At 38.6% G+C, this 115,343-nt stretch carries 104 protein-coding genes and 3 rRNA genes (1 of these 107 running past the window's edge); 30 read left to right on the forward strand and 77 right to left on the reverse strand.

Features of this window, described 5'->3' with window-relative positions; translation table 11 throughout:
- Positions 1-749 precede the first annotated feature (749 nt).
- The 3 genes from rrf to RI845_RS13955 form a co-directional block, all read right to left on the reverse strand.
- Positions 750-864, reverse strand: a 5S ribosomal RNA gene (gene rrf, locus RI845_RS13945).
- A gap of 145 nt (positions 865-1,009) precedes the next feature.
- Positions 1,010-3,899, reverse strand: a 23S ribosomal RNA gene (locus RI845_RS13950).
- Positions 3,900-4,377: 478 nt separating this feature from the next.
- A 16S ribosomal RNA gene (locus RI845_RS13955) occupies positions 4,378-5,920 on the reverse strand.
- Together the 16S, 23S and 5S rRNA genes form the textbook arrangement of a ribosomal RNA operon.
- An 800-nt stretch (positions 5,921-6,720) precedes the next feature.
- Here RI845_RS13955 and RI845_RS13960 point away from each other — a divergent pair.
- Complete coding sequence (locus tag RI845_RS13960) at positions 6,721-7,143, forward strand: DUF4124 domain-containing protein (protein ID WP_348386775.1); 423 nt, start codon at positions 6,721-6,723, stop codon at positions 7,141-7,143.
- A gap of 81 nt (positions 7,144-7,224) precedes the next feature.
- On the opposite strand, the gene clpB is transcribed toward RI845_RS13960, so the two are convergent.
- The 3 genes from clpB to rluD all read right to left on the reverse strand — a co-directional run bounded on the left by clpB (position 7,225) and on the right by rluD (position 11,681).
- Complete coding sequence (clpB, locus tag RI845_RS13965; protein ID WP_348386776.1) at positions 7,225-9,798, reverse strand: ATP-dependent chaperone ClpB; 2,574 nt, start codon at positions 9,796-9,798, stop codon at positions 7,225-7,227.
- 140 nt (positions 9,799-9,938) lie between these two features.
- Positions 9,939-10,703: a peptidoglycan editing factor PgeF gene (pgeF, locus tag RI845_RS13970; RefSeq protein ID WP_348386777.1), complete on the reverse strand. Its 765-nt coding sequence runs from the start codon at positions 10,701-10,703 to the stop codon at positions 9,939-9,941.
- A gap of 3 nt (positions 10,704-10,706) precedes the next feature.
- Positions 10,707-11,681 (reverse strand): 23S rRNA pseudouridine(1911/1915/1917) synthase RluD, encoded by a 975-nt coding sequence (gene rluD / locus RI845_RS13975; RefSeq protein WP_348386778.1) that lies wholly within the window; start codon positions 11,679-11,681, stop codon positions 10,707-10,709.
- A gap of 166 nt (positions 11,682-11,847) precedes the next feature.
- Between rluD and RI845_RS13980 the strand changes: the two genes are divergently transcribed.
- Positions 11,848-12,612, forward strand: coding sequence for an outer membrane protein assembly factor BamD (locus tag RI845_RS13980; protein ID WP_348386779.1), 765 nt, complete (start codon positions 11,848-11,850; stop codon positions 12,610-12,612).
- Between the two features lie 162 nt (positions 12,613-12,774).
- On the opposite strand, the gene glnB is transcribed toward RI845_RS13980, so the two are convergent.
- Positions 12,775-13,113: a nitrogen regulatory protein P-II gene (gene glnB, locus RI845_RS13985; protein ID WP_348386780.1), complete on the reverse strand. Its 339-nt coding sequence runs from the start codon at positions 13,111-13,113 to the stop codon at positions 12,775-12,777.
- A 193-nt stretch (positions 13,114-13,306) separates the two neighbouring features.
- Between glnB and nadE the strand changes: the two genes are divergently transcribed.
- The gene (gene nadE, locus RI845_RS13990) at positions 13,307-14,137 is read left to right on the forward strand and encodes an ammonia-dependent NAD(+) synthetase (protein ID WP_348386781.1); all 831 of its coding nucleotides are present in this window, start codon (positions 13,307-13,309) and stop codon (positions 14,135-14,137) included.
- Between the two features lie 71 nt (positions 14,138-14,208).
- Here the strand turns inward: nadE and RI845_RS13995 are convergent, their stop codons facing one another.
- Genes RI845_RS13995 through RI845_RS14015 form a run of 5 tightly spaced genes read right to left on the reverse strand, consistent with a single transcriptional unit; the run spans position 14,209 to position 19,332 of the window.
- The gene (locus RI845_RS13995) at positions 14,209-14,628 is read right to left on the reverse strand and encodes a type IV pilin protein (RefSeq protein ID WP_348386782.1); all 420 of its coding nucleotides are present in this window, start codon (positions 14,626-14,628) and stop codon (positions 14,209-14,211) included.
- Between the two features lie 13 nt (positions 14,629-14,641).
- Positions 14,642-16,729, reverse strand: coding sequence for a type IV pilus modification PilV family protein (locus RI845_RS14000; protein ID WP_348386783.1), 2,088 nt, complete (start codon positions 16,727-16,729; stop codon positions 14,642-14,644).
- Positions 16,730-16,743: 14 nt separating this feature from the next.
- Positions 16,744-17,985 (reverse strand): PilX N-terminal domain-containing pilus assembly protein, encoded by a 1,242-nt coding sequence (locus RI845_RS14005; RefSeq protein ID WP_348386784.1) that lies wholly within the window; start codon positions 17,983-17,985, stop codon positions 16,744-16,746.
- Position 17,986: 1 nt separating this feature from the next.
- Entirely contained in the window at positions 17,987-18,745 is a 759-nt protein-coding gene (locus RI845_RS14010) for a PilW family protein (RefSeq protein WP_348386785.1), read from the reverse strand.
- On the reverse strand, positions 18,742-19,332 hold the full coding sequence (locus RI845_RS14015; RefSeq protein ID WP_348386786.1) for a GspH/FimT family pseudopilin: 591 nt from the start codon (positions 19,330-19,332) through the stop codon (positions 18,742-18,744). Before RI845_RS14015 ends, RI845_RS14010 begins: the two co-directional genes overlap by 4 nt.
- 355 nt (positions 19,333-19,687) lie before the next feature.
- On the opposite strand from RI845_RS14015, the gene pilV reads away from it, so the two are divergent.
- The 4 genes from pilV to RI845_RS14035 are packed head-to-tail and all read left to right on the forward strand — an operon-like array spanning position 19,688 to position 22,142.
- Complete coding sequence (pilV, locus tag RI845_RS14020; protein ID WP_348386787.1) at positions 19,688-20,230, forward strand: type IV pilus modification protein PilV; 543 nt, start codon at positions 19,688-19,690, stop codon at positions 20,228-20,230.
- A gap of 3 nt (positions 20,231-20,233) precedes the next feature.
- Positions 20,234-21,157 carry a PilW family protein gene (locus RI845_RS14025; RefSeq protein ID WP_348386788.1) on the forward strand — a complete coding sequence of 308 codons (924 nt, stop codon included), beginning with the start codon at positions 20,234-20,236 and terminating at the stop codon, positions 21,155-21,157.
- Positions 21,158-21,188: 31 nt separating this feature from the next.
- On the forward strand, positions 21,189-21,689 hold the full coding sequence (locus tag RI845_RS14030; RefSeq protein ID WP_348386789.1) for a hypothetical protein: 501 nt from the start codon (positions 21,189-21,191) through the stop codon (positions 21,687-21,689).
- Between the two features lie 9 nt (positions 21,690-21,698).
- Positions 21,699-22,142, forward strand: coding sequence for a type IV pilin protein (locus tag RI845_RS14035; protein WP_348386790.1), 444 nt, complete (start codon positions 21,699-21,701; stop codon positions 22,140-22,142).
- Positions 22,143-22,158: 16 nt separating this feature from the next.
- Here the strand turns inward: RI845_RS14035 and RI845_RS14040 are convergent, their stop codons facing one another.
- The 7 genes from RI845_RS14040 to murJ all read right to left on the reverse strand — a co-directional run bounded on the left by RI845_RS14040 (position 22,159) and on the right by murJ (position 30,440).
- On the reverse strand, positions 22,159-22,728 hold the full coding sequence (locus RI845_RS14040; RefSeq protein WP_348386791.1) for a GspH/FimT family pseudopilin: 570 nt from the start codon (positions 22,726-22,728) through the stop codon (positions 22,159-22,161).
- A gap of 124 nt (positions 22,729-22,852) precedes the next feature.
- Positions 22,853-23,782 (reverse strand): 4-hydroxy-3-methylbut-2-enyl diphosphate reductase, encoded by a 930-nt coding sequence (ispH, locus tag RI845_RS14045; RefSeq protein ID WP_348386792.1) that lies wholly within the window; start codon positions 23,780-23,782, stop codon positions 22,853-22,855.
- 18 nt (positions 23,783-23,800) lie between these two features.
- Entirely contained in the window at positions 23,801-24,229 is a 429-nt protein-coding gene (gene fkpB, locus RI845_RS14050) for an FKBP-type peptidyl-prolyl cis-trans isomerase (RefSeq protein ID WP_405054130.1), read from the reverse strand.
- Positions 24,230-24,251: 22 nt separating this feature from the next.
- Positions 24,252-24,800 carry a signal peptidase II gene (gene lspA, locus RI845_RS14055; protein ID WP_348386794.1) on the reverse strand — a complete coding sequence of 183 codons (549 nt, stop codon included), beginning with the start codon at positions 24,798-24,800 and terminating at the stop codon, positions 24,252-24,254.
- Between the two features lie 83 nt (positions 24,801-24,883).
- On the reverse strand, positions 24,884-27,706 hold the full coding sequence (ileS, locus tag RI845_RS14060) for an isoleucine--tRNA ligase (RefSeq protein ID WP_348386795.1): 2,823 nt from the start codon (positions 27,704-27,706) through the stop codon (positions 24,884-24,886).
- A 25-nt stretch (positions 27,707-27,731) separates the two neighbouring features.
- Positions 27,732-28,661, reverse strand: coding sequence for a bifunctional riboflavin kinase/FAD synthetase (gene ribF, locus RI845_RS14065; RefSeq protein WP_348386796.1), 930 nt, complete (start codon positions 28,659-28,661; stop codon positions 27,732-27,734).
- Between the two features lie 207 nt (positions 28,662-28,868).
- Positions 28,869-30,440, reverse strand: coding sequence for a murein biosynthesis integral membrane protein MurJ (gene murJ, locus RI845_RS14070; RefSeq protein WP_348386797.1), 1,572 nt, complete (start codon positions 30,438-30,440; stop codon positions 28,869-28,871).
- Positions 30,441-30,679: 239 nt separating this feature from the next.
- Between murJ and rpsT the strand changes: the two genes are divergently transcribed.
- Entirely contained in the window at positions 30,680-30,940 is a 261-nt protein-coding gene (gene rpsT / locus RI845_RS14075) for a 30S ribosomal protein S20 (RefSeq protein ID WP_348386798.1), read from the forward strand.
- Positions 30,941-31,097: 157 nt separating this feature from the next.
- Here the strand turns inward: rpsT and RI845_RS14080 are convergent, their stop codons facing one another.
- The 5 genes from RI845_RS14080 to rppH form a co-directional block, all read right to left on the reverse strand.
- Positions 31,098-31,949, reverse strand: coding sequence for a thymidylate synthase (locus RI845_RS14080; protein ID WP_348386799.1), 852 nt, complete (start codon positions 31,947-31,949; stop codon positions 31,098-31,100).
- Entirely contained in the window at positions 31,946-32,782 is an 837-nt protein-coding gene (gene lgt, locus RI845_RS14085) for a prolipoprotein diacylglyceryl transferase (RefSeq protein WP_348386800.1), read from the reverse strand. Before lgt ends, RI845_RS14080 begins: the two co-directional genes overlap by 4 nt.
- A gap of 13 nt (positions 32,783-32,795) precedes the next feature.
- Entirely contained in the window at positions 32,796-33,587 is a 792-nt protein-coding gene (locus tag RI845_RS14090; protein ID WP_348386801.1) for a sulfite exporter TauE/SafE family protein, read from the reverse strand.
- Positions 33,588-33,671: 84 nt separating this feature from the next.
- A complete protein-coding gene (gene ptsP / locus RI845_RS14095; protein WP_348386802.1) occupies positions 33,672-35,933 on the reverse strand; it encodes a phosphoenolpyruvate--protein phosphotransferase in 2,262 nt (753 codons plus the stop codon).
- 369 nt (positions 35,934-36,302) lie between these two features.
- On the reverse strand, positions 36,303-36,863 hold the full coding sequence (gene rppH, locus RI845_RS14100) for an RNA pyrophosphohydrolase (protein WP_348386803.1): 561 nt from the start codon (positions 36,861-36,863) through the stop codon (positions 36,303-36,305).
- 140 nt (positions 36,864-37,003) lie between these two features.
- Between rppH and mutH the strand changes: the two genes are divergently transcribed.
- Positions 37,004-37,678, forward strand: coding sequence for a DNA mismatch repair endonuclease MutH (gene mutH / locus RI845_RS14105; protein ID WP_348386804.1), 675 nt, complete (start codon positions 37,004-37,006; stop codon positions 37,676-37,678).
- Positions 37,679-37,710: 32 nt separating this feature from the next.
- Here the strand turns inward: mutH and RI845_RS14110 are convergent, their stop codons facing one another.
- The 18 genes from RI845_RS14110 to RI845_RS14195 all read right to left on the reverse strand — a co-directional run bounded on the left by RI845_RS14110 (position 37,711) and on the right by RI845_RS14195 (position 55,990).
- Complete coding sequence (locus RI845_RS14110) at positions 37,711-38,607, reverse strand: D-hexose-6-phosphate mutarotase (protein WP_348386805.1); 897 nt, start codon at positions 38,605-38,607, stop codon at positions 37,711-37,713.
- Positions 38,608-38,643: 36 nt separating this feature from the next.
- Complete coding sequence (locus tag RI845_RS18850) at positions 38,644-41,241, reverse strand: tetratricopeptide repeat protein (RefSeq protein WP_348386806.1); 2,598 nt, start codon at positions 41,239-41,241, stop codon at positions 38,644-38,646.
- Positions 41,242-41,249: 8 nt separating this feature from the next.
- Positions 41,250-42,218 (reverse strand): type II secretion system F family protein, encoded by a 969-nt coding sequence (locus RI845_RS14120; RefSeq protein WP_348386807.1) that lies wholly within the window; start codon positions 42,216-42,218, stop codon positions 41,250-41,252.
- Between the two features lie 2 nt (positions 42,219-42,220).
- Positions 42,221-43,186 carry a type II secretion system F family protein gene (locus RI845_RS14125; protein WP_348386808.1) on the reverse strand — a complete coding sequence of 322 codons (966 nt, stop codon included), beginning with the start codon at positions 43,184-43,186 and terminating at the stop codon, positions 42,221-42,223.
- Positions 43,187-43,214: 28 nt separating this feature from the next.
- Positions 43,215-44,540, reverse strand: coding sequence for a CpaF family protein (locus RI845_RS14130; RefSeq protein ID WP_348386809.1), 1,326 nt, complete (start codon positions 44,538-44,540; stop codon positions 43,215-43,217).
- Positions 44,540-45,781, reverse strand: a complete 1,242-nt coding sequence (locus RI845_RS14135) for an AAA family ATPase (protein WP_348386810.1) — start codon at positions 45,779-45,781, stop codon at positions 44,540-44,542. The genes RI845_RS14130 and RI845_RS14135 overlap by 1 nt, the downstream gene beginning before the upstream one ends.
- A gap of 34 nt (positions 45,782-45,815) precedes the next feature.
- Positions 45,816-46,340 (reverse strand): TadE/TadG family type IV pilus assembly protein, encoded by a 525-nt coding sequence (locus RI845_RS14140; protein ID WP_348386811.1) that lies wholly within the window; start codon positions 46,338-46,340, stop codon positions 45,816-45,818.
- Complete coding sequence (locus RI845_RS14145; protein WP_348386812.1) at positions 46,337-46,861, reverse strand: TadE/TadG family type IV pilus assembly protein; 525 nt, start codon at positions 46,859-46,861, stop codon at positions 46,337-46,339. The genes RI845_RS14140 and RI845_RS14145 overlap by 4 nt, the downstream gene beginning before the upstream one ends.
- A complete protein-coding gene (locus tag RI845_RS14150; RefSeq protein ID WP_348386813.1) occupies positions 46,861-48,213 on the reverse strand; it encodes a pilus assembly protein TadG-related protein in 1,353 nt (450 codons plus the stop codon). The genes RI845_RS14145 and RI845_RS14150 overlap by 1 nt, the downstream gene beginning before the upstream one ends.
- Positions 48,214-48,232: 19 nt before the next feature.
- On the reverse strand, positions 48,233-48,514 hold the full coding sequence (locus tag RI845_RS14155) for a hypothetical protein (RefSeq protein WP_348386814.1): 282 nt from the start codon (positions 48,512-48,514) through the stop codon (positions 48,233-48,235).
- Between the two features lie 3 nt (positions 48,515-48,517).
- A complete protein-coding gene (locus RI845_RS14160; protein WP_348386815.1) occupies positions 48,518-49,996 on the reverse strand; it encodes a type II and III secretion system protein family protein in 1,479 nt (492 codons plus the stop codon).
- Between the two features lie 15 nt (positions 49,997-50,011).
- Positions 50,012-50,827: a Flp pilus assembly protein CpaB gene (gene cpaB, locus RI845_RS14165; protein ID WP_348386816.1), complete on the reverse strand. Its 816-nt coding sequence runs from the start codon at positions 50,825-50,827 to the stop codon at positions 50,012-50,014.
- 40 nt (positions 50,828-50,867) lie between these two features.
- Entirely contained in the window at positions 50,868-52,364 is a 1,497-nt protein-coding gene (locus RI845_RS14170) for an AAA family ATPase (protein WP_348386817.1), read from the reverse strand.
- 18 nt (positions 52,365-52,382) lie between these two features.
- Positions 52,383-52,958 carry an A24 family peptidase gene (locus tag RI845_RS14175; RefSeq protein WP_348386818.1) on the reverse strand — a complete coding sequence of 192 codons (576 nt, stop codon included), beginning with the start codon at positions 52,956-52,958 and terminating at the stop codon, positions 52,383-52,385.
- A gap of 31 nt (positions 52,959-52,989) precedes the next feature.
- On the reverse strand, positions 52,990-53,190 hold the full coding sequence (locus RI845_RS14180; protein ID WP_348386819.1) for a Flp family type IVb pilin: 201 nt from the start codon (positions 53,188-53,190) through the stop codon (positions 52,990-52,992).
- An 11-nt stretch (positions 53,191-53,201) separates the two neighbouring features.
- Complete coding sequence (locus RI845_RS14185) at positions 53,202-53,399, reverse strand: Flp family type IVb pilin (RefSeq protein ID WP_348386820.1); 198 nt, start codon at positions 53,397-53,399, stop codon at positions 53,202-53,204.
- A 121-nt stretch (positions 53,400-53,520) separates the two neighbouring features.
- Complete coding sequence (locus RI845_RS14190; protein WP_348386821.1) at positions 53,521-55,122, reverse strand: L,D-transpeptidase family protein; 1,602 nt, start codon at positions 55,120-55,122, stop codon at positions 53,521-53,523.
- Positions 55,112-55,990, reverse strand: a complete 879-nt coding sequence (locus tag RI845_RS14195; RefSeq protein WP_348386822.1) for a helix-turn-helix domain-containing protein — start codon at positions 55,988-55,990, stop codon at positions 55,112-55,114. The genes RI845_RS14190 and RI845_RS14195 overlap by 11 nt, the downstream gene beginning before the upstream one ends.
- A 219-nt stretch (positions 55,991-56,209) precedes the next feature.
- On the opposite strand from RI845_RS14195, the gene RI845_RS14200 reads away from it, so the two are divergent.
- Positions 56,210-56,941: a lipoprotein intramolecular transacylase Lit gene (locus RI845_RS14200; RefSeq protein ID WP_348386823.1), complete on the forward strand. Its 732-nt coding sequence runs from the start codon at positions 56,210-56,212 to the stop codon at positions 56,939-56,941.
- On the opposite strand, the gene RI845_RS14205 is transcribed toward RI845_RS14200, so the two are convergent.
- From RI845_RS14205 to zapE, 6 genes are all read right to left on the reverse strand, one after another.
- Positions 56,925-57,317 (reverse strand): hypothetical protein, encoded by a 393-nt coding sequence (locus tag RI845_RS14205; RefSeq protein ID WP_348386824.1) that lies wholly within the window; start codon positions 57,315-57,317, stop codon positions 56,925-56,927. The genes RI845_RS14200 and RI845_RS14205 overlap by 17 nt on opposite strands.
- A gap of 24 nt (positions 57,318-57,341) precedes the next feature.
- Entirely contained in the window at positions 57,342-57,851 is a 510-nt protein-coding gene (locus tag RI845_RS14210; RefSeq protein ID WP_348386825.1) for a GNAT family N-acetyltransferase, read from the reverse strand.
- Positions 57,852-57,941: 90 nt separating this feature from the next.
- Positions 57,942-58,634, reverse strand: coding sequence for a DUF3299 domain-containing protein (locus RI845_RS14215; protein ID WP_348386826.1), 693 nt, complete (start codon positions 58,632-58,634; stop codon positions 57,942-57,944).
- Between the two features lie 28 nt (positions 58,635-58,662).
- Positions 58,663-60,132, reverse strand: coding sequence for an FtsX-like permease family protein (locus tag RI845_RS14220; RefSeq protein ID WP_348386827.1), 1,470 nt, complete (start codon positions 60,130-60,132; stop codon positions 58,663-58,665).
- Positions 60,132-60,866, reverse strand: coding sequence for an ABC transporter ATP-binding protein (locus RI845_RS14225; RefSeq protein WP_348386828.1), 735 nt, complete (start codon positions 60,864-60,866; stop codon positions 60,132-60,134). Before RI845_RS14225 ends, RI845_RS14220 begins: the two co-directional genes overlap by 1 nt.
- Positions 60,867-61,011: 145 nt before the next feature.
- Positions 61,012-62,169: a cell division protein ZapE gene (gene zapE / locus RI845_RS14230; protein ID WP_348386829.1), complete on the reverse strand. Its 1,158-nt coding sequence runs from the start codon at positions 62,167-62,169 to the stop codon at positions 61,012-61,014.
- 277 nt (positions 62,170-62,446) lie between these two features.
- Between zapE and RI845_RS14235 the strand changes: the two genes are divergently transcribed.
- The 3 genes from RI845_RS14235 (at position 62,447) to RI845_RS14245 (ending at position 66,881) form a co-directional block, all read left to right on the forward strand.
- Positions 62,447-64,903, forward strand: a complete 2,457-nt coding sequence (locus tag RI845_RS14235) for a M1 family metallopeptidase (protein ID WP_348386830.1) — start codon at positions 62,447-62,449, stop codon at positions 64,901-64,903.
- Positions 64,904-64,943: 40 nt separating this feature from the next.
- Positions 64,944-65,480 (forward strand): DUF6702 family protein, encoded by a 537-nt coding sequence (locus tag RI845_RS14240; protein ID WP_348386831.1) that lies wholly within the window; start codon positions 64,944-64,946, stop codon positions 65,478-65,480.
- 231 nt (positions 65,481-65,711) lie between these two features.
- Positions 65,712-66,881 (forward strand): hypothetical protein, encoded by a 1,170-nt coding sequence (locus tag RI845_RS14245; protein WP_348386832.1) that lies wholly within the window; start codon positions 65,712-65,714, stop codon positions 66,879-66,881.
- 17 nt (positions 66,882-66,898) lie between these two features.
- Here RI845_RS14245 and RI845_RS14250 read toward each other — a convergent pair whose 3' ends face one another.
- A complete protein-coding gene (locus RI845_RS14250; RefSeq protein WP_348386833.1) occupies positions 66,899-67,603 on the reverse strand; it encodes a pseudouridine synthase in 705 nt (234 codons plus the stop codon).
- Between the two features lie 79 nt (positions 67,604-67,682).
- On the opposite strand from RI845_RS14250, the gene RI845_RS14255 reads away from it, so the two are divergent.
- Positions 67,683-68,189, forward strand: coding sequence for a M48 metallopeptidase family protein (locus RI845_RS14255; protein WP_348386834.1), 507 nt, complete (start codon positions 67,683-67,685; stop codon positions 68,187-68,189).
- A 14-nt stretch (positions 68,190-68,203) separates the two neighbouring features.
- Here the strand turns inward: RI845_RS14255 and fdxA are convergent, their stop codons facing one another.
- Positions 68,204-68,533: a ferredoxin FdxA gene (gene fdxA / locus RI845_RS14260; RefSeq protein WP_348386835.1), complete on the reverse strand. Its 330-nt coding sequence runs from the start codon at positions 68,531-68,533 to the stop codon at positions 68,204-68,206.
- Positions 68,534-68,730: 197 nt separating this feature from the next.
- Between fdxA and RI845_RS14265 the strand changes: the two genes are divergently transcribed.
- Positions 68,731-70,350 (forward strand): NAD(P)/FAD-dependent oxidoreductase, encoded by a 1,620-nt coding sequence (locus RI845_RS14265; RefSeq protein ID WP_348386836.1) that lies wholly within the window; start codon positions 68,731-68,733, stop codon positions 70,348-70,350.
- A 48-nt stretch (positions 70,351-70,398) separates the two neighbouring features.
- Here RI845_RS14265 and RI845_RS14270 read toward each other — a convergent pair whose 3' ends face one another.
- On the reverse strand, positions 70,399-72,369 hold the full coding sequence (locus tag RI845_RS14270) for an alpha/beta hydrolase family protein (RefSeq protein WP_348386837.1): 1,971 nt from the start codon (positions 72,367-72,369) through the stop codon (positions 70,399-70,401).
- The gene (locus RI845_RS14275; RefSeq protein WP_348386838.1) at positions 72,359-72,988 is read right to left on the reverse strand and encodes a hypothetical protein; all 630 of its coding nucleotides are present in this window, start codon (positions 72,986-72,988) and stop codon (positions 72,359-72,361) included. Before RI845_RS14275 ends, RI845_RS14270 begins: the two co-directional genes overlap by 11 nt.
- Before the next feature lie 122 nt (positions 72,989-73,110).
- Between RI845_RS14275 and RI845_RS14280 the strand changes: the two genes are divergently transcribed.
- Positions 73,111-74,895 (forward strand): beta propeller repeat protein, encoded by a 1,785-nt coding sequence (locus RI845_RS14280; RefSeq protein WP_348386839.1) that lies wholly within the window; start codon positions 73,111-73,113, stop codon positions 74,893-74,895.
- A gap of 125 nt (positions 74,896-75,020) precedes the next feature.
- On the opposite strand, the gene RI845_RS14285 is transcribed toward RI845_RS14280, so the two are convergent.
- Positions 75,021-75,632: a DUF3622 domain-containing protein gene (locus RI845_RS14285; RefSeq protein ID WP_348386840.1), complete on the reverse strand. Its 612-nt coding sequence runs from the start codon at positions 75,630-75,632 to the stop codon at positions 75,021-75,023.
- A gap of 21 nt (positions 75,633-75,653) precedes the next feature.
- Entirely contained in the window at positions 75,654-76,013 is a 360-nt protein-coding gene (locus tag RI845_RS14290; protein ID WP_348386841.1) for a DUF3622 domain-containing protein, read from the reverse strand.
- Positions 76,014-76,227: 214 nt separating this feature from the next.
- Here RI845_RS14290 and RI845_RS14295 point away from each other — a divergent pair, with 214 nt between their 5' ends.
- A complete protein-coding gene (locus tag RI845_RS14295) occupies positions 76,228-76,746 on the forward strand; it encodes an NUDIX hydrolase (protein WP_348386842.1) in 519 nt (172 codons plus the stop codon).
- 4 nt (positions 76,747-76,750) lie between these two features.
- Here the strand turns inward: RI845_RS14295 and RI845_RS14300 are convergent, their stop codons facing one another.
- Together RI845_RS14300 and RI845_RS14305 are read right to left on the reverse strand one after the other, a co-directional pair.
- A complete protein-coding gene (locus RI845_RS14300) occupies positions 76,751-77,083 on the reverse strand; it encodes a PBPRA1643 family SWIM/SEC-C metal-binding motif protein (protein ID WP_348386843.1) in 333 nt (110 codons plus the stop codon).
- A gap of 114 nt (positions 77,084-77,197) precedes the next feature.
- The gene (locus RI845_RS14305; protein ID WP_348386844.1) at positions 77,198-77,542 is read right to left on the reverse strand and encodes a YajD family HNH nuclease; all 345 of its coding nucleotides are present in this window, start codon (positions 77,540-77,542) and stop codon (positions 77,198-77,200) included.
- Between the two features lie 87 nt (positions 77,543-77,629).
- Here RI845_RS14305 and RI845_RS14310 point away from each other — a divergent pair, with 87 nt between their 5' ends.
- Both RI845_RS14310 and rlmF read left to right on the forward strand, forming a co-directional pair.
- Entirely contained in the window at positions 77,630-78,100 is a 471-nt protein-coding gene (locus tag RI845_RS14310) for a DUF2947 domain-containing protein (protein ID WP_348386845.1), read from the forward strand.
- Between the two features lie 10 nt (positions 78,101-78,110).
- Positions 78,111-79,046: a 23S rRNA (adenine(1618)-N(6))-methyltransferase RlmF gene (gene rlmF / locus RI845_RS14315; protein WP_348386846.1), complete on the forward strand. Its 936-nt coding sequence runs from the start codon at positions 78,111-78,113 to the stop codon at positions 79,044-79,046.
- Positions 79,047-79,067: 21 nt separating this feature from the next.
- Here the strand turns inward: rlmF and RI845_RS14320 are convergent, their stop codons facing one another.
- The 3 genes from RI845_RS14320 to RI845_RS14330 form a co-directional block, all read right to left on the reverse strand.
- Positions 79,068-79,952 (reverse strand): alpha/beta fold hydrolase, encoded by an 885-nt coding sequence (locus RI845_RS14320; protein ID WP_348386847.1) that lies wholly within the window; start codon positions 79,950-79,952, stop codon positions 79,068-79,070.
- 71 nt (positions 79,953-80,023) lie between these two features.
- Positions 80,024-80,884, reverse strand: coding sequence for a MipA/OmpV family protein (locus RI845_RS14325; RefSeq protein ID WP_348386848.1), 861 nt, complete (start codon positions 80,882-80,884; stop codon positions 80,024-80,026).
- Between the two features lie 43 nt (positions 80,885-80,927).
- Entirely contained in the window at positions 80,928-81,272 is a 345-nt protein-coding gene (locus tag RI845_RS14330; protein ID WP_348386849.1) for a HopJ type III effector protein, read from the reverse strand.
- A 178-nt stretch (positions 81,273-81,450) separates the two neighbouring features.
- Here RI845_RS14330 and RI845_RS14335 point away from each other — a divergent pair, with 178 nt between their 5' ends.
- Complete coding sequence (locus RI845_RS14335; protein WP_348386850.1) at positions 81,451-81,972, forward strand: NADPH-dependent FMN reductase; 522 nt, start codon at positions 81,451-81,453, stop codon at positions 81,970-81,972.
- 46 nt (positions 81,973-82,018) lie between these two features.
- Here the strand turns inward: RI845_RS14335 and RI845_RS14340 are convergent, their stop codons facing one another.
- The 3 genes from RI845_RS14340 to RI845_RS14350 all read right to left on the reverse strand — a co-directional run bounded on the left by RI845_RS14340 (position 82,019) and on the right by RI845_RS14350 (position 84,129).
- Positions 82,019-82,909, reverse strand: a complete 891-nt coding sequence (locus RI845_RS14340) for a mechanosensitive ion channel family protein (protein ID WP_348386851.1) — start codon at positions 82,907-82,909, stop codon at positions 82,019-82,021.
- 64 nt (positions 82,910-82,973) lie between these two features.
- Positions 82,974-83,396 (reverse strand): acyl-CoA thioesterase, encoded by a 423-nt coding sequence (locus RI845_RS14345; protein WP_348386852.1) that lies wholly within the window; start codon positions 83,394-83,396, stop codon positions 82,974-82,976.
- 112 nt (positions 83,397-83,508) lie between these two features.
- Positions 83,509-84,129, reverse strand: coding sequence for a LysE/ArgO family amino acid transporter (locus RI845_RS14350; RefSeq protein ID WP_348386853.1), 621 nt, complete (start codon positions 84,127-84,129; stop codon positions 83,509-83,511).
- A 155-nt stretch (positions 84,130-84,284) separates the two neighbouring features.
- On the opposite strand from RI845_RS14350, the gene RI845_RS14355 reads away from it, so the two are divergent.
- Genes RI845_RS14355 through RI845_RS14365 form a run of 3 tightly spaced genes read left to right on the forward strand, consistent with a single transcriptional unit; the run spans position 84,285 to position 86,207 of the window.
- The gene (locus tag RI845_RS14355; protein ID WP_348386854.1) at positions 84,285-85,229 is read left to right on the forward strand and encodes a LysR family transcriptional regulator ArgP; all 945 of its coding nucleotides are present in this window, start codon (positions 84,285-84,287) and stop codon (positions 85,227-85,229) included.
- On the forward strand, positions 85,195-85,884 hold the full coding sequence (locus tag RI845_RS14360) for a tRNA (adenine(22)-N(1))-methyltransferase (RefSeq protein WP_348386855.1): 690 nt from the start codon (positions 85,195-85,197) through the stop codon (positions 85,882-85,884). The genes RI845_RS14355 and RI845_RS14360 overlap by 35 nt, the downstream gene beginning before the upstream one ends.
- Complete coding sequence (locus tag RI845_RS14365) at positions 85,881-86,207, forward strand: hypothetical protein (protein ID WP_348386856.1); 327 nt, start codon at positions 85,881-85,883, stop codon at positions 86,205-86,207. Before RI845_RS14360 ends, RI845_RS14365 begins: the two co-directional genes overlap by 4 nt.
- Positions 86,208-86,227: 20 nt before the next feature.
- On the opposite strand, the gene RI845_RS14370 is transcribed toward RI845_RS14365, so the two are convergent.
- The 3 genes from RI845_RS14370 to RI845_RS14380 form a co-directional block, all read right to left on the reverse strand.
- Positions 86,228-87,151, reverse strand: a complete 924-nt coding sequence (locus RI845_RS14370; RefSeq protein WP_348386857.1) for a M14 family metallopeptidase — start codon at positions 87,149-87,151, stop codon at positions 86,228-86,230.
- Between the two features lie 25 nt (positions 87,152-87,176).
- Positions 87,177-88,568 (reverse strand): hypothetical protein, encoded by a 1,392-nt coding sequence (locus RI845_RS14375; RefSeq protein WP_348386858.1) that lies wholly within the window; start codon positions 88,566-88,568, stop codon positions 87,177-87,179.
- A 276-nt stretch (positions 88,569-88,844) separates the two neighbouring features.
- Positions 88,845-90,029 (reverse strand): DEAD/DEAH box helicase, encoded by a 1,185-nt coding sequence (locus tag RI845_RS14380; RefSeq protein WP_348386859.1) that lies wholly within the window; start codon positions 90,027-90,029, stop codon positions 88,845-88,847.
- Between the two features lie 370 nt (positions 90,030-90,399).
- Between RI845_RS14380 and RI845_RS14385 the strand changes: the two genes are divergently transcribed.
- On the forward strand, positions 90,400-90,852 hold the full coding sequence (locus RI845_RS14385; protein WP_348386860.1) for a hypothetical protein: 453 nt from the start codon (positions 90,400-90,402) through the stop codon (positions 90,850-90,852).
- On the opposite strand, the gene RI845_RS14390 is transcribed toward RI845_RS14385, so the two are convergent.
- The 6 genes from RI845_RS14390 to RI845_RS14415 all read right to left on the reverse strand — a co-directional run bounded on the left by RI845_RS14390 (position 90,849) and on the right by RI845_RS14415 (position 99,606).
- On the reverse strand, positions 90,849-94,004 hold the full coding sequence (locus RI845_RS14390) for an efflux RND transporter permease subunit (RefSeq protein WP_348386861.1): 3,156 nt from the start codon (positions 94,002-94,004) through the stop codon (positions 90,849-90,851). The two genes, RI845_RS14385 and RI845_RS14390, sit on opposite strands and share 4 nt — an antisense overlap.
- 67 nt (positions 94,005-94,071) lie before the next feature.
- Complete coding sequence (locus RI845_RS14395; protein WP_348386862.1) at positions 94,072-95,322, reverse strand: efflux RND transporter periplasmic adaptor subunit; 1,251 nt, start codon at positions 95,320-95,322, stop codon at positions 94,072-94,074.
- A gap of 7 nt (positions 95,323-95,329) precedes the next feature.
- A complete protein-coding gene (locus tag RI845_RS14400) occupies positions 95,330-96,652 on the reverse strand; it encodes a TolC family protein (protein ID WP_348386863.1) in 1,323 nt (440 codons plus the stop codon).
- A gap of 215 nt (positions 96,653-96,867) precedes the next feature.
- Positions 96,868-97,275 (reverse strand): hypothetical protein, encoded by a 408-nt coding sequence (locus RI845_RS14405; RefSeq protein ID WP_348386864.1) that lies wholly within the window; start codon positions 97,273-97,275, stop codon positions 96,868-96,870.
- Positions 97,276-97,405: 130 nt separating this feature from the next.
- On the reverse strand, positions 97,406-97,864 hold the full coding sequence (locus tag RI845_RS14410; RefSeq protein ID WP_348386865.1) for a YehS family protein: 459 nt from the start codon (positions 97,862-97,864) through the stop codon (positions 97,406-97,408).
- Positions 97,865-98,001: 137 nt separating this feature from the next.
- Positions 98,002-99,606, reverse strand: coding sequence for an ABC-F family ATPase (locus tag RI845_RS14415; RefSeq protein WP_348386866.1), 1,605 nt, complete (start codon positions 99,604-99,606; stop codon positions 98,002-98,004).
- Positions 99,607-99,928: 322 nt separating this feature from the next.
- On the opposite strand from RI845_RS14415, the gene mmuM reads away from it, so the two are divergent.
- Positions 99,929-100,855, forward strand: coding sequence for a homocysteine S-methyltransferase (gene mmuM, locus RI845_RS14420; protein ID WP_348386867.1), 927 nt, complete (start codon positions 99,929-99,931; stop codon positions 100,853-100,855).
- Positions 100,856-100,911: 56 nt separating this feature from the next.
- On the opposite strand, the gene RI845_RS14425 is transcribed toward mmuM, so the two are convergent.
- Positions 100,912-101,709 (reverse strand): phytanoyl-CoA dioxygenase family protein, encoded by a 798-nt coding sequence (locus RI845_RS14425; protein ID WP_348386868.1) that lies wholly within the window; start codon positions 101,707-101,709, stop codon positions 100,912-100,914.
- A 215-nt stretch (positions 101,710-101,924) separates the two neighbouring features.
- Between RI845_RS14425 and RI845_RS14430 the strand changes: the two genes are divergently transcribed.
- The 5 genes from RI845_RS14430 to RI845_RS14450 all read left to right on the forward strand — a co-directional run bounded on the left by RI845_RS14430 (position 101,925) and on the right by RI845_RS14450 (position 108,438).
- Positions 101,925-102,677, forward strand: a complete 753-nt coding sequence (locus tag RI845_RS14430; protein WP_348386869.1) for an ABC transporter ATP-binding protein — start codon at positions 101,925-101,927, stop codon at positions 102,675-102,677.
- Entirely contained in the window at positions 102,671-105,154 is a 2,484-nt protein-coding gene (locus RI845_RS14435) for an ABC transporter permease (RefSeq protein ID WP_348386870.1), read from the forward strand. The genes RI845_RS14430 and RI845_RS14435 overlap by 7 nt, the downstream gene beginning before the upstream one ends.
- 87 nt (positions 105,155-105,241) lie before the next feature.
- The gene (locus RI845_RS14440; protein WP_348386871.1) at positions 105,242-106,360 is read left to right on the forward strand and encodes a type 1 glutamine amidotransferase domain-containing protein; all 1,119 of its coding nucleotides are present in this window, start codon (positions 105,242-105,244) and stop codon (positions 106,358-106,360) included.
- A 76-nt stretch (positions 106,361-106,436) separates the two neighbouring features.
- On the forward strand, positions 106,437-107,159 hold the full coding sequence (locus RI845_RS14445) for a response regulator transcription factor (RefSeq protein WP_348386872.1): 723 nt from the start codon (positions 106,437-106,439) through the stop codon (positions 107,157-107,159).
- Positions 107,149-108,438, forward strand: coding sequence for a HAMP domain-containing sensor histidine kinase (locus tag RI845_RS14450; protein WP_348386873.1), 1,290 nt, complete (start codon positions 107,149-107,151; stop codon positions 108,436-108,438). The genes RI845_RS14445 and RI845_RS14450 overlap by 11 nt, the downstream gene beginning before the upstream one ends.
- Before the next feature lie 79 nt (positions 108,439-108,517).
- Here RI845_RS14450 and RI845_RS14455 read toward each other — a convergent pair whose 3' ends face one another.
- The 5 genes from RI845_RS14455 to RI845_RS14475 form a co-directional block, all read right to left on the reverse strand.
- Positions 108,518-109,240, reverse strand: coding sequence for a hypothetical protein (locus tag RI845_RS14455; protein ID WP_348386874.1), 723 nt, complete (start codon positions 109,238-109,240; stop codon positions 108,518-108,520).
- Between the two features lie 231 nt (positions 109,241-109,471).
- Positions 109,472-110,491 (reverse strand): helix-turn-helix transcriptional regulator, encoded by a 1,020-nt coding sequence (locus RI845_RS14460; protein ID WP_348386875.1) that lies wholly within the window; start codon positions 110,489-110,491, stop codon positions 109,472-109,474.
- A gap of 233 nt (positions 110,492-110,724) precedes the next feature.
- Entirely contained in the window at positions 110,725-111,165 is a 441-nt protein-coding gene (locus RI845_RS14465) for a DUF6326 family protein (RefSeq protein ID WP_348386876.1), read from the reverse strand.
- A 320-nt stretch (positions 111,166-111,485) separates the two neighbouring features.
- A complete protein-coding gene (locus RI845_RS14470; protein WP_348386877.1) occupies positions 111,486-114,671 on the reverse strand; it encodes a glycoside hydrolase family 2 TIM barrel-domain containing protein in 3,186 nt (1,061 codons plus the stop codon).
- Positions 114,672-115,343: the final stretch of a glycoside hydrolase gene (locus RI845_RS14475; RefSeq protein ID WP_348386878.1), read on the reverse strand. 1,887 nt of this gene lie beyond the right edge of the window; only the last 672 of its 2,559 coding nucleotides appear in the window; its start codon lies beyond the right edge, outside the window; its stop codon occupies positions 114,672-114,674.

The following is a 115,343-nucleotide window of genomic DNA, read 5'->3' on the forward strand; positions in this document are numbered from 1 at the left end:
TTTAGCAATGATCAAATGTCAATTGCTTGTAAATAAATTTTGTCAATAGTCAAAAAAAGCAAAAAATTGGTATTATTTAGATTTTTTCGAGTAAATATTCTATTTTGGTTATAAGAAGTAAATTTTTATGCAAAATTGAACTTACGCATGAATGATAAATTTCCATATTTAGTGGAAACAAAACTAATAAGCTCGGTTATCGAGTGCTGCGTCTTTTAAAACATCAATACACGAAAAGTGTATTTGCGGAAATATTCAAGAAGAAAACGTGGCAGGAGGTCGCAAATCTCGTTCAGTTCTTGGGGAATGACGTACAGGAAGCACGAATGCCGACAGGCTCAGGGATGAACGCATTATGTCGGTGACGGTGTACTTTTACTTGAAACAATATAACGTCATCCTTTTTCAATGGATATTTGAGCAAATGCGGTGTTAATTAACTTACACCACGTCATCCCGGAAGAGCTTAAGCGATGTCCGGGACCTCCTTCAGAGCGTAGTGGCTATAAAAGCATAAACATTCAAGATACGATACTCGGAAGGAGGTTCCATCCAAAAGCACGATGGAATGACGGAGTACTTTTTCTTATTATGATTGCGTAACCGCGACGCTAATTAACTTACACCACGTCATCCCGGAATCGCGCAGCGATTTCCGGAACCTCCATCAGAGCGTTGTGGCTTTATGAATTCAGGATCTAAAACGAAAAAAGCCCCTAGCGTTAGCTAGGGGCTTTTCGGAATTAGGAGCCTGGCGATGACCTACTCTCACATGGGAACTCCCACACTACCATCGGCGCAACTGCGTTTCACTTCTGAGTTCGGCATGGGATCAGGTGGTTCCACAGTGCTATTGTCGCCAGACAAAAACATTGTACAATTTTGAAAGCTGTATAGATCCTGAAACAAGTTCAGGACGCGTATTAAACCGTGACTTACTCAAGTCGTATTCTTTAATGCGTGATTTTCATCAGACCATACAACTCAAGCAAAACTGCTTGGGTGTTGTATGGTTAAGCCTCACGGGCAATTAGTATCAGTTAGCTCAATGCCTCACAGCACTTACACACCTGACCTATCAACGTTGTAGTCTCCAACGACCCTTTAGGGGACTTAAAGTCCCAGTGAGAACTCATCTCAAAGCCTGCTTCCCGCTTAGATGCTTTCAGCGGTTATCAGTTCCGAACGTAGCTACCGGGCAATGCCACTGGCGTGACAACCCGAACACCAGAGGTTCGTCCACTCCGGTCCTCTCGTACTAGGAGCAGCCCTCTTCAATTCTCAAACGCCCACGGCAGATAGGGACCGAACTGTCTCACGACGTTCTAAACCCAGCTCGCGTACCACTTTAAATGGCGAACAGCCATACCCTTGGGACCGACTTCAGCCCCAGGATGTGATGAGCCGACATCGAGGTGCCAAACACCGCCGTCGATATGAACTCTTGGGCGGTATCAGCCTGTTATCCCCGGAGTACCTTTTATCCGTTGAGCGATGGCCCTTCCATACAGAACCACCGGATCACTATGACCTACTTTCGTACCTGCTCGACGTGTCTGTCTCGCAGTTAAGCTGGCTTATGCCATTGCACTAACCGTATGATGTCCGACCATACTTAGCCAACCTTCGTGCTCCTCCGTTACTCTTTGGGAGGAGACCGCCCCAGTCAAACTACCCACCAGACAGTGTCCCCAAGCCCGATAAGGGCCCTAGGTTAGAACATCACGCATACAAGGGTGGTATTTCAAGATTGGCTCCACCACATCTAGCGACGCGGTTTCAAAGCCTCCCACCTATCCTACACATGTAGGAGCAATGTTCACTGTCAAGCTATAGTAAAGGTTCACGGGGTCTTTCCGTCTAGCCGCGGGTATACGGCATCTTAACCGCAAATTCAATTTCACTGAGTCTCGGGTGGAGACAGTGTGGCCATGATTACGCCATTCGTGCAGGTCGGAACTTACCCGACAAGGAATTTCGCTACCTTAGGACCGTTATAGTTACGGCCGCCGTTTACCGGGGCTTCGATCATGAGCTTCGCAGAGCTAACCCAATCAATTAACCTTCCGGCACCGGGCAGGCGTCACACCGTATACGTCATCTTTCGATTTTGCACAGTGCTGTGTTTTTAATAAACAGTTCCAGCCACCTGGTTACTTCGACTCTCCTGTGCTTACTCCGCAAGGGATTCACACTAGAGAGCGTACCTTCTCCCGAAGTTACGGTACTATTTTGCCTAGTTCCTTCACCCGAGTTCTCTCAAGCGCCTTAGTATTCTCTACCTAACCACCTGTGTCGGTTTGGGGTACGGTTCCTATATATCTGAAGCTTAGAAGCTTTTCCTGGAAGTATGGCATCAACAACTTCAACTCCGTAGAGTCTCGTCTCGTATCTCAGCCTTAAGAAGAACCGGATTTACCTAATTCTTCAGCCTACATACTTTCACATGGACAACCAGCGCCATGCTTGCTTAGCCTTCTCCGTCCCTCCTTCGCAATATATAGAAGTACAGAAATATTAATCTGTTTCCCATCGACTACGCGTTTCCGCCTCGCCTTAGGGGCCGACTTACCCTGCCCTGATTAACATGGGACAGGAAACCTTGGTCTTTCGGCGGGGGAGTTTTTCACTCCCCTTATCGTTACTCATGTCAGCATTCGCACTTCTGATACCTCCAGCAAACCTTACGATTCACCTTCAACGGCTTACAGAACGCTCCCCTACCACTTGAACCTAAGTTCAAATCCGCAGCTTCGGTGCATAGTTTAGCCCCGTTACATCTTCCGCGCAGACCGACTCGACTAGTGAGCTATTACGCTTTCTTTAAAGGATGGCTGCTTCTAAGCCAACCTCCTAGCTGTCTATGCCTTTCCACATCGTTTCCCACTTAACTATGACTTTGGGACCTTAGCTGGCGGTCTGGGTTGTTTCCCTTTCCACAACGGACGTTAGCACCCGTAGTGTGTCTCCCGCATATCACTCATTGGTATTCGGAGTTTGCAAAGGGTTGGTAAGTCGGGATGACCCCCTAGCCTTAACAGTGCTCTACCCCCAATGGTGTTCGTGCGAGGCTCTACCTAAATAGATTTCGGGGAGAACCAGCTATCTCCCGGCTTGATTAGCCTTTCACTCCGACCCACAAGTCATCACCGCATTTTTCAACATACGTGTGTTCGGTCCTCCAGTTGATGTTACTCAACCTTCAACCTGCCCATGGGTAGATCGCCGGGTTTCGGGTCTATGCCCTGCAACTAAACGCGCAGTTAACACTCGCTTTCGCTACGGCTCCCCTAATCGGTTAACCTTGCTACAGAACATAAGTCGCTGACCCATTATACAAAAGGTACGCAGGCACCGGACTAAATCCGGCTTCCACTGCTTGTACGTATGCGGTTTCAGGTTCTATTTCACTCCCCTCACAGGGGTTCTTTTCGCCTTTCCCTCACGGTACTGGTTCACTATCGGTCAGTTAGGAGTATTTAGCCTTGGAGGATGGTCCCCCCATATTCAGTCAAGATTTCTCGTGTCCCGACCTACTCGATTTCACTATTAGGTTGTTTTTGTGTACGGGGCTATCACCCTGTATCGCTGTCCTTTCCAGAACATTCCACTAACGCCCAAATAGCTTAAGGGCTGATTCGCGTTCGCTCGCCGCTACTAACGAAATCTCGGTTGATTTCTTTTCCTCGGGGTACTTAGATGTTTCAGTTCTCCCGGTTCGCCTCAATTAGCTATGTATTCACTAAAAGATACCCAACTTACGTTGGGTGGGTTCCCCCATTCGGACATCTGTGCCTATAACGCCTTTTATCGGCTTAACACAGCTTTTCGCAGATTAACACGTCCTTCATCGCCTCTAACTGCCAAGGCATCCACCACATACGCTTAGTCACTTAACCATACAACCCCAAAAAGTCTTGCAACTTCAAGAATGTCCGGAGACTAATCCGAACTAAGTTATAGGTCTGACATTTTCACGCATTCATAAGAATGTTGACATCTTCATGTCAAACCCACAGTAAACTGTGAGCCTTGAGTAAGAACTAATGACAACACGATAAGAGTTGCCATTAATAATGTTGAGCTGTTGTATAAAACAGCTCGGTGATAGCTAACAAGTTAGCTATCGTGGTAATTCGTACTCTCTATTTCAAGAGCGGGTTTATGATTGGAGGTCATAAACACGAATTACCGGGTTTAATATCAGCTTTCCAAATTGTTAAAGAGTTAATCAACACACGCATTCGGTGCAGATTTTGGTAAAAAACCAAAGGTAAGCTGTGCTTACCTTTGATTTCTTATTCTTTACTTTCGTTATCATGTAATTTGTGTGAACACTCGCAGAGCCTAAGCTCTCATTAAGTTGTCTACTTAAGGTAAGGAGGTGATCCAACCCCAGGTTCCCCTAGGGTTACCTTGTTACGACTTCACCCCAGTCATAAATCACAAAGTGGTAACCGTCCCCCCGAAGGTTAAACTAGCTACTTCTTTTGCAACCTACTCCCATGGTGTGACGGGCGGTGTGTACAAGGCCCGGGAACGTATTCACCGTGGCATTCTGATCCACGATTACTAGCGATTCCGACTTCACGGAGTCGAGTTGCAGACTCCGATCCGGACTACGACAGACTTTCTGGGATTCGCTCCACCTCGCGGTCTTGCTGCCCTCTGTATCTGCCATTGTAGCACGTGTGTAGCCCATCCCGTAAGGGCCATGATGACTTGACGTCGTCCCCACCTTCCTCCGGTTTATCACCGGCAGTCTCCTTAGAGTTCCCGACACTACTCGCTGGCAAATAAGGATAGGGGTTGCGCTCGTTGCGGGACTTAACCCAACATTTCACAACACGAGCTGACGACAGCCATGCAGCACCTGTCTCAGAGTTCCCGAAGGCACTAATCTATCTCTAGAAAATTCTCTGGATGTCAAGGGATGGTAAGGTTCTTCGCGTTGCATCGAATTAAACCACATGCTCCACCGCTTGTGCGGGCCCCCGTCAATTCATTTGAGTTTTAACCTTGCGGCCGTACTCCCCAGGCGGTCAACTTATCGCGTTAGCTGCGCTACCCACAGATCAAGTCTACAGACAGCTAGTTGACATCGTTTACGGCGTGGACTACCAGGGTATCTAATCCTGTTTGCTCCCCACGCTTTCGTGCCTCAGCGTCAGTATTTGTCCAGGTGGCCGCCTTCGCCACTGATGTTCCTTCCAATCTCTACGCATTTCACCGCTACACTGGAAATTCCACCACCCTCTACAATACTCTAGCTTGCCAGTTCAAAATGCAGTTCCAAGGTTGAGCCCTGGGCTTTCACATCTTGCTTAACAAACCGCCTACGCACGCTTTACGCCCAGTAATTCCGATTAACGCTCGCACCCTCCGTATTACCGCGGCTGCTGGCACGGAGTTAGCCGGTGCTTCTTCTGTTGCTAACGTCACAGCTAGCAGTTATTAACTACTAACCTTTCCTCACAACTGAAAGTGCTTTACAACCCGAAGGCCTTCTTCACACACGCGGCATGGCTGCATCAGGGTTTCCCCCATTGTGCAATATTCCCCACTGCTGCCTCCCGTAGGAGTCTGGGCCGTGTCTCAGTCCCAGTGTGGCTGATCATCCTCTCAAACCAGCTAGAGATCGTCGCCTTGGTAAGCCTTTACCTTACCAACTAGCTAATCTCACTTGGGCTAATCTATAGGCGAGAGGTCCGAAGATCCCCCCCTTTGGTCCGTAGACATTATGCGGTATTAGCAGTCGTTTCCAACTGTTGTCCCCCACCTAAAGGCATATTCCCAAGCATTACTCACCCGTCCGCCGCTCGACGCCAGAGTAGCAAGCTACCCTTCGTTTCCGCTCGACTTGCATGTGTTAAGCCTGCCGCCAGCGTTCAATCTGAGCCATGATCAAACTCTTCAATTAAAAAGTTGTTACATATGCATCGACAAGCGATGCTACTCAATGAATTCTGAATGTTTCGTCTAACCAGAAGCTGGTTAAACTAAAACGTACTAATTAACTTCATCGCTAAATAAAGATAATTAATTTGTTTGTGTGTTCATCATCATTAAGTGATTTTTGATACCGAAGTATCTATGTTGTAAATCAATCTTAATGTGAGTGCCCACACAAATTGCATGATAACTAATTGTTAAAGAACCGTTCTATTCGAACGAAGAGCTAATCGCATTCGTTAGTCTCTTTTGCTTCAAACCGGCTAGTAGCCTTGCCTGAAGTGGATGCGCATTGTACGTCATCCAGTGTTGATGTCAACAGTTAATTTCAATATTTTCGAATTTAATTGTTGTTGTATGTAACTCGGTAAAACTTACCTTAATGAGCACAAACCATCTACACCACTTTCCGCTGGTTGCTCTGCAGTAACGTTGCCGTAACTTGCCGCGATTCCCTGTGGAAGTGGATGCGCATTTTAGGGATTTTTGCGCCGCCGTCAACACCTTTTTGCAATTAAATTGAAATAACTGTTTGTTCGCTCGTTTTCTGAACAAATACATCCTATTTCGAAATATTCTGCTTACTTAGCCAATATTTTTTCACATTGCGAAGCATTTTTTTAAATCTATGCTACATATTAGACCAGTTTTTGCATTATACTTTGTTTAAGTTTGAATTAGTTTATTGTTGTTTAATTATTGAGCAGCTGTTATAAATTAATTTCATCTTTATATAATGCAAATAGATGGTTTACTCAAAGGAAGGGTATGAATAGGAAATTCTTGTTATTAGTATTAAGTGCAACTTGCGCTTGTACGAGTATTCTGGCACAAGCAAAAGACGTTACCGTCTATCGTTGGGTAGACGAAAACAATGTTGTGCATTATGGACAGCATGAACCGCTCGAAGATGACTTTACTGAAATTACTGTTGAAACTACCTACTCACCAGTACAAGCTCCACTTAAAGAGTCTATTTCTGATGAAGCCAGAGATAAGCAATTAAATAACCAACTTGCACAGGCATCAAGCATCAAATGCAAAAATGCCGAAGCTAACCTTAGAACATTAAATGACTTTGCAACAATTGAAGTTACTGAAGCTAACGGAAAATCTCGCTTGCTCTCAGATGCTGAACGAATTCAACGAATTCAACAGAGTGAAAAAGAAGTAGCAGCCTACTGCAAGTAATACCAATCCGTATAATGTTCTACTCATTGAGTAAGTCATTATGCGAACTGGTATAGCAAGCATCCTCTAATATCATTGCATTTAATTAATAACGAGCTGTCCAGAAGAGCCTAGCTCTATTGTTATTGTAGTTTCAGGTAAATATTTTCCTGATAGCAGCTCTTGTGCCAACGGGTTTTCAATATATTGTTGTATTGCCCGCTTCAGTGGTCTTGCACCATATACGGGATCAAAACCAACTTCAGCCACTTTCGTTAAGGCATCATCACTGATCTCTAATGATAATTGCTTTTCAGCCAGACGGCCTGCTAACTGTTTAATTTGAATATTAGCGATTTTCTTTATTTGCTGTGCATTTAATGGATGGAATACAACTGATTCATCAATTCGGTTTATAAATTCAGGTTTGAAATGCTGGCCAACAACGCCCATTACGGTATTTCGTAAATCATCATAAGAGCTTTCAGTCGCTAACTCCTGGATCAGATCTGAGCCCATATTTGACGTCATAATAATAACGGTATTACGAAAATCAACAGTTCGCCCCTGGCCATCCGTTAAACGGCCATCATCTAATACTTGTAATAAAATATTAAACACATCTGGGTGAGCCTTTTCAATTTCATCGAGCAAGATCACTGAATATGGTTTTCGACGAACAGCCTCTGTTATATATCCACCTTCTTCGTAACCAACATAACCAGGCGGTGCCCCGATTAATCGAGCCACAGAATGTTTTTCCATAAACTCAGACATGTCGACCCTGATCAACGCATCCTCACTATCGAAGAGAAAATTGGCTAACGCTTTAGTGAGTTCTGTTTTGCCAACGCCTGTTGGCCCTAAAAACATAAATGAACCAATCGGCTGATTAGGATCTGACAGTCCTGCTCGAGATCGACGAATTGCATTAGAAACGGCAGTTAATGCTTCGCTTTGTCCTATCACTTTTTTCTGCAGCTGTTGCTCCATCTGCAATAGTTTATCTCGCTCACCTTCGAGCATTTTTGCTACAGGTATACCAGTAGCTTTAGACAATACTTCTGCTATTTCTACATCTGTAACCCTATTCTTTAACAGGGTTAGTTCGATTTCATCGGCATTTACTGAACTTTCCAATTGCTTTTCCAACTCAGGAATACGGCCATATTGCAATTCAGACATGCGATTTAAGTCGCCACCTCGATGCGCAACTTCCAAATCCAGCCGTGCTTGTTCTAAGTCAGCTTTAATGGCTTGAGTGCCATAAACAGAAGCTTTTTCATTTTTCCAAACTTGTTCTAACTGATCAAACCGCTGTTGGTTATCACTAATTTCTTCTTCCATTAGCTGTAAGCGTTTAATTGATGCAGCATCGCTTTCTTTCTCAATCGCTTTTTGTTCAAGTTTAAGCTGGATAAGTCGGCGCTCAATACGATCTAAATCTTCTGGTTTAGAATCCATTTGCATTCTTATACTGGAAGCCGCTTCATCAATAAGGTCGATCGCTTTGTCTGGTAGTTGACGATCACTTATATAGCGGTGCGATAAACTTGCCGCAGAAACTATGGCTGGATCAGTTATGTCTACGCTGTGGTGTAATTCATAACGCTCTTTCAAACCACGTAATATAGCAATGGTGTCTTCAACACTAGGCTCTTCTACTAATACTTTTTGAAAACGACGCTCTAGGGCAGCATCTTTTTCAATATATTGTCGATATTCATCTAAGGTAGTTGCACCTACGCAATGTAAGTCGCCACGAGCCAGCGCAGGCTTTAGCATGTTACTTGCATCCATTGCACCATCGCTTTTACCTGCGCCAACCATAGTATGAAGTTCATCGATGAATAAAATAACCTGACCTTCCTCTTTGGCAAGTTCACTTAATACCGCTTTTAATCGTTCCTCAAATTCACCTCGGTACTTAGCGCCTGCGATAAGGGCGCCCATATCTAGTGAAAGTACTTGCTTGTTTTTAAGCCCTTCTGATACTTCGCCATTAACAATACGCTGGGCTAACCCTTCTACAATGGCGGTTTTGCCAACACCAGGTTGGCCAATTAATACTGGATTGTTTTTCGTTCGGCGCTGCAATACCTGCACGGTTCGTCGGATCTCTTCATCGCGACCAATCACCGGGTCTAATTTACCTTGCTCTGCTCGTTCAGTTAAGTTTATGGTGTACTTATCAAGAGCTTGGCGAGTATCTTCTGCGTTAGGGTCATCAACAGTTTGACCACCACGTGCCTTTTCAATAGCAGCAAGTATTTGCTTTTCTTTTAAAGAGAGTTGCTTTAATAACCCCCCCAACCTGCCTTTATCTTGCAGAGCTGCTAGTAGGAATATTTCTGAAGAGATAAACTTATCATTTTGTTTTTGCGACAGCTTATCGCAAAGGTTTAATAAGGAAGCAAGTTGATTGGAAACCTGTATTTCCCCGCCAACGCCCTCAACCTGTGGTATTTGCTCTAACAGTTGAGTGAGTTTATTGCGAAAATTACTTACATCAACACCACAGTTTTTTAAAATAGGTAACACTGAACCGCCCGACTGATTTAGCAACGCTAACATTAAGTGGGCAGGTTCGATGAACTGATGATCTTTACCCAACGCTAACGATTGAGCATCGGCTAAGGCTTGTTGAAATTTTTGAGTGAGTTTATCTAATCGCATGAAAATACTCCGTTTTATTTAATCGTAAATTAAATAAGTTTTTTAACTGCTTCTATTAGTTAAATATGCACAGAGCGGATGAATTTCAATGGCGCTGAATAATTTATTGTTTATAAAAGATTACAATTTTAGTTTTGAAGTTATGTGTTAATACATATAACAGACGCCATACGGCCAGTTTTTCCATCTCTTCGGTAAGAAAAATATTTGTCCTGATTTGTATAGGTACACTCGGCTAAGCCAATGATCTTATTGATACCGAGTTGCTGTAATTGTAATGTTGCAATCAGATGCAGGTCAGCAAGAAACTTTCCATCTGGCTGTTGTACAAAGGCTTTAGAAAAGTCAGGTGATAGTTTTTCGAATTGTTGCTTTACTTCCAAGCCCACTTCAAAGGCTTTTGGACCAATACAGGGGCCTAACCATGCTGTTATGTTGTCTGGTGTATCTTTAAATAATTTAACGGTATTGGCGATAATATTATCAGCCAATGGCCGCCAACCACCATGAATTGCCGCAATTTCAGCGCCTGTATTATTTACTAATAAAATTGGCAAACAGTCAGCGGTGAGTATTCCCAATGCAAGGTTGCTATTATTGGTGTAGGAAGCATCTGCCGTTAAAGGCGTAGATGAATAACATTTAACATCAATAACATCACTGCCATGAATTTGATTTAGCCATTGAATATTACATTCTTGTGGAAAATACTGAGCGAGTTTTTGTCGATTTAAGGTTACGCAGTGTTCGCTATCACTAACATGAAAGCCAAGGTTAAAGCTGTCATAGGGAGTGTTGCTGTGGCCATTTTGTCGTGAAGTTGTAACTGCCAACACATTGTCATCTGTTGGCAGTTTTATGTTTATAATCGCATTTTTATCAGCGGTATTGGGAGAGTCAGACAATCGTTAAAATTCTTCAATAGGATTTAGTTTCAGATCTTCTTTTAACGCTGCATTCATTTTAACCATATCCTCTGGAATTTCTGCATGCCATGTCATCAATTCACCGTTAATTGGATGGTATAAAGACAGCATGGTTGCGTGCAGAGCTTGGCGCTTGAAGCCACGTAGCTCATCTAAAAACTCACTGCTAGCAGCCTTAGGCGGTCTTGGGCGACCACCATAAACAGGATCGCCAACTAAAGGGTGGCCTATAAATGACATATGCACGCGGATCTGATGAGTACGACCAGTCTCTAAACGTAGACGCAAACGAGTGTGTAAACGATATTTTTCCATTACTCGATAATGAGTAACCGACGGGCGACCTGAGATAGTAACCGCCATATGAGTTCGTTTGGTAGAATGACGACCAATAGGTTCATCAACAATTCCGCCTGCAGTCATAATGCCATTAGCAATAGCTTCATATTCACGAGTAATTTCGCGAGCTTGCAATGCTTCAACCAAGTTGGTTTGCGCAGCAATTGTTTTAGCAACAACCATCAACCCCGTAGTATCTTTATCTAAACGATGAACAATACCAGCACGAGGTAACAGCTCTTGTCCCGGGCAATGATGCAATAAGGCATTTAAAACCGTGCCATCAGGATTACCTGCACCTGGGTGTACCACTAACCCAGCAGGTTTGTTTATGACGATAATATCATCATCTTCATAAACAATATCTAGCTTAATAGCTTGGGCTTCATGATGTACTTCAGTTTCAAGCTCGGCGTTTAACGTAATGGTTTCACCACCCGCCATTTTAACGCGAGCTTTTGTGATTACTTCACCATTTACTTGAACACTACCATCTAAAATCCAGTCTTTTAAACGAGATCTTGAATAATCGGGGAACATTTGGGCAATTGTTTGGTCTAGACGTTTACCTAAACATGAATCAGGCACTACGTCTTGGTGTTGAATATTTTCAGCCATTAAAGTCTCTATAAATTAGCACAGTGTTAATTAGCACTGTGCAATGCTCGAAAGCTAGGTTAGAATGTTTACACATTATATTTAATACTTAGTTTAAGTATTTTACCTGCTTTAGGCAGGGCTTTCATAATTATTTTTAAAGGGTCGCAACAGACATCCTACTTATATGAACAAGTTTACATTAAAAATCGCTACATTATCTTTATTTTTAAGTTTAGCCGGGTGTTCATCATCGCCTGAAGACATTGAAAAAGTGCCAGATAAATCTGCCCAAGCTTTATACCTCGATGCAAAAGATGCGCTTGATAACGGTTTATACCAAAAAGCTATTCCTATTTTATCTGCAATAGACTCACGATACCCGTTTGGTGCGATTTCACACCAAGTACAGCTTGACTTGATTTATGCATATTATAAAGCAGGAAACATTGCCCAAGGTACAGCGTTAGTAGAGCGTTTTTTACGCTTAAACCCTGGCCATAAAAATGTTGATTACGTTTATTACATGCGCGCCTTGATGAATCTTTCATTAGAAGAAAATTTATTCCAGGAAATGGCCGGCATTGACAGAAGTGACCGCGATCCTAAACACGCACGCTCAGCCTTTGATGACTTTAGAACGATACTAACAGTTTACCCTGACAGTAAATATGCTTCAGATTCACGTAAACGCATGATCGCAATTAAGAGTCGACTAGCTGATTATGAATTAGCAGCAGCACGTTTCTTCATGGAGCGTAAAGCTTATGCAGCAGCCGCTAATCGCGGCCGTTATATCGTTGAATTTTTTGGCCCAAGTGATCAAGTTGAAGATGCGTTAGTGATCATGATTGAATGTTATGAAATTTTAGGCTTGGATGACTTACAAAAAAATGCGCGCCAGGTATTAGCATTAAACTACCCTAATAACCCGACGCTACATGGCAACTAGGCAAACTATCTTCTGAGATAAGGTTCTAATAAATTAGGACAAAAAATGGCGTTCAATTGAACGCCATTTTTACTTCAGGGAAGAAGGAATGCAAACTGCCATGGATAGCTATAAGTTTGTAATTTGCTTACATCAGTACGTTTATATAAACACTACGATTGATTAAATAGCTTGCTGGTCTTCTTCGCCGGTACGTATACGAATAACTCGTTCTACATTAGTCACAAAAATTTTACCGTCACCAATTTTTCCTGTTTGCGCCGTTTCAATAATTGTATTTACACAACGCTCAACATCTTCATCGCTCACAACAATTTCAAGTTTTACTTTTGGTAAAAAATCTACCATGTACTCTGCACCACGATAAAGTTCAGTATGTCCTTTTTGTCGACCAAAACCTTTTACTTCAGATACGGTCATACCGGTAATGTTTTCTTCCGCTAAAGCTTCTCGCACATCATCCATTTTGAATGGTTTAATAATGGCTTCTATTTTTTTCATTATTTTACAGATCCTGTTCAAACGATTTTTTATATAAGCCCATTCTAACGAATATTACTACAATATAAATAGCGAAAAAGACAAATAAAGCTATAAAATTGAAATAAGTCTACTTATTTCAATTTACAACATAGCAAGCCCATAATAACATTGATAAAATGATTTTTTTTGAATTGTGCTTTAAGGGCCATCTATGAACCGCCAAGCTATCATTAGCGAAATGAAAGTATTAGCAGAAATTGACGCTAAATTTGAAATTACTCGCCGAGTAAACTTTATTAAAGAGCAGTTGGTTAACTCTGGCTTAAAACATTTAATTTTAGGTATAAGTGGTGGTGTTGATTCATCGACATGTGGCCGATTAGCACAACTTGCGGTTAATGAATTAAACGAAGGACAAGATGGCGGCTATAAGTTTATCGCCATGCGCTTGCCGTATAACGTACAGGCTGATGAAGACGATGCACAATTAGCATTACAGTTTATTCAACCAAGTCAGTGTATCTCTACCAATGTTATGGCTGGTGTAGATGGCGTCCATCAAGAAGCGGTGGCAATTTTAGGCGAAAGTGGTTTATTAGAAGCTAATGCAAACCGCTTAGATTTTTCTAAAGGAAACGTAAAAGCTCGTACTCGTATGGTGATGCAATATCATATCGCCGGCATATTGGGTGGTTTAGTTATTGGTACAGACCATAGTGCTGAAAACATTACCGGTTTTTATACAAAATGGGGTGATGGCGCTTGTGATATGGCACCTTTATTTGGTTTAAGTAAACGCCAAGTGCGCTTACTTGCAAGAACAATGGGCGCACCTGAAAAACTAATCACTAAAGCGCCTACCGCCGACCTGGAAGAGCTTGCTCCAGGTAAAGAAGATGAAGCGGCACTGGGGGTAAGTTATGATGATATTGATAATTTCCTAGAAGGCAAAGAAGTTAAAGCTGAGGTTGCAAATAAACTAGTAAGTATTTTCAACAATACCCAACATAAACGTAAACCTATTCCGACTATTTACGATTAAACCTTGGTTTAAATCAGATATGAAAAGACCTGCTGTTGCAGGTCTTTTACGTTTTAGAGATTAAATTGCTACTACCAACATGACGCAGGCGTTTTATTTCCTTTTGGATATGTTGGACTCACTTCAATTTTAAGCGGTGTACAGTCTGTGTCAGAGGTTTGTGTGCCTTGAGCTGTAGCAGTAATGGTAAACGAATTGGCATTAGCACCACTTACAGACAGTTTATAATAGCCATTTTCAGTATCAGCACTTACCGGAATTGCTGCACCACACTTATATCCTGAACCACCAATAGCCGTTGCATAACTAGGACAATTACCACGATATTTCTTTTGCGCTAACAGTACTGACAACATGGCGGTTTTACCATCACTTCTGCGCGCCTTTTTCGCTGAATCGGAAAAAGATGGATAAGCAATACCAGCAATAATACCGATTATGGCTACTACAACCATTAACTCTATTAAGCTAAAGCCTCTATTTATTTTCATTGTTATTTTCCTACTAAGGGCAGCTGCCATTTGTCAAAACAGTAATATCAACTTGAACACTATTTGGTTCAACATCTGTAAATTTGATAATGCTGGTTTTAAGGTTGTCAATAATTTCTACACCACCTACCGGCGTTGGGTTAGGGGCAGATATACAAATATCCTTGGAGCTGGTAAAACTCAAGAAACCAGTCCACTTAGCAGGGTCAGTTAATAGGTTACTACTGGTACAGCTGTAGCTTAAACCATCGTCTGCAGGCAAACAATTACCATCGGAAGATTCAATTTGGGTTATGCCCTTACCACCGTTCGCTTCTGTGATCCTGCCGTAAACATTAAATACTTCACCCAATTGACAAGAAAAATTTTGATTGTCCATATTGGATTTAACGGTTGTGTGATACTGTCTTAAATTATCACAAGCCATTTCAGTGATGTCTGGGTTAATTTGAACATAACCATTCCAACCTAATGTACTGTCTTCGGTATCTGGCCAATCATAAACGGTACAAGCATAGGTTATTTCAAAACTGTCATCGGCATAAATAGGATCAGTAATTTCACAGTTACCTACACCATCAGACGTATTCATCCAGGTAGTTTTTATAATGTCATAATTTGACCACAACATGTCGGCTTTAAAATAAATCGCGCCACTTACCGTATATTTTGTCGATGGTGGATCACTTGGATCAAATGGACAAGTGTCATCTATTTCGAAACCGAAGGCGTCTAATTTAATATCATCATAATACGTTAACATATTACCATCTGCGTCAACTGCAGGGGTATTTAAACAGTAAAAATCTGTTGGATTACCTGAAAACAACTCGCCAGAGTTAGAATCGGTTCGCATCATCGGGCCATTATTACTTACCCCAATACATGATGCACCATCGTTATCGCTAAGCTGAGTTACAACAAAATCATGAGATGCTTGCACGGGTACTGCTTTTGGATCTGGCAATTTCATTGCATCTTTCACACCAATTGAATAATATATGTTCAAGCCAGTGTCAGGGTCGACCTCTTGTACACCAGTACCTGCATCAATTAAGTAGGTCATACCGCGATAAACACGACGTGAGGCAACACGAGGATCCGCAAAGGCATCGATTGATGTTGGGTCACCTTGACAAACTTTATCCTTTACACCTACCCCAACATTTGAACCAGTACCGTCAGAAAAGACAATACCAACATTACCATGCCAGCCACCACCTAAATAACAGGTGTAGTCAAAATATTTATAGCTATTATTATCTGTTTCGTATGCGTCAGTGGTAGAAGAAGTAATAGCTTGAGGCTTAATTTCACCATCAATTTCTTTTAAATAATACCGCTGACAAAATGCAGCATCAGATGCTTTTACGTATATTTCACCCAACTCCCAAGACTTTTGCGCTGCTGTGTCGATATACACACGGCCGGAGATTTCCACAAACCCTGTACAACCGTCAGGGTTACCACCATCACCAATTTCACAAGCATCTTTTAGGGTTAATACAACATCATCGTCAGAAGTAAGCCTTAAATCACCATCACCTCGGTCTAATAAGCCGGTTAAATCGCCATTAGTATCGGTATCTGGTGATTCACCGTCACCAACTTGCCCTTCACCTAATTTTGCTCGTCCAGTTGCCGAGCGAACTAAGGTATCAGCATCGTCAAGGTCCTCAATTTCACCAGCTAAACTTGGTGATTCCCAAGCAAGTTCGGTTTTTAATGAAATTTCATATGTTTCATTAGCTGTATCTACCCAGGTAACACTTACGGTAAGCTCTTTTGTATCACCTGGTGAGGCTACAGTATCTGTTCTGGTAAATGTGGTATTAGTTCCGGTGTGCGTAGTTTGGTTGCCATCTGTTATTGTTGCAAACAAAGTGTCAAATTCTGTCGCATTTATAGCATCTAAGGTATAGTTTCTTAACTCTTCAATACGAGATTGGGCTAAGGCTATAGCTTCTGCCCGCGTCTTAGAGTCCGCGCTTTCAGTAACTAAGCCACTTTGGAATGCTCCTACAGCAAGTAAACCGACCGCCATTATGGCCAGCGCAACTAGAACCTCTATTAAGCCAAAGCCTTTTGTTGATATTTTCATTTAAAACATCTCCACTAAAAATCTTTCCAACTGCCTGCGGCTACCGCCTGTTGATTATTATACTGCCTACTTTCCAATAACCTAGAGTTGTAATGTATATCTAAACTACCGCTGGTACTGTTTAAATCACCGCCAGATATTACCGCGCCATGAAAGGTAACATTACCACTTGCCGTTGCGGTCCCCATAATAAACACAACACCGTAAAAATGAGGACCACCTTTAAATTCAACATCACCATCAATAATTAAAATTGTTGGCGCTTCATCCGCTTCAGCGCACACATTGCCACCTGTTACACTTGCTTCGCAACCGACTGTGCCACCATTTACCTGTAACGTTGTACCCGCAGGAACGTCGTACCAAACAACTTGTTCTGTTGCACCTTCTACACAGCTTACATAGGTATTTGCGCCACACTCTTTAGCTTCTGCAGGTGCATCGGGACTAACGATGACATTGGTTCGAGTTTCACGATAATGCTCAGGGGAAGTACCAAAAAAATTCTCAAACATCTCTGCCGGGGATAACCGCATAAGATCAGAGTCATGCTCGAGAATATCTAAGCCAACTGTCTCTTTATTTGACGTTTGTACTGTTGCGCATAAACCAGGAGTATCCATACAACTTGGGTAACCTGCATCTGCGGGGTTGGCTATATAGGTAGCAGTAGAGTTATTGGAGCCAATATCAATATCGCCACCACTCCAGATAGTACTATGCCCCTCAGTGTTATGAACGGTTGCCGAGCCATTAATGTCTAAATTACCACGTGTGCTTAATGGGTTATCAGGAGCGAAAGGCAAAGGATCTAATGCTTGCATGTTAGCAGTAATACTTCGAGTTGCCGTGCCATCATCACTTACGCCAACAGCATTGAATATATACGCATCTAAATCGTTAATGACAATTGGGGTAATGTTTACAGTAACGCTGCCTTTATCCAAGGTAGTACTCATTGAATCATTAGAGCCATCAGAATTTGTATCAAAGACCCCGATTATGTTGTCTTCATCGTCCCAGTAGGTTTTCTTTGCAACCGACTGCATTGCTGTTGCCAAACCCGCTTCTGCATTTTCAAACGCTTGTCTTGCTCTAAAGTCATTACTCACTAATTTCTGCTCAACAAGAACTGAACGAGCCAAATATAAAGAAATTAAGGTAATAAGTATCAACAAGATAATTGATACAACTAATACCGCCATGCCCTGCTGTTTTTTGCGTAAATTAGAGTAATTATTATTTATATTTTTCATATTACCTTGCTCGCACCAAGTCATTACGCACGCGCACATTTTGCGTTAAGCTGTGGGTAATAAATGAATCATCGGTTAACTCACCCGTAATGGAAATAATAAACTCTCTTGTTTCTACAGTTATATCGCCGGTATTTGGCGTAATAGAGTAACAATCTCGCTCGTCATCATCATCGACTCCATTAGCACCATCATCATCGAGGCCATCCGGTTCGTTAGAGTTAACACACGCAGAATTTTGAGGGTTAACAGTAAAAGATTTAATTTTATAAATTCTGGGTTCACTAAGGGTTTCCCATCCGCCGGTGTTACAATTATCGCCTTTAGTTACAGATGGTGTGGTCAGCATTTCGAGTATTTGCCCATTTAACCTAAATCCAGAGTATTCATCATCATCCAGTTCTCCATCTTCGTCTTTATCGTAGGCATATACAATACACGAGCCATCAACGTTAGTATTTTCACTCACTACAGTATTATCTGACTTAAATGCTTCTATCGCGGTATCACCTTGCTGGTTAAATACGTTTTCAGATGCCAGTGAACCTGTTTCAGCCCAAAAACCTGCCCGGCGAATATCACCTGTAACTACTGACATAATTGTCATCAACTGGGTGTTTAGTTTACTAGTTTTTAGTGTCGTAGCAGTACTGCCGATAACAGCAACATAAACATAAATAACACCCGCTAGCACAATAAGGCCAAAAACCATACTTAATAGTAATTCGATTAAGGTAAAACCCTTATTGTTTTTTATCATGATGATGGACACTCTGAATATTCACTAAAATCTGATGAACACATGGTAACATTACCAAGCCGTCCCAAACGGACCCAAATGCTTTCCCCTGATGATGAAGTAAATTTAAAAAATCGTCGTGAATCCGCTGTTCCCCTCACAGGATTAAACTCAACTGAGCCGGAACCATATACTACTAAACTTACATCTTCGTATTCACTTCCGTCGACACGCATTAATACATTGTCTTCTGCAGATACATCATTACCAACTTCTACTACTAACACACAAGCATTAGCATCAGTGTTTACAGTTATTGTAGGATTGCAGGTTGTACCTTGGCTTAGTCCATATGACCATGATGTACCGGAGCCGGAAAAAGATACAAAAATTGGATCATATTTAGGATTTTTTGGATCTAGAATTTTGCCTGACAGTGCTTCTGAACGAGCAAGTTGCAAGTGGGAATACAGTTCTTCAACGGCGCTTACTAAACGGCGTTTTTTAAATGAATCAATAAAACTAGGCCCAGCAACGCTCGCCAAAATACTCATGATAAGTATTGTGATTAGAATTTCAATAAGCGTGATGCCTTGTGTTTTTTTCATAGTTTCAATACCCCTGCCAAAGCATTTAGCCTTGATAGCGCTTCCTTTGTATCGCAACGTAATATCCTATAATGTGCTTTGTTACTTTATTAGTGTTGTTGTGTATTATAAAAAGATCATCATCCGTTTTAGTTAGTCTAAATTTGAAAACCTTTTCGCACTTACATCTAAATTTAGCACTAAATGCAACGAACTACTATTTTTTCACTATAAATTCTTAATTTTTTTAGCTTTTAAACCTTAAAAATAGACCTAAAACTGACATAAACACTGATAAATATTAAATATAAATTAGATAAAACCCAGAGTATGAACTATTAATTATTAGTGAATTTAAAAACAAGGATGTGATTAAATGACTAATTCAACAAACTCAGTGTTACTACCTACTTCATTTTCAAAACCTCCCATGTCACTGTCGGCTATGCCCAATATCAATGGTTTTTCATTGATGGAAGTACTGATCACTATGATTATTATTTCATTTGGCATGTTAGGTTTGGCAAAATTGCAACTCAATGCCATGGTAGAAGTACAAAGCGCTAGCTATTCAAATAAAGCGGCAAGCTTTGCCCTGCAAATGACTGAAGCTATTGCGGCAAACCCGACAGCTTTGACTAGTTATCAACTTTCTTCAACTCAACAAGTCACTTCTCAAATCAGTTGCCTTGCAAATAACTGCACAAGTCCGGAGTTAGCCAAGCACGATGTTAAGTTATGGCAAAGTAACGTTTCAAAGTCATTGCCCTCAGGCCAAGCTGAAATTGAAGTTACTTCTACTCAGGCAAAAGTAACGGTGCGCTGGGATCAAAACCGTAATGGCTCGACCGGTTTAAATTGTCCGCCGTTAAGTAGTAGCGATTTAGAATGTACAACATTCACTCGTACTTTTAGATAAATAATGAAAACTTTTCGCGGTGACAAGCACTATGGTTTTACTTTAGTAGAAGTAATGATCTCTTTAACGTTAGGTTTATTCTTGCTAACGATGAGTATGCAAAGTTTACTCACAATGAACAAAAGCTTTGTAACAATTAAAAGCAGTTCACGGATGCAAGAAACAGCACGATTTACCTTCGCATTACTTGAAAATGATCTTAAACAAAGTCGCTACTGGGCACGTAGTTTGGGGTTTGCTAGTTTTTCCGGCAGTGCTGCGCTGACCAATATTAACAGCACTAACTGTTTAGAAGATGGAACCACTTGGGGACGCCAACTACAACAACCTATTTTTGCATTAAATAACTCTGCCGTTACGTACGCATGTGTTAATAATGACAACTATCTGCATGGAGATATATTAACGATTAGATATGCTGATAACCAGTTATTGACCAACTACGATGATGAGCAAATTTACCTACGAAGCTTGGGCAGTAAACATCGATTATTCGTTGGTAAAGATAGAAACCTGGCAATCAATAATGATTTATCATCACCATTAAGCCAGTTAATTATTGCACATAGTTTTTTTGTCGCGGATAGCGGCCGTACTTGCAAGGGTGAACTGATCCCAGCGCTGTTTTGGCAAACATTGGTAAATGGCCGACCACAAAAAGAAGAGTTGCTAGCGGGTGTTGAACAATTTCAACTTCAATTTGCAGTTGATATCGATGTTGATGGCCAACCTGACACCTACCTAAACCCAGATCAGATAACAGGCTGGCAAAATGTACATAGCGTAAAAGTTGATTTATTGGTGAGAAGCGACTGTCCTGATACTGCTCATTTAGATAATAAAAGCTATCAACTTGCTGATGTTAGCTACCAAGTTAATGATCATTTTTACCGGCAACAATACCAATATACATTTAATTATCACTAGATAGATTCAACATTAATAAAAGGAGTTATTAATGAAAGTACCTATTGCTTTATCACATAAATACCAAGGTTTAGTGTTAGCAACAAACTTACTTATGCTGTTACTCATAACCTTAATAGCGACAACATTATTTAAAAACGCGTTAAATCAACGCAAAATGGCCAACCATTACCAACGCCAGTTACTGGTTAAAAATAATGCAGAACAAGTAATTGTTGACGCAAAACTGTATGTCAAAAATTTACTCGCCTTAAACACAGATTTAACGGTAAATAATACAGGGTATTATGGCAGCGGTGCAGGCTTACTCAATGGTGACATCAATTGGCAAGATAGCAATGATGTACTGACCAGCGCGAATAATAGTAAATTTGTTCTGACTTACATGGGCGTGCAAGCGAAATTAACTCCGCCAGGTTTAGGTGTTGACCATCACTTGTTCAAAGTTTTTATCTATAGCCAATTAAATAATGGCGCTGAATATCAGCAGCAACAGTTTTTTGCCATTCCGGTTTTACCTCCATCAGAATAAAGGTAACAAATGAATATTAACCATAAACTGCTGCTTGGATTTACTTTACTCGAACTTATGATCACGTTAACCATTATTGGCATTATTACAAGCATTGCTTACACAAGCTTTCAAAGTTATGTACTTAAAGCAAGGCGAATTGATGCTACCGAAACATTAATGAAGTTGGCTGTTGCACAAGAAAGGTTTTATAACCAACACATGTATTACTCTAACGATATAAGCTCAGCAGCAGGGTTAAATCATCAATCTTTATTAACCAGTGAAGGCTTTTATCAATTGAGCGTTGTTATAAAAACGTATAGCAAGGATGGTAAGGACAGTTTTGTTTTAACCGCAAAGGCAATTAATAATCAGGCAAATGATAAAGACTGCATAAGCTTCAGCTTCAATAATTTAACTGTACGTAAAGCAACGAATAATCAAGGCGTTGAAAATAATGGTTGTTGGTAATTCACCCTTTCACTTTTTAACAACTTACATTATCACCCGCGGCATCTTCATGTATGCCATTGCCATCACTGTCAGTAGAAAGTCGAATACGGCCAGAGCGAGTAATGATTAATGCTCGATTATATTTTAACGATGGTTCATCTGCGCAAATTCTGAGCGTACCATTTTGATCCCAGGTAAATCCATTTTGCTGAAATTGGATATAATTTCTATTTTGAAAAGCACGCCAGGTAAGCACTTGACCATTATTAGATTGTTCGACAACTTCTAATATCACCTCATTATTATTTTTGACATGGTCACGGTTATTGTCGATGAAAAGTAACGCACCTTCTTGCCAACTTTTACCACAACTAAAACCATTGCTACTCGGACAAAGCGTTATTATATTGCCACTGGTTATTGCTGCTTGCCGTGCATGATTTAATACTAACAACCATTTATCCACTTCTGATTTTATATGATAACGCTGTATCAATTCATGATAGCTCGGCATACCTATGGTGAGTAATGATGAGATGATCGCAATAGTGACCATAAGTTCTATAAGAGAAAAAGCAGATACATCCTTGTTTAAAACTTTCATTGTGGCCTCCTGCCAAAAAGTAATATTAACAAGTAAAGTATAGGCAATAATTACAATTGTAGAGCCCTAAAAACAAATATACCCGCTAGTGCGGGTATGTTTAAAAATGATATCAAAAATATTGTTATCTAAGTTCGGCTGGTACCGCAAATACCGTTGTTTCTTCACGACCGGGGTTTTCAATAACCACTTTGCCACCAAGTGTTTTTAACTTTTCGACAACTTGAGCAACAAGGACCTCTGGCGCGGAAGCTCCAGCTGTTACTCCTATTTTTTCAATGCCATCTAGCCAGGTTGATTCAATATCATCTGCACCATCGATTAGGTACGAGGTTGTGCCTAACTTTTCGGATAATTCACGTAAACGATTCGAATTTGAACTATTTTTTGCACCAACAACTAACAGCAAATCAGCTTTACTTGCCATAGAGCGTACCGCATCTTGACGGTTTTGTGTTGCATAACAAATATCGTCTTTACGCGGCCCGGCAATATTAGGGAATTTTGCACGAAGAGCGTCTACAACTTCAGATGTATCGTCGACTGATAATGTTGTTTGTGAGCAATGAAATAACACATCTGAGTTTTTAACCTCTAAATGTGCCACATCTTCTACAGACTCGACTAAATAAATGCCACCAGTCTCAGATTCGTATTGGCCCATAGTGCCTTCGACTTCAGGGTGTCCGGCATGACCTATCAAAATACATTCATGATTTTTGCGAGAAGCACGAGTAACTTCCATATGCACTTTCGTTACTAATGGGCATGTAGCATCAAAAACTTTCAAACCTCTATCTTTAGCATTTTGACGAACAGCTTTAGATACGCCATGAGCAGAAAATATAACCGTCATATCGTCCGGCACTTCGTTAAGAGATTCAACAAAAACAGCGCCACGCTTTTTTAAGCCATCGACCACAAATTTGTTATGCACAACTTCATGACGAACATAAATAGGTGCGTCAAATAAATCAAGCGCTCTATCAACAATACTAATTGCTCTATCAACGCCGGCACAAAAACCGCGAGGGTTTGCTAATATAATTTCCATCAGTTCTTTCTTAAAAGTTTATAAAATGTCGACAACGTCAACTGCAAAAGTAATATCTTGACCAGCCAATGGATGGTTAAAATCTACTGTAACAGATAAATCGTTTACTTCACGAATGATACCCGGTATTTCACCGCCAGGTTGAGTAAAGGTTACGATACTTCCAACTTCAGCGGGAGTCTCACTATTAAACTTTTGACGGTCTAAATAATGAATATTTTCAGGGTTAACATCACCAAACGCATCTTTTGCTGCTAACGTAAACTCTTTAGAGTCACCTTGACTCAAGCCAAGTAATTGTTGTTCAAAAGCAGGGGATAAACTTTGATCGCCCATATTAACTTTAGCAGGTTTGTTGTTAACTTTCGTGCTATCTGCTGCTGAACCATCAGAAAGTTTCATGGTGATATGCATTAAAATGCTAGAATCCGCAACAATTGTTTTCATGCTTTTTGTCTCATCAGACATACTACTTTACTCCAGAATCTTTAGTTTCAGATTCGATATTTTTTTCACTTGGCTCTACACCATTTTTACTATCGCGAAAAGCATCTAAAATCATTAAGCCTGCACCGACAAATATGGCAGAGTCTGCAACATTAAACGCTGGCCAATGTTTATTACCTACATAAAAATCTAAGAAGTCGATAACATAACCAAACATCATACGATCAATTAAATTGCCTACCGCACCACTTAATATTAACGCGAAAGATATAGCAATAAGTTTGTCTTGTTTAGGCGTTTTCGCCATCCATACAACAAGTAATATACTTACCACACCTGCGATAGCTGTGAAGAACCAACGTTGCCAGCCACCTTGATCAGCTAAAAAGCTAAAGGCGGCACCGGGATTATGTACGTATGTTAAATTAAAAAACGGCAAGACGTTAATTGATTCGCGGTAATCCATTAATGCGACAACAGACTGTTTAGTTAGCTGATCTAAAATTAGCATTACGATTGCTAACCACAGCCAGCGCAAGCCGGTATTAGAGAATAAATTTTTTGCAGACATACAACTATAAAACCTTAGATAGCTGCGCTCTATTTACCCATCACAAGTGACGAATAAAAAGTGACGCAGCAGAATTATTCACATTAAGCAAACTGACGAGCTTCGCCTTCACCATCGATATTAGTAATACAACGACCACACAAATCGCTGTGCGCTTCGCTTTGACCAACATCAAGAGTGTAGTGCCAACAACGTTCACATTTAGTACCAGTAGAAGCTGCAATGGCTAACCATAAACCATTTACTTCGGTCGCTACGCTACCTTCAGGCTGCTCGTCAACAACGATAACTGTCGCAGCAGATGTGATCAGAGCAAAGCGTAATTCATCGCCTACTGTAAGTAACTTATCGGCCAACTCTTGAGTTGCAAATAAGGTTACGTCAGCTTGTAATGTTGCACCAACAATTTCATCGCGGCGGGCTTGCTCTAACGCTTTGTTAACTTCAGTACGAACATCTAATAAGCTAGACCAGAAGTCATTATTTAACGGCGCATCTTGGGCAAGTTTAGTTAAGCCATCAAACCATACACCGGTAAACACGAATTCATCACGTTCGCCAGGTAAGGCTGACCAAATTTCTTGTGCGGTAAATGACAAAATTGGTGCCATCCAACGAACCATCGCCTCAGCAATAAGGAATAACGCCGTTTGACATGAACGACGAGCTAAACCATCAGTTTTAGCCGTATATTGTCTGTCTTTAATGATGTCTAAGTAGAAACCACCAAGCTCATTAGTACAGAAGTTCATGATTTTGCTTACCACAACACTAAATTCGTAGTTGTCATAAGCTGTAATAATTTCTTCTTGTAAATCGGCAGCTTTACCAACCACCCAGCGATCTAAAGCCACCATATCTTCTAAAGCAACAGAATGTTTAGTTGGTTCAAAACCGTTGATATTGGCTAATAAGAATCGTGAAGTATTACGAATACGACGATAAGCGTCTGCTTGACGCTTAAAGATTTCATCAGAAACAGTAATTTCTTGCGTGTAGTTAACCGATGCTACCCATAAACGTAAGATGTCAGCACCAAGTTTACCGGTGATTTCTTTTGGCATTACCACGTTGCCTAAAGACTTAGACATTTTATGGCCATTAACATCAACAGTAAAACCGTGCGTTAATACTTCTTTGTACGGCGCTTTACCATTCATGGCAACCGACGATATCATTGATGACATAAACCAACCACGATGTTGATCGCTACCTTCTAGATATAAGTCCGCAGTAGAATCAAACTCTTCACGGGCATCAACTACAGAGTAATGTGACACACCTGAGTCAAACCATACGTCGAGGGTATCAGGAACTTTTACATATTCTTTTGCATCGTCGCCAATTAATTCTTGGGCGTCTAAATCAAACCAGGCTTGAATACCTTGTTCTTCAACTTTTAAAGCAACTTGCTCAAGCAATTCAATCGCTTTTGGATGTAAAGCACCAGTATCTTTATGCACAAATAAAGCAATTGGTACACCCCAAGTACGTTGACGTGAAATACACCAATCAGGACGACCTTCTACCATTTTTTCAATACGGCTTTGACCCCAATCAGGGATCCATTTTGTTTGTTCAATTTCTTTTAACGACTCTTCACGCAAACCTTTTTGATCCATGCTGATAAACCACTGCGGCGTAGCACGGAAAATAATTGGCGTTTTGTGTCTCCAACAATGTGGGTAAGAGTGCTCGTATGCATGGTGATGCATTAAAGAGCCGTGCTCTTTTAAGATTTCAACAACACTGTCGTTAGCTTTGAATACATGCTGACCAGCAAGTAATGGTGTATCTGGTAAGTAAACACCATTAGCGCCAACAGGGTTGGCAACTTCTAGATTATAGGTACGACCAACATTGAAATCGTCAACACCATGACCAGGAGCTGTATGTACACAACCAGTACCTGAATCGGTGGTAACATGATCACCTAAGATAACCGGTACGGTAAAGTCATAGAACGGGTGATTTACTTGAATATTTTCTAGAGCACTACCGTCACAAAAACCTAGTGCGTGGTATTTATCAATACCAAATCTGTCCATACAGTCAGCAACTAAGTCTGATCCTAAAATCAAACGTTGCGGGCCTTGCTCACTTTCAACTTGCACAAGCGTGTATTGTAACTCAGGGTGAACAGATACTGCGCGGTTAGCCGGTAATGTCCAAGGCGTGGTAGTCCAAATAACAATTGCAATTTGTCCTTCACCTTCGTGCCCTTCTGGGTGTGAGAATAAGTCAGCAACCGAGTCTTCTGCTGTAAATTTAACATCGATAGCCGGAGAGAATTTATCCTGATATTCAACTTCTGCTTCTGCAAGTGCAGATCCACAATCTGTACACCAATGCACAGGTTTAAAACCTTGGTGCAAATGGCCGTTTTCAGTGATTTTACCTAATGCTCGAATAATATTAGCTTCAGTTTTAAAATCCATGGTTAAATAAGGATTATCCCAATCACCAAACACACCTAAACGTTTAAAGTCTTCGCGTTGACCGTCAACTTGCTTTAATGCATATTCACGACACTTTTGACGAAACTCTGCTGAGTTAAGTTTTTTACCTGGCTTACCCCATTTTTTTTCTACCACTAATTCAATTGGTAAACCGTGACAATCCCAACCTGGGATGTATGGAGAGTTAAAGTCAGATAACGTTTTTGCTTTAACAATAACGTCTTTTAAAATTTTATTTACCGCGTGGCCTAAATGAATATTGCCGTTTGCATACGGAGGTCCGTCATGCAGAATAAATGATTTTTTGCCTTTTTTTGCCGCGCGAATTTGACCGTATAAATCTTTATCGGCCCATTCTTTTAGCATTTTTGGTTCACGTTGAGGTAAACCGCCACGCATTGGAAACGCGGTATCTGGTAAATTTAAAGTATGTTTATAATCACTCATTGAATCATTTATCCGTTAATATTACTTACTTCAAGCTAGCAATATAGTTGCGAGCTTGTTCACTGTCTTTGGCAATTTGTGTAGTTAATTCATCTAAAGAGGCAAAGCGCTGTTCGGCGCGTAATTTTTTTAATAGTGCCACTTCAATTTGTTGACCATACAAATCGTTGTTAAAATCGAAAATATGTACTTCAAGTTGTTGTCTTATGCCATTTACCGTTGGTCTTGAACCAATATTGGCAACACCATAAAAACTTTTACCTAAAGCATTCACTTTTACTACATATACACCAGCAACTGGAGATACGCAGCGTTTTAATAATACGTTTGCGGTAGGAAACCCTAAGTTTCTACCTTGTTTATCGCCGTGTACTACACGACCGATAATACTGTACTTTCTGCCAAGCATTAGCTCGGCATCAGTTAATTCATCTTGTTGAAGTGCGCTGCGAATTTCAGTACTTGAGATTCGACACTCCAACATCTTATAACTCGCGGTGTCAGTTACTTCAAAGCCAAACTTTACACCGGCGGTTTTTAGCATGGCAAAATTGCCTAAGCGATTTTTACCAAAGCGAAAATCATCGCCAATAATCAAGTGTTTTACGCCAAGCTTATTTACTAATAAATCTTCAACAAATTGCTCAGCGCTTTGACTGGCAAATTCATGGTTAAAGTTGACACAAATTAACCGCTGTACACCTAACTTTTTAAGCAAAGTATATTTATCACGTAATCGGCTTAGTCTTGCTGGCGCCATTTGCGGATTAAACAACTCTTGCGGTTGCGGTTCAAACACTAGTACCGCGGGGATCAAATTAAGCTGCTCTGCTTTTTCAACAAGTGCTTTAACGACTCTTTGGTGCCCTAAATGCACACCATCAAAATTACCAATTGTTAATACACAACCATTATGCGCATCGCGAATATTGTGTATACCTCTAACTAGTTGCATTTATCGTATTAGTCCATCGCTCAAAAAAGGAGATTATTTTGCTTATTGAAAAACTGACGAATTATATACCCGTGGGTATTCAAAGTGAATTAATAATCAGCACTTTAGCCAAAGATTGTGCAGATTTCATGAAAATATTACGATTATTTAAGACAAGAAAGTAGGATTTGTTAAAAATTGGGTAAGTTTCCCTACCCAATCTACCATTTATGCCGTTTTACTGACAAAGTGTTTCAAGCGAATTCCAAGTGTTACACCACAAATAAAATACGTTATCGCCCCTAGTGTAATTAAATATACTAATTTAACTACTTGTGCACTGAACGACAAAGCAAGCCATGCCTCAAAACTAGGCGAAAAATAATAAATAGTACCAGCCATAACTAGCGCAGATAAAATTAAGCGCAGAATCACGAACATAGTGTTTTTATCGATGTGATAAATCCCGTTACGACTCAATCCACGATAAAGTAAGAAACCATTCAAAGTTGCTGATAATGCGGTGGCAATAGCTAAACCAACATAGCCAAAAATAGGAGCCAAAGCTATGTTGAATACCATATTTGCCGCCATCGCTTTTATACCAATGATTACCGGTGTTTTAGTATCTTGGCGGGCGTAGTAACCCGGTGCTAACACCTTAATAAACATAAAGCTTAATAGACCACTTAGATACGCATAAAGAGCAAATGATACTTGCATAACATCATGTTCAGTGAATTCACCGCGCATAAATAGCACCATGATGATTGGCTGTGCCAACACCATTAAGCCTGCCATTGCTGGCCATCCCAATAAACTCACCACTTTAAGAGCCCAGTCGATGGTTGATGAAAATTCTTGCGGATTTTGTTTTGCATGAAGCCTGGCCAGGCTTGGTAAAATTACCGTGGCAATGCCAATACCAAACAACCCTAACGGAAATTCTAATAATCGATCAGCGTAATATAGCCAACTTATTGAACCGGTGATTAAAAAGCTGGCAATTAAGGTGTCGAGTAATAAATTGATTTGTGTAACGGATACACCAAATAATGCAGGTACGATCAATTTGCGAATTTTTTTCACGCCGCCATGGTTCCAGCCCCATGTTGGTTTAACCAACACGCCGGCTTTAATTAAGAACGGTATTTGGAATAAAAACTGAGTTAAACCACCTAAAAATACCCCCCATGCAAGTGCAAAGGCAGGTTGTTCAAACGTTGGTGATAAATATATTGCTGCGCCAATAATGCAGACGTTAAGTAACACTGGCGTAAACGCCGCTGCGGCAAACTTTCCTAGCGTATTTAATATTGCGCCCGCAAGTGCAGTAAAACTAATGAACCATAAATAAGGGAAAGTAATAGTAAGTAGTGAGGAGGCTAAATCAAACTTTTCAGCATTTGGGCCATCATTTACCCAGTCTAGAAACCAACCAAAACCAAACAGAGCAACAAAAACTGGCGTGGCAACCATACCGATAAGGGTAACAATAGAAACCAAAACACCTAGGGTGCCACTTACTTTAGAGATCAACTCGCGGGTTTCATTGGTACCATTTTTTTCATCAAGCTCTTGGTATTCACTAAGCACAGGTACAAATGCTTGTGCAAATGCGCCTTCGGCAAACAGGCGACGGAGAAAGTTGGGAATTTTATTGGCAAAGAAAAAAACATCAGCACCGACTCCGGTTCCAATTTTGTCAGCAATCACGACATCGCGAACAAGACCTAAAACTCTTGAGATAAGCGTCATAAAACTGACGATAAGCCCTGATTTAAGCAGTTTCTTACTCAAAAATGATACTCCATTGTTATTTTTCTTTGTTTTTAGTAAATAATTACTGAGAACCTTAGCTCTCAGTCGTTAATAATGTTATCATCTTCTTCTTTGAATGCCCTCGAAAAACCGCATTTTTTGTTAAATAATTAGTTATTGAGTAATAATTCGATAAATAGTTTGACATCAACCGGAAAAAAAGGCATATTTCGTCGCCTTAAATTATGGCTATATTATTTTATTTTTAGGAGTCCACCTTGGCTAACTCAAAGTCTGCTAAGAAGCGCGCTGTCCAATCAGAGAAGCGTCGCCAACACAACGCAAGTCGTCGCTCAATGATGCGCACTTACTTGAAAAAAGTTATCGCTGCTATTGAAGCTGGTAACAAAGAAGCTGCAACTACAGAGTTTGCTATTGCTTCTCCAATTTTAGATCGTTACGCAAGTAAAGGTTTAATACACGCAAACAAAGCTGCTCGTGTTAAGAGTCGCTTAAATGCTAAAATTAAAGCTCTTTAATTAGAACTTAAATTTTACGTTTTAAAAACCGGCTTCTGCCGGTTTTTTTGTATATAGACATACAGTATTTAGCGGATGCAGTATGCATGGAGCTTTTGTATCTGACAAAAAATGGCGCTTAATAGCGCCATTTTGATATTACCAGTTTACTAAAACATTACACTGAGAATGGATATTGGATTGGATCGTGATGCTGGTAACCTATTACCTCGAAATCATCCATTGTTACCCAAGTTTCTAAATCTTTTAATGACTTAATTTTAGGGTTAATGCGCAACTCTGGTGATGGGAATGGCTCACGCTTTAATTGTACGTTTTCCATTAGCTCTAACTGATCTTCATAAATATGAGCATTTACTATTTTATGATAAGCAACACCAGCCTTATTACCAGTAATTTGCGCCATAATAGCCAAGAATGCAAACACTTGAATTTGATTAAAATTAAGACCTAATGGTACATCACAACTGCGTTGGTAGCTGTTTAAGTACAGCGTGCCGTCAAGCAGCGAGAATTGATGTTGAAACATACATGGGCGTAAACACCCCATATGAAACTCACCTGGATTGTAGAAACTGATGATCTCACCTCTATCATCAATGCCTTTACTTAAATTATCGACAACCTTTTTAAGTTGATCCACAGAGCCACCGTCTGGTTTAGCCCATGCTCTACCTTGTACACCATAAACTCGCCCCATATCATCCTCACCTTTACGGTGTGGATTATTTAACCAAGCTTCGTTTTCATTGGCATTGGCATTCCAGGTTGGTGTTCCTAACGCACGAAAGTCCGCGGCATTATCATAACCTTTTATATAACCAAGTAACTCAGCAATAGCCGCTTTATAGAAGCTTTTACGGGTAGTAATGATAGGAAGTTCATTCTTACCGACTTGATACTCTAAATCGGCATTGATAAGGGTTAAACAACGCTTACCAGTGCGTTCGTTACTTACCCATGAACCTTCATCAATAATACGCTGACATAAATCTAAATATTGTTTCATTTTGCACTGCTCTTGTTCTTTTTACTGTTACTAACAATAGGTTGACTATTGTTTAATCCCCAAATAATCAATCCTACACCAATTATCACCATTGGTAATGAAAGCATTTGTCCCATTGAGATGAAACTGAAGTAAAACCCTAAATGGGCATCAGGCTCACGGAAAAATTCAATTGTCAGTCTAAACAAACCATATCCGGCTAAAAACAGACCGCTGGCAACACCGATTGCTTTGGTCTTTTTACCAACAAAATAAATAATAAGAAACAGCACTAAGCCTTCTAAAAAGAATTCATACAACTGTGACGGGTGACGTGGAAGACCTAATGGATCGGTTGGGAATATCATCGCCCAAGATACATCCGTTTGACGCCCCCAAAGCTCGGCGTTAATAAAGTTACCGATACGACCAGCACCTAGGCCAAGTGGCACTAGTGGTGCGACAAAATCACCGACTTGTAAGAACGACTTTTTCTCTTTGCGTGCAAAAAGTGCGATTGCAGTAATAACCCCAAGTAAGCCACCATGAAATGACATACCGCCAGTCCATATTTTAAATAGATAAATCGGGTCGCTGAGGAAGTAATCAAAGTTATAGAATAATACATAGCCAATTCGGCCACCAAGTATCACCCCTAAAAATCCATAAAATAAAAGGTCACTTACTTGGTCTCGGCTCCATAAGCCGTTGCTTTTATCTGCAGCTTTATTAGCAATAACCATCGCTAAAATAAAACCGATTAAATACATGAAGCCATACCAGCGAAGGGCGATAGGTCCGATTGAAAAAATAATAGGGTCAATAATCGGAAATTGAATTGCAGCAAGGGTCATAAACGATCCAATGTTAAATCATCATATTAAATGCTACTAAAATTAAGAAAGCAGCAAAAACTTTTTTTATTGTTTTAACCGGTAGTTTGTTGGCAAGTTTCACCCCGTAGCGTGCCAAAATAGTTGACGTTGAGGCGATACCTAATACTGCCGGCCAGTAAATGTAACCTAAACTCCACTCGGGAAGATTAGGATTATCAAGACCAGCAATCATAAACGCCATTGTGCCAAAAAGCGAGACAATCATGCCACATGCAGTAGAAACCCCAATGGCATGTAATAAATTTACGCCGCAATAGGTTAAAAATGGGATGAGAACCGCCCCACCACTAATGCCCATTAAACTTGCAATAATACCGGTTCCTCCCGCAACACCTTTTAAAACATTATCTGAAGGTAGGTCTCGTTGTACAGTTTGGCGTATAGAAAACAACATGTATGTTGCTAAAGAAATAACAAACGTAGAAAAAATAGCCGTAAGGGTACTTGTCGGCAATAAATCGGCAAGGTTAGCACCTATAACTGCGCCCAATGCAACAAACACCAATAATTTTTTAGTCATCTTCCAAGGAATATTACCAGATTTATGGTGATTAAATGCAGCGCTAGTTGACGTTACTAAAATAGACGCCAATGATGACGCTAAGGCAATAGGCATCACTATATCAGCATGTATGCCCAACATTGGTAGAAGGATAATCAGTACAGGTACAATCACCAAGCCGCCACCAATCCCCAACAAGCCAGCTAAAAAGCCAACTAAGGTACCGAGTAACATACATAAAAGAAATACTGATAAAAACATTAGACACTCTATTTCGTTAGAGTATTAATTTTAACCCTAAATAGATGAAAATACTTATTAAATAATTACAAAGATGAGTTTTAGTTACTTACCGGCTCTTACAAAGCCACCTAACCCAAGTAACTCTAGTTGCTCATTAAGGTAGTTATGCACCTGTTTAGCCGTACTTAACATTAAGCAATGGGATAATATTAACTGCGCTTGTTTGTAATCTAAATGGCGTAATACCCATTTTATGCGAGGAATATTATGTGCATTCATACTTAATTTATCATACCCCATAGCCAGCAATAAAAGCGCCCCGCCTGGTTCACTGGCGAGTTCACCACATAAACTTAACTCTATTAATTCTATTTGCGCTTGTTCGGCGATCTGATTTAACGCTCGAAGTACTGCCGGATGATATGAATCGAATAATGGCGCCACTCTAGAGTTGTTTCTATCTACGGCCAACAAATATTGGGTTAAATCATTACTACCTACAGAAAAGAAATCTACTTTTTTAGCAAGCTCTGACAATTGGAAAATAACAGAAGGCACTTCAAGCATAATACCAACTTTAGGTTTAGCAACCGGTACATCACTTTCATTACTCACTTCAAAATAGGCTTGATTAATCAATCTGATTGCATCATCGACTTCTGTAGTGCCAGATACCATAGGTAACATTATTTCTAAATTGCCTAAACCGATATTGGCCTTGAGCATGGCTCGCACTTGTACAAGGAATATTTCGGGATGGTCGAGGGTAATACGAATGCCTCGCCAACCTAGAAAGGGGTTGTCTTCACTTATAGGAAAGTACGGCAAAGCTTTGTCACCACCGACATCGAGCGTTCGCATAACCACAGGTTGACGAGGAAATGAGTTCAATACTGTTTTGTACAGAGTGACTTGCTCTAACTCCGATGGAAAACAACTACGCTCCATAAATGGAATTTCAGTGCGATATAAACCAATACCTATAGCGCCATTTTTCATCGAGTCATCAAACTCGGCTCCTAAGCCTGCATTTAACAGCAACTCTATAGATTTTCCATCTTTTGTTATCGCTGGAAGATCGATGACTTGCTTTACAATTTCTTGTAGTTCATCTTCTTCTCGTACTAAATGCTGATACTCGGTTAAGGTAGCGGTATCTGGCGATAAAAATATTTCACCTGAATAACCGTCAACAACAGCCTGTTTATGCCAAAAACTAGCCAGAGGGATATTACCTACGCCCATAATAGCCGGGATACCTAAAGCTCTAGCCAAAATGACTGCATGAGAGTTAGTCGAGCCAGACAATGAAACAATCGCTTTTAAGCCTTTATGCTGATATTCCGCCAATAATGATGCCGTGACGTCTTGCGCCACTAAAATCATGTTGTCAGGAATTACTGCTTTATTGCTATCTTCTTGTTGTAAATGAAATAAAACCCGATTACCGAGATCTTTTATGTCAGTAGCTCTCTCACGAATGTAGAGATCTTCAACTGACTCAAATTGTATTACGTATTGATCAATCACCAGTTTTAAAGCGCTTTGAGCATCCCAACCAGCATTTATTTTTTCCTGTATTTCATCACCTAAACTGGCGCTTTCCAGCATATGCTCATACATTTCAAAAATATCAAGCGTATCCTCAGGTATCGCACCTTGCATACGGCTGCTCATTTGTCTGAGGTCGCGCTTTGTTTTAATTACTGCGTGTTGAAAGAATTTTGTTTGAACGCTTGATTGATATACTTTAGTTAAACTAACGCTGCTTAATTGTGCTTTAGGGTAACTGACGTAAAAATTTCCAATTGCTAAACCGGGAGAGGCAGGAATACCTTGCACATACTGACGGTTTTGCTGTTTAGTTCCCCTAGACAAAATGCCTGTCGTTTCAGCATTAGCGATTGCAATTGCTAATTGGGCAGCAATAGTGACAAGAAACGCTTCTTCATTTTCAGTAAATTCTCGTGCTTGCTTTTGTTGCACAGATAATATGCCCAATACCCGGCGTTGATGGATAATTGGCGTACCTAAAAAGGCATTAAAGTCCTCTTCTTGTACTTCTGGGGATTCTTTAAAACGAGGATGTTGTTGTGCATTTGCAATGTTAATGGGCTCTTCACGTTGGCCAACCAAGCCAACCAAACCTTCAGAAAAACCAATTGAAACACGACCTAGTGACGCTTTAGCTAAACCATCTGAAGCCATGAGTAGAAAATGTTCTTGCTCGTAATCAGCTAAATAAACAGAGCAACACTCAGTAGTCATTGCAGCTTTAACCTGACCCACCATGTTTTGTAAGGCAGTATCAAGCTCAGGCTCTTGCCCAAATGCTAAAACAATTCTACGTAACGTGGTTAACATAAGCTCCTTTGCTCGCTGAATACTATTAAATGTTTATTTTAGTTGAAGTTTTTACTAAAGATTGGTCAGTATACCCTACTTTTTGAGGATGTTAAAATGGCGAAATGAGAAGATGAGTTTGAGCTGGGAACAGCTATCACAGAAAGCTTTACCGCCTATGGGTATAGTGATTTACATTACTTCGTTCCTGAAGTTAAAAATCTAGAACCATCCATGGTGATTTGCATTACTTCGTCCCTGAAGCTACAAATCTAGTACCATCCATGGTGATTTGCATTACTTCGTCCCTGAAGTAAAAAAACTGCATAACTTTCGTTATACAGTTTTATTAAATAAGTTCCTTTACTAACTTAATGTACATAATGATCACTAACCAGTACGTCTTCTATTATCCCGACGGTGATGAGATCCGCGGCGGTGTTTATTCGGTCTACGCTCATTACTTTCCGCTTTAAATGGTGCTAAAGCAATAGGAGCAAACTCTTTCATTACTCTGCGATATACATCGCGTTTAAATGAAACCACCTGACGTACAGGGTACCAGTAACTTACCCAACGCCAATCATCAAACTCAGGATGACCTGAATGTAATAGATCTACTTCATCATCTGCACAAGTGAGCTTTAATAAAAACCACTTCTGCTTTTGGCCAATACACATGGGTTTACTTTCATGCCTAATTAACCGCTTTGGTAGACGATACCTTAGCCAATGTTTTGTACTTGCGATAATTTCCACTTGATGTGGTTTTAAACCGACTTCTTCATGCAGTTCACGAAACATGGTTTGCTCGGTTGTTTCACCTTCGTCAACACCACCTTGTGGATACTGCCAAGAATGCTGGCCATATCGTCGAGCCCAAAAAACCTGACCTTTACCGTTTGTAATCACTATGCCGACATTGGCTCTATAGCCTTCGGCATCAATCACATGAACTCCCGTTCAATTTTTTTACTATAAAATGATTGTTCCACAAACTAGCGCTACGAGCAAATAAACACTGAAATTAATTTTAATCTATGTTTTTTTTGCGCATAATATTGATAAACCTTGATAACAAGCTCAAGCCTTTGACTGATTACCGCCCTGAAACAGAACAACAACTTATTCGACATGCACAAAGTATTGCAGGTTTAACCTTAGGTGAACTTGCTGCTCAAACCGGTGTTGTTGTGCCCGAAAATTTGAATAGAGAAAAAGGCTGGATCGGTTTATTACTAGAAAAAGTTTTAGGTGCAAGTGCAGGCTCTCTGCCTATGCCTGACTTTCCAGATTTAGGTATTGAACTTAAAACCTTGCCTATTAATCGTGAAGGTAAACCGTTAGAAACGACATTTGTTTGTGTTGCGCCATTAAAAGGCATTACCGGTATGACCTGGGAAAAATGTCACCTTAAAAACAAACTCGCCAAAGTGTTATGGGTGCCAGTTATTTCAGAACGGGATATCCCAATCCATCAACGCATAGTTTGTACGCCATTTCTGTGGCAACCAAATCAACAAGAAGAGCAATTATTAGCACAAGACTGGCAAGAGCTAACTGACATGATAGCTCTTGGGAGAGTTGAAGAAATTAATGCTAAATACGGGCAAGTACTTCAGCTTAGACCTAAAGCCGCTAATTCAAGTGCAAAGACACAGGCGTTTGATGCTCAAGGGAGGCCTTTTCAAACCCTCCCCAGGGGTTTCTATTTAAAAATACCATTCACGCAAATGTTGCTAAACAATCATTTGCGAGTAAACTGACAAAAACATAGCTCGAGTTCAGCTAATTAAAGTTATAGCTTATACACTTGAATCTCTTGACTTAAAGATACTTTTTCACCTTTGGGAACGATAACCCAATTTGTATTTGCCGCTTCTAAACATACAAATTCATCTTCACCTTGTTGATGGATATCACTCATGCCCGCCGCAATATCTTTGCCAGGGTTCCACAGCACCCACTGAGTAGAATTTGATTTTTTGATCTCGATCGCACGTTTCCAGCCTTTATCAAACATCGTCATTGACGAATTGTGATGATAAATTTTATCGATAGGACCAACACAATTAAATACATCAGACGGAGTGCAACCTTGAATTGATTTTATTTTGTCATCAAAATATGCTGAATTTAAATCTGGGATAGCAATATTTTCAGGGCTGCTAACACTGAAATAACTATGTAAAGCATTAGAAAATTGAAAGTCTTGGTTACTTAAATTTTCAATCTCCAATTGTTGGCTGAACGAATTAGAAAACATTAATATTTGCGTTACTTTAAATTTATGTGTCCAAGATTCAGAGCGTTTCTCTCCTTCTAATACTAGTTCTACTTTAATTCCAGCAGAGTTAATATCAATAGAGCCTAATTGCCATAAACTTGTTCTAGCAAAACCATGATTACCAGCATCATTATATGGACCAAACCAAGGCCAACAAATAGGAATGCCACCACGTATTGCCTTACCATTTTCTAATTGAGCCTTTTTACTCATCCAAAAGACTTCATCATGACCTTTCGGTTGCCAGTTTAATACATGACCACCATGCAAAGTTAATTTAGCTGAAAACAATTCATGGCTTAAAATTAGCTCAGAAAAGGTATCGCTTATTTTTGATTCAACTACTTCACCATATTCATTTTTGGCAATACTGGTAAATTCTGCACTATTTACTTCAATCGGTAACAAGTTCTATCCTATAAAATCCATTGTGGATATGTTTAATTATTTATTGTTAGGGTCTAATTGAGGGTTCGATTCAGCGGCTATCGTTGGCGTCGAAGATACCTGTAATTGTACCATTTGTATATCATCAGAAGCTGTTACTTCTAATTCCGCAAGTTTAACCGTAGGCTCAGCTTTAAACAATTCAAATTGATGCTTTGCTTTTTCTTGAGCAATTTTTTCTTGAGCAGCTTTTTGTTGTGCTATTTTCTTTTGCGCCAACTTTTCCTCAACAAGTTTCTGATGAATTGTTTTTTCTTGTGCTAACTTCTCTTGTGCTAATTTTTCATGGGCTAACTTTTCTTGTAATACCCTTTCATGTGCTAGTTTTTCTTCAGCTGCTTTTAATTGAGCGAGCTGTTCTTTAACAAGCTTTTCTTGTTGCAGTTTTTCTTGCGATAACTTTTCTTCTGCTGCTTTTACTTTCGCCAGTTTTTCTTGAGCTAATTTATCTTGGGCAATTTTGTCCTGCAACAGCTGTTCTTGTAACAATTTCTTTTGAGCCAACTTATCTTCGAGTAATTTTACTTGAGCTGCTTTCACTTGAGCAAGCTTTTCTTCAGCTGCCTTTTCTTGGGCTAACTTATCTTGAATGAGCTTTTCTTCCTCAGCTTTAACTTGAGCAATTTTCTCTTGAACGGCTTTTTCTTGCATTAGCTTTTCTTGAGCCAATTTATCTTCAGCGGCTTTAACCTGTGCAAGTTTTTCTTGTGCTGCTTTTTCTTGAGCAAGTTTTTCTTGAGCAAGTTTCTTTTGAGCTATCTTATTTTCTAACAATTTTACTTTAGCGATTTTTTCTTGTGCTAGCTTATCTTGAATGAGCTTTTCTTCAGCAGCTTTAACTTGCGCAAGTTTAACTTGAACTGCTTGCTCTTGCGCGAGCTTTTCTTGAGCAAGTTTTTCTTCTGCAGCCTTAACTTCGGCAAGTTTTATTTGAGCGGCCTGCTCTTGTGCTAATTTCTCTTCAGCCAGTTTTTCTTCGGCTGCTTTTACTAGGGCAAGTTTAGCTTGTGCGGCTTGTTCTTGCGCAAGCTTTTCTTCAGTCAGCTTTTCTTCTGCTGCTTTTACTAAGGCAAGTTTAGCTTGTGCGGCTTGTTCTTGTGCAAGCTTTTCTTCTGCCAGCTTTTCTTCTGCTGCTTTTACTAAGGCAAGTTTAGCTTGTGCGGCTTGTTCTTGTGCAAGCTTTTCTTCTGCCAGCTTTTCTTCTGCTGCTTTTACTAGGGCAAGTTTAGCTTGTGCTGCTTTCTCTTGTGCTAATTTCTCTTGAGCCAATTTGTCTTCAGCAGCCTTAACTTCGGCAAGTTTGATTTGTGCGGCTTGCTCTTGTGCGAGCTTCTCTTGAGCCAGTTTTTCTTCAGCGGCCTTAACTTCAGCAAGTTTAATTTGAGCAGCTTGCTCTTGTGCTAGTTTCTCTTGAGCCAATTTTTCTTCTGCAGCTTTTATTTCGGCAAGTTTGATTTGTGCGGCTTGCTCTTGTGCTAGTTTCTCTTCTGCCAGTTTCTCTTCTGCAAGATTAGATGATGCCGAGCTAAGCTCTGGTACAGGTTTGTTATTTTCCACTTTAGTTTCAGAAAGCACGCCTTGCTCATCTCCTCCCTGAGCCTCTTGTTTTTGCAACCAAAGCTCTCGCTTTTTCATCTCTACTTGTTCTAAGTTTGCATAAGCTTTTTTGAAGTAGCTAGGCGACATATCTATTGCTTTTTTGAAAAAATATTCAGCCTCGTCTAAGCGCCCTTCAAGCATAACAAAATACCCTAAATCATTATAAGCATCATACTCACTCATCACTTGTTTAAAGGTTTTAATAGCGCGGTTATATTGGCCTTTACGGGCATAAACCAAACCTAGATTACTCCATGCTCGTTTAAAGCCTGGCTCAAGGTTGATCGCACGGCGATAATTACGTTCGGCAACAGTTAGATCACCTGTGAGGTAATATGAGTAGCCTAAATTAGATAAAATATTTGCAGAATTTTCATCGTATGTTAGCGCCAACTTATAATAAACTCGTGCTAAATCAAAGTTTTGATGCATATCCTCAATTATGCCGGAAACATTGTATGAATTAATTGGAGATTCTTTATCTAAGGTATGGTACCCATGCTCTTTTTTCGTACCTAATTCAGTTAAGCGCTTTTGGTCTAATAAAATAGCTTTTTGTAAATGACCTTGGGCTTTTTGGTATTGACGATTCTCCATTTCTATAACACCGAGAGCTTGGTGAGCGAGAATTAATGAATTATCGTTTTGCAAAGCTTCGGTATAAGCTCGAGTTGCAATGGTATTATTGCCTTGTTTGTCATGAATTCGAGCAATTCTAAATAATACTTTGGCATTGTTTGGTTCAAATTCTAAACATTGAATGTAGTAATACAATGCTTTATCATAATCACCTCGTTGCTCAGACTCAATAGCTTTTTGAAAGGCATCTTCCATTGTTTCATTAGTAATTCCTGTAGTCTGCCCTTTTTCACCAAATAGGTCATTACGAGCGTAGTTATCAAGGCTTTCTTCACTTTTAGGTGTAGTTTCACATCCAAACAAAAACAAAATAGTGAATAAGCTAGAAATTATTGTTATTTTTTTATTTGATTTCATAATGTTTCCTAAAAAGCTTGATCCCATACCGCCATAACTTTAAGTACAGCAGGCCCTATTGCTACAATAAAAAATGAAGGCCAAATACACGCCATCATCGGAAAAACCATTTTCACGCCAACTTTTGCCGCTTTCTCCTCGGCTTCTTGTAAACGTTTATCTCGATACTCTTCTGAGTAAATCCTTAAAGTATCAGCTATGCCAGTACCAAGTCTTAAACTTTGCACTATCACTGAATTTAATCCCCGAATATCTTCCAAACCAGTACGTTCTGAAAATTCATGCAAAGCTTCTTGCATTGAAAAGCCAACCCTAACTTTTGAGCAAACAAGAGCTAATTCGTGCGATAAAGCAGGATGAGCATACTCCAACTCACGACTAACTCTTTGAATAGCCTCTAATAAGCCTAGCCCTGACTCTGAACACACCACCAATAAATCAAGTGCATCTGGAAAAAACTTTCTTAGACTTTTCATTCTCCGTTTAGCTAAATAGGTCAAAACAAACCCAGGAAGCAAATAAAAGCCACCTAAGATAAATGCTACTAAATATATAGTAAAAAAGGGGGTTAATTCAGAAAAAGTGCGCATAGCAAAAATTGCAGTAATTCCACCTAATAATAGTAAAAATAATTTTAACGCGTTATATACTTTTAAAGCATGATCAGAGTGAAAACCAGAATGAATCAATAAACGCTTAGTTTTATCATCGCCAGCAAATGTTTGCTGTAAAAATGGCATTTTGTCTAAAGAATGTTCAAGCGAATGGGAAAAGTCCTCTGTAATGCTAGATGTTTCTTTATTACCATGTTTTAGCTTTTGTAATTGCAGTCGTATAGGGGAATAAGCGCCAGAAAACATCAAACTTAAAGCCAATGAAAGTGTTAATCCGGCAATTCCAGCAATTACATATATTGCCCACTTTGCTTGTTCAGGGTTTTCAACAATGCTATTAACCAATCCTAATAAATAATCCATAATTAATACTCTATGTTAATGAGTTTACTGATCCATAAAGTACCAAGAACCATACCTACACCGCCCCACTTTAATAATGAAACGCCTTCAGGACTTGTAAAAAGTGTGGAAACATAATCAGGTGAACTCATATATAAAAAGGCAAATAAAGCGAATGGCGTTAATACTAATACCCAAGCAGACAATCGGCCTTCAGCTGAAAGTGTTTTCACTCGACGCTGAAATTTAAACCGTTGGCGTATAACTCTGGAAAGGGTTTCTATTTTTTCAGCTAAATTACCACCGGTCTCCTTTTGTATGCTGACAGCACTAGCAAAAGCCATGGCAGAGGTAGTAGGAACTCTATGTACAAAAGTTAATAGCGCAGTTTTTATGTCGTTACCAAAATTAATTTGTTTAAACATTAAGTCAAACTCTACGGCAAGTTCCCCTTCAGTTTCTTCGCACACTAGCTTTAATGCTTCTGAAAATGCATAGCCTGCTTGTAATCCTCGTTTTAATACATCTAAAGATTCTGGAAATTGAGTTTCGATTTTTTCTAATCGGTTTGCGATATCTTTTTTTAATTTAAATTGAAATGCACCAATCACTATTAACACAGAAACAAGAATAAAAAACGGATCTAAAGTTAAGTTCCAAACTAAAGGAGCTACTATGATAGATGCTAGAATCATTAATAAAATATACTGATGTCCAAATAGCTTAGAGCCTGACATCTCTAACTTATATGTTAACCCCTCTACAAAGCCAATTTTCTCTATTTCAACAAATATCGGGTTTAGCTTAGATAGTCGTTGATTTAACACTAAATCTACTTGATGCGGATCTTTTATTGCTAGCTCTTCAAGGTGCTTTTTTAATTGTTTCGTTTTTGAGCGCTGCGGATTGTAGACTGACACAAATAACGTTTGTGACATAAACAATACAGCCCCAAAAACTAAAAGTAGAAATGTTAGTTCATTACTCATGCTTATCTCCTAAAATCATAATGTACTCCTAAAAGTTCATCATATTTTTATCAAGGCCATAAATAGAATTAGGTAAAACAATACCTTTAGCTTTAAGAGAAGTATTAAAGTTAGGAACTACACCTGTTGGTTTAAATTCTCCTAAAATATTGCCTTCTTCATCCTTACCTTGCCTTTCAAAAGTAAAAATTTCAGACATGGTTATTACTTCACCTTCCATGCCATTTATCTCTTGCACACTGGTAATACGCCTGTGACCATCTTCATGACGTTGTAATTGCACCACCAAATCTATAGCGGAAGCAATTTGAGAGCGTATATTCTTAACTGGCATATCAAACCCAGCCATACATACCATATTTTCTAAGCGCCCTAGAGCATCTCTTGGATTATTTGCATGCAGTGTTGTTAAAGACCCCTCATGACCAGTATTCATCGCTGTAAGCATATCTACAGCCTCTGCCCCCCTAACCTCACCAATTACAATTCTATCGGGTCTCATACGCAAAGTATTACGAACCAAATCACGTTGCGTAACTTCGCCAGCACCTTCTATATTTGCTATACGTGTTTCTAAACGCACGGTATGAGGCTGTTGAAGTTGTAATTCTGCAGAATCCTCAATGGTAATAATCCGCTCTTTTTCGGGTATATAACCAGAAAGTATGTTCAGTAATGTTGTTTTACCACTACCAGTACCGCCAGAGATAAGTACGTTCAGCTTACCAAGTACTACAGCTTCAATTAACTTGCCAATTTCTGCACTCATTGAGCCTAGTTCAATTAACTGTTCCGCTTTTAGTTTTTCAACGGTAAACCTACGAATAGATAATGTGGGACCATCAAGAGCTAATGGCGGAATAATGGCATTTACCCTTGAGCCATCTTTAAGTCTGGCATCAACCATTGGAGAGGATTCATCAATTCGGCGTCCTACGCCTGACACAATTCTATCTATAATATTAAGCAAATGGCTATTATCATAAAATTGAACTGGCACTTTTTCTAATTTACCGAAACGCTCGACAAAAATACTGTCAAATCTATTTACCAAAATATCAGAAATAGTACTATCACAAAATAGAGTTTCTAATGGCCCTAAACCTAAGATTTCATCAATAACAAGTTTAATTATTTTTTGTCTGACGGATAAATTTAAAGGCTTTGAAACTTCATTTAATAACTGGTTTGTGATTTCACTTATCTGTTCTTTAGCTTGATTCTCATCCATAGTTTCAAGCACAGCAAGGTCAAGCATTTTCAATAGTTTGCCAAATATTTGTTGCTTTATTTCTAAATCCTGTGGATTTAAAAAGTCATATTGAGATTCATCTTGTTTTTTTAATAATTCCATTATGATTTGCCCATTAATCTAGACCATAAACTTTTGGAGTTAGGTGATATTTCAAGATTATTACCATTTATTTGCTGAGCAATAACTAAGAATTCTTTCTCTAATTGTTTGAATTCTGATAACTCCGCAATACTTTTACCTAAGTCAGTACAAGCACTCGCCAACTGGTAATCGTTCGAAATGGTAAACACTGTATCTACACCAACGGTATTTTTTATATCTTCAGGAGTAATAGTGCTGAACTTGGTAGAGAATCGATTAACAATAATACTAATTTTTTCAGGTGCTATACCCATAGTATTATGAAGTTGTTCAACTAGCGCTTTCGCCTCTCTAATGCTAGAAATATTTTGTTGCACTACCACCATAATATGCTCTGACGACTCTAAGATAGGTATTGACAGTGAATCTATTCCTCTGGATAAATCAGCGATAAACAACTTAAAATTAGCTCTAACCTTAGAGAACAATTGACTTATTTTATTTTGATCAATATGAGCTAATCGATTTATTTGTGAATAAGCTTTTACAGGTAGCAAACTCAAATTATCTTTTTTACTCATCATACTTTGAATTGCAGTGGTATCTAATTCTTTAATGTCTGCTAGAGCATCATCTAAAAAATAATCTGGCTTTAAGTTAAGACTATCGGCTAACGTTCCGTGCTGTAAATCTGCATCCACCATAACCACTTCATCTTTGCAGTGTTTACCAATAATTTGTCCAATTGAGCTAGCGATAAAGCTAGAGCCAGAACCGCCTTTACCATTAATAATAGATACCACAGGAGCTAAATTTACTTTAGTTTTTAATTGGGATGCAACACTTGAAATTGCTGGTATAAGCTCGGTTTCTGCAGTAGATAATGGAACAATATCTTTGATTGACAATTGAATTGATTTTCTTAAAAGTTGTTGAGGAAGGTTATCCCCCACTATCAAAATATTAATTCCAGCATTGCTGATCTTTTCTAAATTGCTAATAGTTTGTTGCTCATCACCAGTAAAAACTACAACAGCTAATTGAAAATCTTCGGTAATAAATGTCACTTTCTTTTCGATTGAAAGCTCCAAATTTTTGACAGGTAATAAAAGTTCATTAGTGGCCAACTCTACTTGTGGGTCGTCACACACGAGTAATAACTTAATTAAGAACGGTAAAGACGACAAACTTCCTTGCTCATTGCTTTTCATTTGTCCTTTAATACCTGAATATGAGTTAAGTTCAATTTTATTTTCCATAATTACAGCCCTTTAATCCTGAATGAATATCTAACTAAGAACAATTTGAATCTCCCCACCGAGTTGCTCCAAGACTTTCTCGAGGAAGCACTGTTGTAAAGCTTGGTGAATCTAAAGTTAAAGATAATCCTGGAATCAACAATTGGTGCTGGTATCCTGTAATTGAAACTTTAACTAGTCTAATTTGGTTAAGAGTATTTTGCGGTAATACTGGTGGAGAAGCATTAGGGTCGCCTTCTAAATCTAGTATGCCTCCGGCATAATTTATATATTTAATTTCAATGTTATCCATTGTTAAATTAAATAAGAAATCCTCTGAAAAACTTGCTGAATTGGCTATATTGCTGTCAAGTACACTATTCATTACTACAGGGCAAACAACGGCTAATCTTGCGCCACGTCTTGAAACCTCAGTCAAAACATTCCAAGTAAACATTAATCGAGCAATTTCAATAGCACTAAAAAAAAGTAAAAAAAACAAGCTGCCAACAATTGCAAACTCAACTGTATATACTCCCATATCTTTTGACTTCTTTTGTCGACTTAAAAAACTATTCATAAAGCCCTCATACTATAGCGAGCAGTAAGAGGAAAATTTAAATTAAAGCTTTTACTTGTTATAAATGATGGCAATAAATCGGAATAAATAGGCTCCCAATAATAAGTTACTGATACAGTAATATATTCAGTTGTATCATCAACTAAAATATTGAAATTATAAACATCTTCAATGCTGTAAGTAATGTCTTTACCAGCGGTTGTTATGTCTGCCACTGCACCTGAATTCGTTAATGAAGGTAAGATATTACTAGAACCATTATAATCTCCACCGGTTAAGATAGCGTTAGCATTTAAAGCAATAACATCATTAATGTAAACGTCATTACTTATTGGTCTTGCATGATTAATAAGGTACCTTGATGCATCTCTTACAACCTGGTTTAAACGATTGTACTGATATAAAAGGCGCGAAAACTCCACTATTACAAACACTAAAAATAGCAAAAATGGCAAAATTAAAGTTAGCTCAATAGCTGCTAACCCTTTTTGTTTATTTATTCGATTGTTTATAAACATCATTATGAATCACTGCTATTAGGGACATGATATAAAACAATAGTAAAAGGGCCTGGGCTATCTATTGAATCAACCACGGGTATGCCCTGAGCGGTACAGTTTTGTGTAAATTCACCAATAATAAAACTTTGTTGGCCACCATTATCTAGGTCTTGTGTTAAAAAGAAACAACCTGAACCAACATATTTAGGCGTTGTTGTACCATTTGCGGTGCCATCACACTCTGCAATAACAACGTTGAGAACCCTCCTATCAACGAATCCTCCGGGCTGGTTTGTCAAACCTGTACCAGAAATAGGACATACACTTGTACTTCCCCTTGACTCTAAATAGTCATTATAGCTATACACACCTTCTGGAAAAATAAGCTCGCCGTCAGAGTCATATTCAAAAATGGGGACACCATTATCATCATATTCAAAAATAGGCGTATTAGTGGAATCAACTAATTCACCATCCTCTAAATCAAGTCTTTCACCTTGGCAAGTATTAATATCTGGTGGATAAATGCCCTCTTTATCACCTGGAACTGTTGAGGTGCCAAACCTTGTATTAAGCCCCTGCAAAGAAGGGCCAACTTTATTACCTGGGGCAGTACTAAGTCCCTCATCAACATTAAAGCATACTTCACCATTTGAGAGACCAGCACCAGCCATAGCTGTTCGAATATCTGCACCACCATGGTTGTCAGCCAAATTTAGTAATTGAAAGTTACCAGCCCCCACGGCACTTTCTTCACCAGAGCCTATTTTCATTACAGTTAATTCATTAAGGTTATAGCCATAAAAAGAGTCTTCCTGGTATTGTAGTGGATCAGCCGAATAATCAATGGGTTTTGAACAAACCATCATAGGCACCAAATCGCTATAACAATCTACTAATGCGGTACTAGGCCCTGCCAAGGCCGTTGCTGATATTTTCTTATTAAAACTAAAAATTTGCGCGATGAAATTATTAAGTTCTACACCTGAGATTGTTACTTTTACATAACGATTAATATCTTCATTTTCGCCAATACTAACAGGAATAAAAGGCTCCGGCTTTTCAGAGAACTCAACAATAACGGAATCAGTATTGGCTATAGAAGAATTTAACTCGTGATAATCTGAAAACCCTAAGTTTTCAGCTGTAATTGCTTTAGCTGCAAAAATAGCAGAGTTATGTGTTCCTCCATCAACAAGGTCTTTAGCTGCATTTAATGCAGCTGTATCAACAAGGTTTTGTAGACGAGTTTTATTTAGCAACAAATGACCACCATCTAATGCTAGTGCAGCCATAGCAAGCAGAGAAAACAGCCCAATGGTAAACATAACTAATATGTTACCTTGCTGTTTGATATTGCTTTTAACTTCCATAATAGCCTCTTACTGCAAATTAATTGCTTGAGCCAGAACCTGAACTTACAAGTTGTTGAGCATTAGTACTTGTTTGCCCCTCGGAAGGTGCAACGCTAGAACCTTGATAGCTCGTAACAACTTTTTCCCCATATACACCATCTAAATCGTTTACTATGCCTTCATTATTTTCTGGTGCCATGGGGTCTAATATTTGCTTTTCATTGATTTTGGCAATTGATTCTGTGATTGGGTAAGGGTCATTAGATGAACAACCTGTGATAATCAATAACAGCGAAATTATTTGTATAATGTTTCTCATCGTTTATCCCTCTTCACCTGTAGTTAAATCATGACCGTATTTTTGTTGTGTACCACCATTATCAGGAAGCATCTCATCATTTTGATCTTCAATTTGATTTGGCGAATTTGGTTCATCTTCAGGCTTTTCTCTTGGCGTCATTTTTCCCATTAAATAAAACTCCATATCAGAAACAGGTACAAAATTATCTGTTGGTAATTCCATACCTTTCTTATTAAATGGACGAACTAACCTAGGTGTAACCATTATCACCAACTCTGATTGCCCCTTAACAAATTCTTGACTACGAAATAGCTGACCTAAAATAGGAATGTCACCTAAACCAGGGATCTTATCGACACTTTCTCTTAAGGTATCGCTAATTAAACCGCCTATAGCGATTGTTTGTCCATCACCAAGCTCAACCGTTGTAGATGTTGTGCGTTTTATAATTGAAGGTACAACAAAAGATGAACCGGAGCCTTCAGGTGTAATGGTTAATGAACCCGAATTACTTAATTCACTTACTAAAACGTTGAGACTAAGGTTTATTTTTCCAGAATCTAAAATAGTAGGTACAAAACTTACCCCTACACCAAAGTCTCGGTATTGAACGCCAGTACCGGTATTACTTCCACCAGCAGTTGGAATTGGAACTTCACCACCTGATAAGAAATCTGCTTTTTGACCACTTAAAGCGGTAATATTAGGCTCGGCTAAAATTTTTGCTAAACCATGTTGCTTGGCTACATCAAATGCAAAATTTAGTAACATATCTCCATCTAAGTATGACCCAAAAAAACCACGCGAAATTGTAGGACTAATGCCTATTGCATCAAACAAGTCACCACCAGAAACAATACCACCAGAGCCATCTGTACCATCAAAGCGCAATAGCATTTTTGAGTCTAACCTACGAGCTACTTCACTTTGTACTTCTGCAACAGTAACTTCCAACATTACCTGTTGACCGCCGCCAACACTTAGCATATTTAATACTTCACTTGGTGCAGAACCACCAGTAGCCGCTTGAGCATAAGCTCGAGCCAATTCTAAGGCCATATTCATTTTGGTTAACGAAGAAGATTGGCCGCTAAGAACTAGTTGACCTTGCGAGCTTTCAACACCAATTTTTTCTTTAGGTAAATAATGATAGAAGCGCTCTCTTAACCCATTTAAGTCGTGAGATACTTCAAGGTTAAACAAATCAACAACCTTGTCGTTTTCATCCCAAATTATTACATTAGTGTGACCAAGTGTTTTACCTACAACATAAAGTTCGTCTTGGCGTAATACTAAAATATCTGCAATATCAGGGTTACCAATTGAAATACGGTGAATTGGGTGTTTCATTTTTAAATTTCTAGATTTAAAAATAGGAACTTTTATTGCATTTGCTTCTTTTTCCGTTGGACCACCAGCAACTGCATTATTGTTTATTACACTATTTAAAAAAATAGTTAACGTTAATACAAATAAGAGTCCTACATTATAATTTTTCATTGTTGTAGTCCTTGTTTAATTATTTGATACTTGCACGGATTCTTTATCAATACCGCGTATAATTTCAACTTTGTTTCGACCAGTTAAAGAATTAACCGCAACAGTTTGAGTTTCTATACTTGCCTCTGCGGCAGCTTGTTCAAACGCTTTATCATCCTGCTCGGGATCAAACAGTGCGACCTCAGCTTTATCATTAGGGTTTCTTAAGGCCAGTTGTAAACTACCTTTATTTTGTGCACTCATTAGCGTTTCAGCTTGTTCAAGAGTTACCTCTAACGTTACAGCTCGTACAATTTGTGGTTTGTTTTCATCGTTAGAGGCTCTTTGATCTACCGCTAATATTTTAATATTTGAAAGTACCACTTCAGTATTGGCTGCACTTTTACCGCGATAAGTAATTAAAATATCAACAGTGTTGCCAGGCAATATAAAACCAGATACGCCAACAACATCATTAACCCTTATTGAAACAGCACGCATATGAGGAGAGATTAAACTTGCTAATGAACTGCCTTCTCCTTTTTTGGCTATTCGCTTGGCATGAAGTAAATCGCCACTATATAGTTTGCTTTTAACAACCATACCTGTAGCATCTTCTAATTTAGTGATGGCGCCTTCTGGAACCATAGATTCAGGAATTGTTGTAAGAGAGATGTGCTTAGCTTCTATAATGCTTCCTGTTTGCAAAGAAGTATTAACAGTTACAACTTGTGCCTGACCAACTTTAACAGTTTGTGGTTGATTTTTATCAAGCCAATTTTTAGCAAGGAATACGGCTCCTAAACCAAAAACGATTGATAGTAATATAAATACAGCTACATTCTTGTTCACAAAATCTCCTTATTTGCTAAACATTATTAATCCGTACTACCTACTTAACGAAATAACTGTGCCAGGCAAAGTCTAATAATTCTTTTGTTATCGTAGATTCTAATTGTTTAAATTTAATTTGATCGCTGACAATAGAAAGCAAATCTCTAGGATAACAAGGAAGGAATTTTCGGTTATGCATTTGATGTAAATGTTCGACTAAATAATCAAATATCGACATCTCACACAATAAGTTATATTCAATACATTCTTTAAACCAAATGTCTTGATATAGCTCTTTGGTTAATTGTTCAAACTCTACTTTATAACCGAGTCTTCTTAAAAAAGCCTCATCGACTAAATCAGTTGGTGTTAAATTAGTCGAAAATAATAACAATAATTCAAATGGTAATTCAAAATGAAGGCCTGATTGCAAGGATAGAAAATCTCTACGCTCTTCTAGGGGAATTATCCAGCGATTAAATAACTCTTTGGGAGTAATTTTTTGTCGACCTAAATCATCTAATAATAAAATACCGTTATTAGCTTTTAGCTGTAATGGTGCTCGATATATTTTGGAAGCCTTATCATAACGAACTTCAAGCATTTCAGCCGAAAGCTCGCCGCCACTTACCACTAATGGACGTTTACATAACAGCCAACGTGGGTCGAAACTAGATGCTATTTTAAGTACATTTTCTTGTTTTGGCTGTTCTGACAATTGATGAATTTCGGGATCAAAAACTTGCACGATTTCATTATTTACCTCAATAGCATGAGGTACCAATACATCACCACCAAAGACTAAGTTTAAATGGCGACAAAAGAAACTTTTACCAGTACCCGCTGCACCGTAAATTAAAATTGGTTTAATAGAGTTTAACGATGGTCCTATCTTTTCAATAAGCTCATCCGAAAAGGTTAAATCAGAAAAAATTGAATTGATATCATCATTGGTAACTACTTGATCTCGACTTGTTTGCTTTAAACAAACATTAGTATATTGCTCTAATGGAATTGGGGCTGTACCTAAATAGCCATTTTTTAGAAGCGCTTTATCAGCTTGTAATTGACCAATAGAACTTAAAGAAAAACGCATTTGCTCACTTGTAGTTTGTGCTACATTTTCAACCCAAGATTTTGCCTTACAAATGTCGATTAGCTCTTGAATAATAGAACCACTAATACACAGTTTTGTGGATAATTCTTTTAATGTTAAAATACCCGCGTTTTGCAGATGCTTTAACATTAAATCTATTAATAATGTTGTAGATAAGCCTGTTTCTATGAGGCTTTGTGGTGTGGGTGCAATGGTTAGATAATCTAGCTCTTTTGATAAGCTTTCTTTTTCAGTGTTTACATTTTTTTGTACGGTTTCAGTCTTCTGTTCACCTTTTAACGGGAAGTCGATAGAACCATCTTCGAGTTTATTTTGATCACCATCTAGACTTGAACCTTGGATAAGTTCCTCACTTGAGTCATCTATTTCAGTTTTAACTTCAGCAACCTGATCAGTTTCTTTATCTGGTAACTTTTTATTAAATTTAAATAAATTCATTTTAATACCTTATAAAGCCTAAGAAAAAAATTGATATCTGAATGTTGAAATTGCCAGCATAACTTCATCACTTTGACTACATGCCCAAATCCAGCCTAACGCTAATGCAGGAGCATATGGAACTCTTAATTCAGCAACTTCTCCTGTACTTGGTTTAAAGTATTGCTTTAAATAAAAGCAATGATAATAACGAATCAAAGTTTGTTTTAAACCAGCCCAGCCACTTTTATTGATCCCTAAAAATATACTTATTATCCCGCCAAAAATAATTGCATAAGCAATTGACCATGCAATAAGTAGGGGACCGCATAGAGCTCCAATAGCCATCATAAGTTTTACGTCACCACCTCCTAATGCTTTTATATAAAATGCAGGGAATAGCAAAATAAATGCAAGTACAACTCCAAATAATAAATCTAAGCCACCTTGAAGCCTGTAAAATAAAAGTTGTAAAACTAAAGCAATAAATATGAAAACAAGGCAGAGAGAATTCGGGATTTTTTGATATTTCAAATCAAAATATAATGCTATAACAAGACAAACAATAGCTATTAAAAGCATTATAACTAAGCTTGTTGATGCATCTAGAATCATCCCGAACCCTCAATTAATTATACAATTTAGGTTAACTGCCATCACAGTTGGCTATCGAACCACTCACTGCATTGACAGCAGTATCTAAGCAATTAATACTATCAGTTGATGCATCGCCCAAATTAGAGAAAGCCCCCACTAAACCACCAACAACCAAACTTCCAGCAATTGCATATTCAACTGCAGTTAAACCACTTTCATCTTCAATAAAATTCTTAAGTATATTTTTCATTTTATGTCTCCTTAATTACATTCACCGCTGTTATCAGCATCAACAGCATTACAAATAGCCGTTATTTTATTCTCGGCAGAAGTACCTAACTGATCAAATGCTACAACCATACTACCAACAACTAATGCACCAGCTACTGCATACTCAACAGCAGTTAAACCACTTTCATCTTCGATAAACTCGGAGAATAAATTTTTTAAATTTCTCATCTGAAATGACTCCATTTTTATTTAATTCAGCTAGGAGAGCCGAATGTTGCTGCTCCTTGCCAGACTTGTTTCGTTAAACCTTATTAAAACTAAGTGTTTATTTAGGAAACGAATTAAAAGATTAGAAGTTATTTTGCGAAAGGGTTATCACAGGATTGCTATCTGTTGCATGAAATTGCGTTAGATATGAATTTTTATGATCAAGGTCGTAAATATCTGGTGATAAACGTAATTTTCCTTTCTCGTTTATCCAAGCGGTTTGATAAGTGATGTAAACTGGCAATGGCGTTTTAAGCGGTAGGTTTGTTGTTTTACCTGACTTAATAACTGTTTGCATCTTATTAAGGTGTGCTGAATTATCTGCTTTAAGCAGGTACTTTGCCAGTAAGCTCGCATCTTCCAATCTGATGCAGCCATGGCTTAAAGCTCGTTTACTTTGTCTAAATAATGACTTTATCGGCGTGTCATGTAAATACACTGAATAATTATTTGGAATGTTGAACCGATAATAACCTAATGCATTATTTTCACCGGCAGCCTGCACTAACCTGTAGGACTGCAACAACTTACTTATATTAAGCCCGGGATCATCAATTTCTCGAATTTCTATATTTTTCCAGTAACCTTTTACCAACTGGAAGTTCTTTCGTTTTAACGAAAGAAAGTCCTGTTTATACTCTGGAATTAGCTCATTATTAATAATATTACGAGTAGGTGTCCAAGTAGGGTTTAGGGTAACTCGGTTTATTTCGGTGACCATTTGTGGAGTTTGGTTTTCAACATCCCCGACTATCACTTTCATTTTTACAGTTTCATCACCATCTTCAATAACTGATAATTGATAACCTGGTATGTTCACCAATAAATACTTTTCTGGCGGCGTTTTAGGCAACGTAAACCAGCGCCATAAATTTACTTGTAGTTGTTTAATTCTTTTTTCTGGCCTCACTTTTAATGCTGCATAGGTATTAGGGCCAAGTTTTCCATCGGGCACTAAACCATGTCGAGATTGAAATTCTTTTAACGCTGCAACGACAACTGTGTCAAAAACATATAACCGAGTTTTTGTTTGAGCTTTTCTTGGCAAATCACCTAGTAGCGTTAATATTTGTCTAATGCCTTTAACCTGTTGGTGGCTTTGCCCTAACCTAGGTTTAAAGGTCACATCTAGTTGGGGCCATTGGTGTTGACTTAAAAAGCGATATTCTGAAATAGCCTTTCGTATGTGTGATATTTGATCGTATGCCGGAATTAACGACAATAAGAGTTCATCTGATGCATCTTCTACAATAGCATTTAATAGCTCATTTTTAGCATTAACAGCCTGCTTGTAATGGTTAGCTGATACTTGAATGAGTTGTAAAAAACCTTTGGTTAATACTCTATCATGTTGCTCAAATTGCTGATTTTTAAGATCGTTAACTTTAGTTTTACTATGCCAACCTAAGTCTGCAAGTAGTCGATGTAATGACAAACCAGATAGGGTTAACCCTTGTTCATCAAACCACAGCAACTGCCTATTACTGTGTTTAATTAAATACTGATAAGGACTTTCTCCAATGGGTAGCTGGCTAGTTTGAATAGCTACGGTATGTTTATTGTTTGTGATTTCAGCTGATTGTGGATTTGCACATACACTACCAGTTAAAAGCAAAAATGCCAGAAATGCTGGCTTTAATAGTGGCTTCACACAAAAAGAAATACAACTTGAATTAGCCCACACTTTCTCTGCCCTTGGTAAGGTTTATATTTTCTTGTTGGACATTAGCCATATTAGGAATTAACTCTGAACGTAACCGCTGATATCGAACATAAGTCGAGCTTTGCTTTAACTCTCTGTTACCTTGTGAATAAGAGTTTGGCGTTATATTAAAGTGCTCTTTGAAGCTTCGGCAAAAGTGTGATGGATTTGAAAAACCCATTTGATAAGCAATAGTTGTAACAGAATTCTCGCTATCGCTAAGTAGGCGTTCACTTTCTTCAAGTTTTCGACAAAGTAAATAATGACTATAAGTTAGTCCACATAAATCTTTAAACATATGGCATAAGCGACTAGGGCTTAAGTGAATGTCGTGAGATAAGTCTTGCAAAGATGGACCTTTGGCAAAGTCTCTTTCAATGATATTAAGTAGCGAAGATATTGGATTTTCTCTACTAACTTGTGAACAATGCTTTTGTTGCTGTTTTTCTATGCTTTCTGTAAAACAGTTAATTTCTGTTTTATTTTTCAGCGTACACACTAAGCTATGTTTGTCTTGCTCAGAAAATGGAAAAAGAAATAAATCATCAACACCAAGGTGTAACGATTGATGTAATAAGGGAATAGAGACAGCAGTTGTCACCACAAAAAGTAAGCTGTTGCTGTATTGGTTTCTAATATATTCAATATTGTGCAAATGAGTGGCACTAGTGTAATCCATTAAATAGATAATAGCGCTTGGTAGATTTGAGTACTGTTCCAACTCGTCCATAGAGTTGAGAGAGTCTGACTCACAAAATGGGCTTAGCTCTTCCTTACAGTGTTTTGTTAACACTTGATCAAATGAAACTAAAAGCAATAAGTCTGCTTTTTTATTGTTATTAAAAACCATAAATAATCCCTTTACATCCCTTAGGTTATTACAGCAAATCTCTATTGCTTAATATTTAATCTAGGATTGATAAAAGGATCTGTCAAATTTGTAGGTATAATAAACTTAGTAAGTTTGTGGGTATTAAAGACTATAAAACCGACTATTATGGATATTTTTTTGCTAACATATTAAAAAGTAAGGAATTGCCCTTTAATTTTATCATTAAGATATATTTTTATGAAAAATTTAGTTACATCTTTCTGGCTGATATTTTGTATTTCAGTTCTTCTGTTCTCTTTTGGACTCAGCTGGCAAGTAAATAAAAGCGTAAATTTTACCTACCCGATGTGGTATCAGGTATTAAATATTGATGCACATATAAGTAAATATGCCCCACAAAATAAATATAACAAACAAGATTTTGTAAACACAAATAAAAGTCAACATATTGATTTATTTGAGCAAGTAGTCGTATCAATAAACAATCAGGGTGAAAATCTTGACAATATTAGCTACCAAATAAAAAACAAAAGCAAACCACTTTTTACTCAAAGTGAAGTAATACACCTGCAAGATGTAAGTAATTTGGTCGATACTCTTAGGCTGGTTTGGCTTGTAAATTTACTGCCTTTAATCCTTTTAAGTTTGTTATACATACAAAAAAGATTGTATATGCCTAGTACGAAACTAAAAGTTAAAACGCTCATTGTTAGTGTTTTAGTGATAATTTCTAGCTTTGCAATATTCGGATTTAAGAAGATCTTCTATTATTTGCACACGGCTGTCTTCCCTGATGATCATCAATGGTTCTTTTATTATCAAGAATCCTTAATGAGTACGTTTATGAAAGCACCGGACTTATTTGCAGCAATAGGTGTTAATTTATTAATAGTAGCAGTGATAATATTCAGCTGCTGTTATTACTTCATTAATATACAATCGATAAAAAATTCTACTCTAAATCAATAGTACGAATAGCCAGTTTTAAAAACTCAATTCGCTCACCTAAATGGCTTTGCGCTTGGCTACCTGTATAAGCACTTTGATCGGCTTGTAATCTCAGTACTAACCAACCTCTAACCATTAAATAATAACGTTGATCCCAGCCTATAGCTGTAACTTTATGAATGGAGTTAGGATCGCCTGGGTTATTTAGCGCTTCTTGAATAGCGAGTATTTGTTTGCCAAGTTTTAGTGCCTCTAAGTCTTGTTCAGATAATGTCATTGCAGCGGTTTTAATCTCTTCATTTGTTGCCTTTTGATCGGCATTAACCGGTATGGATAAAACAAAACACATTGAAATGATTCCACTAAGTACGGAGGGTAAAAATTTAGTCGTTTTCATTGTTGAGACCTTAAAGCTTCGATACTAGCTAACAAATTGATATAAATTACTTTCTTGCTCCATGCCTTCTAATTGTAGTTGTCTATCAAAAACAAAACCCAGTTTTAATAATAAAGCACGAGAGGCGGGATTATCCAGAGCAGTTATCGCCAACACTGTTTTTAGTTGTTTATCTTGCACTTCGTAATCTAAAACAGCCTTCGCCGACTCATAGCCATAGCCTTTACCGCTATATTGTTCTAGAAAAGCAAAACCAATATCAGGCTCAGGTAATGTATCTCTTTTTAATAGACCACACATGCCAATCGGTGTATTCGAGCCTTTTAAACAGACAATATGCAAGGCAAAACCATAGTCGGTATACATTTGTTGCGGACCAGTTTTTATATAGCTTAGTGCATCATCAAGAGTTCGAACGTTTTTATCTCCAATGTTTTCAATAAAACTATCTTCATTTAATAGCACTAAAATAAAAGCAGCATCATCTTCGTTTACGAATCTAATGATTAAATTTTTTGTTTGTAAAAGGCTCAATTTATTTTTGTTCTCTTTTTAAATAACAATGCCGCTTTCAATAAACTTAAAAGCGGCATTTACATGTTCTACTTAGCTGTTTCTTTGTCTCTATTTATTAGGTTCAATAAATTCAACATTTTCCACAGTTAACGTATAGCTTGTTGGAATTTGTTTCGCGCCATCAACTAAGTTTAATTCTGGTGATACTAATTCACTTTTCATCAGACCATTCACTTTAATAGCGGTAAACATGCCTAATGACGGCGGCTCAACCGGTGTTTGCAATTTAGCATAAACAATTTGGTTTGGCGCCGGTGGAGGCTCATGAATACAGGCACCTACATAAGGAACCAATAAGAACTCTTTGATCTTTTTCCCTTCAAATTCTAGCGGTAATAAAAAGCCTGACATTTCAATATTCTGGTTATCTAAAGCGGGATTGGTCGATTGAAACTCTATCTCGCGCTGAGTAATTATCTCTTCTCTGATTTTAAACATCGAGTCTATATCAATGCCTTGCTCAGTTAACGTTTTACGAGAATCATCAGCCAACTTTTTTGAAGCATCATCAATTTCTTGACCACTAGCAATAATATCATCAACAATGGCAACTTGTTGTAGCATACGAATTTGTTCAATTTCTAGGTTTTCAAAAGGGTTTTCTATTTCTTTAGTTTGTACGTGCTCATTTAATGTTGACCAGTCTATTTTCTTACTATCAGTTGATTTCACATCGTTGGCAAATACCGTGGTACTAAGCAAAATGGCTACTGCAGAAAACAGGGAAAAAATATTCTTCATTTCAAAACCTTAATTAAAAATATTGAGACTAACTTCGAATTGACATGCCGTCAGATAACGCATATCGATAAATTTGCATACTTGGGATCAAACTAATCAGTACCCCGGCCACGCCAACAAGAGCAAGTAATGTTAGCTCTTGCGATGATGGTAAACCTAACTCTAAGTAAATACCAAAGCTATTGAGAATAAAAGGTTTTATTAAAAATAAAATCAGATATAAACAGCCAATACCTAACGTTAACCCCGATAAAATAATAGCCAACGCTTCTCCCATCATTAATGAGAAAATATGGCCTGGTCGCGCACCAATAGCTCTAAGTATAGCCATTTCTCGTCGGCGCTGATTTAAACTGTTTAATAAAATAATAAGCATAGACGCTAAGCTAATAACCACCACCATCAAAGATACGGCAAATAAGGTCTTCTCAACAATAGATAACACCGACCACAGCTCCAATAAAGCAACTCCTGGCATTATCGCCATCAATGGCTCTGCACTATATTTATTAACGACTTGCATCATGGTTAGCGCTTGTGGGCGCTCATTCAAGCCAAGGTAAAAGCCGGTAATGGTGTCGGCACTATGGTCATGAACGTGATGATCAACTGCAACAAAACTGTCACTATGAATACCATGTTCATCATCAGCATGTGAGTCATGTGGTTCTAGTTTATGATGGTCATGTTCACTTGCGTCATGCGCATGGTTTTCTTCATGTTCATGTGCATCATGACCGTGAGCATGCTTTTCTTGATGTTGGTGATTATCATTTGATGCCAATACCGCTTTTTTAGCAGCTTTGCTTTTTTCAGATAATCCAAAAGTTAAAAATGGGTCATGGCCAACAGCCATGCTTTTTTGATCGCTATGTAAAGAATCAATACCTTCCAGGCTGATAAAAACAGTTCTATCTATTGGCGTTGCTGTTGGCGCTAAAATGCCAGATATTACAAACGGTTGTTTATCGTGATAGATATAGCTGTCTGCGCCGCCATGGGCAATAATAATTTCGTCACCAACGCTATACTTCAACGATTTTGCAACTTCATTGCCTATCACTACATCGGTTAACTCTACAAACCATTCTCCCTGTACTGTCGAAAGAGGTTGCTTGCTACCGTATTTATAATGGTTATAAAAGTCATTCGTTGTGCCCATCACTTTGTAACCCTTATGGGAGTCACCTAATGAAAATGGGATTGACCATTTAACGGTATTATTACTGGCAATTTCTTCATAAGATTCATACTTTATGCCATTTGTTGCTGTGCCCATTTGAAAAACAGACGACAATAGCAAATTAACGGAACTGGTTCTCGAACCAACTATCAAGTCTGTTCCTGAGATAGTATTGGTAAAGCTGTCTTTTGCTTGTACGCGCACTTTTTCAATGGCAATTAATAACGCCACACTTAAAGCAATCGAAAATATGGTAAGAAATACAGTCGCTTTACGGTTTCTAAAACTTTTCAGAGCTAAATTTGCAATCGCCATTACAATGCTCCTTCCGTAGAAATTGTCACCTGGTCTTTCTGATCTTCCAACGTTGCACGGTTAAGCATAACGGTACGATCAAAATCTTCAGTTAAGCGAGTATCGTGACTAACAAAAACCAACGTTGAGCCAGCAATATTACATTCTTTAAAGAGTAATTCTAAAAAGCTGTGACAACGGTCGGCATCTAAAGACGATGTTGGTTCATCGGCAATAATTATTTCTGGCGCTCCCATTAACGCACGAGCAGCGGCAACACGTTGCTGTTGACCAATACTCAACTCATTAACAGGCTTATGCAGTAAATTAGCGTCTCCCATATCTAAATGCGAAAGTAGTCTTAATGCTTCAGCTTCTAGGGTTGGGGAATTATTTAATGCACGTTTTTTACGTAAAGGTGAAAAATTACACGATAATAAAACGTTTTCAATAGTAGTAAGGTATGGGATCAAATTAAACATTTGGAAAATAACGCCAATGTGGTCCGCTCTGAATTGGTCACGTTTGGTTGCCGACATTTTAGTTAAGTCTTGCCCTAACATATTTAGCTGACCAGAATTAGCTGAAATAACGCCACACAATAAACTTAACAGAGTCGTTTTACCGCTGCCGCTGGGGCCTCGTAAAAAAAGTTTCTCACCTCTGTGAACGGTAAATTTGTCGATGTTAAATTCAAAATCGGCTTGTTCATGCCAAGCAAATTTTAAATCACAAATATCGATAATATCAGACACGCACTAACCACCTTGAATAAGCTTATTGGTTAAAATAAATAGGCTAACTACTTAAAAGTATTCATATCAGTATAAAACCATAGTCATTACTCTTAAAGCAAGTAAGCTTTTGTTATGTATTGTTACTTTATTTTTACAATTAATTTTAAATAGGCTGTGGATAGTGCTCGCTTTGCATTTCTATCAACCTCGATTCACAACGAGCAAATTCAAAACTCAGCTTTTGACCTTCATATAAATTTAAAATATCAACGTCACTGCTAATAAACAGTTCAATATTTTGATCATAAAACTCATCTACCAACGCAATAAATCGTCTAGCTTCATCATCTTTTGAATGCATTCCTGTAAATATATTCTCATCGCGTTTATAACCCTCTTCTGTACCAGAAACGACATGTTCAATCGTTTTTCCTGAAAACTGAGGAACATTTGCAACAAATACAACAGCAAATTGCTTTGCTAAGGCGATGTAATCTAGTTGACTACGAGCACCTTTACACAGCACGGAAAAATCAAAGAAAATACAGTTACCAGACTTGCCCAGATATGCTAACTCTCTCGAATGTACCTCAATTACGCCGGGTTGCATTGCTTGCTTTGTGCGTTGGTAAAAGGCTGTTTCTAAAAAGTTTTTAGACGCTGCTAACGGGTAGATGTAACGAGCATACTTTTGTTGATGCAAACGATGATCTTTTTCACCATTAACACTCACAACCTGACAGTACTTATTGAGTAAGTCTATGGTTGGCAAAAACCTTTGTCGTTGTAAGCCATTACGATATAACTGCTCAGGCATGCAATTAGATGTAGTAACAAGCACAACGCCCTGATTAAACAGCTCAGTAAATAAGCCAGACAAAATCATGGCATCACCAATATCGCTTACAAAAAATTCATCGAAGCACAGTACATCAATTTCATTTGCCAAGTGTTTAGCTATGACTGATAACGGATTAACTTGACCTACACGTTCGGTTAACTGTTGATGGGTTTGCGCCATAAAGTGATGAAAATGCATACGTTGTTTTCTTGATGTGGACAAGTTTTGATAAAACAAGTCCATCATCATGGTTTTACCCCGCCCTACTTTACCCCATAAATAAATCCCCTTTAAGGGTTTATTTTGAGAGAATTTTTTCAGCCAAGCAGAGTTACTTAATCGTGATTTCAATGATGTTTTAGGCTGCGCGGTTAAATGCTGACTTAACAAGTCCAGCGCAGTTATGGCGTTGTTTTGTGCACTATCAAAGTTCAACTGACCGTCATTAATTAACTGCTGATATTGCTGACTTAACGACATAAATAGTGGGCTGCTTTATATTGATAATTATTGTTAATTGCTTTTCATATTATAGATTTTACTGGGTTAAATGACAGAAAAAAAGCCTGTTTTGCTTGTAAAAACGAGGACTTAGTACACTTAATTACAACTTAACGCAGATAATTGCATTTTGTCCCATGCTCTGTTGACTATTAATTTACTGTCTATATGATGTACGGCGATAAAAATTAGCGCTATTAAAACAACATATTTATAAAAATTTGTAAATATCATTAACAACATTTTGGGATATTCAATGAACTTAAGAAGTCTATTTATTGCAGCGTCATTGACTGCATTGTTAGTATCACCTGCGCAAGCAACAGTGGTTAAACAAAGCAAAGGCGATTTTGAAGATAAATTTCGTCAGTTAGAAGAAATTCTGCCAACACCAAACGATTACCGCAACGCTGCTGGTGAGCCTGGTAAAGAATATTGGCAACAACAAGTTGATTATAAAATCAAAGTACAACTTGATGAAGCAAACCGTCGTTTATCTGCTAAGCAAACGGTCACTTATCACAATAATTCTCCATACCGTTTAAAATATTTATGGTTACAACTTGAGCAAAACCGCTTTAAAGCCGATTCAATTTCTGAATTAACCGGTGATTTTGGTGGTATTGGCCGTCGTGGTCCAGCAACAGCAAAGCCAAGTGGTAGCAAACCAGCAAAAATTAGCTTTGCCGAATTACGTAAACAGCAATTTTATGCTGATAATACTTTAGGCTACGATAAATTTAACGTTACCGATAAACGCGGTAACGCATTAAAAGTTACCTTAGTTGGCAGTCAAGCACGTATCGACTTAAATGAAGCGCTGGATGCAGGCGATGATATTACCTTTAATATCGAATTTGGCTTTAACATCCTTGAAGAAAATGCGGTATCTGCTCGTGCTGGTTACGAGCACTTTCCAGACGATGCTCGCGAAGGCGGTAACGATATTTTCTTATTAGCACAATGGTTCCCTCGTTTAGCCGCATTTTCAGATTACGAAGCTTGGCACAATAAAGAATTTTTAGGTCGTGGCGAATTCACCCTAGAATTTGGTAACTACGATGTAGAAATGACCGTACCTGCCGATCATATCGTTGCGTCTACCGGTGTACTGCAAAACGAAAGTAAAGTATTAACAAAACAACAACGCCAACGTTTAGAGCAAGCCAAAACAGCTAAACGTCCAGTATTTATTGTTAGCGAAGAAGAAGCGCTGGAAAACGAAAAAGCTGGCACAGATAAAACTAATACATGGCATTTTAAAGCTGAAAACGTACGTGATTTTGCTTGGGCTTCATCACGTAAGTTTATTTGGGACGCCAAAGGTTACGCCCAAGGTGGCGATGAACAAGAACACGTTATGGCAATGTCATACTTTCCAAAAGAAGGTGGCGATTTATGGAAAAAGTATTCGACTGAATCTGTGATCCATACCATGGATGTTTACTCTCGTTATACGTTTGATTACCCATACCCTACAGCGATTAGTGTAAATGGCCCAGTTGGCGGTATGGAATATCCAATGATCAGCTTCAACGGCCCTCGTACCAAGTGGCATGAAGATGGCACTCGTACTTACACATTAGCCGAAAAACGCTTTTTAATTGGTGTTGTAATCCACGAAGTTGGTCACAACTATTTTCCAATGATTGTTAACTCTGATGAGCGTCAATGGACATGGATGGATGAAGGCCTAAACAGCTTCTTAGATGGTGTTGCCGGACGTGAGTGGGACCATACTATCCCATGGGGTGTTGAACCACGCGATATTATTGGTTACATGAAATCCAACGTGCAAGTTCCTGTAATGACGCAATCTGACAGCGTTCTTAACCTTGGACCAAATGCCTACACAAAACCTGCTGCTGCGTTAAACATTTTACGCGAAGTAATTATGGGTCGTGAATTGTTTGATTTTGCTTTTAAAGAATACGCGGTTCGTTGGAAAAACAAACGCCCTACTCCTTCTGACTTTTTCCGCACTATGGAAGAAGCATCAGGCATCGACTTGGATTGGTTCTGGTACGGTTGGTTTTACACCACAGATCACGTTGATATCTCAGTAGACAGCGTTTACAAACTTCGTTTAGATACTAAAAATCCTGACATCGATTACGATCGTCGTCGTCAAGAACACTTAGAAAAACCATCATCTTTGCATGTTGACCGTAATACGGCTGCCGGAGTGAAAACTTGGTTAGAACTAAATGAAGATGTTAGCGATTTTCATGATGACAACGACCGTTGGACGGTAACCAACAAAGAACGTAACAAATATAAAGAAATGCTTAACAAGCTTGAGCCTTGGGAACGTAAAGCATTTGAACGTGCAGTTAAAGAAGACAAAAATTACTACGTAATCAACTTTTCTAACTTGGGTGGCCTGGTAATGCCTATTTTACTAGACTTAACTTATGAAGACGGCAGCACTGACTCTATACATATTCCAGCAGAAATTTGGCGCCGTGCACCTAAGAATGTAAGTAAGTTAATTGTTACTGAAAAAGGTAAAAACTTAGTGTCTGTTACCGTTGACCCACATTGGGAAACAGCTGATGTAAACCCGGACAATAACCATTACCCACGTCGCATCATCGAGTCTCGCATTGAAGCTTTCAAAAAAGAGAAGTCGAAGAAAATGGAATACCGCGACATTATGCATGACAGCAAAACTGAACTAAAAGAGCCAAAAGCTAAAGTTTACAAGAAGTAGATGCTCGCTTTTATAATTAAACAAACACAGGTAAATAGTAATGATTCTTTATAAATTTAATAAGCAACTCGTTGCTATTTTACTTGCTGTTGTAACGTTATTGACGAGCAATTTAGCTGCTGCTCATCAGCAAAAAGAAGCGTACAGCACTATTTTGTTTAATGATCGTACGCAAAATATTGAAGTGTCGCATCGTTTTTACATTCATGATGCTGAACATGCGTTGGTGAAGTTGCTTAATAAACATGCCGATTTAATTGGTTCAGTTGACACTCAAAAAGAATTTGCTGAATATATTCAAAATAAATTTCGCTTGCTCGATGACAATAAACAATTATTGCCATTAGGCAGTGTCGGTTTTGAAATAGAAGGCAAGTTTTTCTGGGTATACCAAGAAATTAAACAACCTGAAGTGTTAACAGCTGTTTATGTAAAAATGGCTGCTCTGCAAGATGTTTGGCCAGGGCAAATTAATCAAATTAATGTAGAGCACAGTGACATTAAAGCGAAAAGTAAAAAGTCTCGTTCAGTGCGAATTAGCGAACATGATGATTGGCAACGTATTACCGTAGACTAAATAACTGTAGCTTCGTTACCAATTTCAAATAGGGGTATTTTACCCCTATTTTATTTTCTAGTAATAAATTTAAGCAAACCAAACGTTTACTGTTTATTAAAACATCATTCACAAACCACACCAGATCTATTAAAACAAAAAACCACAGTTTATGCCTTGCTAAGCCGCTAAATATAAGTACAATCGCCCTCCAATTTCTTAATTACCTTTTTCTGGAGTCCCTTTAGTTTCATGAGAAAATTGCTTACTTCCCCTGCACAATTATCGCTTAGCGACAGCGAGAACAATATCTTTCAAACAGCATTAAAATACATTGCCGATTTATCGCTAAATTTAATGGCTGTAAAAGTCACTAATCATCCAGAAGACTTTCTCGGCTGGTGTAAAGAACTACACCGTATCTGTAAACATGACTTAAACATGGATTTACTCGATGAGAAGCAATTGGCTCCACTCAAAAAGCTACAAGATACTCTTGAACTAGGAATTTCATTAACACAGCTAAAAATGGTTCGCATTGCGCCGTGGCCAATATTCTCCAGCATAATTAAAGAGCAGGCCGAACTACAATCGTTAACCGAACGTCTTGCGTTAATGGATTATATTAGCCAATTACGTACGCAATCGTTAGAACAGATGATTGAAGAAGACCGCTTAGTTTTCTCAGGTAAACATACGGTTAAACATGACCCTAGTATTTATCAGTTTGACGTAGAGTGGTTCGGTAGCACCAAAGGCGCTAAAACCTTCCACAACTTATTACAAACTCACCCGCAAGAATTTGATCATGCGCTAGCGCATATCCCTTTAGAGGGTGAGGTAAATAAAGCGCAATACCAGGGATTTGTGAAAGGCTTTAAAGCAATTTTTAGTCAGCATACCGATAACGAAAAGGCACCATTAGTTGCTGCAACTCGTTTACTAGCAATGCGCCGTCCTGATGTGTTTATTAACATTACAAACAATAATTTAAGTGTGCTTTGCCAAGGCTTAAATATTGCTAAGTTTAATAACCAGGATTTTGACAGTTATTACAGCGATATGGTGTTGTCATTACATAGCTTCCATTGGTTTAACCAAGCTGCACCTACAGACGAGCAGGAGTTACAGCTATGGAATATACGAGCTATATTAGTGGATTTGTTTTTATATGCCGATGAAACGCAAGCGCAAAACTCAAACTACATTAAGCTGCGTGACAAGCCATCGCGGACTACATCAGGCGTGGTAAAAGCGATGAAACGCAGCAAAGAGTCTGCTGAAATGCTGGTAGATAAAGCGCTCGAAGGTGACGATATTCCCGAGTACTTAATTGATATGCGCAGTACTATTGTAAATAGTGTAAAGGACGGAAAAACAGTAGAGCAAGCTATTGGCTTGATGCGAACTATTTTCGGATAACTTCTGATATAGAAAATTTAAATACTTTGCACTTCAAATGGGTGTAACTCTCTGCTTTCACCAGGCATTAGAGTTGCATCCAATTGTAAATTTCCTATCGATTGACGGTGTAATTTCACTACAGGGTTTCTAAAACGGCCAAACATGCGCTTTATTTGGTGATACTTGCCTTCAATGAGTTCCACTTTAGCCACATAATCAGACAATATTTCCAACGTTGCCGGTTTGGTGGTAATGTCTTCGAACTCAAAATACATACCATTTAAAAATGCCGGGATCATATCCACAGTCAGTTTATTCGCCAGCGTAACATGGTACTCTTTGGCTACTTTATTATCTGGCTTTGATAGCATTTCTGACCACCTGCTGTCATTGGTCAATAACAGTAATCCTGACGAGTTTAAATCCAACCTTCCGGCAATGTGCAAAGAGTCTTTATACTCAAAGTCGAGTAAATCGATTACGGTTTTATGAATATCATCTTTAGTAGCGCTCACTACCCCAACAGGTTTGTGTAACATTACATACTTTGCTTGATTGGCTTGTACGGGTTCATCATCGACTGTTATCTGTGAAAACGTATCAACAATTAAATCAATATCCAGAGCTAAACAACCATCAACGGCCACGCGTTTTTGCGCCAGTAAAAGCCGCACATCTTTACGTTTAATGTTTAGTTTCTCACTCAAAAGTTTGTCTAGTCGACTCCGGCCAATCGCCACAATATTTCCTTAATAGTAATTACCCTTGTAACATCGTAAAATATACGGGTTCCGTAACCTACTCTTAACGTTTTGATTTATGAGCAAGCAATTAAAATACCTTTCGGCCTATTCAACTGAAGTGCAAGCACAAGTAGAAACGCTTATCACTGAAAAGCGCTTAGCGAATTTTCTGCTAAACAAGTACCCAAAAACTCATACTATTGCTAACGATAATCAGCTGCGTGAGTTTGTTCAAGAATTAAAAAATAAATACTTAAAAAAATCTGCACCGTTAAGCAAAGTTACCTTTGATAATAAAATTCATGTTATCAATAATGCCTTGGGTTTACACAGTTATGTCACTCGAGTACAAGGTGGAAAATTAAAATCTAAGAATGAGATCAGAGTTGCAGCACTTTTTAAGAAAACGCCGATAGAGTTTTTAACCATGATAGTCGTACATGAATTGGCGCACTTAAAAGAGAAAGAACACAACAAAGCATTTTATAAATTATGTCTGCATATGCTACCGGATTATCACCAATTAGAGTTTGAACTGCGCTTGTATTTAACTCAAATTGAGTTTATTGGTGATATTTATTAATAACCAGTCGCAGTTTACTCTTCAATTACTAAGTGCTTTATTTTATTTTTAACCCCGTCCCACTCTTTAGCATCACTAGGTGGCGCTTTAACTTCAGTGATCCTTGGCCAAATTTGGGCTAGTTCAGCATTTAATTGAATAAACTCTTGTTGATCCTCTGGTACTTCATCTTCTTGAAATATTGCCCCGGCAGGACACTCTACAGGACACAAATCACAGTCAATACAATCATCAGGGCTTATTGCTAAAAAATTGGGTCCTTCAAAAAAGGCATCGGCAGGACACACCGCAACGCAGTCTGTGTATTTGCATTTAATACAATTGTCGGTAACAACAAAGGCCATAGAGTTCTCTTGTAACGGTTAATTGGCTCGATCATACCTTGCTTGCCAACAATTTCAATATCTTGTTTGTAAGCAGAGCTGCTTAAGGTAAAATACCCGCCTATAATTATACACTTGTTGTAAATTCAACGAGTTTCAATGTTAAGCCAATAGAATTGGCTAATATTAGTTTACGCATTTATCTGGAATAATCATTAATGATCCGTCTTACCGATATAAAATTAGATTTAAACCATCAAGCCCATGAGCTACAAGATGCCATCCTTGAGCGTTTACAAATCAGTGAAGACCAACTTATAAACTTTTCTATGTTTAAGCGTGGTTACGATGCTCGCAGAAAAAACAACATCATCTTAACTTACACACTTGATGTGGATACTAAGATAAACACTGAGTTACTGGCTAAATTTTCTAAGGTAAGTAACGTAAAAGAAACACCGGATACCAGCTATAAGTTTGTTGCCCAAGCACCTGCTGAGTTACCTCAACGTCCTGTTGTTATTGGTATGGGACCATGTGGATTATTTGTAGGTTTGGTATTGGCGCAAATGGGCTTTAAGCCAATTATATTAGAGCGCGGTAAAGAAGTACGTGAACGTACTAAAGATACCTTTGGTTTTTGGCGTAAAAAAATATTAAACACTGAATCAAATGTGCAATTTGGTGAAGGCGGCGCAGGTACGTTTTCAGACGGTAAACTTTATAGCCAAGTAAAAGATCCTAAACATTATTCACGCAAAGTATTGCACGAGTTTGTTGATGCCGGCGCACCTGAAGAAATTCTATACGTAAGTAAGCCACACATTGGTACCTTTAAACTGGTTACTATGGTTGAGCAAATGCGGGCAAAAATCCATGAACTTGGCGGTGAAGTACGTTTTTCACAGCGTGTTGATGATATTGAAATAGTGAATGAACAAGTGCAAAGTTTAACCTTGGCAACAGGTGAAAAAATTAAAACCAACTATGTCGCTTTGGCTATTGGTCACAGTGCTCGCGATACGTTTAAAATGCTGTTTGATAAAGGCGTATATATTAAAGCAAAACCGTTTTCGGTTGGCTTTCGTATAGAGCACGAACAATCAGTAATCGACGATGCCCGTTTTGGCAAAAATGCCGGTCACCCTATATTGGGCGCTGCCGATTATAAACTTGTGCATCATTGTAAAAATGGCCGTTCAGTATACAGTTTTTGTATGTGTCCAGGTGGCACAGTTGTAGCTGCAGCCTCAGAAGAAGGTCGTTTGGTAACGAACGGTATGAGCCAATACTCACGTCATGAACGCAATGCTAACAGTGCTATCGTTGTTGGTATATCACCAGAAGACTACCCTGGAGATGTCCTAGCCGGGATAGAATTTCAACGCCGTTTAGAAGAAACATCTTTCAAATTGGGTGGCTCAACATATGATGCGCCAGCGCAATTAGTCGGAGACTTTTTAGCCGGGCGAGCAAGTGGCGAGCATGGTGATGTAGTGCCGTCATACAAACCTGGCGTTACCTATTGCGACTTAAGTGAAACCTTACCTCAATATGCTATTGATGCTATTCGAGAAGCGATTCCAGCCTTTGAACGTAAAATTAAAGGCTTCTCAATGAATGATGCAACCTTAACTGCTGTTGAAACCCGTACTTCATCGCCAATTCAAATAACTCGCGATAAAGAGCTATTAACAAGCCTTAATACTAAAGGACTATATCCAGCAGGTGAAGGTGCTGGTTATGCGGGAGGTATATTATCTGCAGGTATCGATGGGATTAAAATAGCTGAAGCGATGGCCTTGGCGATGACGAAAGATTTTGAAACTAACCATTAGTTGATTATTAAAAAAGGCGAGTCTGGTCACGATACTCGCCTTTTTAATTTAGTTATTTACATGTTTGTTTAAAAACACTAATAGGGCATCAAAAAACTTAACGGTCTGCTCCGGACTGCCAAAACTGTGGGTCCCTTCAGGGTCAATTAGCCACTCAAATGGCTTGTTGTATTTCTCTAACATTAACTTCATTCGATACGCGTGCTCTATATCTACAATTTCATCTTTAGCTCCGTGACCGATAAAAGTCGGCACCTGAAATTTTTTCGCCAAATACACTGGTGAGATGGCTTTTAATTGCTCATGCTCAGTCATGCTATCGCCGATATTTTCTTTCATCCACTCTGCTTGTTTAGACGACAGTGACGTTTGATTGAGCAATAAATTAATATCGGAAACACCGGCAAAGTTTACCGCACACTTAAACTTCCCTGGATGATTTAGTGGTAACATCATCGCCGCATAACCGCCATAACTGATCCCAAAGGTACAAACATTGTTTTCATCAATATTTGGTTTTGCCATCACTTGCTCTGCTGCCTGATAAATATCTGTTAACATTAAACCGCCAAACTGTTTTTTACCCGCATCCCTTAATTCAGTTGTATAGCCGCTAGAGCCACGAAAGTTCACTTGTAATACTGCATAACCGTTCGCCACTAACAGTTGCGTCACCGGGTTATAGTAACGATTATCGTAGACATCAATCGGACCACCGTGTGGCATAATTATTAATGGGTAGTTTTTTCGCTCTGTAGTAGGCATGGTCAATAAGTAAGGAATTTGTAAGCCCTCAACCTCAACCGTGCTTTCTAGCAAGTTACTGCTAAGTTGATTATTCAAGTCAGGATTCACAGCCCCAATATGCACAACGTTATTGTGCGGTGCTTGTACTAAATAGAACTCTCCAGGGTGGTCATGACTTTCACCGTAATAAATACTCGAGCTATTATCTACAGAGGTAGATATTTCAGCGATTAATGACAGTGTTTTGCCGAAATCAAATTTCTCTTTAGCGTTATTATTAGCAATATATACGGTATCAATTTTACCTTCATTGAGTACTTTAATTGCCGCTAGAGCATCATCTTTGGTCAAAGTCACATCAACAATTTTATAAGAGTCGGCCTGATAAACAACACTCTCTTTACCGGTTTCAAAATTTACTTTATAAACAACTCTTTGCTGCTCTGCATTAAAATCTAAACAGTAATAACTATTTTCTTCGCCTGCATAGGCGATTGGCAACAATTTAGCAGCGTCTTTTGCATCATCCTCTTCTTTAAATTGCCAAGTATGAATCACTTTCGTTTCATTATCGTTGCTAAACTGGGTTAAATTCCATTCCCCTTCTCGGCTTAGGTTAAAAGCCGCTTTTATCTCGCCTGACTGGTCTAAAAACCAACGGGTAGCAAAACCTTTTAAACTGACGACTTCATTCGATTTTTTAAACTGACCACCATCGACTTTATGCAACTTACTCAGCTTTTTACCATGTAACGCTAATTTATCAATTTTTAAGGTATACACTTTGGAAGACAGTCCGGACTTAGCATAAAGAAACTCATTTGCCCGCTCGGGTAATGGGTGAATTAATGAACCTTTAGTTTTCACCGAAAACACGTTTACTTGCTCATTATCTGGTCGTTGCAAAATCAACAGACGTTGTACAGATTTTGTGTCTAAAAGTCCTGCAACGCCTTTTTTGATTTCGATAAACTGAGCTGCCAAATGATTATCATCAATCCATGCAATATTACTTATTTTAGCTTCAAATTTACTAAATTCGGCTAAATTCAACCATAAGGTTTGCTGCTTGGTATCACTATCAATTAAAACTATATTCTGAGTATCATTAATAAAACGCAACGCGGCAATGTTCTCGCCATTGGGGCTTATTTGTGCCTGTAACATATCTGGATGTTGAAAGAATAATTTAGTATCTATCGATGCCGCAGCCTGTAATGGCATTACCACTAGAAAAAATACAACCAAACTGAAAGCTTTACTATTTAACATCAGTTGCCCCCCATTCAGCAAAAAAGTCATCGCGATAGCCACTACCACTCACCAATGGATATTGTTCAATCAATCCCGCAAGAGAACCGTTAATTTCTTTCTGCTCTGTTGCAAAGCGGTTGAATAGGTTTACCTTCATAAAATCAGTACCACGTTCGGCCGAAATATTAATTTCGCCGACATAATTTATTTTCCCAGGTTCGATATTAAAGCGCCAACTTGCTAACTCTTTAGTTGGTCGCCAGTAAGGCAAATTATAAAAAGGCGCATTAACACGAGTGATTTGATACCCACCAGCTAATAGCGGTAACAAATAGAATTCATTGTCAGTATTTTTCAAATTTAGTAAATATTTTTGACCTAACAACAGGGTGTCGTTATCAAAAAGGAAGCGTACTCTATTTTCTTTAATTTTAGCAAAATTAATGGAAGCAGCATCATGATTAACATTTAACTTAACCAGTAAAAAACCTTGATTTTTTGACAGCCTGTTTTCGGCCACTAGTTCTGTTATTTGCTCGATGGGTTTTAATGTTTTCTCTTGTTCTACGCCAAAGGTATTGCTGGTTGTAAAAAGGCTACAAAATAACAGCGTAGATAATATTTTTTTTAATTCCATTTTAATATTTTATTCATTTTTTTTTATAAAGATAAAATAAACTATTTAATCCGTTAACACCATGATAACCTTTTGCTAACCCAAAATATTTCATCAAAAAATAATAAAAACGGAGTTTGAATATGGGAGTTTTCTCACTATTTTTAAAAGCACGATTTAATCGTTTTCTACTGCTTACAGGCTTTATCTTATTAAGTGGTTGTTCGAGTCAGATAAACATTAATGAACCGCTCACGGCAAAAACGAAAATAGACCAGCAACAAGGTGTTGTTGTGGTGAGAGTGATTAACGCCTCATCATATCCCTTGCCGTTTAATCACCTCACTATCGCCCCTAAGAACTTGAATGAATCTAAAAATGTAAAGTTTGAGCGATTAGTGTCGTTAAAAACTCATACAACTGACAGTAATATCTTTTCTTCGGCGATTAAGGCTGGTAGTTACTCTTTAAGTTCAGTTTCGTCATTCCATCGAAATGGCGATTATTTTTATTCCCGTGGTGCCGGTGCTGAAATAAAATTTGGTACATTTGAAGTTGAACAAGGCAAAATCACAGATTTAGGCACCATAATTTACTATCCAAAGCCGCAAGATGATAAATACATAAACACCTTAACAAGATTAGAAGGCACACAATCGGTTGAAGTATTAAACAAGTTCTTCCCTTTTTATAATTATGATATGAATCAGGTTTTAACTTGGAATGAAGATGAGTTAGACGAAGAGCGTTATTCAACGTATGTTTCAATCGCACAAAACCCGGTAACCTTTAATCATAAATACGCTGCTCCAGATGGTTCTATGTATTTTATCGGAAAATTAGGGGTCATAATTAAGCGTAGCGCTGAGGGAGAATGGGAGATAGACGCCGTAGATAGTAACGTCGATTTGAATACTATTAAACAATCTCAGAATGGTGATTTAATTGTTGCCGGTAATGAAGGAGTGGTTTTCTTTAAAAAATTTGGTGGCGAATGGCAAGATATATCCCTAACAACAACTAGCAATATCAAACAAATTGAAATCACCAATAACCACGCTGAACTGATGAGTTTTCAAACCACTACGGCTGAAATTTATCGCGCTAATTTAACAGAAGACACGCCAAAGTGGCTAAAAATGGCGAGTTACACAACATTTTCAGGTTGGAAAGACGGTGACGGTAATACCCAACAAATATCCGTAATTGGCAAAAAAGATAAAACGACAACCAAACGTAAAGTGAGAGAAATATTTAATATTCAAACTCATAAACTGCTCGACCAACATGTTGTTTCGATCACCTACGGTAGCAACTATGATTTAGCCGCATTTGGAGATGGTTACAGTAAAGACTTCACTTTTGATCCTGAAACCTGGGAAGTTAAAACTGAGGAGAATTCAGCTGATATCGTTAAAACCATTCAAGCAGGTCATGCCAAGATAGCAATCGAAAAAGCGAGCTACTGGTCATTAACTGGTAAGCCTAGTATGTATACTGTCGACGAGACTGGTATGCAAAAAAATGAACTCAGTACTGTAATTAAGTCCTGCAATGAAGGTTATACCTTAGGTAAAAAGATCTGTTTTAAAGGCAAAGAGCATGAAAAAATTAAACGTGAATCGTTTAACTTCGTTTCTATTCCATGGTTTTTAAATGAACAGGAAGCGTTCAGTATCGTGTCATTTAGACATTATAATTTCTTTGCAGGCCCGGCCAAAACAGAATATAAAATACTTAAAACCAACGATGGTGGTAATAATTGGGTGAAAACAGACTTGGAATTACCTAATGAATATTGCATGGATATAGTATCGCAAGTAAAAGATAGAATTTTACTTTCTTGTGATGGTGTTTCTGGTGATTTTTACGAATCTTCAGATTTTGGTGAGACATGGCAACATGTTCGCCAACATGAGAACTTTTAATCTGAATTGATAAAGTAGTACAAACCTATTGCCGTTTTCAACATGGAAGTTTGCATTCCGTCATCTATGAAGTAAAAAGCCGAACTTTTAGGTTCGGCTTTTTCAGTTTATCAACAAGTGAATGATTATTTGTTTTGTAAATAAATAGAGTTCACTTCAGCGCCATCAGCAGTTTCAGACTCATCAGCAGAGCTTTCTTTAACGTCTGCCTTAACTTCAGCTTTGGTTTTAACTTTTTTCTTGCTCAACGCTTCTTTTTCAGCAAGCTCTTCTTCTTCAAGAGCAAGTTCAAAATCAAATTTCAGTCTATCTGATTTATTTGCCAGTTCTTCTTCAGCATCATCAGTTTCTAACTGTTCTAGCTCTTGCAAGTCACTTATTGCTTTTTCTTGCTCAGCTTCACTTAGTGTAAATGACTGTTCATTTTCTTCTGTACTGTTAACTTGCTCATCTTCTTCGAGCGCAGCCTTGGCAGCAGCAAGTTCTGCTTTTTTCAATTTGTCTTTGTATTGTTCGGCTCGGTCTTCGTCGTGGCGTTTATTACGTGCTACGTGATTTGCTAACACTTGTTTCAGTTCATTTTCAGCCCAAACAACACCTTCAGCTTCACTGGCAAAACCAGTTTGGCGTTTCGACACAACTTTCTTTTTCGAGGTTGCTTGACGCTGAATTTCAGCAGTCCAACTATTATTGCGCTTTTCAACAACTCTAAATGTATATTTTGGTGCTTTACTCATGATAATTCCTGCGAGTTAATTTTATTCTTGCTCAGCATCATCGCTGTCATCAAACATTGGCATATCAAGGCCTAGTGCTCTTGCGCGTGCTTTTTCTTTACGCTCAAATTTAGCCGTTTCTTGTTTTTCTGCAAGAATATCAGCTTTCTCATCACGAATAGAACGTTGTTCACCATGGCGTTTGTTGCTGGTTTGCTGTGCACTAATAAAAGTAGCAAGCTCTTGCTCTGCCCAAGTAGTCGCTTCGGCTTCGCTAGAAAAGCCTTCTTGTTGTTTAGAAACCACTTTTTTCTTCGACGTGATTTGACGTTCTATTTTTGCAATCCAAGTCTTATCACCTTGCTCTACAACATTAACGCTATACTTTTGACTCTTTGCCATGTTCAACCTTACAAAACCTGTTAAATTTAGTTTAGAGGACTTTGCCCTCATAATGCCCGCTATTCTACGCTTTTATTGATCATTTCACAGCATAATAATAATACCAATTCTAATAAAAATGTAATTTTACCTGCTACTGCCAGTTTACATTTTCCACCAAGGTGTATTTTCAGTATACTGCGCGTCTTTTCCTAACTCGGACAATACAACAACTATGCGTTTATTAAGAACGACCACACACCCAGACATTAACAATTTGTGTGGCCGTAGTTTTCACCGCCAAGCCGCTCGTGGCATCATCTTAAACGGTGATGATATCCTACTGCTTTATACTGAGCGCTATCATGACTATACCCTACCTGGAGGTGGTGTAGATGAAGGTGAAAACTTAGAACAAGGCTTAATACGAGAATTAAAAGAAGAAACTGGCGCGGCTAATATTCGTAATATTGAAGCCTTTGGGCGCTATGAAGAATTTCGCCCTTGGTATAAAAACGATTTTGATATGGTTCACATGGAATCTTTTTGCTATACCTGCTCAATTGATGCAGAGCTGGGGGCAACACAATTCGAAGCCCATGAAATTCAAAATGGCATGACACCTAAATGGATCAACATCCATGAAGCTATAGAGCACAATGAACATACCATGGCAAATAGTGATAAAAAGGGTATGTCAATTGAGCGAGAAACGTTTTTATTGAAACTTATCGTTAAAGAGCTTTTAGCTTAAGCTATTAGCCACAACACTTTTTGTATTTTTTACCACTGCCACATGAGCAAGGATCGTTACGGCTTGGAGTTTTGTCAAACGTAGTAGTTGTAGGCTTGCTTAGTATGGTATTAAGCTCATTAATATTTTCATCTACCTTGCTGTCTACGGTTACGTTAGCAAACAGTTCATTATCGGCAACTAACGTTTCTATTTCCAACTTTCTTTCTTCGCTGGTAACCACAAGCGTCAATGGATTTTTTTCTGTACCAAGCTTAACGACACGTTTGGTATTATAACCCGTTTTCACATGGTTTACTCTGGTGTGAATACGCCCTTTGTAATACAGATCGTGCATGATGAACTCCGTTAACCTAATACTAAAAATTGGCGCGCATATTAACAGCTATTGTGCGCAACTGTTAGTTAATAATGACATTTTGATAGCCATACTTTGTATGGCTATCAAATATTATTTCTTCAACATTGATTTAAGATCGGCAAACGGGTTGTAGGTTGCAGTATCTTGGTTATTATCACCGGCTTTTACTTCTCTTGAATATTGATCTTGGTCGGTATATTTAGCATGCTCGTTGTCATGGCAATATATGCAAAGTAGCTCCCAGTTGCTGCCATCATTTGGGTTATTGGTATGGTCATGATCAATATGATGTACCGTTAACTCGCGAATATTAGAATACTCAAACTCACGCGCACAACGACCACACACCCACGGAAACAGCTTTAATGCACGGTCACGATAGCCCTGCTCTTTACTTTTATAATTAGCACTGGTGCCAAATCTATCTGAAGACATACTTCTCTCTTTATTAATTTTGTATGTTTAAAATAATATCGTTGATATAATCTCTAATACCAACACTAATAATTATTTAAACTAAAAATGACCTACATACCACTAGACGATATTAAACACGCTTGGGTGTTTCGCTTTAAAAATTTGCCAATTAGTGAGCAAGACTTCAAAAGTATTAAAGCCATGTCACCTGCACGTTCTAGTGCGTTATGGACACAGTTTATCAGTAAACAGGTAGATCATCCCGACTTTTTCAAAGAAGGGGACTGGCCATTTGATGATGCAAGCTGGACCGAAAAAGCCATGTGGGAAAAAGCTTGGGAAGGTGAAAACCCAGATTTACCAGAATTAATTACCGATCATTTAGACTGGCAAAATAATACTACGGTGTATTATTGCAACAGTAAAAAACAAGTATTGGAAACTACTTGGGCTGTATTTAAACGTTGCTGGAAAAACTTTTTAATGATGGACGATGGACCAATACTTATTGGTAAAAAACGTTCTGAAGTGGTGCAGTTTTTATCTGATGGAACCTTTAAAATTGGTCACAAGTAAAAAAACTAACATGCACCCACGTAACCGTCACAATGACGGTTATAATTTTAATGACCTAGTAAAAGCCTATCCAAAACTTAGCCCGTTTGTTCGTACTAATGAGTATCAAAATTTAAGCATCGACTTTAGTAGTAGCGAAGCTGTTAAAGCATTAAACGCGGCGCTGCTAGTGCATCATTATCAAGTTCAAGGTTGGGATATTCCAGATGGTTTTTTATGCCCGCCAATTCCAGGCAGAGTTGACTATATCCACTATTTAGCCGACTTATTAAAAGCCACTAATAACAACAAAATCCCGCACGGCAATAAGGTCAACGCCTTAGATATAGGCACTGGGGCAAGCTGTATTTACCCAATACTTGGTCAACGACAAAATGGCTGGCATTTTGTAGCCAGCGATATTGACCCAATTTCCATTGCGTCTGCCAACAAAAATATTGCCAACAATGACAACCTAACGGGCACTATTGAATGTCGACTGCAAGAAAATAACCAACACATCTTTACCAATATCATAAAAGAAGGCGAAAGCTTTGCAGTCACGCTATGCAACCCGCCGTTTCACTCATCTTTAGTTGAAGCAACAAAAGGCAGTGAAAGGAAATGGCAAAACTTAAACAAAAGCAGCGTAAGCAACAATGAAAACGAAAACGTTAAGTTAAACTTTGGCGGTCAAAAAGCAGAGCTTTGGTGCGACGGCGGCGAGCTAAAATTTATTCGTAAGATGATCAACGAGAGTAAACAGTACCAACAGCAGGTACTCTGGTTTAGCTGTTTAGTTTCTAAAAGCGAGAATGTTAAGCCGTTAAAACTAGCCTTAAAAAAATCCAAGGCGGTGCAAATAAAGGTCATTAAAATGGCGCAAGGCAATAAAATTAGCCGCTTTATTGCCTGGAGTTTTTTATCAATTGAGCAACAACAACATTGGTGCGCTGAACATTTCTAATGTGTACTAATACCGTTTAGCTTAATGTTGGTTTAGCCAACCGGCGACGTGGGGAAAATGATCGTTTCTCGCTTCTGGGCTGGTTAAAATATCTATGTGGCCATAATCAATGGCATTGCCGTTGCGCTTAGACAATAATGAAAACCTTGCAGTAGAGTTTTTAGACTCTTCAATAAAGTATTTAACGTCTACTTGGTTTCCTAAAATGGAATCATTTATACCGGTAATGTGCCATGTTGGCGGCCAAACTATGTCGCCTGCCGCCGATTGATAATCAAACCCATCACGAGGGTCATGCCATGGGCCTTTATTTACCCACTGAATACTATGTGCCAGTGACTGTTTAGTTTCATTGTCGGCACCAAACTTATATTTTACCGCATCGAAAAATCCTTTGCGTTTGGCCAATATAGGCGCAATACGGTTGTAAAATAAGTCGACTTTCAGCAGTTTTTCAAAACCACCAATGGTGATAGAGCGTTTCGTACCAAAACATAGGTTACTGCGTACTTTGCCTAGGTTTTCACTATGCCTTGCTAAAACGCTGGCAACCAACACGCCGCCCCATGAGTGTGAAACCAGATGCATTGCTTGACCGGTTTTATTAAACACATAATCTATTAATAACGGGATATCGTGGGTTATAGCTTCATACTGACCATAATCAGATTCAGCATTAATCAGCGGTGTGCTTAATCCTCTGCCGCGCAAGTCCATTACATACACATCAAAGCCCTGCTCAGCTAAATAGCAGGCCAAGCCTTTACCTTGTTCATTATAAAAGATACGGCCATTTTCAATTGCGCCATGCACCATTAATATTGGTGCACCACCGCTGTTCTTATAGATATGTTTTAAATGTAATTGATGACCTTGGTCTTCAATAAAAACGGACTCTTGCTTCATGGAAAAAGGGTTACCTTGCAATCTGGTATGACCAGATAATATACGGTGTTATTTATTCCAGTGCAAGCAAGTTATTTAATATGTTCAATGCTTTGAAAAACAGTCCACTTGATACCAAGTGCAACAGTGTAGGTGAACTTTTCTTGATAAAGGTCGCTTTCATCATTTTTAGCGCCATGCCATAAACCTAGCTGGGTACCAACAAACATCATTAAATTTTTGTTCAATTGAAAGCGATTGGCAATCGACACTTTGGTGCCTAGATAGCCACCTGAAGATTGAAAATAGTCTCGTTCACTATTTACGTACTGCTGATCAATATCATAAAAATACTGATGAGTTTTAGCACTGGCAAACGTTGGTGACACACTGAAGTAAAACCGAGAATCATCAAATAATAAATTTTCACTCTGGTACGCCACTTCCGGTTGAAATACATAACCGCGGTGATTGACGTTACTAAAGTCAGTTGAAAATACTGAGCGAAGTTGTAAATTCAACCAAGTGTCACTGCTCTTATTATCGTGCAGTAAAAAGCTCGCCTGAGGACCTATTTCAAACATAAAATCAAGATCAGGCATGCCTTCTCTAATTTTAGAGTCCTCTGAATCGGCATTGAATGCTGCGCCTAATGATACATCAAGTTTGAAGTGCTCTTTTTCTACCGCTATCGCTTTAATTACTGACTCATCACCTATGCGTATTTTCTCACCACGATAAATTACAAATGGCAACGGCAAAAATTTATTTTGATAATCTGTAGCCGCCGGATAAATCGGGCCACGAAACGCTGCAGAAAATACCCCAGCTTCCCAAACGGGTTTACCGGCAGACGTGTCAACACTTAATGCGCCACCTTGATTCGCCTGAGCTATGCTAATTAAGGCAAATGCACACAAAAATATAGAAATTTTTAATTGAAGATTCATCATCAATGATCGCCGCTTTTTTAATTATTAATGGATTGATGTCTGATTAACGCTGTACAAGTGCAGCATTAGAGTATGTTATCCCCTGCCAGCCAAGTTCAATAAACGTGCGAATATTTCCGTGGTCATCTGCATTAGGGTTAAGTAACACATCTTCTCGATAAAATTTGCCAAAGCAAGCCAAGGTTTGCTCTGCAGATAAATTATTTAATTGTGCAAAGGCAAATATTTTGCATGAGCCTTCATTGGTTCCGGCCTGGTTAACCAAGTCACCATTGGTAAAAGTTACCGGGGTATAGATGTAGTGTTCGTTGATAACGGTCATCACATCATTAAACTCAATTGTGTCAGGGGAGTGTTTTAGTTGCTGCAAAAAATCTGATAAAGCCATTGGTTTCTCAAAAATAAATTAATAATACAGGGCAGTATAAACCCCACTTTTGTTAGAACAAACGAAAAAATAGGATCATTTAGACGATTTTATCCGCTTTTATTAAACATTCATTTCCTTCATTATAACTCCAAGCTTAAAAGCACCCAATTAAACAATGAAATTAAGAGAGAGTCAGATGAAAATTATTGCCTTAGCCGCTACCTCAAGTTCAAAATCAATTAATAAAACATTGGTTACCTATGCCGCAAACTTAGTTGAAAACAGTGAAGTTGAAGTTTTAGATTTAAATGATTACGAATTGCCATTATTTAGTGAAGACAAAGAAGCTGAATTAGGTCAACCAGAGTTGGCGAAAGCATTTTTCGACAAGTTAGGTAGCGGAGACGCGATCATGATTTCATTTGCAGAGCATAATGGCAGCTATACTGCCGCATACAAAAACATTTTTGACTGGGCTTCTCGTATTGATCAAAAAGTTTTTCAAAATAAGCCTATGATTTTATTGTCAACCTCACCTGGTCCTGGTGGTGCTGGTAGCGTGCTTGCCGCAGCGACAGGCTCTGCACCTTATTTTGCCGGAGATGTAAAAGGCAGCTTTAAAATGCCAAGCTTTTACGACAACTTTGATATGCAAAACAACCAGTTCACTAACCCTGAATTACAGCAAGAATTAACTTCAGTAGTCGCTCAGCTTTAATTTCTTAACACAATAAAAAACGAGCTTACGCTCGTTTTTTATTTAATTAACTTGCTGCCGTTATCATATGAATATCTCTTTGCGGATACGGTATTTTAATACCGGCGTCATCCAACGCTTGATATATAGCCGCATTGGCTTGATATTTTGACTGATAAAAGTTTACTGTCGGCACCCATAGGCGTATGCCAAGTACGATAGCGTTATCGCCAAACTCATCAATACCAACTTGCGGCTTTTTCTGCTCACTACACGCGTCTAAATTTTCAATGATAGGCGTTAGTATATTAATGACTGTAAGGGGATCATGCTGATAAGCGATACCAACCGACAGTTCCAATAATGAATCATGCTCTGAGTTATGCAGCACTTCTCCAACAATGTGTTTGTTGGGAATGGTAATTTCAATGCCATCAGCATCGACTAAAATGGTATAAGCTAGTAAGACCTCTTTAACTATACCGGTTATGCCTTGTACTTTAATGGTATCGCCAACAACAAAAGGGCGAATAATAATGATATTAAAGCCAGCAGCGTAATTCGCTAATAAACCTTGCAGTGCCAGACCTACACCTAATGATAAAGCACCAATAGCGGCAATAAATGGGGTAAGGCTTATACCTAATTTTCCAAGTGCAATAATCGTTATTAATACAACGATAAGCATCTTCGTTGTGTTGCTGATAAAGCGACTTAAGGTCACATCTAATTTATGTCGTTCACAGAGTCTAAGAACCCAATTTGCAATTTTTCCAGCAAAGAAAAAACCTACTAAAAAAATTATAAAAGCGCCAATCAACTGAAAGGTGTAATTTGCGAAAAAATCCAAAGCGAGCTCATAAAGATGACTGATAAGATCAAGCTCCTCTTTAATTAGATCCTTAGCTTCAAATGTTTTCGCAGTTGAACTTGCGCTTTCGCTCGCTGCATCTGTCATCGTATATCTCATTATTGTTATAATTCAATACATTATAGGTGCTATTAAAAGTTATGGCGAATAACTAATCTGGTTTTTCCATATTTAACGAGCGAATTTCATCAACCGTTTGCTTGGCTAAACTTTCTAAATCCTTGCCATGTGGCTTAGGTTTCCTGGTGTCAGGATCAAGTGCGACAAAGACAATACTATCAGCTGAACAAATTGTCTTTTTAGTGGCTTTATTACGCACAACACAAGTGACAGTAATAGAGCTGCGACCCACTGATTTTGTTTTCAAACCAAATTCGACAATATCGCCTTGCATCGCTGGTGACTGAAAGCTAATTTCACTTATATGTTTAGTGACCAAACAGGTAGTCTCCAACTGACAAATAGCATATATTGCCGCCTCTTCGTCAATCCATTCTAATGCTCGACCACCAAATAACGAATTAGCATAATTTAAATCATTGGGCATAACCAAACGACGTGATAAAAAGCGCATATCAATTCCTAAACTGTTAATTATTCGATTAATTATAACGAGTTATAATATTTTTACTTGGTTATATCAGTTCGCGTAATGATGTGCTCATTATACAAATTGATATTAGTGGCTAAAGTGTAATAAATAACGAGTAAGCAATAACCCACATTAACATTGCCACCAACAAATTAATGCCTCGTTGGACCTTTGTTTGACTCAACCAAGGCGACATTTTTGCAGCCGCTAACGATAACGCGTAAAACCAAGTGATTGAAGCCAGCAAGGTACCTATTAAAAATGCCATTTTGTCAGCATCCGCAAATTTTCCACTAATACTGCCAATGATCACTACTGTGTCTAGATAAGCATGAGGGTTTAATAACGTTACAGCCAACGTGGTAAAAATAACGGCTTTGCGAGTACTAGGCTTTACTTCTTTGAGCATGTCATCTTTATTGGCTAAATAAAATTGCTTAAAGAAAATGAAACCATAGACAGTTAAAAAGATGATACCGCCCCAAGTGATTATTTCTGCGATCACGCTATTACTATTAATTAACGCCCCACCACCAAACACACCTAAAGACATCAAAATAAAATCACAAACGATACAAATAGTCGCTGCCATCAAGTGATGATTACGCTTAATACTTTGACTTAACACGTACGAATTTTGCACGCCAATAGGGATGATTAAGCCGGCACCAATAACGAAGCCTTTTAGCATTGGTAATAAAGTAATAGTAGACATTGGCGTTCCTTAAAATAAAAGCGATTAACAGCATGTGACGCTAGATTATTAAAAACCTCCATTTAAGTAAAATTAAATAAACTTAACTATTATTAATTTTATTAATACAGCTATAATACTAATAATTTAACGATAAACATTAGGCCAATAAATTCATGCGCCCACTTGATTACAAGCTTATTCATGCCCTCGATACCGTATTAACCGAGCAGAGTTTTGAAAGTGCAGCACTGGCATTAAACATCACCCAATCGGCTATTTCACAACGCATAAAACAACTTGAACAGTTGGTTGCTAAACCGGTATTAATTCGTAGTCAGCCATTGCAAGCAACAACAACAGGCCAAAAGCTGCTTGCGCATTTTCGCAAAGTTCGTCAGTTGGAATATGATTTAGCTGGTGACATAATGCCCGATAGTGCGCCATCATCAATTCCAATCTCAATTGCAGTAAATGCAGATACCTTGGCCAGTTGGTTTATTGAAGCACTCACGCCTCTGTTAAAAACTCAACCGATAGAGTTAAACATTCAAGTAACCAACGAAGTTGATACACAAAAACTATTGAAAAAAGGCGAAGTTTTAGCAGCTATCAGCTCACAAAAGCAAAGTTTTTCAGGGGTAAAAGTGGAGTATATTGGCACCTTGGATTATATCTTGTGTGCAAACCAAGACTATATCAACAAGTACTTCAAAGGCGGCTTAACCATTGAAAACTTAAATAAAGCGCCATGTATTGATTACGACCAAAGAGATAAGATGCACAGTGACTATTTGAAAAAACACTTTGCCATTGAACAAGCCATTTACCCTTGTCATCGTATTCGATCTTCTGAAGTTGTGGTTACCATGGCGCTGGCAGGACTTGCCTACGCCTTGATCCCTACAACCCAAGCTGATGAACATTTGGCCAGTGGCGCGTTGATAAATTTAGCACCCGACAAGCACTTGAAAATGCCACTTTACTGGCACAGCTGGGCGTTAGAGCGCGGTGTGCAAAAATTAATTACCAAAACCATCGGCGACTATGGTCGCAGCCACTTCAACCAATGTGAAAAATACCTTGATGCGAACCGGAAAACGATTAACTCAAATCAATAGGATGATCACCAACAACTACCAAAATATTTGGGATTGTTGTTGCGATCATGGCTTGTTAGGTATTGAACTGTTAAAACGAAAAGCGGCAAATACAATACACTTTGCTGATATATCAGCACCGTTGATTGATAAATTGGAGCTGCAATTACAAAAGTTTTTCAGTGATGATGGTTATGTTAACCACTGGCAAGTACACACTATTGATGTTGCTAAAATCCCATTGCGTTCAGGTAAAAACAACAAACAGCAAAAAGCTGAGCAATTAATTATTATTGCCGGTGTTGGCGGAGATTTGTTAATTGAACTTGTCCAAAGCATTATTCAGGCAAACCCGCATAGCGCATTGGAATTCATTTTATGCCCAGTGCATCACAACTATAAAGTACGAGCCGCCTTGAACGAATTAAACTGTCGATTAATCAATGAGAGCATTGTTAAAGAAAATAACCGCTTTTATGAGATAATCCACATAACAACAAGCACTAATAAAACCACGTTGCCAATATCTAATGTGGGTTCAATAATGTGGGACTTTAGTAATGATGAACATCAACAATACTTACAACAAAGAATAAATCATTACTCGCGAATGTTAAAAAGCACTAACATTGATGCTCAACGTATAATTGACGCCTATAACAAGTTATCAAGATGAAAAATACAAACAAAATAATAGATAAAAATACCGAGAAACAGCTGGTAAGGCTACTCACCGAGGTTTGTGAACAGCATAAATTTATTACCGATGGCTTTAGCTGGTTAACTCATACGTTAAATACCAAACGTAGTGCAAATAGCCTGCAAGTAATTTGTATTTTTACACACCAGCAAAGCTTAGATAATGCCATTAACAGTAAACAAGCTGACAACCTGAGAAATGATATTTTAACCGTAATGGCAAGTCTGAAGCTTGATGTCAGCGTGCCATTAAGGTTAGTAAAATTTGGTATTGATGAGCACTACCAAGGCTATCATTAACAACCTTGTTGGCGCTCCCTTTACTTACTTGTATGAATTAAATAATCTAGGCCACCAGTAATTGCCGCAACCTGCGCCACAATACAGTTTTCATCATCAGACTTGGGGCTGTCAGGATACACTTCGGTGGTTGTGCAATATTTTGCATCCGTTAATCCGGCGCATAAACCAAGCTCTTTACAGGGGTAATTGATCACCCCAAACTGCTCAAGCTCAACCCCAATTAATTTGCCATCATCATCGCTAGGGGCAATATGAGTTACCTGCTCTACCGATTGAATAATCGCCCTTTGAAAATCGTGCTCTGGTCTTAAAGTATCGCCAACGCCGTAAAAACCATCGGGAATATTCCAATTTTTTTGCACAATGGCATCACGAGCAGCCAATGCAGGTCTAAACTCGCTGTTGTCGGTATCTGTGGTTTCATGTAAATCAAAATGAGCAAACACGTCTACACCAAGATTATCAATACATTGCATTAATAATGCAGACTCTTGTGCTGGGCTGTTCGGATAAAATGAGCGATTAGGGTCGATGGCGTCTGGATTCCAACGATTAATCGTTTCATAACCCCAAGGACTGATACAAGGCGCGACGATGATATTAAAATGCTCTAAATACTGCTTCGCCTTAGTTTCAACAAATCGAATAGCGCCATGTACACCACTGGTTTCGTAGCCATGTACGCCACCGGTAACTAAAATTGTCGCTTTACTCGCATCAAAATTACCAGTCTTAATAATAGATAAAGGGTAAGTATGCTCACCATAAGAGAGCTCACCATACTGCTCAACATCAAAGTCAGTTGTTAAATCGTCTATTTTACTTACCACTTCTGCTTGGTATGAACGTTTAATTGTTTGCAGTGCAAACCACTGGGCTTTTTCTGCTGCGCCCCATTTAATACCTGGAGTACCAATTGCGTAAGGTTGTTCGTTTGTCATGTTATTACCTTCGTTTAATTTTTGTTTAAGTTTGAGCCGAGTCAGCAAAATTTTGCTTCGACCGCATTGGCTCAATATTAATAATTTTTGATCGATTCATAGTGATTTTAAAGCGCTGCATATACTGCTGTCCCAGCTTATTGCGTTGCACTAAAACCAGATTTAATTGATAGCGCCGCTCAACGCTTTGGTTTGAGATTTTACCACCATCAACGGCATACAAACGCCCCTCGCCTTTTTTTAGGTAACGAGTAAAAGGCATTAAGTTGAGTATGTATTGGTTTTTAATTTCTTCAAAACCGGGCATAAAGTCTTTGGCAATAACTTTTGCATCACATCTAAAATGCAATAACTGCGCGTCTTGTCGGTTTTGCCTACGCCGTTTTTGTAATAATTTATCAACGTAATCCGGCAAATGTTTTTTATCAATGTATTCCAGCCAAATGGTTTGCGAGGATATTTTGTTTTTGGTCAGACTATTACTGAACGAATGCTGCCATTTCGGCCGACCATGTTGAATTTTACGCCAAATATAACCGGTTAAATCTTCTTTAAAGGTTTCACGAATACCGTAAATTAACCCTAAAAAGGCAATTAACACTAAACTTACTTCCGTAAATGCAGAGCGCGCACTTAATACAATAGACATTACAAATGCCATTATTATGGTGGTAATTGTGCCTCGTACCAAGCGCTTTAAATTCGCATTCAAGTTATTGGTTTGGCGCTTAAATACCACCCCTATTTCACTTAAACGCTGCAACAAGCGCATTTTATTGGTGATCCTATTTGGATCAGCCAAGGTTATTTTAGAATTATATTGATTGTCTTCTCGGTATTGGCTTTCTTGAGCACAAAGTTCGAATAACGCCTCACGATACTCTGCGTGTTCGCTGCTTTTAGGACCATTTGCAAGCAAGTTTAAGAACGATTGTTCTGTTTTCCAGCTCAAATAATTATCGACATTCTCAAAATAGGAGCTTAAACGTTGATCAGGCGGTGTATAGCGACGCAGTTTTTTTAACAAGTTTCTGGTTTGCTCTGCAAGCTCACTCACATGCTGATAAAACTCATTGGCAGTATCAATTTTTAGGGCAAGTTTAATATCTTTTTCAAGCGCTATGCGAAACTGAAACGAGAATAAGTTTAAGTTACTGCGGTAATCCGTTTGTTCACCTTTGGTTTGGCTAATAAAACGACTGCGTACCAGTGGCAAATGTACTTGCTCTGAAAAATAGGCACTGTAACTTTTTATACTACTGTGAAAGTAATTTTCTTCGCTAAGCGTACTTGGACTGATGCCCATTTCATCCGGAATAGAAAAATACAAATCTAGGCTTTGAAATTCTTGCGGGTGCAACTGTTGGCTTATTCTAAATGATAAGTTTTCATCCTGAGTTAGGGTGATTTTTTTCACTGCTTAATGTCACTCCTAGGGTTATAAACTTCAGTCATAATAGTAATACCAGTTCGCGTAATGATGTGCTCAATTAATAATGTTATAGAAAACTTTAGAACAACTGAAATTTTAAATAGATAGTTATTCATATCTTTTTAAATTTCAGGAAGTTATCAAGCTTTATATACATTCCCGAAGGGGAACTCATATGTTGTTTATATGAGTTACTTAATAATCAGATCTTTATACGGATTGGTATATTTTAAGTATCTGCCAGTTTTGCTCTATTGGCTATTAGTTACGCTTATTTTTAGGTACATAATTTAAAATAGACACAGGTACGATTTTTTTCACAGGAAACTCTGCAAACTCTTTGCGCTCAATAATATGTCCTAATCGGCTTTCTATTGCGCACAGCTCCCTAAAGTTATCTTTAGATACAAAAGATACCGCTTCGCCACTGGCGCCTGCTCGTCCTGTTCTGCCGATACGATGAATGTAATCATCCACTTGCGCAGGTAAGTCATAATTTACTACGCGTGTTAACGCGCCAATATCAATACCACGAGCGGCTATGCCGGTGGCAATCAAAAACTTAATATTACCAGCCTTAAAGTCGGCGAGTATTTTTTCACGCACTGCTTGAGTTCGGCCACCATGAATTGATTCCGCACGAATACCGCGTTTTTCTAACTGACTCACCAGTTTGGCTGCGCCATGTTGAGTTTCGATAAAAATTAACGCTTGTTGCCATTGCTGATCTTTAATTAAGTGACTGAGCAATGCTGATTTGTTTCCCTTGTCTACCGTAACAAGCCATTGTTCAATTTTAGCAACGGTAGCGTTATTAGGCGAAATTGCTATTTCTACGGCATCTTCAATTACCCGTGCTGCTAAATAGCGGATATCTTTTGAAATGGTTGCTGAAAATAATAAGCTTTGACGGTCACTTGGCAAGCGCTCAATAATTTTATGAATGTCATCAGAAAAGCCCATATCCAGCATTCTGTCGGCTTCATCTAATACCAATACTTCAAGTTCATCAAAATGCAAAGCGCGTTGATGGGCTAAATCCAACAACCGTCCAGGGGTCGCAACCACAATATCTACGCCCCAAATCAAACGTTGCTTTTGTGCATCAATATCAACGCCGCCATACATCGCCATAGAGCTAAGTTCTAAATTCTTCGCGTATTGACTAATACTGGCTTCAACCTGCACGGCTAATTCACGAGTAGGAGTAAGGATAAGCGCACGAATTCGTTTACCGCGCAGCTTTCTATCTTTATTAAACATTTCCAATATTGGTAAAACAAAACTCGCTGTTTTACCAGTACCTGTTTGTGCAGCAGCAATTAAATCTTTACCAGATAAAATAGCAGGGATCGCTTTTTTCTGAATATCAGTTGGCTCGCTGTACCCTAAGTCGGATAGCGCAGTTAAAATTGGATCAGATAAACCCAGAGTTGAGAATGACATTAAGTGCCTCAGGCAAAAGCAAATTGTTAGAAAAATAAAGAGCACAAGTATAGCAGTAAACACCAAAGCGGAAAATGAATAACCTGAGCACGGCTTAATAAATATTTCTCTAGCAGCTGTTTTCATCTACTTCTGCGTTAAATTCACTTGCAATAGGCTAGCTATTGACGCACGAATCTGCCTTGAATTAAATAAAACCAGCAAGCTAGAATATAAGTCTAATATTTATTCAAAATTTCAACAGGTTAAAGATATCTTAAACCGAGTTCAGGTTAATTTGATAAACTAAAGTTCACCTTGTTAGGCACTCTAATGCTACTATGTCATCACTCAATTGAGCATAACCACCACCAAAGAAACCTTTAATATCATGTATTCACTTTCTGATTTAAGCACCATCAATGAACAACTCGTGCCATTAAAAGAATTGGCCGACAAAGAGTTAAGATCAATTATTGGTTTATCAGGAATGGTTTACACCCCACATATTGATACCTATAACGAAATCGCGATTAAAAGAGCAGTCATTTTGCGTGATCTTAAAAGTAACAATGTTATTCCTGTTTCCGATATAGAAACCATTACTGCACAGCTGGACGTGTTATTTAAAAAGGCCAAAAACCGCGATACTGTTGAACATAAAAAATGCAAATATCAACGTCGATTTGCACCATTAAAATTAAGTAAGTCAGGTAAAATTGTGCGCACGTGGGCAAAGTTTTGGCTTAAGCTAGACGCTAAAGACAAAGTAAACAAAGAATGGGAAATACAAGTTAAAGAAATATGGCCCGAATATTTTCTTATTCGAGCCAGGGACATTTAGCTATCAGCCAATGCTGTATTACTGTCCTTATGCTCTGTATCTTTATGTAATAAACGATAAAGCGCAGGCAGTACAAACAGGGTTAGTATTGTTGAAGAGATAACTCCACCAATAACAACCGTTGCCAGCGGGCGCTGAACTTCAGAGCCAATGCCGGTATTTAACGCCATTGGTATAAAGCCCAGGGAGGCCACAAATGCAGTAGTAATTACTGGCCGTAACCGAGTTATTGCACCTTTAATAATCGCATGTTCTATCGCTAAATTATTACGCCTTAATTCGCGAATAAACGACACCATCACCAAGCCATTTAATATCGCAATTCCAGATAAAGCAATAAAACCAACGGCAGCAGAAATAGAAAATGGAATATCCCTTAACACCAGTGCAAAAATCCCGCCGGTTAACGCCAGCGGTACCCCAGAAAAAATGATCATCGAGTCCTTAAACGATCCAAGCGCCATTAATAACAAAGCAATAATTAATACTAACGTTACCGGTACTACAACCATCAAACGCTTTGTTGCCGATTGCAGTTTTTGATACGTGCCTCCGTACTCCACCCAATAACCGGCAGGTATTTCGGCGTTGCTATTAATCGCTTGTTGCACATCTTTAACAAAGCTGCCCAGATCTCTATCTCTAACATTGGCGGTAACCACCACTCGCCGTTTGCCATTTTCACGATTAACTTGATTGGCGCCATTTATCAGTTCAATAGTGGCCAACTCCTGCAATGGCACATAACCGCCACCATTAAGAGTGATTGGTAGCTGCGTTAAATAAGCAGTGTCATTACGTTTTTCTTCGGGCAAACGCACCACAATATCAAACCGCTTATCGCCTTGATAAAACTTACCGGCTTGCTGGCCACCAATGGCGGTGGAGACTTGTTGTTGTAACTCCTCCAAGGTAATTGCGTATTGGGCTAAACGCTGTGACTTGGGCGTTAATGTTAACACGGGTAAACCAGTGGTTTGCTCAACTTGCACATCCTTAATTCCCTCAACATTGGCAATAGCAGCAGCGATATTTTCACCGGTAGATGCAAGCGTAGCAAAATCATCGCCAAACACTTTAATTGCAAGCTCGGCACGTACACCCGCCAGCAGTTCGTTAAAGCGCATTTGAATGGGTTGTGAAAACTCATAGTTATTGCCTGGTACTTTACGTACCACCACTTCTAACTCGTCGACTAATTGGCTTTTACGTTTATTCGGATCAGGCCATAAATCGCGTGGTTTTAAAATAATAAATGTATCTGCGACACTCGGAGGCATTGGGTCGGTTGCCACATCGGGTGTGCCAATTTTTGAATAAACCCGCTCAACCTCAGGCATGTTCGCAATGTGAGCTTCTAACAAGGTTTGCATTTCAATTGATTGGCTTAACGATGTGCCGGGGATCCTTAAGGCATGCATAGCAATGTCACCTTCATCTAAATTAGGCACAAATTCACTGCCTAACTTACTACCCAATACTGTCGCACCTGTGACTAATAGCAAGGCTGCGACCACGACTAACCAACGGGCTTTTAATACAAATGTTAATATCGGTTTATATAAACGTTCACTACCGTCAATAATCGGATTCGCTTTTTCAACCACTGGACGCTTAAACATTAAGGCGATAGCCGCTGGCACAAAGGTGATTGATAATATCATCGCACTTACTAGCGCAATTACCACGGTAATGGCCATCGGGTGAAACATTTTTCCTTCAACACCGGTTAGCGCAAATATAGGCAAGTACACTGCGGTGATAATAAACACACCAAAAAGCGCCGGGCGGATCACCTCACTTGTCGCATCAAATACTAACGACAAACGCTCTTTTAACGGCAAAATAGCTTCTCTGCCTTGCGCTTTCGCCAATTGACTTGCCTGACTTAAACGACGAAGACAGTTTTCAACAATAATAATGGCACCATCAACCAGTAGACCAAAATCTAAGGCACCAAGACTCATTAAATTGGCGCTCACCTTAGTTTGTACCATACCGGTAATTGTCATTAACATAGCAAACGGGATCACCGCTGCGGTTAGCAGCGCCGCGCGCACATTACCCAGTAATAAAAACAAAATAACGATAACCAATATGGCACCTTCGACTAAATTGGTTTTTACCGTATCTAAGGTTTTGTTCACCAAGGTGGTACGATCATATACCGCATTGGTGACAATCCCATCAGGCAAACTTTTATTAATTTCAGTTAATCGCTCGCCAACCGCTTTAGCAACCTTTTGGCTGTTTTCGCCAATCAACATAAAGACCGTACTCAGCACCACCTCGTGACCATCTTGTGTGGCCGCGCCGGAGCGTAACTCTTTACCTTCAGTCACGTTAGCCACATCTTTGACTTTCAACATTTGTCCGTTTTCACTGCGAATAGCAACGTTGGCTAACTGGCTTAAATTAGTCAATTGTCCCGACATACGCACTAACCACTGAGCGCCACTTTTTTCAATAAATCCGGCACCTTGGTTTTGGTTATGAGCCAAAATGGCATTAATCACATCATTTTGGCTAAGGCCGTGTGCTAATAACTGGCTTGGTTCAAAGGCAATTAAAATTTCACGTTTAAAGCCACCATTTGGATTAACTTCAACAACTCCTTCAACCTGCATTAATTGTGGTTTTATGATCCAGTCATGCACGGTGCGTAAATCAGTAGCACTAATAAGAGTACCATCGTCATTAGTCGCCCCTGGTAAGGCATCGACTGTGAACATAAATATTTCGCCAAGACCGGTAGATACAGGGCCAAGCTCTGGCTCTGCCGAATAAGGCAATTCAGACTTTGCACTAATTAACCGTTCGCTGATCAGCTGTCTGGCAAAGTAAATGTCGGTATCGTCGCTAAATATCGCCACCACCTGCGACAAGCCATAGCGAGAGATTGAACGTGTACTCTCTAGGTTAGGGACACCTGCCAATGCAGTTTCCAGTGGATACGTAACCCGCTGTTCAACCTCTAAAGGGGTATAGCCTGCTACTTTGGTATTAATAACGACTTGCACATTGGTAATGTCTGGCACCGCATCGATAGGTAACTTGGTAAAGTTCCAAGCGCCTAATGCGGCAACGGCCAATACCGCCACCATAATTAAACGACTGCGCTCAATGGCAAATTTTAAAATAGACTCCAACATAATGGCCTACTCCTTAAAGACAATGAGTGAGAAAGTGGCAACAAAATAAGCTGTGTCACGGTAGGTATTAGTGATCATGTGCGGCACCTGCTTTATCAATATCAGCTTTAATTAAGTAGCTATTGCCAGTGACATACTCACTGCCCGTCTTAATGCCTGATAGCACTTCAACCCACTCACCAGCTTTACGGCCAAGCGTTAACATGCGTACTTCGTATTGTTCACCTACTTTTTCATAGGCTACGGTAAAATCACGAAAGCTTTGTAAGGCGCTGGTTTTTACGGCTTTATCGACAGTAAAGGTATTAACGGTGATGTCTGCCTTAATAAATTGACCAACACTTAATTTGCCATCAACATTACTGACTTTAGCGCGATACACTTTTGCTTGTTGAGCGTTCACAGCCATTAACGCGTCTGTAATTTCAGTGCTGATTTGCTCGGTAGAGTTGCTAGGACGGATCAACACCTTGGCAGCTGGCTTTATTTTGTCTTGATCAAGCGGATAAACATTAAGCTCAGCGATTAATGTTTGGCTATTGCTTATGGTTAATAAATTAGCACTACCGGTTTGCTCGCCTAGGGCAATGTTTTGCATGCTTACCATCCCAGAAATAGGCGCAAACACTTTATAAGACTGCAAGCTATCATTACTTTCTATGGTAAGTAAGTGCTGACCCTGCTTAACGCTTTGGCCTAATTGTACGTTAAGGGCTTTAACTTCCCCTGGATACCTGGCACTGATATGACGTTCACTATTAGGAGCTAACACAAGTTTTCCGTATACCGGTAATGTTTGCCTCAATGTTTGTGGGCCAACGCGCAACGTTGTAACCCCCATGTTCAAAGCCATGGCGTTACTTATTTCAGTGCGACCTTCAAACGTCTCAAAGTGCCACTCATATTGTTTACCTTTAAACCTTGCTTGCACATCAACCACAAAGGAATGGGGTTCATAAATTACCGCATCACCTTTTAGATGATCGCTTTGTGGGCTAAAACTAATGGTATCAACCACATTACCTAAGCGTGTTAAACGAATGCTTAAATCAACCGCTTGTGGTGCGACTTGTTCGTGTTTAAAGTTGGCATAAACGCGAAACTCTGGCGCAACACCGCGTTCAAATAAAACTAGCTCGAGACTGAACTCACCTTGCGTTAATAAGCGACCATTATTTGGGCCCTTCTCTTCTTCATGGTGTTCTTCTTGTTCGTCAGCATGGTCACCACTGGCATGGGCGATAGAGCTACTCACAAGTGTTGTGCTAAGTACGATAACGTTGGCCATTACAGCCATTAAAATTGTTTTTAAATTCATAATATTCTCAATTAATAGGGCTGTAAGCGTTGCCGGTTAAGCGTTCAAGTTCAATGTTCAATTGGTGAACATTGCTATACGCATCAATCAATTCAAATTGTGCGACCGTTAATTCTTGTTGCACGTTATACCAATCACTGTAGTTATAACGACCAACTTGATAAGCGTCCTCGGCACTGGCATTAGCACTTTCTAAGGCAGGAATGATTTCTTTACCTAACCCTTCAATAACATGACGGTTGTGTTTTAACTGGTGACTAATCAATAATATTTCGGTAGCGACTTGTTGCTGCCAAGCTTCTACTTCGGCCTGACTTGCATTTTGCTTTGCTTGCAGCTCGATGATTTGGCCTTGATTACGGCCTTCACTGCCAAACGGAATGGCGATACCTGCGGTAATGGCAACATCATCATTGAGTTGGTCATGTTTCATTCCGGCGCTAAACTTCCACGCCGGCTCGGCATTAACTTTTGCTAAAGCAATAGCTGATTCACTAATGCGTTGCTCGCTCGCCAACTGTCTAAATTTAGGGTGTTGTTTCAGTGTTTGATAAGCTTTATCAACACTACTAATCGATGGAATATCAGCCAATGAGCCAAGCGCAGTAAAATCACTACTGCCCTGCCACTGCGCAGCAAGTCTGGCGCGACTGGCTTCAATTTCATGGTTCAGATCTTCAACCATTAACTGTTTTTTAGCAACGCTGGCTTTAGCACGCAATTTATCAACAACATGCGACTTACCTGCCGTTACCTTTTTGTCAACTTGCACAAAAGCATCCTGAGCTTGCTTTAAGGCTAAACTAGCCAACTTTAGCTGTTCTTTTTGCGCTAAAAGGGTAATAAACAATTGTGCGGTATTAGCAGCAACATCCAAGGCTTTTTCTTGCTTTTTAAGCTCACTGACCTTTGCCTGTTCACTTACGTATTTTACCTTGGCATTAAGACGTTCTTCTTCCAGTAGCCAGGCAATACTGATACTGGTCTGCATCGCTGAAAAATCGCGATACTCACCCGAACCCAGCACGTCATCAACCTGAACATTTAAGGTTACAGGTGAGCCAACACTTGCTTGGATGATCGCCCCTTGGGCGGCTTTAGCTTGATACGAATACACGTTTAAATCTGGATGTTGCTGTAACGACTTGGCTATAGCCGTTTGCAATGTTATCGATTGCTCTGCCCAGCTGTTTGAGGCAAAAGCAAATATGCTCATCACTGACAACGCTTTTGCCAGGTGAAGTTTCTTGGCCGTTACCGGTTTACGGCGCAGTTGTTTCAAGCCGTTTTGACTGCTTTGAGCACATAGTTTTTCAAAAGGAATATGCACAACATATCCTCCATTCTTTAAATCAAAGGGATACGCCAAACACTATTAGATTATTGTCGTGTGGTTAGTCACTCAGCAGACAGTTTTTTATCTGCGAAGGTAAAGTATAAAGCAGTTCTTCTACTCTATATCCGTTAGCAATACAGTGGGTAAATCGCTGATATTAACCAAAATTAAATGTAATAATCCATGCTTAGCACGAGAGAATTTAAAGATTAAACAATGGGAGGGCGATAGGTATTATTAATAAAGTTTTGCAATGACAAGCTCTTAAAGTGAAAGTCATCACCGGTTAACTTATTGTTGGCAAGTAGGATATCACTTGGCTCCGAAAGGCCATGGGGTGTACTGCAATGGCCACAATGGTGGCAATCACTATGATCATGTTGAGCATCAACGTCTAAAGATGCCTGTTCACTTTCATCAGATACTAGCATTGAGATAGTTGCTAATAACGTTAAGCTATTATCAATGGTTTCATTCACATGTTGACGATGTTCGTGCTCGGTTTCAATGTGAGTAACGGCAAGTTCAAGATCGTTTGTTGAATCAGCAACGGCAATAAACGATTGCATTACAATCGCTACCATTAACCAAATACAAACAACAGACTGCTTAACCACTATACTTTCCAATGAACAAATAACGGCGGTAATGTACTACAGATAAATTTGAAAGTCATCCGCTTACCGCTCGTTTTATACGATTAATCTTTACAAAATGTGTCTATATAATGAAGATAAAAATACAGTTTTACGCTTGGTGCTTTATCTTCAAACCACTTATAAATGACGATAACACTTCGTCGGTGCAGCGTTTATAATGCTTATTGTTAACATTTCTAAAGTAGGCACTTAATTCATATTTTCCTAAAACCAACCCAGCAAGTTCAAGCACAGCGATCACCTCATCAGCTTTTAAAGCTAGGGCGATTTTGATTTTATTAAAGATAATGTTGTTCGATAATTCCTGCTCTGGCAAACGGTCCGGCCCATCTTGTTTACCGCGTTTTTCAACAATCAAACCATTTAAAAAGCTAGCTAATTGCACATCGGTTAATTCTTGATAATCTGGATCGTCATGCTCTTTAAGAATGCAGTCTAATTCAGCGGAGGTAATTTCGCACTGGTTTAGGGCGAACACAGCTTGTATTTTTTCAGCATTAAAATTGAACATGTTGCTTAAGCGGCGAAGAATATCATTATTTATCATTTAGTGGCCTAGGAGGTTAGGTTATGCGGTAAAAGTATAGCCTACGTAAACATTATTGGCGTTGTTACCGTTGCTTATGTTTACGCAGGTTCATGGATTAAAAAAGTTAAGCTTTGCGCCAATATGATTGGCCGTTTTTAAGCCACTTTTTTTACAGTATTTTGACTATCAAGGTATTCGTCTAATGAGCCTTGAAAGTTAACTAATTTTTTATCTTTAATATCGATAATGCGAGTAGCCAAGCTTGATACAAACTCACGGTCATGACTAACAAAAATTAACGTACCTTCAAACGCTTTTAGCGCATTATTTAAGGCATCAATCGCTTCAATGTCCATGTGGTTTGTTGGCTCATCCATAATCAATACATTGATATCACCCATCATTAACATGCCAAATAACAAACGGTTTTTTTCACCACCTGAACAGTTACGGGCTTTCTTGTTAGCGTCATCTTCAGTAAACAATAAACGGCCTAACATGCCACGAACACTTAAATCGTTATGACAAGGTCTACGCCATTGCGACATCCACTCCATCAACGTTAAATCATTGTCAAAAAATGCACCGCTATCTTGAGGGCAGTAGCCTACTGACGCATTTTCAGACCATTTAACCACACCTTCAGCGTGCGCTAACTCACTCATTAAACAGCGTAAAAGAGTGGTTTTACCGACACCATTTTCGCCAATAATTGCTAGCTTTGCCCCTGCTTCTAACAACAGGTCACCGTTTTCAAACAATACTTCGCCGTCAAAACCATGACCTAGGCTTTCAAGCTCTAGTGCTTGACGGTGCATTTTTTTACCCGGTGCAAAAGCAATTTTAGGCGTTATACGACTACTTGATTTAACGTCATCAAGTTTAATTTTATCCATTTTTTTAGCACGAGAGCTGGCTTGTTTTGCTTTTGATGCATTAGCGCCAAAACGGTTAACAAAGTCTTGTAACTCGGCAATTTCTTCCGCCTTTTTAGCATTACCAGATAATAACTGTTCACGTAACAACGCAGATTGCTCAAGGAAAAATTCATAGTTGCCAGGGTAAATACGTAATTCACCGTAATCAATGTCGGCCATATGGGTACAAACAGAATTTAAGAAATGTCTATCATGGGAGATAATTATCATCGTACATTTACGCTTGTTCAACTCGCCTTCTAACCAACTAATGGTATGTATATCCAAGTTGTTGGTAGGCTCATCAAGCAATAAAATATCAGGGTTAGCAAACAATGCTTGTGCAAGAAGAACACGTAGTTTCCAACCTGGAGCTACTTGTTGCATTGAGCCGTAATGATAAGATTCTTCAATGCCCGCTTCCAATAAGATTTCACCGGCGCGACTTTCAGCTGTGTAACCGTCCATTTCAGCAAATTCGCTTTCCAAGTCACCAGCGCGCATGCCATCGGCTTCACTCATTTCGGATTGTGCGTAAATAGCATCTTTTTCTTGTTTTACTTTCCATAACGCCATATCGCCCATGATCACAGTATCAATAACACTAAATTCTTCAAAAGCAAATTGGTCTTGGCCCAAAGTACTCACTTTGTTGCCAGTGCTCACTGATACATTGCCTGAGCTAGGCGCTAAATCACCACTTAGGATTTTCATAAATGTAGATTTGCCGCAACCATTCGCGCCAATCAAACCGTAACGGTTACCATTGCCAAATTTAGCCGAGATGTTTTCAAACAAAGGCTCAGCGCCAAATTGCATTGTAATGTTCGATGTAGTGATCAAGTGAATATTCCTAAGTGTACTAATAGCGATTGAATGACAAATTGTTAATTAATAGCGCTTTTTGATAAAGCATAGGAATAAACAAAGAAACTCAAAATAATAAGGTCGCGCAGTATACAGCAATAACGCCGCTCACCCTACCTAATATTGAGTTTTTCTGGTTGTTTTTTCATCAAAACTATAAAGCTATGATTTTATCGAGCCTATTAGTTCTAATTTGTTCTATTAATGACAAACAAGAAGACCTCTTGTACTGAATTTTTTTTTAATATAACGTTTAGTGTTAATGGGGCTTTTATGTAATGGATGTAGGAAATATTCAATGAAAGAACATCAACAAAATCATATATTTGATTCTTTCCCGTTTATTATTGACGGTGGTTTAGCCACTCAGCTCGAATCTAGCGGTTTCAATTTAAATAACAATTTATGGTCTGCCAAACTGTTATTAGAAAACCCTGACGCGATTGTTGACGCACATTTAGCTTATTTAAATGCCGGGGCAAAATGCATTATCAGCGCTAGCTATCAGGCCTCTATACAAGGATTTATTGACCTTGGATTAACGTTAGCAGAAGCTGAAAGCACCATAAAAAGTTCCGTTGAATTAGCTCGCAAAGCCGTAGATAAATACATGCAAATTAATCCAACACACGTTAAACCTATTGTCGCCGCCAGTATAGGCCCTTATGGTGCATTCCTTGCTGACGGGTCAGAATATACGGGTGATTATCAAATTTCAGATCACCAACTTTGTCAATTTCATCAACGCCGACTACACCTATTGGCATCAACAAGCGCCGATATATTGGCCTGCGAAACTATACCTAATGAGCAGGAAGCTTTGATTTTAAGCGATTTAATTGCCGCACAAACAAAGCCTGCTTGGATGAGCTTTTCGTGTTCCGATGAAAAACATATAAGCGGTGGTAGTTTAATCAAAGATGCCGCTAAAAAATTGCAGAGTAATCAAAATATAATCGCCATCGGAATAAACTGCACATCTCCACAATTTATCGAGTCATTAATACAAGAACTTAAACGTGTTACAACTAAGCATATTGTTGTTTATCCAAATTCAGGTGAATGCTTTCATGCCGACACCAAAACATGGCATGGCACCGCAGATCCGATTGAATGTGCTGTTGCGGCAAAATCATGGGCAAACAATGGTGCCGATATCATTGGTGGGTGTTGCCGAATGGGCCCCGCCCATATAAAAGCGATAGTTAAAAATTTACTTAAGTAATCTATCCTAGATAGCTTTTGTATCTAGTTCACTTAGCGAACTGGCACAAGAAAAAATCAAGCCTGCGACTTTAAACGAATAGTATTATTAAATAGCCGAGGATCGTCAATTTGATCCAGCATAGAAATTTCCGGCAAACAATCATCATCAACATAATCAATATAATTGGCCGACGAATCAAACACTAAAATATCCAACGCTAACCTATCTAAACCGTATAGACCACGGTGGATCATATCAGCCGAAAACACTAATAAGTCGCCCGCGGCGAGTTTAATTTTTTTGCCACCAGAAAGACTTTCACAAGCGGTTCTGCCCTTTTCTTCCTGTCGCACATCTAATTCTTCATCGCTATCCCAGCGCTTATGCGTGCCAGGAATTAGCTCAATGCCGAGTTCATCAAATAACGGCACGCGAAGGTGGACGACTTGCGTTTCATCGATGACTTTCTTTTGATCTTCAACGTCATAGTCATATTGACAGTCTCGATGCCAAAAATCGTTTTGCTCAGGGTTAACCGGATTAAAAAACAATTGTGTATTCATAAACGCAGGATTATTTGGCATTAGCGATTCGACCACTGTCATTACTTTTTTTGAACTAATAAAGTTAAATAGAGCGACTCTATCGTCGAAATCTAAGTATTCACTACCAGTAATCAACGAAGAGTTAAATGCCTCTTCTTGATAAAACTCGAGATTATCTTGCTTCCATAATTCATGGAATTTTAATATTACGTTCCTGAGAGCGGATATTTCAGACGCACTAAAATAATCTCTTATTACAAAGTAACCATGTTCGTCATAATTACTATTTAACTTTTTAGCGTTCAATTGATTTAGATTATCTACCATTAACTTGCATATCTTCTATTAATTATATTCATCATTATTCTTTGTTCACCTTGTGGTAACTACTGTGGCAAACCGTTACGAAAATATTAAAGGGTATGCTTTATACTCTTTACCTTAAATTAAATCATTATATTTTTCTTTCTTTTAAATTTCACATCCCTTTCACAACATGTTGCCTAAGATACCATCACTAAATATTACTGTGGTGCAAATTTATGCCTTGTTCAATTGAATTAAAAAACGTTTCTCAATCTTTTGGGAACATCGATTCAACTATTACGTTATTCGAAAATCTTGATTTATCAATAAACCAAGGGCAGTCCTATGCCATAACAGGTCCTTCAGGTGCCGGTAAGTCGAGTTTACTTATGCTGCTTTCGGGGTTAGAAAAGCCAACCTCAGGTGAAGGCAATTTCATCAATGATAATCAACTATTAACGCTTGATAACTTACGCGCAGAAATAGGTTTTATTTTTCAGCAGTTTCATTTATTACCAGAGTTAACCGCTTTACATAATATTGCTTTGCCATTGAAATTACGAGGCGATAAAAAAGCGATTAAAAAAGCTGAACACTGGTTAGAAAAGGTCGGATTGTCAGATAGAGCCCATCATAAACCAGCACAGTTAAGTGGTGGAGAACAACAACGTGTAGCAATCGCTCGTGCATTAGTATTTTCACCTAAATTTATATTTGCCGATGAACCTACCGGCAATCTAGACCAACACAATGCCAATGAAATTTCTGATATTTTATTTTCTTGCTGCCAAGAAAATAACGCAGGTTTAGTCATTGTTACGCACAGCAATGTACTAGCAAGCAAGGCGCAAAACATTTACTCACTTGCTAATGGTGAGCTAACTAAAACATCTCCAATCAGCATCACTGATCAACAAAGCGAAAAACATACAGCACAACACCTCACTAAAAATCTTTCTACCAACGAAAAACAGGTGCCATCATGTTAAAACATCATACGCAACTGGCTTGGCACTATTCAGTGCAAGAATACCGACAGCCTCATCAAAAACTGCTGCGTTGGGTGCAAGCAACTTTAATGATTTTTATTGTCACCTTGACGTTATCAAGTAGCACTATTCAACATTACTTGCAGAGTAATTTGCAAAACCTGCTAGGTGCAGATGCGGTATTAACTCAAAAAGATAAATTAACCGCTAAGCAGATTACTTCATTAACTAATGTTAGTGACAAGGTGGTCAGTACATTACAAATTAATGCAACGTTAACATTTAATGGAAAGTGGCAGCGCACAAAACTAAAAGCAGTAGGCAGTGATTACCCGTTACAAGGTCAATTGCTCACTTCAACGTCACTGCAAAGCCCTGCAACAGCTACAAACGGTGGCCCTACAGCAGGCAATATATGGGTAGACAGCCGCCTATTCACCAGTTTAACGCTATCAATTGGTGACTCTATCAACATAGGTGAACAAGCATTTATTGTATCTCGTGTGTTAGTTCACGAGCCTGATAGATTGATGGAAGGGCATAATGTTTCAATGAGAGCCATGATGAATATCATTGATATGGAAAAATTAGCTTTTCCAACTGATCTTATTCAACATCGGTACCTTGTTTCTGCATCAAAATCACAAATACAGCAGCTTATTAATTGGCAACAAGAGCAACTTCCAGCAGCACAAGTTCACCATAAACAAGGCGCTCATCCGCTCGCTTTATTTTGGCAACGTACTGAAAACTTTTTAGGTTTAGCATCCATTGTTTTATTTTTTATGGCCGCCATCGCCATTGAACAAATCGCGCAAGTTCACATCAAAAAGGAACAGTACTTTTCCGCCATTTGCATGAGCTTAGGAGCTTCAAAAGCGACAGGTTTACAGTTATCACTCTTTAAATGGCTAATTAATATTTTGCTGTTACTACCTGTAGTTGCAATTTTATCTGGTGTATTTCATTGGTTGATTGTCGACTGGTTAGCTGCAACATTTTCACAAATCCATTGCCAATTAGATGTCTGGCTTATGACTAAAACGATAGCAAGCTGTGTATTGCTTTTTGCGGTCTTTCATTCACCCGTTTGGTTAACACTGTGCCAAACATCAGTTGCTAAATTATTTCATCAAAATCACAAAAGTATTTCTTTAGGCTTAATTAAACTATGTGCCTTAGTTGTGCTGGTTTTGGTGGCTGTTAAGTACTCTGACAATGGTTTATTAACCGTGATGTTAGTAAGCAGCATTACCATCACCATCATATTGATGGTGGCTATTAGTTGGACGGTTTTAACCTTAGGTGAAAAAGCCAGCCAACAACTTTCAGGACTGATCCCTTTTACCCTATTTATGATGAAACAACGTTTATTAAGTAAAAGCACTCAAATTCTGGGGATTGGATTAAGCACGTTTTTATTATTGTTTACGCTAATGCTTTTAAAAGATATCGGCGACACCATGACTTCATATCAAAGAACCCATGATGGTAATGTTATGGTTTCACAAGCCAGTCAACCGCAAATGCGGGCAATAAATAAATGGTCTAAACAACACGGTATTAGTCTGCGTCAAACTGCACCTTACTTGTATGCCAAAGTAGTAAAAATTAATGACCAGGCACTCAATAAATTTACACAAAAGCCCAGTGACAGTTTAGCGACGTTATCACGCTCTATTAGGTTACATTGGAGCGACACTATTCCAAATACAAACCGTTTGGTTCAAGGTCAATGGTGGAAGAAAGACACTAAAAACTGGCAGCAAATATCGATTGAAGAAGAGGTCATGACCGATTTAGGTTTGAATCTTGGCGATGAGCTTACTTTTATTATTCATCAACAAAGTTTTACCTTCACGATAACTGCAAGTCATGTTTATAAACCGGGTGCAGGCTCAATTACCTTCTGGGTACAAATGCCTCCATCAGCCATCCAGCATATCAACGCGCCTCAATACAATATGGCAAGTTTAGAACTAAACGATGATCAATGGCCACTACTTAGCCAATTATGGCAAGCTCATCCAAGCATAAGAATGATCTCTTTACAGGAGCTGACAAAACAATTTGATGATATTTTAGCAATGATCACTAAAGTCATTAGCGGTTTTGCTTTGATGATTATTTTACTCGCCATTATTGTCATTTTGTCTTCAATCAATGCGCTTGAAAGTAAAGAAAAGAAGAAAAACAGTGTCATTATGAGCTTCGGTTTTTTAAAGAAAACGTGCTTGCAGCTAAATATTATTGAGTGGTTAATTACCGCATTAATCATAGCAACGGGTGCGATAGTGGGTACGTACATTACCGGCATGTTAATTTATCAATCTCAATTTTCACTGACTTATCAGCCAAATTTATTCATATTATTCATTACATTAGCCATTATTTTAAGCACAGTAACATTACTAGGTGTATACGCTAGCCGACACAGTTTAAAGAGTTCAGTTAAGCAATTAATGGCCGATGTTTAATATTATGTTTTTAATCAAAACAGTTTCACATATGTTTCACGCATGCTTTGACACACTTGTTTCATACTTAACATAGGAGTGAGATAAATGAATATTATAAAACAACAGGCATTAGTATTAATCGCGTTATTAGCCACGTTATTAGTTACAACATTTCAAGTACAGGCCAAAACAAATATCAAGAAAGTATTAATGATCGTCAGTGGTAATGGCCAAGGTGAGCAAAAACCAGGTTATGAATTTGATGAGTTTTCAAAAGCCTATACAGTATTCAATGATAACGGGGTTGCTGTTGATATAGCCAGCCCCAAAGGTGGTCAAGTAGAAGCGGATAAATACGACCCGAGTAAATCCTATAATGCGAAAGTATTAGGTGATGAAGCTATTATGGCAAAACTTAATAATACCCTTGCGACTGGTTCAGTAGATGCAAAAGCTTACGATGCTGTTTTTGTTGTTGGTGGTAAAGGTGCAATGTTTGATTTACCTAAAGATACGGCGTTACAACATGTTATTGCCGAGATTTATCAACAGCAAGGCAGTGTAGCTGCAGTTTGTCATGGCCCAGCGGCATTAGTTAATGTAAAACTAAAAGACGGCAGTTATTTAGTTGCTAATAAAGCGATAAACAGTTTTACCAACCAAGAAGAAAAATTGTTTGGTCAAAAGTGGATAAACGATTTTGATTTCATGCTTGAAGATAAATTGGCAGAACGCGGTGCTAAGTTTCAATCAAGCGAAATTATGCTAAGCCATGTTGCAGTTGACGGACGTTTAATCACTGGTCAAAACCCGACTTCAACAGTCGACGTGGCGACAGCGTTAGTTAAAAGTTTAGGGTTAACACCTGTTAAAGCAGGAGTGGAATTAGAAGATAAAACCATGGCAGTAATCGCTAAATTTATAGCTGGGGACCAATCAGCTCTTGCTGTACTTGCGAAGAACCAAGAGCAATATCATATCCCTTTAGTCGGTATGTACGGTTTCTATTTTCTAAAAGTAGCTGATACAACGCTCGATTTTGAGCAATCATTAGCTTTAATGTTAGTGGCACAAAAAGCGATAAATAGCCCTAACCTTGATATGCAAATAGCAAAAACACAGTCAAAATTAGGGCAAACCGCAAATGCAAAAGCCACATTGAATCAGTTAATTACTGCAAAACCTGATTTCAAACCAGCACAAGACATGTTAAAAACGTTATAAGATAATTACAAAAATAACCTGTCCTTAACGATAGCTTTAAATAAATCGTTAAGGACGTTCAAATTCGGGAAATGCTATGAATAATCAATCTTTATATATTCTAGTCGTTGAAGATCAGCAAAGTATTGCCCAAAATATTGCTGACTACATGGAAGAAAAAGGTCACGTATTAGATTTTGCCACCCAAGGTGATCAAGGCTTGGAGCTGGCGTTAACAAACCATTATGATTTAGTCATTCTCGACTTAAATTTACCGGTAATGGATGGGCTAGAAGTTTGCCAACAAATACGTAAACAAGCGAGCCATCACGTACCGGTTATCATGCTTACCGCAAGAGACAGCATCGACGATAAAATTTCAGGTTTTACATTAGGTGCAGATGATTATTTAACCAAACCGTTTTCATTAGAAGAGTTGGAAGTGCGTTGCTTCGCTTTATCAAGGCGTTATTTATTACAAACCGATCATACCTTAACGTTTGATCAGCTGGTTATCGATAGAAAAACACAGCAAGTAACCCGTGCGGGAAAAAACCTTGAATTGCATAGTATGGGCTACCGCATTCTGACAATTTTAGCAGAAGCCTATCCGCAAGTGGTTAGCCGTTCAAAGCTATCCCAAAAACTATGGGGAGATGAGCCAACTGAATCAGATGCGCTTAGATCTCACATCTATCAGTTACGAAATATACTAGATAAGCCTTTTGATTACCCGATGATAAAAACCATGCATGGTATTGGCTTCCTTTTAAATGTTGAAAGTAATGTAAAAAGCGAAATAAAAAACGATGACAAATAGCGATGTTAAAAAACAAAAGCCTTCAATAAAATTTCACAGTTTAAGCAGAAAAATTGTCAGTCAATTCTGCTTATTTACTCTGTTAATATCTACGGTATGGGGCATGCTGTGTTTCACCCTAATGTACATTATTGAAGATGACTTCATTGAACGAGAGATCAGGTTGGAAGCTCAGTATTTACAACAAGATTATGAAAAAAATCAGCAGTGGTCTGCTCCTCGCGTCAGTTATATGGCGTTATACTTCTCAAAAAACACCTTACCTGATGATATCAAGCAACGATATATTAACGAACCAAACAGAAAAGAATTTTCAGGAAAAAACGGTCGTCATTACCATTTATTAGCTCTACCAAAATCAGAAAACATTTACCTTGTCGCAGAAGTCAGTGAAATGCTGTTAGTTCGCCCTATCACTGAAAACATATTAAAAGTAATGATATTTTCAGGCTTAATATTAGTGTTACTCGCCTTTATAATTGCGTGGAAACTGGGTAGAAAAACCGCGGTGCCATTAAAGCAGCTTGCCGATTTAGTTAATGGTGTTGCCCCTGAAAATATTCCAGATAAGTTTGCTAAACAATTTCCAAATAATGAAATAGGAATTTTAGCGCACACTTTAGAAAGCGCCATGGCGAGAATTAACCAAAGCTTACTTCGAGAGAAATGCTTTACTCGTGATGTCAGTCATGAACTCAGAACACCTGTCGCTATTATTAAAAATGCCGTAGAGGTGTATCGTAATCAACAAACGGTAGATGACAATAAGCCCATTATCGATCGCATATCGCAGGCAAGTACACAAATGGAGCAAACCGTTACCACACTGCTAACCCTAGCAAGAGGAGAGCATACTGAGGCAGACAAAAACAATATAAAAATGCTGCCATTAATCGAACAATCTATTATTGACCAGAATCACCTCATTAATAACAAGCCAATACAAGTTGAAGTAAACGACAATTGTGATGTAGAGGTCTATGCGCAGTCAGGTATGTTAACGGTATTATTAGATAATCTGATCGGTAATGCTTTTCAATATACTCAACAAGGCCGGGTTACTATTGAGATGCAAAATAAAACTCTAATTGTTGCTGATACAGGTCCTGGTATTGAAGCAAGCATTTCAGATAAAGTAACCGAACCTGCTGTTAAAGGTAGCCAAAGCACGGGTTACGGTTTCGGTTTATCCATTGTAAAACGTTTATGTGAGCATCAGGGTTGGTTGTTAACGCTTTCAAGTGAGCAAGGGACCAAAATTTCTATTACGTTGAAATAATAACTCGTTATAAGCCAATCAATTGATTGGCTTATAAACGTGTATTCAGCTTTACCTTTATAAACACAGGTTCATCAATCTATTGTGTTGAATTTACTGTTTTACCTTGATATTGATGATCTGAAAAAACATCCTGAGAGGTTTCGTTAATTTCGGTGAAGTAAGCAAAGCTACCTTTCATCTTCATTTCAGTTTGCTTAGTTAATATTGCTCCATCAATATTGGTAAAAGTAAACGTTATCGCTAAGTCGGTAATATTGGCAGTAAACATCGGGGAAAATTCTGCGCTGTTCCAAATCGATATCTTTTCAATAAATTCTGCTTCTTTTTGATAGGTTAACTCTCCTTGAAGTTTACCAACCGCATCTTCTCCCAATTTCTTTAAGTAAACATTAAACCCCATAACAATATTTTCATCGTCGGTAGATACTAACGACAGACTTTCAAGATCAATTAGCTTGCGTAACTTGAGTTGGATATTGCCTTCTTGTTCTTGTTTATTTTTATTTATCGCAAAATCCTCAATTTGTTTTTCTGTCGGTTGTTGGCCATTAATTTGTTTAAGCAGCCATGGCTGATTTGCTTGTGGCGAATATTGTTCAATACTGCTTGTTATGTCACCTTCTTCGTCTTCATAGCGAGAGATTTTATAAGACCAAAGCTCTCTTTCTGTATGTTCAAATTTTAAAATAGCGCGATCCACAGTGTCCTTGAGCACTATTAATTCTGTGGTAGTATTTTCTGCTGCACTGATGTTAAACGCTGCACCAAAGCAGAACAGCAATAAGTAACTCTTCTTCATATTTTACCTCTGGAGATATTAAAACTTTATGATATTAGTCTTGGTGTGAAATAAAGGTGAAACCTAATATCCCCTAAACAAAAAGTAGAAGTTAAATTCGTACCATAAAAAAGGCGAAACACACATTTCTGTATGGTTCGCCTTTGCAGTTCATTGGTTAAACTACCTAGTTAAGATACCTAAGGATTTGTCTTGTAAACAGCCTAACAAGAACGTATTAGTTCAAAGTGTTTACTGCTTATTTTCGAGTAGTAAATTTCGATATGCTGATGGACTATAACCAACTATTTTTTTGAACGCGGTATTGAACGTCGATTTAGAATTGAAACCAACATCATAGGCAATACTCGTGATTAATTTGTCTCTATCCTGTAAAGCTTTTTTCGCTTCTTCAACTCGAAAGCCATTAACAAATTGGAAAAATTTGGTGTGTAAAAATTGAGAAAGCGTTTCTGAGATGTGGTTTTCAGTTTCAGATATGGATTCAGATAACTTGTTAAGCGATAAGTTATCTTGCAAAAACAACTTGTCTTCGATCATTGTTTGCTCCAGCTTTGATGCAATCAATTGCATTCTTTCAGAACTAAGTAAAGCGGTTCTAGTCTGGCTGACACGAGGTAAGCCTTTATCTGATTCATTAAGAATTTTTTGGCTTAATGCTTTCTGTATAAAAATAGCCAGTGCAAAAACTTCTAAAATTGGCAGTAATTTTCCTGAGCCAAACCAAAACAGCCCTAACGCACTTAGAGCAAATTCAACCGCATACATTAACCATACAGCTCCCCAAATTAGCAGTACAGTTCTAAACCAACCAACTGATCGTTGCTCTATTTCAGAGAAACGTTCCATAAGTTGTTGACGGTGGGAGTTATGGAGCTTTAAAGCCAATACTAAGAATAAAACGGTGTATAAGATAAATACCAAGGTCGCTGATAAACAAGTAAACACGGCTATTTGCCAAAGCTCAGGGTCTCTTGTCGCAGGATTAGCTAAAGCCAGTTTCTCTGCGGGATTGATCATAAAAATAAAAGGAACCATGACCAGCACAACTAGAATTGGTCCAGATAATGCCAATGCCCACAACCGTTTATCTATTGCTGTCTCTGGTGACATAGTGGCATGAGCATAAAAGTAGAGCGCTGGCCCAAGTAAAACTCTGAACGGAAACTGTGCACCCGCTAAGGCCGGCGCATAGATATATGCGCCTGAATATATAAAGAGCTCACCCGCCAAGTGAATCAGCAATAGCAATAGCAAACCTTTAAGGAAAACATTTTGTCTTTCCTTTGGTCTATTAAAAACCTCCAATAAAGCGAATATTGTCATTCCCATCATGCAGGAGTATATAACTGTGGGAAAAAGGTTGACCATTTGATTACCAAAGATAACGATTTTTATAACGTCCTGTAATTATAAAGTTAAATTGTACCTGAATCCACATATCGTCAAAAAGCCGATTTATATCCTACAAAAATCAAACACTTTTACTGAACAGTTGATACTAAAGTTAAATCTTCCACTGTTTCTTGTTTCCAAGTGACTGCTAAATAAATAATGAATAAGCCGGTAAAAATCTCAAAAAAGCTATAGAACATATAGTGCAGTGTGGCGCCGCCCATAGCGACAGTAAAGGCTTGTACTGACGTGGTAATGATACCCGCAACAATATTAAAATATTTGTTTAGTGTGAACGTTAGAAACTTAGACAAAACAATCATGATCATAGGAATTTGCATTATTACGGCAAATACTAATAAAAATTCTTCAGTGATCTTCATGCCACCTACATCACCAGACAAAAATGCCTCTAAATATTTGGCCAGATGTAAAGTAAATACATCGCAAAAGATATAATTCACCGTTAAGTAAATCCACAGATAAGCTAATAGATCCTTACGATTGCCATCCCATTCAAAAAATTTCATATAAATCCTTAATTAAATAATTAGTCGGTTTTGATATGAAAAATGCCAAAATTTAGAGGTGTTGTCGTTTAAATGGGCCTATTCGAACGTATTAATTCAATTTTTTTTATAAAAATTGCACTTTTTTCGCTTTCTAATCATTAGGAGGATAACTGTAATTTTAGAACGCCATGTAAAATATCAATATAAATTAAAACAAATGGCTCATACCTGGACCACCACAATGTTGGATGTTCAAGGTTTAATGAGATGGAATTAAGCTGATTATCTATCTACTGACAATTGAGGCTGCATATTTCAAATTCTAATAACTAAGTTGGCTAATCGTTTTCTTGATAAGGTTTAAAGCTAAAAGAAAAACGGTAATCTAACCAAGGTAAAATATAATTAGCTAGAGGTTCAGCTCCCCATGAATCAGTGCCACCGACACCACGCTGGCGGTGATCAATATTGACAAATATTCTGTCTCTTTTAACCAATTCAAATGGATGAAGGTTTCTTCTTACATGATCTTTTTTAGATGCATCATAATCATCAGTGGAGAAGAATTGCGCGCCAAAACCAATTACTCCTTTGCGTTTAAGTGAGTTATGATTTACTCCACTAAATGTAATACCTCGGCCTTGTTTATCAATAAAAGAAACGTGTCTAACATCAGTATGATAGCCATTTTCTGAAGGACGAACATAAGGGGTATATAAATCATCTACATTAGTATTGTACAACCCTATAAATGCCGATGACTTTCTATCATCATAGTTTTCGTGGGGTCCCCTACCGTAGTATTCTATATTATCGTAGCGAGTATCTAGTTCAAATAAATTACCAATGCGAGGTAACTCTCCAAATTTTTTATGAGGCGCCGCATAGAACCAATTATCCACTTGTACTTCACCAGAGCCAAACACATGATAAGTAAGAAAATATCGACTTTCTATTGCATCTAAAGCAAGTTCAACATCTACTTGCGCATACGACTCAGATTTACGCTCTACTTTTATTGAATTTAGTTTAGTATTACGACCTAAGTGTTGCCAAACTGCTAGGTTCTTCTCATACTTCCCTATCTCTAAATCGTTATAAACAGGTGCACGCCAAAACTCCGGGTGAGAAGAGGATTTAAGTAACTCGTTACCATGATAGTTAATCGACGAAATTAAACCTGAACTATTATCCAATGTAAGAGCGAAAGACTTGCCACTAAAAACCGTTTTATCTTTACCAGTGTTTATAGCCAAAGCCTGTTCAGCATCTCTTTTCTGAGATATTAATTCATGCTCAAAGGCTAATTGCTCTTGAGCGACTATGTGTCCTTTTTCTAACAACCCTTCACTAGTTTTTGATATCACATCAACATTAAGGAAATACTCATCTTGAGGATTGAATTTAGTTTTAAACGCTAATGATTTAATTTCACTTTCGCCCGGTTTAGCTGATAAATCCCCTGCACTGCCTTGCTCTACAACCTCACCATTTTCAAGTAAGCTCCAATTTAATTGATAATAACTAAGGTCTTTAAAGTAAAATTTATTACGTATAGATAAGCGACCGTCAGCAATGTCCAGCGCTTTAATAGCAATATTTTGTTGAACCTTTTTAACTTCCCAAAGATAAGGGTAAGGCGTGCGATCGGCAAAGACTAAACCGTTGGCACAAAAACTGTCACTATTAGGTGTCCCTTCTGGTTCTAAATCACCGCCATAAGCTTGAAATATAGTTCCATCTGGTGCTGCCTTTTCAATCGTTTGATCAACCCAATCCCATATAAATCCACCTTGTAAGCTATCGTATTTTTCAAATGCATCCCAATACTCTTGAAAATTTCCGAGTGAATTCCCCATCGCGTGTTCATATTCAATCAGTATAACTGGGCGTTCATCATGTTGAGTTTCTGCGTAACGAATGATGTCCGATAAAGGTGCATACATTTGTCCATATGCATCGGTATGACGACGTAATTGAGCTTGCTCGGATATTACCGGAGACTGCTCTTGAGCCTTTAACCAATCATACGTTGCCTCTAAATTTGGTCCGTCACCTGATTCATTACCTAAAGAACGAATAACAACGGATGGATTATTTTTACTGCGTTCATACATATTAGAAATTCGGTCTAAATAAGCAGCTTTCCATAAAGGATCGTTAACAATATGGCGTTGTGGGTCATAAGTTCCACCTTGATTAGATGCACCTAAACCATGAGATTCGGTATTCGCTTCATCCATAACATATAAGCCATATTCATCCGCTAAGTCATACATATAAGGGTCATTTGGATAATGCGCCATACGCACTGCATTAATATTGAAAGCTTTCATCATTTTAACGTCTTCAAGCATAGACTCGTGAGTAATAACATGTCCCGTTTTGGCATCATGCTCATGCCTGTTTACGCCTTTAAATAATACCGGTTTGCCATTCACCAAAAAATTACCGTTTTTATATTCAGTAGAGCGAAACCCTATTTTACGGCCAATATATTGTGTTTCTTGGTTGCTTTTATTAATCAGGGTTAAACGAATATCATATAAATTGGGTTGCTCTGCACTCCACAATTTAGGGCTGTTCACTTTTGTAGCAAAGCTCACCTTGGTTTTTGTGCCAGCAGGCAAAGACTGAACCGACAGTTTTTTCGTTAAAATAACATTATTTTTCTGATCAATAACCTCAACTTGTAAACTTTGAATATTAGAATCAAGCGTTGAGCGATTATCAATATCAGCATCAAAAGTTAATAATCCATTTTTATATGACTCATCTAACGTGGTGTATGCATGAAAATCTCGTACTGCAACTTTTGGCGTTGTATAAACATATACGTCTCGTTCAATACCACTTAATCGCCACATATCTTGACACTCAAAATAAGAGCCATCTGAATAGCGATAAACTTCTAGTGCCAGTAAGTTATCTCCTTGCTTAATATAAGGAGTAATATCAAAGGCAGCATCGGTTTTTGAATCCTGAGAATAGCCAACCTTTTTACCATTTACCCAAAGGTAAAATGCTGATTTCACCGCACCAAAATGCACAAATACTTGCTGTTCACTCCACTCACTTGGCACATTGAATACTTTTCGATAAGCCCCAACAGGGTTGTAAGCAATATCTTGTTTAGGTAATAACAGCTCATTATCAAAGCAGGCATGACTGTGATAAAACGGTGTACCATAACCATTAATTTCCCAATTGGCCGGTACAGGAAATGTTCCCCATTTATCATCATCGAAGCTTGTTTTATAAAAATCTACAACCCTTTTGCTAGGATGCTCTACCCAATTAAATTTCCATTTACCATTAAGTAATAAGTGATTGTTTTGTTGCCATGGAGTTTGTGCTTTTAAGGCATTTTTATTATCGAATGAGTAATAAAAACTTCTGGCTGGTTCTTTATTAATTCTAAAAACTTGTGGGTCGCGCCACTCTTCTACTGCCATTGTTACAAATGAAGGAAAAACACACGCAACAACTAATAATATACAGGTCTTAATACTAGATACTTTCATTTATGAACGATTCCTAGTAAACATATGGCGCTGTTTGAACAAAGCAATAATGAACAACATAAAAATAGATAGTGAGCCGCCGCCAGAGCTTGAGCTATCTTCCGCTTTTGGATCGGGCGTAGGTAGTGGAGTTGGATCTTCTTCAGCAATAAAAGGAGAAATACGGTTATCTAGTATTGGTCGCTCAAAAGTACCGTCAGGTAACTTCCAACCAACCGATAAGTTATCGCCACCATTATGCTCTTTATGCAAGGTTTCAACATAGTATTTTTGGCCAGCGATTAAATGAATAGGAGCAGATTTTTGTGATTCATATTTATCCCACTCTTGATAATTATTCCAGTCATTACTATGTGCAATTCTCGAGGTATTACTCTGACTTTCATCGCTACTTAACCATAGCTCACCATGATTATCTGAGGCTATCCAAAAAGTATACTCACCAGTTAATGGGGCGCATAAATAGCCACGAATTCTCGTCGCATAATTGTCACCAGAGTCAGCTTGGATCTCAAACATATCGATTGTGCTAGCTTGCGAAGTAGACTGCAAAGGGATACTCGCTACAGAAGAGTCATAGTCGTAGTCACCCGTATCACTAAGGTTCGACCAAGTTTCTATATTTAAATAACCAGATGACGAGCAATTTTCTGGGTCCTCAACGACAACATT

The organism is Thalassotalea nanhaiensis (genome assembly GCF_031583575.1).
GTDB classification, from domain to species: Bacteria; Pseudomonadota; Gammaproteobacteria; order Enterobacterales; family Alteromonadaceae; genus Thalassotalea_A; species Thalassotalea_A nanhaiensis.

Bases quoted from the DNA above. Each gene is read 5' to 3' on its own strand.
- RI845_RS13960 (WP_348386775.1), top strand. From the start codon at position 6,721: ATGAATAGGAAATTCTTGTTATTAGTATTAAGTGCAACTTGCGCTTGT.
- clpB (WP_348386776.1), bottom strand. From the start codon at position 9,798: ATGCGATTAGATAAACTCACTCAAAAATTTCAACAAGCCTTAGCCGAT.
- rluD (WP_348386778.1), bottom strand. From the start codon at position 11,681: ATGGCTGAAAATATTCAACACCAAGACGTAGTGCCTGATTCATGTTTA.
- RI845_RS13980 (WP_348386779.1), top strand. From the start codon at position 11,848: ATGAACAAGTTTACATTAAAAATCGCTACATTATCTTTATTTTTAAGT.
- glnB (WP_348386780.1), bottom strand. From the start codon at position 13,113: ATGAAAAAAATAGAAGCCATTATTAAACCATTCAAAATGGATGATGTG.
- nadE (WP_348386781.1), top strand. From the start codon at position 13,307: ATGAACCGCCAAGCTATCATTAGCGAAATGAAAGTATTAGCAGAAATT.
- RI845_RS13995 (WP_348386782.1), bottom strand. From the start codon at position 14,628: ATGAAAATAAATAGAGGCTTTAGCTTAATAGAGTTAATGGTTGTAGTA.
- RI845_RS14000 (WP_348386783.1), bottom strand. From the start codon at position 16,729: ATGAAAATATCAACAAAAGGCTTTGGCTTAATAGAGGTTCTAGTTGCG.
- RI845_RS14005 (WP_348386784.1), bottom strand. From the start codon at position 17,985: ATGAAAAATATAAATAATAATTACTCTAATTTACGCAAAAAACAGCAG.
- RI845_RS14010 (WP_348386785.1), bottom strand. From the start codon at position 18,745: ATGATAAAAAACAATAAGGGTTTTACCTTAATCGAATTACTATTAAGT.
- RI845_RS14015 (WP_348386786.1), bottom strand. From the start codon at position 19,332: ATGAAAAAAACACAAGGCATCACGCTTATTGAAATTCTAATCACAATA.
- pilV (WP_348386787.1), top strand. From the start codon at position 19,688: ATGACTAATTCAACAAACTCAGTGTTACTACCTACTTCATTTTCAAAA.
- RI845_RS14025 (WP_348386788.1), top strand. From the start codon at position 20,234: ATGAAAACTTTTCGCGGTGACAAGCACTATGGTTTTACTTTAGTAGAA.
- RI845_RS14030 (WP_348386789.1), top strand. From the start codon at position 21,189: ATGAAAGTACCTATTGCTTTATCACATAAATACCAAGGTTTAGTGTTA.
- RI845_RS14035 (WP_348386790.1), top strand. From the start codon at position 21,699: ATGAATATTAACCATAAACTGCTGCTTGGATTTACTTTACTCGAACTT.
- RI845_RS14040 (WP_348386791.1), bottom strand. From the start codon at position 22,728: ATGAAAGTTTTAAACAAGGATGTATCTGCTTTTTCTCTTATAGAACTT.
- ispH (WP_348386792.1), bottom strand. From the start codon at position 23,782: ATGGAAATTATATTAGCAAACCCTCGCGGTTTTTGTGCCGGCGTTGAT.
- fkpB (WP_405054130.1), bottom strand. From the start codon at position 24,229: ATGAAAACAATTGTTGCGGATTCTAGCATTTTAATGCATATCACCATG.
- lspA (WP_348386794.1), bottom strand. From the start codon at position 24,800: ATGTCTGCAAAAAATTTATTCTCTAATACCGGCTTGCGCTGGCTGTGG.
- ileS (WP_348386795.1), bottom strand. From the start codon at position 27,706: ATGAGTGATTATAAACATACTTTAAATTTACCAGATACCGCGTTTCCA.
- ribF (WP_348386796.1), bottom strand. From the start codon at position 28,661: ATGCAACTAGTTAGAGGTATACACAATATTCGCGATGCGCATAATGGT.
- RI845_RS14080 (WP_348386799.1), bottom strand. From the start codon at position 31,949: ATGAAACAATATTTAGATTTATGTCAGCGTATTATTGATGAAGGTTCA.
- lgt (WP_348386800.1), bottom strand. From the start codon at position 32,782: ATGACCCTTGCTGCAATTCAATTTCCGATTATTGACCCTATTATTTTT.
- RI845_RS14090 (WP_348386801.1), bottom strand. From the start codon at position 33,587: ATGTTTTTATCAGTATTTCTTTTATGTATGTTACTCGGTACCTTAGTT.
- ptsP (WP_348386802.1), bottom strand. From the start codon at position 35,933: ATGTTAACCACGTTACGTAGAATTGTTTTAGCATTTGGGCAAGAGCCT.
- RI845_RS18850 (WP_348386806.1), bottom strand. From the start codon at position 41,241: ATGAAATCAAATAAAAAAATAACAATAATTTCTAGCTTATTCACTATT.
- RI845_RS14120 (WP_348386807.1), bottom strand. From the start codon at position 42,218: ATGGATTATTTATTAGGATTGGTTAATAGCATTGTTGAAAACCCTGAA.
- RI845_RS14125 (WP_348386808.1), bottom strand. From the start codon at position 43,186: ATGAGTAATGAACTAACATTTCTACTTTTAGTTTTTGGGGCTGTATTG.
- RI845_RS14130 (WP_348386809.1), bottom strand. From the start codon at position 44,540: ATGGAATTATTAAAAAAACAAGATGAATCTCAATATGACTTTTTAAAT.
- RI845_RS14135 (WP_348386810.1), bottom strand. From the start codon at position 45,781: ATGGAAAATAAAATTGAACTTAACTCATATTCAGGTATTAAAGGACAA.
- RI845_RS14140 (WP_348386811.1), bottom strand. From the start codon at position 46,340: ATGAATAGTTTTTTAAGTCGACAAAAGAAGTCAAAAGATATGGGAGTA.
- RI845_RS14145 (WP_348386812.1), bottom strand. From the start codon at position 46,861: ATGATGTTTATAAACAATCGAATAAATAAACAAAAAGGGTTAGCAGCT.
- RI845_RS14150 (WP_348386813.1), bottom strand. From the start codon at position 48,213: ATGGAAGTTAAAAGCAATATCAAACAGCAAGGTAACATATTAGTTATG.
- RI845_RS14155 (WP_348386814.1), bottom strand. From the start codon at position 48,514: ATGAGAAACATTATACAAATAATTTCGCTGTTATTGATTATCACAGGT.
- RI845_RS14160 (WP_348386815.1), bottom strand. From the start codon at position 49,996: ATGAAAAATTATAATGTAGGACTCTTATTTGTATTAACGTTAACTATT.
- RI845_RS14170 (WP_348386817.1), bottom strand. From the start codon at position 52,364: ATGAATTTATTTAAATTTAATAAAAAGTTACCAGATAAAGAAACTGAT.
- RI845_RS14175 (WP_348386818.1), bottom strand. From the start codon at position 52,958: ATGATTCTAGATGCATCAACAAGCTTAGTTATAATGCTTTTAATAGCT.
- RI845_RS14180 (WP_348386819.1), bottom strand. From the start codon at position 53,190: ATGAAAAATATACTTAAGAATTTTATTGAAGATGAAAGTGGTTTAACT.
- RI845_RS14185 (WP_348386820.1), bottom strand. From the start codon at position 53,399: ATGAGAAATTTAAAAAATTTATTCTCCGAGTTTATCGAAGATGAAAGT.
- RI845_RS14195 (WP_348386822.1), bottom strand. From the start codon at position 55,990: ATGGTTTTTAATAACAATAAAAAAGCAGACTTATTGCTTTTAGTTTCA.
- RI845_RS14200 (WP_348386823.1), top strand. From the start codon at position 56,210: ATGAAAAATTTAGTTACATCTTTCTGGCTGATATTTTGTATTTCAGTT.
- RI845_RS14205 (WP_348386824.1), bottom strand. From the start codon at position 57,317: ATGAAAACGACTAAATTTTTACCCTCCGTACTTAGTGGAATCATTTCA.
- RI845_RS14215 (WP_348386826.1), bottom strand. From the start codon at position 58,634: ATGAAGAATATTTTTTCCCTGTTTTCTGCAGTAGCCATTTTGCTTAGT.
- RI845_RS14220 (WP_348386827.1), bottom strand. From the start codon at position 60,132: ATGGCGATTGCAAATTTAGCTCTGAAAAGTTTTAGAAACCGTAAAGCG.
- zapE (WP_348386829.1), bottom strand. From the start codon at position 62,169: ATGTCGTTAAGTCAGCAATATCAGCAGTTAATTAATGACGGTCAGTTG.
- RI845_RS14235 (WP_348386830.1), top strand. From the start codon at position 62,447: ATGAACTTAAGAAGTCTATTTATTGCAGCGTCATTGACTGCATTGTTA.
- RI845_RS14240 (WP_348386831.1), top strand. From the start codon at position 64,944: ATGATTCTTTATAAATTTAATAAGCAACTCGTTGCTATTTTACTTGCT.
- RI845_RS14245 (WP_348386832.1), top strand. From the start codon at position 65,712: ATGAGAAAATTGCTTACTTCCCCTGCACAATTATCGCTTAGCGACAGC.
- RI845_RS14255 (WP_348386834.1), top strand. From the start codon at position 67,683: ATGAGCAAGCAATTAAAATACCTTTCGGCCTATTCAACTGAAGTGCAA.
- fdxA (WP_348386835.1), bottom strand. From the start codon at position 68,533: ATGGCCTTTGTTGTTACCGACAATTGTATTAAATGCAAATACACAGAC.
- RI845_RS14265 (WP_348386836.1), top strand. From the start codon at position 68,731: ATGATCCGTCTTACCGATATAAAATTAGATTTAAACCATCAAGCCCAT.
- RI845_RS14270 (WP_348386837.1), bottom strand. From the start codon at position 72,369: ATGTTAAATAGTAAAGCTTTCAGTTTGGTTGTATTTTTTCTAGTGGTA.
- RI845_RS14275 (WP_348386838.1), bottom strand. From the start codon at position 72,988: ATGGAATTAAAAAAAATATTATCTACGCTGTTATTTTGTAGCCTTTTT.
- RI845_RS14280 (WP_348386839.1), top strand. From the start codon at position 73,111: ATGGGAGTTTTCTCACTATTTTTAAAAGCACGATTTAATCGTTTTCTA.
- RI845_RS14285 (WP_348386840.1), bottom strand. From the start codon at position 75,632: ATGAGTAAAGCACCAAAATATACATTTAGAGTTGTTGAAAAGCGCAAT.
- RI845_RS14290 (WP_348386841.1), bottom strand. From the start codon at position 76,013: ATGGCAAAGAGTCAAAAGTATAGCGTTAATGTTGTAGAGCAAGGTGAT.
- RI845_RS14295 (WP_348386842.1), top strand. From the start codon at position 76,228: ATGCGTTTATTAAGAACGACCACACACCCAGACATTAACAATTTGTGT.
- RI845_RS14300 (WP_348386843.1), bottom strand. From the start codon at position 77,083: ATGCACGATCTGTATTACAAAGGGCGTATTCACACCAGAGTAAACCAT.
- RI845_RS14305 (WP_348386844.1), bottom strand. From the start codon at position 77,542: ATGTCTTCAGATAGATTTGGCACCAGTGCTAATTATAAAAGTAAAGAG.
- RI845_RS14310 (WP_348386845.1), top strand. From the start codon at position 77,630: ATGACCTACATACCACTAGACGATATTAAACACGCTTGGGTGTTTCGC.
- rlmF (WP_348386846.1), top strand. From the start codon at position 78,111: ATGCACCCACGTAACCGTCACAATGACGGTTATAATTTTAATGACCTA.
- RI845_RS14320 (WP_348386847.1), bottom strand. From the start codon at position 79,952: ATGAAGCAAGAGTCCGTTTTTATTGAAGACCAAGGTCATCAATTACAT.
- RI845_RS14325 (WP_348386848.1), bottom strand. From the start codon at position 80,884: ATGATGAATCTTCAATTAAAAATTTCTATATTTTTGTGTGCATTTGCC.
- RI845_RS14330 (WP_348386849.1), bottom strand. From the start codon at position 81,272: ATGGCTTTATCAGATTTTTTGCAGCAACTAAAACACTCCCCTGACACA.
- RI845_RS14335 (WP_348386850.1), top strand. From the start codon at position 81,451: ATGAAAATTATTGCCTTAGCCGCTACCTCAAGTTCAAAATCAATTAAT.
- RI845_RS14340 (WP_348386851.1), bottom strand. From the start codon at position 82,909: ATGACAGATGCAGCGAGCGAAAGCGCAAGTTCAACTGCGAAAACATTT.
- RI845_RS14345 (WP_348386852.1), bottom strand. From the start codon at position 83,396: ATGCGCTTTTTATCACGTCGTTTGGTTATGCCCAATGATTTAAATTAT.
- RI845_RS14350 (WP_348386853.1), bottom strand. From the start codon at position 84,129: ATGTCTACTATTACTTTATTACCAATGCTAAAAGGCTTCGTTATTGGT.
- RI845_RS14355 (WP_348386854.1), top strand. From the start codon at position 84,285: ATGCGCCCACTTGATTACAAGCTTATTCATGCCCTCGATACCGTATTA.
- RI845_RS14360 (WP_348386855.1), top strand. From the start codon at position 85,195: ATGCGAACCGGAAAACGATTAACTCAAATCAATAGGATGATCACCAAC.
- RI845_RS14365 (WP_348386856.1), top strand. From the start codon at position 85,881: ATGAAAAATACAAACAAAATAATAGATAAAAATACCGAGAAACAGCTG.
- RI845_RS14370 (WP_348386857.1), bottom strand. From the start codon at position 87,151: ATGACAAACGAACAACCTTACGCAATTGGTACTCCAGGTATTAAATGG.
- RI845_RS14380 (WP_348386859.1), bottom strand. From the start codon at position 90,029: ATGTCATTCTCAACTCTGGGTTTATCTGATCCAATTTTAACTGCGCTA.
- RI845_RS14385 (WP_348386860.1), top strand. From the start codon at position 90,400: ATGTATTCACTTTCTGATTTAAGCACCATCAATGAACAACTCGTGCCA.
- RI845_RS14390 (WP_348386861.1), bottom strand. From the start codon at position 94,004: ATGTTGGAGTCTATTTTAAAATTTGCCATTGAGCGCAGTCGTTTAATT.
- RI845_RS14395 (WP_348386862.1), bottom strand. From the start codon at position 95,322: ATGAATTTAAAAACAATTTTAATGGCTGTAATGGCCAACGTTATCGTA.
- RI845_RS14410 (WP_348386865.1), bottom strand. From the start codon at position 97,864: ATGATAAATAATGATATTCTTCGCCGCTTAAGCAACATGTTCAATTTT.
- mmuM (WP_348386867.1), top strand. From the start codon at position 99,929: ATGAAAGAACATCAACAAAATCATATATTTGATTCTTTCCCGTTTATT.
- RI845_RS14425 (WP_348386868.1), bottom strand. From the start codon at position 101,709: ATGGTAGATAATCTAAATCAATTGAACGCTAAAAAGTTAAATAGTAAT.
- RI845_RS14430 (WP_348386869.1), top strand. From the start codon at position 101,925: ATGCCTTGTTCAATTGAATTAAAAAACGTTTCTCAATCTTTTGGGAAC.
- RI845_RS14435 (WP_348386870.1), top strand. From the start codon at position 102,671: ATGTTAAAACATCATACGCAACTGGCTTGGCACTATTCAGTGCAAGAA.
- RI845_RS14440 (WP_348386871.1), top strand. From the start codon at position 105,242: ATGAATATTATAAAACAACAGGCATTAGTATTAATCGCGTTATTAGCC.
- RI845_RS14445 (WP_348386872.1), top strand. From the start codon at position 106,437: ATGAATAATCAATCTTTATATATTCTAGTCGTTGAAGATCAGCAAAGT.
- RI845_RS14450 (WP_348386873.1), top strand. From the start codon at position 107,149: ATGACAAATAGCGATGTTAAAAAACAAAAGCCTTCAATAAAATTTCAC.
- RI845_RS14455 (WP_348386874.1), bottom strand. From the start codon at position 109,240: ATGAAGAAGAGTTACTTATTGCTGTTCTGCTTTGGTGCAGCGTTTAAC.
- RI845_RS14465 (WP_348386876.1), bottom strand. From the start codon at position 111,165: ATGAAATTTTTTGAATGGGATGGCAATCGTAAGGATCTATTAGCTTAT.
- RI845_RS14470 (WP_348386877.1), bottom strand. From the start codon at position 114,671: ATGAAAGTATCTAGTATTAAGACCTGTATATTATTAGTTGTTGCGTGT.